Origin of the sequence: Tateyamaria sp. (assembly GCF_039940735.1) — a bacterium.
Lineage (GTDB): Bacteria > Pseudomonadota > Alphaproteobacteria > Rhodobacterales > Rhodobacteraceae > Tateyamaria.
In genome coordinates this window covers 1-112,417 of sequence record NZ_JBDVGB010000088.1, presented here as the reverse complement: position 1 = coordinate 112,417, position 112,417 = coordinate 1, and the positions used below count along the sequence as shown (strand labels likewise).

Genomic DNA, 112,417 nt, shown 5'->3' with positions numbered 1-112,417 from the left:
CAACTTTCAAGCAAAAGCGACGAACCCTTGTCAAAAGAGACAAACTACGTGTCATCTTACAAAAGAAAAAATGGTGAGCCGTGCAGGGTTCGAACCTGCGACCCGCTGATTAAAAGTCAGCTGCTCTACCAACTGAGCTAACGGCCCCACTAAGTGGCGTACTTAGAAAGGGTGGGCGGGCGGGTCAAGCCGATTCTGCGTTGTTTTTTTTCGACATACTGGATTCCCCATGAACCGGGCGTTATACGCGGCCAATGCAAGACTCAGCTTTCCCTAATTGGCCCTTCATGAAGATGCACGGACTCGGCAACGATTTCGTTGTAGTAGATGCGCGCAAACGCCATGTTTTGTTGACTGAAACACTTGTGCGCGCTCTTGCCGACCGTCATCGCGGCGTCGGTTTTGACCAGCTTGCGGTGATCAAAGAAGGGACAGACCTTGAGATCACCTTTTATAATGCTGACGGTTCGCAATCTGCCGCCTGCGGCAATGCAACGCGCTGCATCGCGGCGCGCGAGATGGAGATGAGAGGCGTGGATGCCTTAACTCTCGATATTACGGGGCGAGGTGCCTTGCGGGCCGTGCGCGGAGACGATGGTGTGACCTCCGTGAACATGGGTCAGCCACTGCTGGATTGGCAAGATGTCCCGCTGGCGGCGGCGGTCGACACGTTGTCTCTTCCGATTGATGGCGCACCGGTTGCCACAGGCATGGGCAATCCGCACTGCAGTTTTTTCGTGGAAGACGTTGCTGTCATCGACCTTGCCGCGCGTGGGGCATCGATCGAACATCATTCGCTGTTCCCTGAACGGACAAATGTGCAATTTGCGCAAATCATCGGGCCAGATCACATCCGCATGCGCGTATGGGAACGTGGCACTGGTATCACGCTGGCCTCTGGGTCGTCGTCTTGCGCTGTGGCCGTCGCAGCCGCGCGCAGAGGGCTTACAGGGCGGTCTGTGCGCATGGACCTAGACGGAGGCACGCTGCACATCGACTGGCGCGATGATGGCGTCTGGATGTCGGGCCCGACGGCGCATGTGTTTGACGGCTTTCTGACCCAATCCATTTTGGACGGGCTATGAGCGCGCCCATCTTTTCCAATCACGGCTGTCGCCTCAACGCATACGAGACCAAAGCGATGGAAGAATTGGCCGAGGGTGCCGGCTTGCAAGACGCGGTGATTATCAACACCTGCGCTGTGACGGCCGAAGCAGTGCGCAAAGCCCGCCAAGACATCCGTAAACTGCGCCGCACCCATCCGGACGCCAAACTGATCGTGACGGGTTGTGCTGCGCAAACCGAACCTGACACCTTTGCGCAGATGGAAGAGGTCGATGTGGTCATCGGCAACACCGAAAAGATGCAATCCAACATCTGGGCCGACCTTGCAGGTAACTTTGGCACGGAGCCGGTACAGGTCGACGACATCATGTCGGTCACCGAAACGGCGGGCCATTTGATCGACGGCTTTGGCACGCGCAGCCGGGCCTATGTGCAAGTGCAAAACGGCTGCGATCATCGCTGCACTTTTTGCATCATCCCCTTTGGTCGCGGCAATTCCCGCTCAGTTCCGGCTGGCGTCGTGGTGGATCAAATCAAGCGGCTGGTTGATCGCGGTTTTAACGAAGTGGTACTGACGGGCGTTGACTTAACGTCATGGGGTGCTGATTTGCCCTCGGCCCCGCGCCTTGGTGATTTGGTGATGCGCATTCTGAAGCTGGTGCCAGATTTGCTGCGCCTGCGTATCAGCTCGATCGATTCTATCGAAGTTGACGATGCACTTTTGCAAGCCATCGCCACCGAACCGCGGTTGATGCCGCACTTACACCTGTCGCTGCAGCATGGCGACAACCTGATTTTGAAACGTATGAAACGCCGCCATAACCGCGACGACGCCATAGAGTTCGCACAAGAAGCACGTCGTTTGCGGCCAGATATGACCTTTGGCGCGGACATCATCGCGGGCTTCCCGACGGAAACCCAAGAACATTTTCAAAACTCACTTGCGCTGGTCAAAGAATGCGACCTGACATGGCTGCACATTTTCCCCTATTCCCCGCGCCCCGGCACACCGGCCGCGCGTATGCCACAAGTCAACGGCAAAGAAATCAAAGACCGCGCTGCCAAACTGCGCGCAGCGGGGGACGCGCAGGTGATCAATCACCACGCCGCGCAGGTGGGCAGGACACACAACATCCTTATGGAAAACCCGCATATGGGGCGTACCGAACAGTTTGCCGAAGTGCACTTTGACACGGAACAACCCGAAGGTCAGATCGTAACCACGCGAATTGCAGGCATAAAAGACGGCCAGTTGATCGCCTAAGCTTTGCGGAACGCGAACAGGCTGACAATAGCGAGCGTTGCGGGAATGGCTTGAACCGCAAGTGTTGTTGGCAAGATCAACGCGCCATACAGCCCAGCCGCCAACACGCAAATCAGAAAAAACAGTGCGATCTTGCGTTGCCAAACAGTGTCCGCAATGAGCAAAGACCAGATCAAGCCGCCTGCAAGGAACAGGTTGTAAAGCCCTTGGTTGGCGGCAAGCCCTTTGGTGGGTTCAAAAAATTCAGGGGCCAAAAATGTAAAGACCTCTGGCCCGCGACTTTCCCAGGCGAACATCTCTAGATAGCAGAAATAGACGTGGGTCAGCGCGACCAGGCCGATCAGAACTTTTGAAACTACAGTCATGGCTTTCCCTTTTAAATGCCTGCACCACTGTGACGTGTTTGGCTCCCGACACGCAAGCTTTGCCGTGAACGCGCATCTTAACACAAAAAAAGCCCCGCCAAAGGGCAGGGCTTTCATCGTCACCAAATGGTTTGTTTAGTGTTCTTTGCGGCCTTTTACAGGCGCCCAGATGCGTTTGTTGGTCAGGTACAGCAGGACTGACAAAATACCCAAGAATAACACACCGGCAAACCCGGCTTGTTTACGTGCAACCAGCTTGGGCTCTGCTGTCCACATCAGGAAAGCAGCCACATCTTCTGCAAGGTGGTGCAAGTCTGTTGCATGACCGTCGGCAAATTCCACGTCATCCCCATAAAGTGGGGGCGACATCGCAATCCAACCGCCGGGGAAGATGGTGTTTTCGTATAGAACCGAACCCGCCTCTTCCTTTTCTTCGCCTGTGTAGCCGTTCAGCAAAGCTGTGATGTACTCAGGCCCACCGATACCGTTCATCAACTGGTTGATGCCCAAACCATATGGTCCGTGGAAACCGGCGCGGGCTTTGGCCATCAGGCTGAGGTCCGGCGCGTTTTCAAGGTTGGATTTGGGGAAGTGGTCCGCAGGCGTCGCTGGGCGGAAATCGTCCAATTCGGCGTCAAACACCTCGTAGAATTCGGCGTAGGCGCGCACTTGGTCTTCGGGCAAGTGTGGACCGCCTTCATCACCAAGCGTACGCAATGGCACGAATTTCAAACCGTGGCAGGCGGAACAGATTTCAGTATAAATCTGAAGGCCGCGTTGCAATTGGTTCTGATCAAAAGATCCGAACGGACCGTCAAAGGAAAAATCAACGTTTTCCACGTGACCTGTCGCTTCGCCAGCGGCGAAAGCTCCGGTGGCCAGCATCACTGCTGTCACCGCACTTGCTGCAAGTTTCTTGAACATCTGCAGTCTCTCCTTATTCCGCGGGGTGCGACGATGGGGCGGCACCCGCATCATCACCACCATAATGTGCGGCAAAGTCTTCTTCGATCGTCTCAGGTTGTGAGTCCGGTTTCTCGATCACACCCAAAAGCGGGAGAATCACAAGGAAGTACGCAAACCAGTAAGTCGAGGCGATAAGCGAAATGGAGCTGAACGGCTCTTCGGCTGGCATAGCGCCCACCCACATGAGGACAAAGAAATCCACGACGAGCAGGGCAAACCACCATTTGAACATTGGACGATAGCGGCCCGAACGTACGCGGGATGTATCCAGCCAAGGGGCCAGTGCCATTGCAACAATCGCACCGAACATCGCGACAACACCGAAGAACTTGGCGTCAACAATGCCGCCCGTCACAAAGGATGCGATCTGCACAACCCAAACTTCGGAATCGAAGGCCCGTAGGATGGCGTAGAACGGCAAGAAGTACCATTCAGGCACGATGTGCGCAGGCGTCGCCAAAGCATTGGCTTCGATATAGTTGTCTGGGTGGCCAAGGAAGTTGGGCATAAAGCCGACAACTGCAAAGAAAACCACCAAAATGACTGCCAGCGCAAACAAGTCCTTGATCACAAAGTAGGGCCAGAAAGGAAGCGTATCTTTCTGTGCTTCCTCTTTCGAATTGCGGCGTACCTCAACCCCAGTCGGGTTGTTGTTGCCCGTGGTGTGGAAGGCCCAGATGTGAACAATCACAAGACCCGCAATCACAAACGGCAACAAGTAGTGCAAGCTGAAGAAACGGTTCAGCGTGGCATTGTCCACGGCAGGCCCGCCCAGCAGCCATGTTTGCAGTGCTTCACCGATAAACGGGATCGCGCCAAACAGGCCAGTGATCACGGTCGCACCCCAAAAGGACATCTGCCCCCATGGCAATACGTAACCCATAAACGCTGTACCCATCATCAACAGGTAAATCAGCATGCCAATGACCCACGTGATTTCACGCGGTGCCTTGTAGGATCCGTAATACAGACCGCGGAAAATGTGTGCGTAGACAGCCACAAAGAACAACGAAGCGCCGTTCATGTGAATATACCGCAACATCGCGCCACCGTTCACGTTGCGCATAATGTGTTCAACCGACGAGAACGCCAAATCGACATGCGGTGTATAGTGCATGACCAGCACAATGCCGGTGATGATTTGCAGCGCCAGACAGAACGTCAGAACGATGCCCCAGATCCACATCCAGTTTAGGTTCTTTGGCGTCGGGATCATCAGTGTGTCGTAAAGCAAACCAATGATAGGCAGGCGCTTGGCCAGACCTTTTTCCCAATCAGCCTTGGGTTCGTAATGGTCGTGAGGAATTCCACCCATGGTATAATCTCTCCCTTAACCGAGTTGGATCGTGGTTTCGTCCACGAATTCAGCGACAGGCACCGGCAAGTTGCGCGGCGCGGGGCCCTTACGGATGCGGCCAGCCGTGTCATAGTGTGACCCGTGGCATGGGCAGAACCATCCGCCAAAGTCGCCCGCATCGCCCAAAGGCACACAGCCAAGGTGCGTACAAACGCCGATCATCACCAGCCATTCGCCAGCTTCGTCCATGGCGCGGTTCTCATCCGATGCATCGGACCCGTCCGGCAGGTTGGCGTTTTCGGAATTCTGATCCGGCAAGTCTGCAATATCTGTATCGCGTGCTGCGGTGATCTCTTCTTCGGTGCGACGGCGCACAAAGACGGGCTTGCCCAGCCATTTCACAGTCAACTGTGTGCCGGGCTCAACCGTGCTGACATCGACGCGAATCGAGGACAGTGCCAAAACGTCGGCCGAGGGGTTCATCTGATTGACCAAAGGCCAAACTGCGGCACCTGCCGCAACTGCACCAGCGCCACCTGTGGCGTAGAACAGAAAGTCGCGGCGATCGCCGTCGTGGTCTTCATCTGCATGGGACACGGGGGGCTTCTCCAGTTTCCAGCGACCCCTAAGGGCCAAATAACATAACAGACCGCGCAAAGACGCGGCCCACTTCACCCGGCTATCTATCGCCGTCGCTCGTCTACGTCCAGCACGCAATCTGACACACGTGGTCGCAGGGGGCTTGATTTAGGCTTTGGTGGGTCTCAAGTGCATTCGCTTTGTTAACCATGCTTATAAGCAATCCGCGATACACGGGTTACGCACAATTTGTTTAACACCGCCGCATCATGTGTTGCGCTTGTTTCTTTCGCGCCAACGCGTTGGTCTTCGCCCAGCCATCGTCGCTGAGTCGCGCACCTTATGCCGTTTCGTTCAGGCGTCGGGTTTTGTCGCCATCATCGATGGGCGTTCTGCAAAGCTGTCATACCACGTCGCCAAAGCCACGCGACTGTGACGCCAGTTCCGTGCGTCGTGGCGGAAATCAATGTACCCGAGCACACAGGCCACTGCGATATGCCCCATGCCCAAAGGGCCGGACAGATGGCTCATCCAACGCGCATTCAACGCATCAAGGCCGCGCTCAACCTTGGCCCATTGTGCTTCGACCCAAGGTTCTGACACCAGTGCAGCATCGCGCAAACGCACCTCGTAAACCATCGCAACAGCGCTATCCATGATGCCGTCTGCTGTTGCCTCTAGGGTCATTGTTTCCCAGCGGTTGCTGCCGGTGGGGTACAAGCCGCCGTTGAACAGGTCGTCCAGATAGGCGGTGATCACGCGGCTATCATGCAACGTCACCCCATCGGGGCGTTCCAAAGCAGGGATTCGCGCAAGGGGATTCGCGGCCATCAAACTGGCATCTGATGCCAAAGCCGTCGTGCTGATTGTCGCGTATTCGACGGCATCGGCCTTTCCCAATTCGTGCAGTAAAACAACGACTTTGCGCACAAAGGGCGAGGCGGGCGAATGATAAAGCTTCATGGGCGTTCCTTTGGATTTAAGGACAGCCTAGGTGCAGGCGTTAATCCTGTCCACCAGCGCCGCGCATCATTGCAGCAAGCAGACGGGTCTCCATTCCCATACCATAGGCATCCATATGGTCGGCGGCGCGCAAACGCACGGCATCAGGTTTGTTTTGGTTCAGCTTCCACGTGCCATCGATGCTTTCGATCTTCATGCGACAGGGCACAATCTGACGCATCATCTTTTCCAACACCTCAGGCGTCATTTTGTTGGTTGTCCAAGGCGGTTTTGGATCCAACTGATCCTCGAAATGTTTGGACTGTCGATCCAAAAGGTCGCGGATTTCGTCCTGAGGACGCAATTCCAATGTCCCGGTCAAATGCACGGCGACATAGTTCCACGTTGGTACTTGATCGGGAACCTCGTACCAGTCGGGCGAAACGTAACCATCTGCTCCGCTCACGGCGATGCGGGCTTGCAACGGGTTTTTCAAAGCACGCGCAATCGGATTCGAGCGGACCAGATGCAGATGCAACCACTCAGCGTTTTCATCGATTAGAAACGGCACATGCGCCATCACTGGTCCCGCTTCACCATTCACTGCCAGAACGCCAAAGGCACGGGCGCGGGCAAAGTCGATATTCGCCTGTGCCGTTTCAGTATGAAAAATTGGGTTGGGGTGCATGTCGTGTTCCAATCTGTCTGACATTCCTCTTGCCTATGTGCGCACATCTTGGCAACCTTGCCGTGTTCTCAGGGCGGGGCGAAATTCCCCACCGGCGGTATGCAGGCCCATGTTAAATGGTGATCTGTGAGCCCGCGAGCGCAAGCGCCCCTTTCGCAAGGGGCGGTTGGTCAAGCAGATCAGGTGAGAAACCTGAGCCGACGGTCATAGTCCGGATGAAAGAGAACGTGCAGGGCTGCGCCAGCGATGGCGTTTAGTGCTGTGCGCAATCGCCTTGGGTGTGACCGGCCAACCTAAAGGAGATATGCCATGACACACACCCGTTTCGCCTTCGTCAAAGCCCGTTGGCACGCCGACATTGTCGACCGCGCTTATGACGGCTTTACCGAATTGATTTTACCATCCCAAGTTGACACCTATGACGTGCCCGGCGCGTTCGAGATGCCGTTGATGGCGCAAACCCTTGCTGAGACCGGGCGTTACAGCGCCATTGTCTGTGCTGCTTTGGTGGTGGACGGTGGCATCTACCGCCACGACTTTGTCGCCTCGGCTGTGGTGGATGGGCTGATGCAAGCAGGGCTTAAGACTGGAGTTCCTGTCTTGTCTGTGTCCCTGACGCCGCATCATTTCCAGGAAACCGCGCATCACAAGGCGATCTATGCCGACCACTTTGTGACCAAAGGACGCGAGGCCGCTCAGGCCGCGCTGGGCATCCTTGATGTGCACAAAAGTCTGCGTTCAGCGGCCTAAATACGCGCGCAAAGCCTCGGGCGGATTGGTCATGATATCGGCCACCGGCCGGGGCGCATCGGCGCGCCCTGCGTCGATAAAAATCACCTGATCAGCCGCGCGCTCGGCGTCTTCGGGCGCGTGGGTGATCATCAACACAGTCGCACCCGTGTCGCGGGCTACATCGCTGGTCAGGTCTAACATTTCGCCGCGCATCGCAGGCCCGAGTGCCGCAAAGGGTTCGTCCAACAGCAGCAGTGGCTTGCCCTGCACTAACACCCGTGCCAATGCCGCGCGGCTTTGCTGCCCGCCAGAGATATCGCCGGGTTTGCGGGTTGTGAAATCGCCCAAGCCAACACGGTGCAAGGCGTTGGCCACAGTCTTTTGTTCCGTCTCATTTAGACGCAAAGATGGCCGCAGCCCTAACCCTACATTCTGCGCCAGTGTCAGGTGTGGAAACAGGTTTCCGTCCTGAAACAGCATTGCCATGCCGCGCTGATCTGGAGCCATGGCACTGACATCTCGCCCATTTACCGTGATCGCGCCAGTGCTTTCGATGTACCCGCCCAAGGCGTTCACCAAAGTGGATTTGCCAGCACCCGAAGGCCCAATGACCGCGACGCGCTGCCCTTGGGCGACGTCAAATGATGCACTTAGCGTAAAGTCACCTTGGGTGACGTGTAGCCCCTCAACTTTCAGCATGTCGTCGCCCCCACGAATCGCAAACCCAAAACATCGCCAGCGCCAAGGCCAGCAAAACCAGCGCAGCCCCAGCTGCAGCATCGGTGCGATAACTGCCCATAAGGCGGTACATCTGCAAGGGCAGCGTGACGCGGTCGGGATCATCAAACAAAGTGACTACGCCTAAATCCCCGACAGACAAAGCCGCCGCAAGGCCCGCCGCAAAGCCCAGTGGCCCGCGCACGCGTGGCAGCACGACAATACGCCACAACGCAAATCCGGACAGGCCAAGGCCGGTGCTTAACTTTCCATAATCTGTCATTACCTGCCGCATTGCAGGCATCAAGAAACGCACGGCAAAGGGCAGCGCCATCATCGCATTGACCAGTGCCGTGACCATCAGCGCAAAATCTACAGGTGCGGCAAACGGAAAGATCAGAATAAACCACCCTGTTCCGATCATAAGCGGTGAAGCGGCCAGACCAATCAGTGTCAATGCTTCGGCCCCGCCCCAACGCGTTTGTGCCAGCCAAATCGAAATCGGCAGCGCCAGCGCCACCAGCAACCCAGTGCTAAGGGTTGCGACCCAAAACGATGTCCATGCCGCGTGCCAAACCTGCGCAGGCATGTCCCCAAGGCCCATCAGGCCAGACGTGGCAATTGCCCCCAATGGCAACAGCAAAAATCCAGCCGCGAGTGTAATCCAAAACGTATCTAACACGCGTTGGCCGCGCCCGCGTGCATCCCAGCGCTGCAAAGGGCGGTCGCGCCCCATCTGTATGACAATCGGCGGCAAGACCCACAGTGCGATTACTGCTGCTGATCCAGCCACAATCAGTTGCAGCAGGCTTAGCACCGCCGCCCGCCCCAGATCGAAATCTAAGCGAAACGCCTGATAAATCGCCAGTTCAATCGTCGTTGCCCGTGGTCCATCCCCCAAGGTCAACGCCACGGCGAAACTGGTCAGGCACAACACAAAGATCAGCGCGAAGGCGCCCGGTGCGACTTGGCGCAAAACGGGCCATTCCAGCGTGCGAAATACGGTCCATGGCGGAAGGCCCAACTGTCCCGTCAAACGAAACTGTTCTGACGGGATTGCCTGCCACCCTTGCAGGATCAGACGCGTGGCCAGTGGCATATTGAAAAACACGTGGGCCAGCACGACCCCTTCCAGCCCGTAAATCGACAGCGGCGGCAGGCCAAGCAGGCCAAGCCCCTGACTGATCCAACCAGAGCGGCCAAAGACGACCAAAAGACCCAACACAGCCACGATTACAGGTAAAATAAATGGTGCACCCAGCAGGGTCACCAACAGCGCGCGGCCTTTGAATTGCCGTCGTGCCAAGCCCCGCGCAACTGGAATGGCAAAGGTCACGCTAAGCAGTGCAGACAGTAGCGCCTGCCAGACAGTAAAGCGTAACACTGCCCAGTCCGCAGCCCCAAAGACCACAGGCCAGTCGGCGCGCGACGCCACTGCGCCCAATGCGGCGAGGATCAGTGCAAAGACCGCCCCCGCCGCAACAGGCCCGCTTATTGCGCCAGTGCGTCGCGCCATTCGGCCAATGCCTCATCCCGCGCAGCTGCCGCGTCCTCTGGGGACATCAGCAATGCCTTTTCTGGCGTGATCAACGTGTCAAACCCATCGGGCAGACCTGCTGCCGGGGTTACGGCGGGATACATCCAGTTTGTCGTCGGAATAACCGACTGGAAGCCTTCGCCAACCATGAACGCCAAAAATGCATCGGCGAGTTCGGGTTGGTCGGAGCTCGCCAATTTACCAGCAACTTCGACTTGCATGTAATGCCCTTCGTCAAATGCAGCGGCGGCTTTGGTTGCGTCTTCTTCGGCGATTAGGTGATAGGCGGGTGAGGTGGTGTAAGACAGCACCATGTCGGCTTCGCCCTCAAGGAACAGGCCATAGCTTTCTGACCAGCCTTTGGTGACTGTCAGCACGTTGTCCGACAGGTCGGCCCAAATGGCAGGAGCTTCGTCGCCGTAAGCTTCTTTGACCCACATCAACAAGCCCAGACCGGGGGTCGAAGACCGCGGATCTTGGATCGCGATTTTCAGATCACTGTCGGCCAATTCGCGAAAGTTCGCAGGCGGGGTCACGTCGGCGTTGTGGACAAACGCGAAATAGCCAAAGTCGAACGGCACAAAGGTATCGTCGGCCCACGCGATAGGCAGGGCATAATCGGCAGAGGCGCTGTGAGGCGCGAACAACCCAGTTTCTTTGGCAGCCGCCACAAGGTTGGTGTCCATGCCAAGCACGATGTCCGCGTCCGAACGCACCCCTTCTAGTTTGATGCGCGCCAAAAGTGCTGCGCCATCGCCAGCGGCCACAAATTGCAGATCGCAAGCACAGGTTTCTTCAAACGCGGCCTCGACCACCGGGCCAGGGCCCCAATCAGCCACAAAGCTGTCGTAGGCATAAACTTGCAAAACAGGCGTTTCGGCCCAAGCCGCATTGGCACAAAGTGCTGCGGCCGTTGTCATCAGATACTTCATCGCATCCTCCAATAAAGAAAGACGGCGGGAAATAGGTGTTGGGGATATCCAAACCTTCCCTCCGCCGGTGTTAACCGGTTCAGGTTCAACGGGTTCGCATCATTGCATCTCAGCTGTTGCCAGCACCCCGAGGTAGGGCAAGGGATAAGATGGGTGCGCGCGGCTCGCAAGCACAAATCGCCTTGAGCCAACCATGCAGCACCGCTAGACCACTCTCCAAGCAAGGAGCATCCCATGTCGATCAACAGCTTTGGCCATCTTTTCCGCGTCACCACATGGGGCGAAAGCCACGGGCCTGCCTTGGGCGCGACCGTTGACGGGTGCCCCCCGGGCGTCGAGATTGACGAGGCATTCATCCAGCAGTGGATGGACAAGCGCAAACCGGGGCAGAACAAATACACCACGCAGCGCCGCGAGGCGGACGAGGTGCGTATCCTGTCCGGCGTGTTTGAAGGTGTGACAACGGGCACGCCGATCCAGCTTATGATTGAGAACACCGACCAGCGATCCAAAGACTACGGTGACATCGCCGAAAAATTTCGCCCCGGTCATGCGGACATCACCTATTGGCAGAAATACGGCATCCGCGATTATCGCGGCGGTGGGCGGTCTTCGGCGCGCGAAACCGCGTCGCGGGTCGCGGCTGGCGGGTTGGCGCGCGCTGCGTTGAACAAGCTTGCGCCCGGGATCGAGATTAAGGGTTACATGACCCGCATGGGCGCACACGAAATGGACCGCAGCAATTTTGATTGGGACCAGATCGACCAAAACCCGTTCTGGGTGCCTGATGCGACAGCCGCGCAAACTTGGGCGGACTACCTTGATGGCTTGCGTAAGTCCGGCAGCAGTGTCGGCGCGGTGATTGAAGTGGTGGCGCGGGGTGTGCCTGCAGGCCTTGGTGCGCCAGTGTACGGTAAGTTGGATACAGACCTAGCGGCGGGTATGATGTCCATCAATGCCGTCAAAGGTGTTGAGATTGGCGAAGGCATGTCGGCAGCAATGCTAACGGGTGAATTGAACGCAGATGAGATCACGATGGGGCCAAACGGGCCGGAATATTCGTCAAATCATGCAGGCGGTATTTTGGGCGGCATTTCGACGGGGCAGGATGTTGTGGTGCGTTTCGCGGTGAAACCTACGTCTTCGATTCTGCAAACCCGCAAGACGATCACCAAGTCGGGTGAAGCTGCCGAAATCATCACCAAAGGGCGTCATGACCCTTGCGTCGGCATCCGCGCTGTCCCGGTCGGAGAGGCGATGATGGCCTGTGTGATCCTTGATCACCTGTTGCTGGATCGTGGTCAAACGGGCGGCGTGCGCGGTCCGATAGGTTAAGCCAACATCACCCCGACGGAACGCACCGCGTTGCGCAACGTTTCAATATCGATCCGCGCCCGCGCCATGGTGCGCAGGCCGATATATTGTGCCGTTAACATATCGGCCAAAGCGTGACGTTCTGCTTTGGACATGTCGGCGTGCCTTGGCGAGGCTTCTAGGGCGACCTCAATTCCATCACGCATGGTATTCAACCCACGAGACACGACGGCCGTAATTTCATCGTCATACATGCTGGGCCCTGCCGCCGCGGTACACAGCAAGCACCCCCGCCGATCACCGTCTGTGACAGCGAGATAAGAGCTGGTGAACAATTCCATGATGCGTTCAGTGCCATCTGGAATCGACGTATCAGTGAGTAAGCTGACAGCTGCTTTAACCGCCGCGTCCTCGTAATGATCAAGGACTTTTAGGAAAAGTGTCTTTTTGTCAGTAAAGGCTTTGTAGAGGCTGCCGCGTGTCAAACCCATGCCATCTAAAAGATCAGGCAGTGACGCGCCTTCGTAACCATGGGTCCAAAAAACCTGCATCGCGTTGCTGATGGCTTTGTCTGTATCAAAAGAACGGGGGCGGGCCATGATGACGTCTCCGGAGTGGTTACGCTTTCGACATAGCAGTTTGGGACCACATAGTCCATAATTCACGAAAACGTGTATTGTACCATTTGGTTCCGAATTGTAGCCACTCGATATCGGAACCAATCAGTCCACAAAGGATTCTCACATGTTTAACTCCCTGAAAACACTCTTCGTTGCGGCCTTGGCTACAGTTGCCAGCATTGCAGCCGTGCCTGCGATGGCGGCGGACACTGTTGCCTCTGGCTCTTTCACGGGCGCGTCTGATCACATCACCACAGGTGGCGTCGAAGTCATCAAGAACGCCGACGGCAGCCACACCATCGTCCTTGCTGACGACTTCAGCCTTGATGGCGCACCTGATCCACGCGTGGGTCTGGGTAAAGACGGTCATTACAACGGCAACACCGATTCTGGTTTGCTTGGCGCACTTACGGGCGGTCAATCATTCGTCGTTCCAGCAGGCATTGACGTGTCCGACTTCAACGAAGTCTACATCTGGTGCGAAAAATTCAGCGTGCCACTTGGCGTCGCCAAACTTAACTGACGCCTTGCCAAGACTGGCATAACATTCCATGGGTCGAGGGTATGCAAACGCCTTCGACCCAAAACAAACCCGGCACCGCCATCGCTTTAAAGCTGATGGCGGTTTTTCTGTTTATGGTCATGGCGGCAATGATCAAGGAGGCGACGCAATCTGTCCCGGCGGGGCAGGCCGTTTTCTTTCGTTCGTTGTTTGCGATGCCGATTATTCTGGCGTGGATCTGGCAAAAGGGCGACCTGCGCGAAGCCCTGATCCCGGTCAATCTTATGGGCCATATCTGGCGCGGTCTGTTTGGCACTTCAGCTATGGCGCTAACCTTTGGCGGCTTGTCGCTTTTGCCGTTGCCAGAGGTGACGGCCATTGGGTATGCCACACCTATGTTCACAGTGATCTTTGCGGCTGTGATGCTGGGCGAAACTGTGCGCCTGTTCCGTTTGAGTGCGGTCGCGCTGGGCCTGGTCGGGGTTCTGATTGTGATCTGGCCGCGCCTTAGCGTGGATGCAGATACATTGGGCACCGTTGGCACGATCGGCGCTTTGATGGTGCTGGGGGCCTCGATCTTACGCGCATTGGTGCAAATTCACATCCGCACTTTGGTCAAAATAGAACACACCGCCGCAATCGTTTTTTACTTTTCGCTGACGGCCACGGTTCTTAGCCTTTTAAGCCTGCCATTTGGCTGGATCGTGCCCAGTACCAAGGATATGATGTTGCTGATCAGTGCAGGACTGGTGGGCGGGGTCGCGCAGATCCTTGTCACATCCAGCTACCGGTTTGGCGGGGCGTCGATGCTGGCGCCGTTCGATTATGCGGCGCTGATCTTTGCCGCGATCATCGGGTATTTTATCTTTGCCGAGGTGCCGACGCTGAACATGATTGCCGGGGCTGTGCTAGTGGTTTTGGGTGGCGTGCTGATCATTTGGCGCGAAAGGCAATTGGGCATGGATCGGCGCAAAGCGCGTCAGGTGACAGACCCAAAAGGTTAAGGGCGATGGCAGGCCGACGCCTCGACTATCAATCCATCCGTGCCAAACCGCAGGGTCTCTGCCGCCAAGACATCACGGTGATTGCGGTATGTGATGACCAGCATGCCATGCCCGTGCAGAACATCGATCACAACGAAAGATAAATGCGGCTGCGCCGTCAGCGCCCGGCCCCAATAGTCACGCAAAGCTGCTTTGCCGCGCAATTCGCCGTTGCCGACAAACTGAACGGCTTTGTGCGAGCGAAAAATAACATCGTCAGAATAGTGCGCCAAAATGCGTTCAAGGTCGTGGGAATTCCAAGCGGCTTCCCACGCCTTTGCAAACGCGCCAAAGTCCACGACGCTTACGCGCGCACAAGCTTTTCGTAGCTTTCGGAAATTTCACGTGTGATCGACCCGACTTCAAAGTTGAAGTCTGCGATCTGACCAACAGGCGTTACTTCGGCAGCCGTTCCGGTCAGCCAGCACTGTTCAAAGCTTTCCAGTTCATCGGGCATGATAATACGTTCGTGCACTTTGATCTGGCGATCTTCCAGCATGCCGATGACCGTTTGGCGCGTGAGGCCATTCAGAAAAACATCAGCCTTGGGTGTGTGCACCTCGCCATCCTTGACGAAAAAGATGTTTGCGCCCGTGCACTCGGCCACATAACCGCGGTAATCCATGAACAACGCGTCCGAACAGCCCTTGGCCTCGGCCGCATGTTTGGAGGTGGTGCAGATCATATACAGACCCGCTGCCTTGGCGTGGACAGGAATGGTTTCAGGGCTGGGACGTTTCCATTTGGCGATGTCGATCTTGGCGCCTTTCATCTTGGCGTCGCCGTAATAGCTGCCCCATTCCCACGCTGCGATGGCCAAGTGGACAGGGTTGCGCGCCGAAGAAACGCCCATGTCTTCGCCTGCACCTCGCCACGCCACTGCGCGCACATAGGCATCTGTCAGGCCTTGAGCAGTCAAAACTTGTTGTTTGGCCGCTTCGATTTCATCGACAGTATAGGGGATTTGGAAATCCAGCTGCCCAGCCGAAAAATGCAGGCGCTCTGAGTGTTTGCGGCTTAGGAAAATTTTGCCGTTGTAGGCGCGTTCGCCTTCAAAGACAGAACTGGCATAGTGCATGGCATGGGACAGGACATGGATATTGGCGCTACGCCAATCGACCAATTGGCCGTCCATCCAGATTTTTCCGTCACGATCATCATATGCTGCCATGTCAGCCTCCCGTTTGCAAAAATTGCGTATCTAGGTCCGAAGTGGATATAAAATTGCGCAAAACCTGCGATTCGATATCGCTTCACTCTTGGAATGTCAACAAGGCTGACTTAAAGTGCTCGTGAATTAATCAACGGTGAAGGCGGGAACAGCAATGTCGGATGGACGCTCAAGCGCAGCAAGTAGCGGGGAAAGCCTGTTGTTTCTGACGGACGAGCAATTGCGCCAAGGTATCGAGGCGATGTTCTTTGCGTACCGTGGGTTTACGGCCGATCCGGATCGCATTTTGTCGGACATGGCCTATGGGCGGGCGCACCACCGCGCGGTACATTTTATCAACCGCGCGCCGGGGACGACGGTGAATAACCTGCTCAATATTCTTGGGGTGACAAAGCAGTCGCTTAACCGCGTTCTGCGCACATTGATTGCAGATGGGTTGGTCGAAAGCCGGGTGGGCCGACTGGATAAGCGCGAACGCCACCTTCATTTGACCGAAGACGGCCGTGTCTTGGAAGGGCGGTTGTCAGATGCACAACGCGCCCGTATGCGTGCAGCGTTTCGCGATGCCGGCCCTGAGGCTGTGTCTGGTTTTCGAACTGTACTAGAGGCGATGATGGACAGCGAAATGCGACGTGCCTATACAAAGCTCAAGGAGAACGGCGTATGACAAATTTCGATGTCCATCTGTTGATCGTGGACGACGATGAACGCATCCGTTCGCTTTTGCAGAAATTTTTGATGCGCAATGGGTTTCTTGTGACGTCAGCGCGCAACGCGGAACATGCGCGACGCATTCTGGCGGGTTTGGATTTCGATCTGATCGTGCTGGACGTGATGATGCCTGGCGAAGATGGGCTAAGTCTGTGTCGGTCTTTGCGCGAAACCCATGCCACCCCAATCTTGTTGCTTACGGCCAAGGGTGAAACGGACAACCGTATCGAAGGTCTTGAGGCCGGTGCGGACGACTATCTGCCCAAACCGTTTGAGCCGAAAGAACTGCTGCTGCGCATCAATGCTATTTTGCGCCGCGTGCCTGAGGTTGGCGAAGACGAAGGCACGCCCAAGATATTGTCCCTTGGTCCGATCCGCTATGACATGGAACGGGGCGAACTTTGGCAGGGGGCGGACTTGGTCCGCCTTACGGGCACCGAGACACAGTTGATGAAAATATTCTCGGCTCAGTTGGGTGAGCCTATCACTCGCGCCAAGCTGGTCGAAGATTTGGGTCGTGACCGTGGCCAAGCGCAAGAACGCGCGGTGGATGTGCAGATCACCCGGTTGCGTCGCAAGATCGAAACCGATCCGAAACAGCCGCGTTATCTGCAAACAGTGCGCGGTGCGGGGTATATGCTGGCGGCTGATTGACGGGTTGGATCAAACGTTCTTCATAAACCTGCGTGTGTTGCGGCGTTTAAGCAAGCACATGCAACGGCATCACTCCAAAGAATATGCGATGATGCAGCAAATGGCTCCTCCGGACCTACATTTAGGAGGATCATGGGAGCGTGAGCCGCAAATCTTACAATCGGCTTGTGTCATCCAAAGAAATTCCCGGTTCACGTACTGGCCGATGATAAAGTGGTGCGCTTGATCAAAAGGGCGCAGCGCGGCACTGTCGGCTCTCTTTGGATCACGGCGGCGCGATTCGTCCTTCAAATGGTGAAATCCCAATGAAAACAGCACTCCTTACCCATGCAGATGGTCTTTTGCACGTCACGCCCAATGGCATGCCCGAACAGGTGAAAAGATTGGCCTATATCCAACGCGCGCTTGCGGATTTGGATGTAGTGCGGGTTGATCCGCCTTTGGCGCAAGATGCGCATATCGCCTACTGCCATCCCCAGTCTTACATAGATTACGTGCGCGAAAGCATCCCAACCGACGGCTTTGCAGGCCTTGACCGCGAAACGGATGCCGAGACGTTTTTGTCCCCCACGTCATACAACGCAATTTGGCGCGCGGTTGGTGGTGCGATCAAGGCGGTAGACATGGTGTTGGATGAAGAGGTGCAAAATGCCTTTGTTGCCATGCGTCCACCTGGCCACCACGCGGAACAATCCTTGCCCATGGGGTTTTGCGTCTTTGGCAACATTGCAATCGCGGCCAAACATGCGCTGGATCATCATGGGTTGGACCGCGTTGCGATCATCGACTTTGACGTCCACCATGGCAATGGCACGCAAGCCCTTTTGCAAGACGATCCGCGTGTCCTTGTGATCACCAGCCAGCAGATGCCGCTGTGGCCCGGCACAGGCAAAGCAAGCGATCGCGGCCCGCATCAAACCATTCTAAACATCCCGTTTGCCCCGGGCACGGATGGCCAACACGCAGTTGAAACTTACCGCACCCAAGTCATCCCGGCGTTGATACAGCATCAACCTGAATTGATCCTGATTTCTGCCGGGTTTGATGCCCATCAGGACGATCCCCTGGCGCAACTGAATTGGAGCGTGGACACCTATACCCAGCTTACCGACCTTATCACACAATCTGCACAAACCCTGTGCAAAGGCCGGGTGGTGTCGGTGCTGGAAGGGGGCTATGATCTGGACGCGTTGGCCGCTTGTGCCCGCGCTCATGTTCAATCGCTGATAAAGGCTGCCCCATGACAGATCGCCCCGTAGACGAAATGAGCTTCGAAGAAGCGATGGCTGAATTGGAACAAGTGTTGGGCCAGTTGGAACGCGGTGATGTGGCGCTTGATGCGTCGATCAGTTTGTACGAGCGCGGCAACACGTTGAAAAAGCGCTGCGAGACAAAGCTGAAAGAAGCCGAAGAAAAGGTGGCGGCCATCACATTGGATGGCGACGGCACCCCGACCGGATTGAAACCTGTCAACGATCTGTAACTGGCCCGTGTTTCAGCAACGCTTAACCGAAGCGGCCGATGCCATTCAGGGGCAGTTTGATGCTGTGCTTGCGGGTTTCGACGATCTTAACGTGGTGCAGGCCATGTCGCACGCGACGCAGGGCGGCAAACGCCTGCGCGGATTTATGGTGCTGGAAAGCGCGCGACTGCATGGCATCGACCCGGCCGCCGCGCTTTTTCCGGCCACAGGGATCGAGGCGCTGCATGCCTATTCATTGGTCCACGATGATCTGCCCTGCATGGATGACGATGACCTGCGCCGTGGCGTACCCACCGTCCATGTGAAGTGGGACGAGGCGACGGCTGTCTTGGCGGGTGATGCGTTGCAGACGCTGGCCTTTGAATTGGTGAGCGACCGGAATGTCGGTAACGGCGATGTGCGCGCTGATCTGGCATTGTCACTTGCCCGTGCGGCTGGTGCGCGCGGCATGGTTCTGGGGCAAGCGCTGGATATGGCCGCAGAAACGGCGATAGAGCCGTTGACCTTGGATGCCATCACGACGCTGCAACAGGGCAAAACAGGCGCGCTGATCGAATGGTCTGCCACTGCTGGCGCGCGTATGGCGCAGGCCGACCTTGGGCCGTTGCAGACTTATGCCGGCGCGCTGGGTCTTGCGTTTCAGATTGCCGATGACGTGCTGGATGTGACCAGTGATGCTGACACCATGGGCAAGGCAACAGGCAAAGACGCGGATGCGGGGAAGGCGACGTTTGTGTCGGTGCTTGGGTTAGACGAGGCGAAACGCCGCGCAGATGCGTTGGTGACTGAAGCATGTGATGCGTTACAAGTGTACAAAGCCGAAGGCGACACGTTGCGCGATGCCGCGCGTTTTGTCGTCGCTCGCAAGACGTGAAAGAGTGTTATGACTGACGCCCCCAAAACCCCTCTTTTGGACACAGTGCAGCGGCCCGCTGACTTAAAGCAATTTTCCGATGCGCAACTGCGCCAGATTGCTGATGAAGTGCGTGCCGAAACGGTTTCGGCCGTTTCTGTCACCGGGGGGCATTTGGGCGCAGGCCTTGGGGTTGTTGAGTTGACTGTCGCGCTGCATGCCGTGTTTGACACGCCGCGTGACAAGTTGATTTGGGATGTGGGCCATCAGTGCTATCCACACAAAATTCTGACAGAACGCCGCGACCGCATCCGCACGTTGCGCATGAAGGATGGCTTAAGCGGATTCACCAAACGATCGGAATCGGCATACGATCCTTTTGGCGCAGCGCATTCTTCGACCTCGATCAGTGCGGCCCTTGGTTTTGCCGTGGCGCGCGATCTTGGGGGGACACCGCCCGAGGGGGCAGGCGATGCGATTGCCGTGATCGGAGACGGATCACTGAGCGCGGGCATGGCCTATGAGGCGCTGAACAACGCAGGCCACTTGGGCAAACGTTTGATCGTGATCCTGAATGACAACGAGATGTCGATTGCCCCGCCCGTGGGCGCAATGTCGTCGTACCTGTCGCGCCTCTATGCGCAAAACCCATTTCAGGACCTCAAGGCCGCTGCCAAAGGGGCTGTCAGCCTGTTGCCTGAACCCTTCCGCGAAGGGGCCAAGCGCGCCAAAGAGATGCTGAAAGGCATGGCTGTTGGCGGTACTTTGTTCGAGGAACTAGGGTTTAGCTATCTTGGCCCCATCGATGGCCATGACATGGACCAATTGCTGCCTGTCTTGCGCACCGTCAAAGATCGCGCGCGCGGTCCGATCCTGATCCATGTGCTGACCAAAAAGGGCAAAGGTTACGCCCCGGCAGAAACAGCCCGCGACAAGGGGCACGCAACTGCCAAGTTCGACGTACTGACGGGGGCGCAGAAAAAGTCACCCAGCAATGCGCCAAGCTATACCAAAGTCTTTGCCGAGCATTTGTTGAAGTTGGCCAAGGACGACGACAAGATTTGCGCCGTGACAGCGGCAATGCCCGACGGCACTGGTCTGAATCTGTTTGCTGAACGCTACCCCAGTCGTTGCTTTGACGTGGGGATCGCCGAACAACATGGCGTGACGTTCTCAGCAGCGCTTGCAGCGGGCGGGATGAAACCGTTTTGCGCGATGTATTCGACCTTTCTGCAACGTGGATATGATCAGGTTGTGCATGACGTGGCGATCCAACGCCTGCCTGTGCGCTTTGCCATTGACCGCGCCGGGTTGGTTGGCGCCGATGGGGCGACACACGCCGGGGCCTTTGACGTGGCCTACCTTGCGAACTTGCCGGGATTTGTGGTGATGGCCGCAGCGGATGAAGCTGAACTGGCCCATATGGTCGCGACAGCTGCCGCTCATGACGATGGCCCGATTGCGTTCCGTTTCCCGCGCGGCGAAGGCACTGGGGTCGAGATGCCAGAGCGCGGCACACCGCTTGAGATTGGTAAGGGACGCATGATTACCAAGGGCAAAGGCGTCGCGATCTTGTCCTTTGGGACACGCTTGTCAGAAGTCGAAAAGGCCGCCGAAAACCTAAGCGCCAAAGGCATCACACCGACCATCGCGGATGCGCGCTTTGCCAAGCCGCTGGACCGTGACCTGATCTTGGCACTTGCGCGCGACCACGATGCCCTGATCACAATCGAAGAAGGCGCAGTGGGCGGTTTCGGCAGTCACGTGGCGCAGCTTTTGGCCGACGAAGGCGTGTTTGATACAGGCCTTAAGTATCGATCAATGGTGCTGCCTGACACGTTCATCGACCAATCCAGCCCGGCGGATATGTACGCCGTGGCTGGCATGAACGCCGAACAGATCGAGGCCAAGGTGTTGGATGTTTTGGGCATCGCGTCGCTGGGCGAAGCGCGGGCGTAATACGCCTTTAAGTTCCGGCCTGAAGGGCCCAAAGGATGACAGTGCCCAGACAAGCGACAACACCGTAGCCCCAAATCACATACAGCCCATCGCGCGTCAGCAATCCAAACGACATCAACGCCACCGCACTTGCGCCAATGGATGTTAAAAATGGAATAAACTCCATAAAGGGCCACATAACGGGGACCAGCATACACAACACCAAGGTCAGCCAACGCAGTGGGCCTGATGTCAGAATGCGCAGGCGCGGATGCGAGTGCCGATCGATCCACGCCGCAGGCTTACGCAACCATGTGACTGCCTTGTGCACCCGATCAGATCGCACACAGCGATCACGCAACACCTTTGGCAGCCAAAGCGATCTGTGGGGCATCAGTGCTTGCACCATCACCATCAGGATTACAAATGCGCACAGCGTGGAAAAGCCGGGAATGCCCGAAATGGGCGACACCAGCACAAGGGCAATTGCCAGTACCACGGGCATGATCGAACGATCGCCTATCTGATCAAGAATGTTCTGTACGGAAACTTTTTCGTCTGTCGCTGCGTCGTCAATCTGATCTAGTAGATGCGTCAGCGTCGGTCCGTCAGGCATTGTCATCCGCCAGCAACGCGGCCAGCCCTTCGCGATACGTGGGGTACAGCAATTTGACGCCCAACTCCTCCTTGATCCGGTCATTTTTGACCCGCTTGCTTTCGGCATAAAAGCTGCGCGCCATCGGGGTCATTTCAGCGGTTTCGAAATCCAGCGCCTCTGGCAACGGTAAGCCAAGCAATGCAGCGGCGTGTCCGATAACGTCTTGCGGTGGGGCCGGGTCATCGTCGCACACATTGTAAATCGCACCGGGGTTGGGCCGCGCAATCGAGGCCGCAACGATTTGTGCGATGTCATCGACATGGGTGCGGGAAAAGACTTGGCCCTCTTTGATGATACGCCGTGCAGTACCAGCGCGCACTTTGGCAAATGGACCGCGCCCCGGGCCATAAATGCCCGCCAAGCGAAAGATGTGCAGTGGCAGATTGGGGATGCTGGCCCACGCCGTTTCGGCAGCGACGCGCCACTGACCACGCCGTGTGGCTGGCGTCAGCGCGCTGCTTTCATCCACCCAACCACCCTTGTGATCGCCGTAAACGCCCGTGGTCGACAGATATCCAACCCATTCAAATTCCGCAGCCCGCGCCGCGATGAGATCCCCAACCGCGCGCAGCACCGGATCACCGTCCGCGTCCGGCCCGGCCGAGATTAACAGATGCGTGGTTTGACCAATCGCTTGGGCCAGATCACTGCCCGGAAAGATCAACGGAGTGACACCGCTTTGCTCTAATGCAATGGTTTTCTCAGGACTGCGCGTCGTGCCAATCACTTGCCAACCTTGCGCCAGCAGCAGCGGTGTCAGCGCCCGTGCTGAAAACCCGTGTCCAAAGGAAAGCAGTGTCTGTGTCATCCGTTATAGGTGCCCAATCTGTAGGGGTTCGACAAGCCCCTTGCCATTGTGGCGTACAATTTGCCAAATCATGTCCATGAGTGATGACCCAGATCTGAACCGTGCGTATGCACTGGAAACTCCGGCTGAATCCGTGGCGCTTTATGCGAAATGGGCGGCAAATTACGACCTCAGTTTTGCGCAAAACAGTGGGTACATCCTGCACCTCGAAGTCGCGCGTTACTTTGCGTTGATGGGTGGATTTGGCCCGGTTTTAGACGTGGGCGCAGGGACAGGTCTGTGCGGAGAAGCCTTGACTGCGCTTGGCGTTGGGCCTGTGGACGGCACGGACATCTCGCAACCAATGCTGGATCAAGCCAAGGCCAAGGGCCCCTATCGACACCTGTTTACAGGGGATGTGTACGATGGATTGGACTTGCCCGAGGGTCTGTATCAGGGCGCTGTCAGTTCGGGCACGTTCACCCATGGGCATGTGGGGCCGCAAGGTATTGAGGCTGTGTTAAACGCTGTACGCTCAGGGGGCTGGATCGTTTTGTCGGTGAACGCCCAGCATTTTCAAGCTGCCGGTTTTGCCGCCAAGATGGACGAGATCGCCTCGCGTATCACGCAAGTGCATCAGGCCGAAGTCGCGATTTATGCGGCGGACGCCACAGGACCGCATGCACGCGACACCGCCCTGCTTTTGGCCTTCCGCAAAGCTTAGGTGTACATCTGCGTCTTGCGCGCGCGCGCTTCCTCGGTCGCTTGGCCCGTGCCGTCGTGGTAACTTCCGAACCATCGATCCCATGGCATTTCTACTGTGCCGTAATTGCATTCAAAGTATCGGTGATGCAGTTGATGAAAGAACACGCCCATACGCAGTTGCTTGCTGTCCTTGACCACTAAATTTTCGAAACCAGAATGCGAAAACACTAGGTGGGTCGATTGCACATAACCATGGAACATAACGTGCAGCGGGTGCGTTGGGACAATCAGATGGATCAGGAAATTGGTGTAAAACAGTACATGTTCAACTGGATGCATCGCGATGCCAGACCACGGTCCAACATTGACGTTGCGGTGATGCAGGCTGTGGGCCAACTTATAAAGTGGGGGCCAATGCAATAGGCGGTGCACCCAATAGAAATGAAAGCTGCTCCAGATCGGGACCAGCACAAAGGCGGCCACAAACCAGATCGGATTGTCCGGGAACAGCAGCGTCGGCGCATAACCGTTCGCCATCATCCAAAACACACCAATCTGCGCGACGCTCCATAGGGTGATGCCGCTGGCGATGTGCCAGAACATGTTGTCGAGCACTTGGTTGTTAAAAGTAAACGACCCGTTCTTGCGGTTCTGATCGCGCGGATCAAACTTGGTCGCGTCCCCTTGGCGTTTTCGGGTGATCAGCCAATGATGCAACGCACCTGCGATCAGACATTGCGGCACAAGGTTGGCCAGCCATACGCGGATCATCCAACCGGGTTGAAAGGTCTGCATCGCGTCCAATGAAGGCAAGATTAGGAAATAAGCGCCAAGCGCCAGCACAAGGCACAGCGTCGTGGTCGAGATTTCGAACCAGAACGCGGCGTACCATTTAAAAATCGCAACCGGTTTTGGCGGCCACTGAAACAAAGGGTTCTGCGCGATGGGCGTCGGCGGGCGATGGTTCCAACGGCCGGCCTCCACCTCCTCTGCGTCAGCTGGCATAGTTTGAGCCTTCTTCATCCAGAATGGATTTCAATTCGGCCAAGTGGCGTTCGTCCTGTTCTGGATAATCCTCGATTTCCTGCGCGGTTTTTTCGGCGATATCATCAGGGATGAAACGCAGCGGTTTACCCGTTTGCAGCGCCAGCAGATACGTCTGACACGCGCGTTCAAAATAGAACATGCGGTTGAAGGTGTCGGCCACCGTATCGCCCAGAACCATGATGCCATGATTGCCCATCACCATCACCTTTTTGCGCGGATCATCGAACATCTTGGCACAGCGTTCGCCCTCTTCCTCAAACGCCAACCCACCATAGTCGCTATCCACGACCACGCGGTTAAAGAACATGCACCCGTTCTGATCGACAGGCGGCAAGGTGCTGTCAGCCAGTGCAGCGAGCGCCGTGGCATAGGGCGAATGCACATGCATGGCGCAACGCGCATGGGCGCAGAATTTGTGCATACCGCCATGCAAGCCCCACGCGGTTGGGTCAGGCGCATCGGGGCCTTCCATGCTTGCAGGGTCGTTGGCATCGACCACGATCAGATCAGATGCCTTGATGCGCGAAAAGTGCATCTGATTAGGGTTCATCAAGAACTTGGTGCCATCGTCGTTGATGGACAGCGAAAAATGGTTCGCGACCGCCTCGTGCATATTCAGGCGCACGGTCCAGCGAAAGGCCGCGGCAAGGTCCACACGTTCCTGCCAATGGTCCATGTTCGGGCGAAGTTCTGTGACGGTCATGGTGTGTTGCTCCGGTTGGGTTTGGATGCAACGTGCAAGACACTCTGGTGGCAATCAACCCCAAACGCTATTCTGATTGCGACATTGGCCGGGGCTGATGCGTGTCAAAGGGGGCGTGGAAACCATATGTCGATCGGCTGTCTGCAATCGGGACGAAGCCATCATTCTTTAGCAACTCAATATCAGTTCAATGAAGTTCCGGTGCAAGGAAAGACGAATTAACGACAACCTAGCTGGACGTAGCGAACTTTACTCCTGAGCCTTTCCACTCATCCGTTTTGTCGAATCTCAGGCCGCGTTTCTCTAGCTCATCAAATACTTTACTTGGATTTATCCCGGATTTCTGGCCGTCTATCTTGATCTTTTTACCGCTGCCCAAATTGATGAAGTGCTCGATTTTCGGGTTTCGTTTACTATTCCGAAACCGTGTCTTATGCCGCTGAACTGACTGAATTTCTATCAAATCAATCGAAAAGGAACTCATCTGTTTTTCAACCGGAGAGTGCCAAATTAGTTGGTTGTCAGACACCGAGACCCACCATGATTCATCAGACGATAGAACCGTCAAGATCTCTCGTGTCACCACAACCGCGAGAAGTAGCGCTATAATAGACCCGAAGATCAGCCCAATCAGGGCCATTGTCGATACTCCTTCGACAAGCAAAATTGGGCCTGCGAACATCAATGCTCCCACAATGCATATCGCCAGATGAATTGATTTCTCTGCGGCGATGCTTCGTGACGATTTTTCAAATCTAGTAATATTGGTCTGTTCTTGTGTCATGGAACGGAAAAGAACATGATTTTGAGGCGAAAGTGAGACAACTCTCGACACGTTTGGCGCCACATCGGCCGACCAAACTTTCGACGTTTCGTAGGAGACCTGTCACCTCGGGCTCAGAGCCGATCTGCATAGCTCATCCTGCGACTGCGGCTTAGAGGCTCTTCCCCCGTGACGGCACCCAAGCATATCCATTTTCGCACAGAATATACGCCTCGCGCAGGCCGTGGGGTTTGTCGGTTGGTTCTTGCAGGATCGTGCCCCCGTGTTCCTTGGCGCGTGCGACCGCGTCTTCTGGGTCGGTGTTATATAACCTGATCTCAATCCCGCCGCCGCGTGGTGGATTTTCGGGCAACAACCCAAGCAGCGGGTTGCTATGATACGTTCCATCGCTGTGCAGTTGAAATACTTGATCGCCATAGGTCATGATTGCGAAATCGGCGGTCGGTTGGTGTGCTTGCATGTCGAACACGTTCGATAGGAACGCGACTTGCGCACCGACATCGCGCACCAGCAGGTTTAACCCGATCCCACGCAGACTGCGCCCAAAGCTATCCGCATCTATGTTGTCATAATCCATGCCATGACATTTGCGCCACGTCGCAAACCCGTCAAGCGAAATGAAGGTTTTACGACATTGCATCAGCCCCTCTTGCGCAGATCGTTATGTCGTGATCCTTTAGGACATGGAACATGACCTTTCCCCCCCTTCTTTTCCCACGTGGCCGGATGTTGCCGCTGATCTGGTGAATGTCGCCGCTGGCCGCGCGCATGCTGACACTGTCATTCGTGGCGGTATTTGGGTGAACGTCCACACGCGCGAGGTTTTGCCGGGCCATGACATTGCAATCAAGTTGGGCCGTATTGCCTGTGTGGTTCCGGATGCGTCCTATTGCACTGGTCCCGACACCGAAGTGATCGAAGCCAATGGCCGTTATATGATCCCCGGTCTGTGCGACGGGCATATGCATATAGAGTCGGGCATGCTGACCCCCGCGGAATTTGCCGCCGCCGTCATCCCGCATGGCACCACAACCATGTTCACCGACCCACACGAGATCGCCAATGTGCTGGGTTTGAAAGGCGTGCGCCTGATGCATGACGAGGCGCTGATGCAGCCCGTCAACATCTGGACGCAGATGCCGTCCTGCGCGCCCTCTGCGCCGGGGATGGAAACCACGGGTTATGAGATTTCAGCGGAGGATGTGGCCGAAGCGATGGCGTGGCCGGGTATCATTGGCCTCGGCGAGATGATGAACTTTCCCGGCATGTCTGCTGCAGATCCGCAAATGTTGGCCGAGGTTGCAGCGACGCAACGCGCAGACAAAACGGTGGGCGGGCACTATGCCTCGCCTGATTTGGGCCCGGCCTTTGCCGCCTATGTGGCCGGTGGCCCGGCGGACGATCACGAAGGCACGGTTGAATCCGACGCCATCGCGCGCATGCGTCAGGGGATGCGGTCGATGATCCGGCTGGGGTCGGCTTGGTATGATGTGGAAACGCAGATCACTGCGATCACACAAAAAGGTCTGGACCCGCGCAACATGATCCTGTGCACCGATGATTGCCATTCCGGCACGCTGGTGAACGAGGGCCATATGAACCGTGTAGTGCGTCACGCGATTGCATGTGGATGCGACCCGCTGGTGGCGTTGCAGATGGCGACGATCAACACGGCTACGCACTTTGGGTTGGAACGCGAGATCGGTTCGCTGACGCCGGGGCGGCGGGCGGATGTGATCTTGACCTCTGACCTTGAAAGCTTGCCGATCGAACAGGTCATCGCGCGCGGTAAAACTGTCGCCATAGACGGTGAGCTGATTGTGACGTGTCCGCATCTGGATTGGCCAGAGAGTGCGCGTCAGACTGTGCACATGGGGAGACCCAAGACAGCGGCGGATTTTGAGATCAAAGCGCCCGAGGGGCGTAATTCGGTCACTGCCAATGTGATCGGCGTGGTCGAAAACCAAGCGCCGACCAAAGCGTTAAAACGCGACATGCCTGTCAGCGATGGCAAGGTCGAACCCCACGGCGACACCTGCCAAATCGCATTGGTTGAACGGCACCAAGGCTCCGAAAACGTCACCAACGCGCTGGTTGCGGGCTTTAACTATCAAGGCAAAGTGGCCATGGCCTCGACCGTAGCCCATGATAGCCACCACATGATTGTGGTTGGCACCGATCGCGCGCAAATGGCGCTGGCGGCCAATCGTCTGGCCGAAGTGGGCGGGGGCGTCACGATTTATCGCGATGGCCAAGAACTGGCGCTGGTCGAACTGCCCATTGCGGGCCTCATGTCTGACCGCCCTGCGCGCGAAGTCGCTGCCAAAGCAGACAAACTAGTGCAAGCCATGGTGGATTGTGGTTGTACCTTGAATAACGCCTATATGCAGCATTCGTTGCTGGCCCTTGTCGTTATCCCCGAATTGCGGATCTCTGATTTAGGGCTGGTCGATGTGCGCACCTTTGAATTCATCCCAATACTTGAGCCAACAACATGATAACTTTGACACAGGGCGGCAAAGCCCATCTGGAATTTGATGACGCCAAACGTGCCGTTGCACATCTGAAGGTGCTTTATAACGATGCCGTACAGTTCCTGAGCGACCAATTCATGGCCGCTATGACGGATGGCCCGCCCAAAGGACGCATCCGCGCCTACTATCCCGAAATCCGGTTTACCACGACGTCGTATTCGCGCGTCGACACGCGCCTAAGCTTTGGCCATGTGCCCAACCCGGGCACCTATGCGACGACGGTGACGCGCCCTGATTTGTTCGAAAGCTACCTTGTGCAGCAAATCGGATTGTTGATTGCGAACCACGATCAACCGGTTGAGATCGGTTATTCCGACACGCCGATGCCGGTGCATTTTGCTGTTGCGAATGATACGTCCATCACAGTGCCGCAACAGGGTGCTGCATCGTTTTCGATGCGCGATGTTTTTGATGTGCCAGACCTAAGCAACACCAACGACGACATCGTAAATGGGGTGTATGAGCCAGTGAATGGCATCGCGCCGCTGGCCCCGTTCACGGCGCAACGCATTGACTATTCCCTTGCGCGTTTGACCCACTACACAGCGACGCAGCCACATCATTTTCAGAACCATGTTCTGTTCACGAACTACCAGTTCTACGTCTCGGAATTCGAAGCCTACGCCCGTGCGCAATTGGACGATCCCGAAAGCGGCTATACTTCGTTTGTGTCCACTGGGGACGCCGAGATCACAAAAGGTGATCAAGTGCTGCCCGACAGCCCCAAAACGCCGCAAATGCCAACCTATCATCTGAAACGCGCGGATGGGGGTGGCATCACGCTGGTCAATATCGGCGTTGGCCCCTCAAACGCAAAAACCGCGACCGACCACATCGCTGTGCTGCGGCCACATGCGTGGCTAATGGTCGGCCACTGCGCTGGTTTGCGCAATTCTCAGGCGCTGGGCGACTTTGTTTTGGCGCACGGATACCTGCGCGAAGACCATGTTCTTGACAATGACCTTCCGCCTTGGGTGCCAATCCCAGCACTGGCCGAAATCCAGATCGCGTTAGAAACGGCCGTGGCCCAAGTGACCAAGCTTGAGGGGTATGAACTGAAACGGATCATGCGCACTGGCACCGTTGCAACCCATGATGATCGCAACTGGGAACTGCGTGACCAACGTGGCCCGGTTCAGCGCCTATCGCAATCCCGCGCCGTCGCGCTTGATATGGAAAGCGCGACGATTGCGGCCAATGGTTATCGATTCCGGGTTCCTTATGGCACGTTGCTTTGTGTTTCTGACAAGCCGCTGCATGGGGAATTGAAGCTGCCGGGAATGGCCTCGGACTTTTATAAGGAACAAGTTGCACGCCATTTGATGATCGGAATCCGAGCCATGGAACACCTGCGCGACATGCCCTTGGAACGCATCCATAGTCGAAAATTGCGGGCCTTTGACGAGACGGCCTTCCTTTAACCGACGATTCTGGGCCAAAATCCGCGAAATGCCCCTGTTTTTCACTTGCATACGCCCACTATTCATTGTGTTTTCCCACAACATACCGTTACAAATCGGTTGGAAGGCCCTAATTGTCGGGCAGACGAAGGAGACCAGAAAATGGCAAAACCTATGACAAAGACCCAACTCGTCGCCGCACTGGCCGAGAACATGGGGACAGACAAGAAATCGGCTGGCGAAGCGCTGGACGCGATCTGTGGCCTGATCACAAACGAAGTGTCGGGCGGCGGCGCTGTCACACTTCCCGGTGTTGGCAAAATCTATTGCCGTGAGCGCCCCGAGCGTATGGTGCGCAACCCTGCCACCGGTGAGCAATTCAAGAAAGAGGCGGACAAGGTCGTCAAGATGACCATCGCCAAAGCGCTGAAAGACAGCGTGAACGAATAAGTCTTACCTCAGACTTTTCGAGAAAGGGTCGCCTCTAGGGGCGGCCTTTTTTCGTTTTACCCGTCATAGACCGTAGCGGCGTCGCCTAGATAATTATCCCATGCGAACCAATATGAGATGTGCCCGGCGACGCGCGATAGGTTGGTGCCGTCTGGCCCCAAAAGCATGTCTTCGGCCACGCGCCATTCCGCTCCGGTTTGGTCGTTGATCTTACCGTTCTGGGCCGTAAAGCTGTGCGCGCCGCGTTCATAGGCCCGTACACTGCGCGTTTGTGCATCACCAATCAGCACCAAAGGAGTGTCTGCAATCGCGTCATTGATCAGCGGAGTTGCGGCAAAGGCATCCAGCGGCCATGCCCGTGCGGCACCAAATTGACGCACGGCGAACACATAGTCCTTTTGTTTGTGCGCGTCTTGATTGACCACTGCCGGGAACATCAGATCAGGCGAGGAAAAGTAGTCGTTGTAGACAACGCCGGACCCGTAATTGCGGCGATGCCCGGTTTCGACATCCAACACTTTGGTGTCGGGGTTGGATGCTTTCCAGCTGTCCCAAGTGGTGATGACGACGGGGCGTTGTTTCAGGGCAATGCCGCTATCAACCAATGGGCCGACGACGGGTTGCCCTGTGTATTGGTTCCACAACGAATTGGTTTCGCGATCAAACATCAACTTGTTAGATCGATAAAGGAACCCCGAAGACCCGAACACCAGCGGCTTTGATCGCCCGGCCACATCCGTTTCGAACAAGATACCAGACCCGCACAGTGTACAATACGCCAATGCGACGGGGACGCCGCCAATGACCTCGTTGAACATCTCGTGCCAGCCCATGATTCGTAACGGGTAGGCACGCACATCGCCATTGATCGACACGCCAAAGACCAGATCATCGCCCTTTAGGTACCCCGCTTGTTCGGCCGAGATCAAAACGGGATTGTCCAGCGATGGAATACCGTCTTTGACCACGCCACCCCATGTGATTTCTTCGAGGCGGATTTTCATTTTGTCGGGTTGGATGTGTTCCGGGCGCAGGAAATCAGCAAAGTTGTCGTCTACACGCACCAACACTTCGCGTATGAAATCTGGGAAATCTGGGTGCGGTTTGATCTGTGGATTGCGTTCTTGCCAAAGCGTCCATTCGAACCAGTCGGTAAAATGATCCTGTCCCGTGATGGCCGTCAAGGCATCGGCGATCTGTGGGCCGCGCGCACGCGAAAAGCGCAACGAGGTGATGAGGCCGGCCGCCATATCAGGATTGCCGCGTGCTTTGATAAAGGCCATCGCCGCGTTAAATTCACTGGTTGTACCAGACAAAGGCGCATGCATCGCGTCTAATGCTGACATGTCTTGGGCCAAGGCTGCGCTGGGCACAGCGAAGCTTGATAAGGTCAATCCGGTAAATTGGCGGCGCGAGAGTGTCATGGGATTTCTCCGATTGAGTTTGCAAAGCTTGTGCCAAATCCCAAGATAACATGCACCGCAAAGGGTTGTGATCAAGGGGCCTTGCTGGCAAAAACAGCCTGAAAAGGAAGGCAGCCCACATGGATATTCGTGCGATTCTAATGGGCCTTACCTTTGCGTTCATTTGGTCATCGGCTTTTACCTCGGCGCGGATCATTGTGGCGGATGCAGCACCTTTGGCGTCACTGGCTTTGCGGTTTTTTGTATCCGGACTGATCGGGATCGCGATTGCACGTGCGCTGGGCCAGTCCTGGAACCTAACGCGGGATCAATGGCGTGCGACGGTCATCTTTGGCGTCTGCCAGAACGCGATTTATCTGGGCCTGAATTTCTATGCGATGCAAACGGTCGAGGCGTCTTTGGCGTCGATCATCGCGTCCTTGTTGCCGTTGTTGGTGGCTTTTGCCGGTTGGGTGGTGTTTCGTGACAAGCTGCCGATGCTGGGCGTCATCGGGTTGATGCTGGGGATTGCGGGCGTGGTGTTGATCATGTCCTCGCGGATCGAAGCAGGCGTGGACTTTTACGGCGTTGCTTTGTGTGTCGTGGGGGCGATTGCCCTGACGGTTGCGACATTGTCGATGCGCACGATGTCGGCGGGTGGCAATCTGATGATGGTGGTTGGCCTACAGATGATCGTTGGTGCGTGCATGCTGGCTGCAGCCTCTGCCGTGACGGAAACGATCTATGTGAACGTCACGCCACGGCTGATTGTGGCCTTTATCTATACCACCCTTGGGCCGGGGTTGTTTGCGACGTGGATCTGGTTTGCGCTGGTCGAACGCATCGGGGCCGTCAAAGCGACGACGTTTCACTTTCTTAATCCGTTCTTTGGTGTCGCGGTTGCAGCCGCGTTGTTAGGCGAACGCTTGGGGCCTTTGGATGTGCTTGGCGTTGCAATTATCGCGGCGGGCATTCTTGCGGTGCAATTGTCACGCCAACGCAAAACCTGAACACGACCCCTTGCGCACGCTGGGGTGGTTCATATTGTGCGCAAAAATCAGATTTATTCGGAGCACCAACATGCACCGCCGTACATTTTTACTGACCTCTGCTGCGTCATTCATACCAACCCTGTCGCTGGCCTATCCTGCTGAAATGTTTACGCCTGCCGTGTGGCGCGATGTACGCGACCGGGACGAGGTTGTGATCATGAACTACCGGGCCAGCTGGTCGTTGACCTGCGAAATCACAGCCGATCTGATCGCTGAAGCTTTGGCTGAAAACCCGGCTTACCGGGACATCGCTTTTGTTGACGTAGATTGGGACACATTTGGCCGTTCACAGTTGACCGAACGGTTGAAGGTCACGCGCCGGTCAACCTTGCTTGTGATGAAGAACGGCAAGGAAATCGCGCGCCTTGAAAATGCGCCCTATGCGCGTGATGTGCGTCGACTTCTGGATGCCGCCCTTGCTGCGTAAGGCGGCAAATCTGTGATCCATAGATGGTGTTTGTGAGGACGCGATGAAACTTCTTTTTGTGCACCAAAACATGCCGGGCCAGTACCGAGAACTTGTGCAATGGTTGTCAGCACAGGGCGAACACGAAATCGTCTTTCTGACGCAACGCGAAAAACACCCTGATATCCAAGGTGTGCGGACGGTTGTTTACAAAACCCATCATGTTGCTGCCAATGATGCCTATGGCCTGTCAAAGACATGGGAAACCGCTGCGGGCAATGGCTTTGGCGCGGTTCAGGCGCTTGGCAAAATCGTTGAAGGTGGGTTCAAGCCTGACATCGTCATCGGACATGTCGGCTGGGGCGAGATGACCTTTTTCCGAGAAGTGTTGCCTGACACCCCCATGATCGGCTTTTTTGAGTACTTTTATTCCGTTCACGGCGGTCCCGTAGGTTTTGACCCTGAAGCGCCAGTCAGTGACCACGCGCCCTATTTGATGCACGGGCACAACGTCGTGCCACTTGTGAATATCGAGGCGGTGGATCTGGGGCACAGTCCAACCATGTGGCAGCGCAACCGCTTTCCAGAAAGCTTCCACGACAAGATCTACGTTTGTCACGATGGCATCCGCACCGACATTCTGAAGCCGAATAAAAAGGCCAGCGTGTCCTTGGGCCGCATCGGCCGCCCACTGACTATCAAAGACGAGATCGTGACCTTTATGGCGCGCAATCTGGAAACCACGCGGGGGTATCACCAGTTTATGCGCGCCGTGCCGCATATTCAAAAAGCGCGGCCCAACGCCCGTATTCTGGTGATTGGTGGCAACGACGTGTCCTATGGCGGAAAGTCCAAGCATCCGGGCGGTCTACGTGGCCAGATGGAAGCCGAAGTTGGGCATTTGCTCGATTGGGACCGGCTGCATTTTCTGGGGCAGGTGCCCTTTGAAGATTATCAGAACATCATCCAAATCAGCACATGCCATATCTATCTGACAATGCCGTTCGTGCTGTCGTGGTCACTGCTGGAAAGCATGTCCATGGGGGCGACCATTGTGGCCAGCGATGTGGCCCCGGTCCGCGAGGCAATGACGCATGGTGAAACGGGTCTGCTGGTCGACTTTTTTGACCCCGAGGCGATTGCTGCACAAGTTTCCGAAGTTCTGGCGCGCCCCAAGAGCTTTGCGCATATTGGCCCGGCTGCGCGTCAGCACGTGGTGGATAGTTACGATTTCCTGACTGTTTGCCTGCCTGAACATATTCGCCAGATCAACGGGTTGGTGCCTGACGACATTCAAATCAAAGTGCCATAGCGGGTGCGCGTGGTTGTCCTTGGTGGCGGTGGAAGGCTGGGCAAGTTGTTGGCCCCTGTTTTTCCGCGCCCTGCGACATGGTTGACCCGCCAGGACATCGATATTCGCAACAGTGACGCATTGCGCAAAGCGCTGACTGGCACCCAAACCGTTTTTTGTTTTGCCGGGGTTACGCCGGGGGGGGCAGGGTCGATGGAGGCCAATATCGACCTTGCGCGCCGCACGCTTGATGCAGCGCAAGATGTGGATGCAGGTCACGTGTTTCTATTTTCCAGCGCGGCTGTCTATGGGCGCGTGTCTGGCGCTTTGAGCGAGGACGGGCCAACAGCGCCGCAGGCCCCTTATGGCGTCGCGAAGTTGGCAATGGAACAGATGGCGGCAGATCACGAACATCCCAACACGGTTTTGAGGCTCGGAAACGTGGCGGGCGCGGATGCGATCCTTGGCGGATGGAAGCCGGGATTTGCCCTTGATGTTTTGGCAGATGGGACGACCCCGCAGCGCAGCTATATCGGGCCTGCGTGCCTTGGGCGCGTTCTGTCGCAGCTTTGCATGGCTTCCGATTTGCCGCCGCTGATGAACGTGGCAGCGCCTGGGGCGGTCGAAATGGGCGAGCTTTTGGATGCCGCACATCGACACTGGCAACCAAAGGTGGCTGGTGAGGGAACGATTGGGCAAGTGGCTCTCGACACTCGTGTGTTGGAGCGGTTTATCACATTCGATACAAGTGACAGTACTGCGCAGGGCATAGTCGCGGACTGGCGAAAAACAACGGGTGAACAATGACGTGGCGCAAACGTATCTTTGATCTGTTCTTTGCCAGCTTGCTGGTGCTGATCCTTGGGCCGGTCATTCTTTATTTGTGCTTTGTGATTTGGCGCAAGCAAGGCGGGCCGTTGTTTTATGTGGCTGAACGGATGAAAACGCCGACGCAAGGATTTGGGTTACTGAAATTCCGCACCATGACGGTGGTCGATGCAGATGCGGGTGTGTCCGGCGGGGACAAGACGTCGCGGATCACGCCTTTGGGCGCGAAGCTGCGCGCGCGCCGCTTGGACGAATTTCCACAGCTTTGGAATATCTTGCGCGGCGACCTTAGCTTTGTTGGTCCGCGACCGCCGTTGCGGGAATATGTCGAACGGTTTCCCGAAATTTATGGTGATGTGTTAAAATCTCGACCCGGTGTGACCGGTTTGGCGACTGTCAAATTTCACAAGCACGAGGATCGCTTGTTGGCGCGGTGTGCGTCGCCAGCAGAAACCGATGATGTCTATACGCGGGTCTGTGTGCCGCGCAAAGCAAAGCTTGATCTGATCTATCAAAAGAATCAGAACACCTGCTATGATTTTGATTTGGTGTTCCAAACCATCGGAAATTTGTTCCGCGGAAAGCGGCAAAAAGGCCCTAAAAACAGCGGATAGCACGCGAGACGGCGGAAAAATGCTATCGGAAGTGTTAACGTTTTGCATTACCTGTCATTTTTCGATTATAAACGGCGATTATGGCGTACTATTTCGGCTCGAAACGAGCCTCTGGATTGTTTTTTTATTGCTTGCGATCTGTCGATTTCCGGCGCGTCGGGCAAGAGGACTAAAATGCTTGGTCTGCTAAAGTCATTGTCACGTTCGCAGAAGCGGAACTTGTTGATTGCAATTGATGCGATGCTGATTCCTGCGGCGATCTTCTTTGCGTTCACCTTGCAAGTCAGCACGTCAAGCGCTTTGGCGCTGACGCAGATGTACCTGCCGATTTTGCCTTACATGTTGGTCGTCGCGACGGGTCTTTCGGTTTGGCTGGGTATTTCTTCGACTATGTTGAATGACTACGAGGCAGGATCCATTGGTCGCACGGCCGTCTTTTCGGGGCTGTTGGCGATGACGTCGACGCTTCTTACGACAGCTGCGAAAATGCCGGTTACGCTAAGCACACAGGTCGTATTTGGCATCACGTTCTTTGTGTTTTCGATCATCAGCCGCGCGATCTTGTTGCAGATCGTGCTGGCGATTTACCGCAATGGAACCGACCGCTGTCGCGTGTTGATCTATGGGGCCGGGACGACGGGCATGCAGCTGGTTTCAGCCCTGCGCAGTCACGAATTGATCGACCCTGTTGCCTTTGCAGACGATAATCAAGCCCTTCAAGGGGTCAATGTGCTTCGTTTGCCGGTTTACAGCCCGGCGCGCATTGCTGAAATCGTGGCCGAGAAAAAGATCGACCGCGTGTTGTTGGCCATTCCGTCCGAAAGCCACACAAAACAGATGCAGATCGCCCGGCGTTTGCAACGCATGGGCCTAGAAGTTCAGTCACTGCCATCCTTTTCCCAGCTGATCGGTGAAGAGGCGCTTTTGGAAAAGCTGACACCCGTCAATCCGAGCAACTTCCTTGGTCGTGACGAGGTGAACACGCGACCGGGTGAAGGGGCTGAGGCCTATGCCGGACGGGTCGTGTTGATTTCAGGAGCGGGCGGCTCGATTGGCTCAGAATTGAGCCGACAGGTTCTGGAGTGTCGCCCTGCCAAGATCGTGCTTTATGAGCTTAGTGAACTTGCACTTTACCAAATCCATCAAGAAATGCTTCTTCTATCAGAAGACTACGACATCGAAATTGTGCCTCTTTTGGGGTCAGTGACTGATGCGCGGCAAGTTCGGCGTGTTTTGCAGGTGCATAAAATCGAAGTCATTTTGCACGCTGCCGCGTATAAACATGTGCCGCTTGTTGAGCATAATCCGCTGGCAGGGCTTGCGAATAATGTCCTTGGGACACACACGCTGGTGACTGAGGCCGCAGAGGCAGGTGTGGAACGTTTCATGCTGATTTCTTCAGACAAAGCGGTGCGTCCGACCAATATCATGGGCGCGTCAAAGCGGCTTGCTGAACTGGTTGTGCAGGATATTGCAGACCGAATTGCTGCGAAACATAATTTGGTCTTTTCGATCGTGCGCTTTGGCAATGTTCTTGGCTCTTCCGGGTCGGTGGTGCCGCTGTTTCAAGAACAGTTGCGCCGAGGTGGCCCGCTGACGGTGACGCATCGGGATGTGTCGCGTTATTTCATGACCACCCAAGAGGCTGTGCATCTTGTGCTTCGCGCAGGCTCTATGGCGCGTGGTGGGGAAGTGTTCGTTTTGGACATGGGTAAACCTGTTAAAATTGAACAGCTTGCCCGGCAAGTCATTGAAAGCGCTGGTTTAAGCGTTAGGGACAGCGATAATCTGGACGGCGATATCGAGATTGAGTTCACCGGTTTGCGCCCTGGCGAAAAAATGACCGAAGAACTGACGCTGAATGGCGCGTTGGTTGGGACAGGGCATAAAAAGATCTTCTTTACTGTCGAGGATCGGTTGAGTGAAATCGAAGTTGCTTCGGCGTTGCGATCTTTGCGTCACGCGCTTGCCGCGAGCGATGAAGATGCAGCACGCGCGTTGGCTCAGCGTTGGGTCGAGGGCTACGTTGTGACGACAACTCTTCCTGTGGGCGATCAGGACGTCGTCACACCTGTATCCTGAAAGACGCGTTTTCCCAACGGTCCGCCCAAGCTTGGGTCGCCGAAGTTGATTTTGGCCGGATGTGCATGGTTTAAGATGGACAATCAAAAAAGAACTTTCAAATCGGGCAGCGAAAAAATGTCAAAGACCTTTCATGCATTGATATTGGCTGGAACGAGCTGCGGTGCGATTGGTTCCGCCTCTATGGTGGCGACGGCCCAAGGAAGAACAGCCGAAAAACCTCCTGTCACGACAACTGTGCCTTCTCTTAACTTTTATGGGACGCCCGGTGTGATCGATTTACCCAGTGCCGAGGCTTTGCCTGACGGACAGCTGGCCGTTGGTGTTTCTCACTTTGGGGGAATAACGCGCACAAACCTGACATTCCAGTTCTCGCCGCGTATTTCGGCAACCTTCCGGTATGTCGGCCTGCAAGATTTTAACTCGGGAGGGTTTGAAACTTTTCGCGACCGTAGCTTTGATTTCCGGTATCAGCTGGTCAAAGAAGGTCGTTATAAGCCGGCCGTCACCGTTGGATTGCAGGATTTTTCTGGCACGGGCATTTATGCAGCTGAATATCTTGTCGCGACTAAAAATTTCAGCAGACCGCTTCGCCTGCCTGGTAAGGTTAAGGTGACGGGTGGTCTAGGATGGGGAAGGCTTGGTTCGCAGGGCAGTATCGGGTCTCCATTCGGTGTAGATCGCCCAACCTTCGATCCCAATGACACGGGTGGTGAACCTTCGACGGATTCATTTTTCCGTGGGCCAGTTTCGCCATTTGCTGGCCTTGAATGGCAAGTCAACGATCGGCTTGGCCTCAAGGCTGAGTATTCAAGCGACGCGTATGATTTGGAAACCTCGCTTGGCATATTTTCCCGTAACTCGAGCTTTAACGTTGGTGCGGAATACCAGGTGACGCAGCGCCTACGGGTGGGAGGCTATTACCTCTATGGATCCGAGATAGGGATCAATGCCCAGTTTCAATTGAATCCCAAAAATCCGGCCACCACGTTCCGACTTGCAGGCCCGCGTCCGATCATTGTGCGCCCTGACCGTTCGGCCAACCCCGCGGCCTATGCGACAGATTGGACGGCTTCCGAAAGCGCACCTTTGCAAGTACGCGATGCGATCGAACCAGAGCTGCGCGATGATGGGATCAGACTAGAAAGCATCACGGTATCTGCGACACGTGCCGAAGCGCGTGTGTCCAGCATTCGTTACGATAACCAAGCTATCGTTGTGGGTAGAACGGCACGTTCAATGGCGCGGATTATGCCCCCGTCCGTCGAAACCTTTGATATTGTGCTGGTAAATAATGGCCTTGCCTTGTCAAAAGTCACCGTGGCGCGCCGCGACCTCGAGACGCTTGAATTCCAGCCCAACGCAAGTGAACTTTTGCTGTCCAAAGCGACCATTGGCGATGCAGAACCAAGGGCCGCCAGTGCCGCGGTTGCGCCCGAAGATGTTTATCCACGGTTCAGCTATTCTGTTGGCCCGTTTTTGCGACCCAGTTTCTTTGATCCGGATGAACCTCTGCGGGCAGAAGGCGGCGTTGCAGCCGAAGCGCGGTTCCGGTTCGCACCGGGGTGGTTGTTGAGCGGCGAAGTTCGTCATCGTCTTGTCGGGAATATTGAAGATAGTACCCGACTGTCCAACTCGGTTCTGCCGCGTGTGCGCACAGATGCAATTTTGTTCGCGCAGGGTGGCGACACGACACTGGAAAATTTGTTTGTGTCCAAACAGTGGAAACCAAGCAAAAACACCTACGCGCGGGTCAGCACAGGCTATTTGGAACAGATGTTTGGCGGTGTCTCGGCGGAATTACTGTGGAAACCGACCCAAAACCGCCTCGCACTTGGGGTCGAAACGAACTACGTCAAACAGCGCGATTTTGATCAGCGCTTTGGTTTCCAAGATTATCAAGTCGCGACAGGCCACGTGTCGGCTTATTACGACTTTGGCAAAGGATATTACGGTCAGTTGGATGCAGGCCGCTATCTGGCGGGCGACTATGGTGCCACGTTTACAATGGAACGGCAGTTTGCCAACGGTTGGCGCGTTGGTGGTTTCTTTACTTTGACGAACGTTTCTGCCGCCGATTTCGGTGAAGGTTCGTTTGACAAAGGCATTTCGCTGTCGGTGCCGATCAGCTGGTTTACGGGGCGCCCGTCGAAACAAACCGTGTCGACAACCATCCGACCTGTTCAACGGGACGGGGGGCAACGGCTTAACGTTTCGGATCGACTTTATGAACAGGTGCGTGACGGACATTTGACCGATCTGACCAATGATTTCGGGAGAGTTTGGCAATGATGCGCGCGTTTACATCAGCACTCGCAGGTTGCGTATTGTTTTTGGCCGGATGTACCGGGGGGGATGAAACATCTGGCTCGCAAGCTGCACAGGCAAAAACCGCCCTGCAGTCCTTGCTTGCCTCGCGAGGCGAACAACCTGCATTGTCACTTGAGTTGACGCCGCAACTGATCGCGAGCCTTACGGTACCGTCGTTGGAAATCTCCATCGAGAAAAGCGGTGCAGTTGCCTATTTGGTGCCCTTTTCGGACCGCCGGGATGGCGGGCCGGGCGCACTGCGCACTTGGCGTACGGCCGATGATTCTCAGGTCACTTTGCGTCAAGGCGTTGTGGTGACCACACGTGGCATTGGTAATGATCTGAATTCCTCGGACGCCAATGCGGCTGTCAAAGCGATCGGATCACGGTCACCGATTTCGGGCCCACATACGCTTTATCTAAACAACGGCGATAATGGAATTTCGCGCATCGATCTTTTGTGTGAAATGCGTTCTGTCGGAGCCGAGACGATTGAGATCGTGGAACGTAAGTTCAATGTGCTTCATTTGCAGGAAAACTGCACAGGCACAAAAGGAATCATTACCTATGATTATTGGATCGATCGCAATGACGCGACAGTCCGGCAATCTCGGCAATGGATTGGCCCTGAAGTTGGCTATGTCCGCACCCGGTTGCTCAAAAAGTGACATTTTTGTGCAATTTTACCCGCAACCAGAGGCTTTTTTTCTGTTAACTGCCGATGTAGGTTGTTTTTGAACAGCCATTGAACTAATTCACATATAACAATCCATAGGAGGATTAGACATGACAAAGACATTTAAATTGATTTCCGCAGCCGTTTTAGTGGCCGCAACATCGACCGCTGCATTGGCCCAAGAGGTGCCTTTGAATACCGTCGTTGCGGGTGGCGAAGGTGCGGAAAAGCTTGAAGGTCAAGCCGCAGGCGCGTTGGGCGCTGGCTTGACTGCTGCGGGGACGGTTATCGGGCTTACCGTTCTTACGGTTTTGGGTAGTGCAGACGGCAGCAGCTCTACAACGACCAACTAAAGACAGAAAAACCTTTAGGGTTTTTGAAAATGGGCCTGTGCATGCACAGGCCTTTTTTTTGTGTTATGAGGCCACCAGCCGGAACGCGCAGCACCTGCTTGGGTTGGTTTGATAACGCGACTTGTTTCGTTACTCCAAGTCGTCCTTGGCCTCACTTTCTGAAAAACAACAGAGTGTGATCGCATCCCCTCTTTCATTTATTGTTTTTCGCACCATTTATGAGCTTGGACCCGACACAACACGGGGGAGGCCCAAAATGACTGAATATGCAAAGAACCCTGACGTGATCGCGACTTTGTCGCCTGAAGAATTCTATGTCACTCAAGAAAGCGGGACAGAACGCCCCGGCACGGGCACGTTGCTCAAGAATAAAGAGCCGGGAATTTACGTGGACATCGTATCCGGAGAGCCGTTGTTTGCCTCGTCCGATAAATATGAGTCAGGTTGCGGCTGGCCGTCTTTCACCAAGGCGATTGAAGCGGCCCATGTGACTGAATTACGCGATGCCAGTCTTGGTATGGTCCGCACCGAGGTGCGTTCAAAACACGGCGACAGCCACTTGGGCCATGTGTTTCCCGATGGGCCGCGTGACCGGGGCGGCCTGCGCTACTGTATCAACTCGGCATCGCTGCGTTTTGTGCATCGTGATGATATGCAAGACGAAGGGTACGGTGCGTATCTGAACCAAGTGGAGGATGTGGCATGAGCACGCAACGCGCAGTTCTTGCAGGTGGGTGTTTTTGGGGGATGCAGGATTTGATCCGCAAAAAGCCTGGGATCATTTCGACCCGCGTCGGGTATACGGGCGGTGACGTGGCCAACGCGACCTATCGCAACCATGGCACGCATGCCGAAGGGATTGAGATCATTTTTGACTCCTCGGTTACATCTTATCGCGCGCTTTTGGAGTTCTTCTTTCAGATTCACGATCCGACGACACCCAATCAACAGGGCAATGACCGTGGCCTTAGTTATCGTTCCGCAATCTATCACGTGGATGAAGAGCAGAGACAGGTCGCTTTGGATACGATAGCAGATGTGGATGCTTCGGGAATTTGGCCCGGTAAGGTCGTAACTGAGACGGAAATAGTTGGGGATTTTTGGGAAGCCGAGCCCGAGCATCAGGATTACCTTGAACGTATCCCGAACGGCTATACCTGCCATTTCGTCCGACCAGGATGGGTTTTGCCCCGTCGCGCGGCGGAATAGAGGTCTGTAAGGCGGTTTTTAAATCCGCCTTACTTTCGATCTGTTAGACGCTGAGACAGACGTACTTCATCTCAAGATAATCTTCGATGCCATGATGCGATCCTTCACGGCCCAAACCTGATTGCTTGACGCCACCAAAGGGTGCTACTTCGGTCGAGATGATGCCGGTATTCACACCAACAATTCCGTATTCCAACGCTTCGGCCACCTTGTAGACGCGCGATAGATCCTTGGCATAGAAATACGAAGCCAAGCCAAAGATCGTGTCATTGGCCATTGCGATCACTTCGTCTTCATCTTCGAACTTGAACAACGGGGCGAATGGACCAAAGGTTTCTTCCTGCGCAACAGCCATGTCTTGGGTCACGCCTGTCATAATAGTGGGCGCAAAAAAGTTCCCGCCGACATTTTCTTTCTCGTCACCCAGGATAACCTTTGCGCCTTTGGCTTTCGCATCATTGATGTGTTCAACCACCTTTTCAGAGGCCGATCCGTTGATCAGTGGCCCAAGGTCAACACCTGCCTCAAGCCCGTCACCGACCTTCATAGCGCTGACGCGTTTGGCCAGTTTTTCAGCAAAAACGTCGTACACGCCGGCTTGCACATAAATGCGGTTGGCGCAGACGCAAGTCTGCCCGTTGTTGCGGAACTTACATAGGATCGCGCCTTCGACGGCGGCATCCAAATCGGCGTCGTCAAAGACGATGAAAGGCGCGTTTCCACCCAGTTCCATGCTGCATTTCATGACCTGATCCGCGGCCTGTTTCATCAAAATACGACCAACTTCGGTGGAACCGGTGAATGTCAGTTTGCGTACGGCGGGGTTTTCGCAAAATTCCTTGCCAATGGCGGACGATGACGAAGACGTCACCACATTGAACACGCCCGCAGGGACGCCAGCCCGTTCGGCCAACACGCCCATCACGATGGCGCTAAGCGGCGTTTCCTTGGCTGGTCGTGCCACAAACGAACACCCCGCTGCGAGGGCCGGTCCGGCCTTTCGTGTGATCATCGCGTTGGGAAAGTTCCACGGTGTGATCGAAGCGGCCACCCCAATGGGTTGCTTCAGGACCATAATGCGCTTGTCACGTTGGTGGCCAGGGATCATCTCTCCGTAAATGCGTTTGGCCTCTTCGCCAAAAAACTCGATAAACGAGGCGCCATAACCGACTTCGCCCTTGGCTTCGGCCAATGGTTTGCCCTGTTCCGCTGTCAGGATAATGCCAAGGTCATCTTGGTTCGCCATCATCAGATCGAACCACTTGCGCATAACCGCAGCACGTTCTTTGCCCGTCCACGTGGCCCACTCTTTTTGCGCCTTTTCGGCAGCGGCAATGGCTTTGGCAACCTGCGCACGGCTAAGATCGGCGACTTGCGCGATTACATCGCCACGCGCGGGATTGGTGACATCAAAAGTGCCGTCGTCCCCATCAACCCACTCACCATCCACGTAGGCGCGGGTTTCCAGCAAAGTTGGATCCTTCAGCAAAGATTTCAGGTCGGTTGGTTGGTCCAGCATTAACATTTCCTTTCGCGTGTTTTTTGACCTTTTCAACCCGCCTGAGGTTTGTCCAGTTGCAAAGAGGTCTTCGACACGGGTGCAAGGTCATCCATCGCTTGACCCGCGGGCACGGATCAGCAACACCTGACCTTGGCCGCAGCGCGATGGCGTCGCCTGCCAATGCCGCCTTTATGTCCTGCACGCCGGGACCTTTCTGAAAAGGAGGGTCATGCATGACCACTCGTCCTGATTTCTTTCGTTTCCACAATGGTGAACAAGCACCTCTGCCGTTCGAGGCCGCCGAATACGACGCACGTCTGTCCGAACTGCGCGACCGGATGGAGGCACAGGGTGCCACCGCCGCCGTCTTCACCTCGATGCACAATATCGCGTATTATTCGGGCTTTTTGTATTGTGCCTTTGGGCGTCCTTACGGCCTTGTCGTGACCGAAGATGCCTGCGTGACCATCAGTGCGGGCATTGACGCAGGTCAGCCGTGGCGACGCTGCCACGGCGACAACATCACCTATACCGATTGGCAACGGGATAATTTCTGGCGTGCCGTGCGCGAAGTGGCCGGCGAAGGCGGTGTGATTGGCGTAGAAAGCGATCACCTGACGCTTTTGCAACAAGGTAAGCTTGAGGACTTCTTAAAACCGATCGTGACGGTTGATCTGTACGACACCACAATGCGGCAACGCATGCACAAATCCGAAGCCGAGATCGCCCTAATCCGCCAAGGTGCGCAGGTGGCGGACGTGGGGGGCTATGCGATCCGCGACGCGATCCATGCAGGCACGCGCGAAATTGATGTTGCGATGGCCGGGCGGGACGCAATGGAACTGGAGATTGCTAAACGCTTTCCCGATGCTGAATTCCGCGACACTTGGGTGTGGTTTCAATCGGGTCTAAACACGGATGGGGCGCACAACCCCGTCACGGCACGGACCCTTCAGAGTGGGGATATTTTGTCGTTGAACACCTTCCCGATGATCTCGGGCTATTACACGGCACTTGAGCGCACGTTGTTTGTCGAAACGGTGGACGATGCGAGCTTAAAGCTGTGGGAGGCAAACGTCGACGCGCACGAATTGGGCATGTCGTTGTTAAAGCCGGGAGTGTCTTGCGCTGACGTCACCCACGCGGTGAATGCCTTTTTCGCTGAACGCGATCTGTTGCAATACCGTAGCTTTGGCTACGGGCATTCCTTTGGAGTGTTGTCGCATTACTACGGGCGCGAAGCGGGGCTAGAACTGCGTGAAGACATCGACACAGTGCTGGAACCCGGCATGGTGATTTCGATGGAGCCCATGCTGACAATCCCCGAGGGACAATCGGGTGCAGGTGGTTACCGCGAACACGACATTCTGGTCATCACCGAAGACGGTGCGGAAAACATAACAGGTTTTCCATATGGGCCAGCACATAACGTGGTTGGATAAAAAAGGCGCGGGCCGCTTGGTTTCCAAAGCGGCCCGCATTCACTTACCCAGCGTCTTTGATGTCGCCGACATAATCTTCAAGCAGCTTTTCATTCCGCGCCTCTTCGATCCGATTGATGCGGTCGACGCGTTGTTGGTTGTCGAAGCGGTATTTCACAAAATTCACAAGGCTTAGGGTCAACATCAAGATACCAATGGCCCAGAACCCCTTGGTTGACAGCGGTACATCGGTGGACAGCCACAAAGATGCACCAAGCAGGACATAGGCGGCGGCAACGCCGACCAGATTGAACATCATGATGAGGGAGTTATCGGGTTTTTCGTTATGCATGGGTCAGTTTCCTTTTGAAAAAATGAGTTTGGGTTATTTGGTTAAACGGTCCAGCACATCGCGTGCTGTGACCTTCGTTGACCGGCCAAACCCGGCGTCGGCCATGCGATCCTCTAGTCCAGAATGATCAAGGCTCGCGTTGATGTCGGCCAAGATTTGCGCCTGTTCCAGCGGGTCGTCTTGATCGATCACATGGTTGATCAAGTCTTGGGCTTCATCAGCTGTCGACTTACCTTGGGCGGTGCTATGCAATTGCGACTGCATTCCTTGTTCGCGGCGCATTGCGCGGGCTTGCAACGCGCCTTGCTTGAGGTCGATGACCTTGCGATGACCGCGTTCCACTGAACTGCGCAGACGGGTGGCTTGGGTATCAAGTCTTTCGATTGTGGCCTGTCTGACGGTGCTTTCATTTTCCATTTCTGCGATGGCATTGGCAGCTTCTTGCGCCAACTGATCGCGACCTGCTGCGATGGCGTCTTTTGCGCGCTCTGTCAGTGCGGCGATCCGCGTGTTGAGCATATCAAGCAGCTTCTGCTCGGAACGTCGACGTTGGATCAGACTGGCGAGCGTTGACTTGGCCGCATGCACTTGCGTTTCGGTTTCGCGAATTTTCTGGTCGATCAGTTCGATGGCATAGACATCGCGCAGCCGATCTTCGGCACGGGCGTTGGCACCAGCAAAGAGGGTTCGGAATGTGGATAGCATTGGTTTTCTCTTTCATGAACGTTGTTCACGAATGAAAATAGGAAGTCGTGAACAACGTTCAAGTACTAAAATGAACAAAGTTCAAGTTTTTGTAATTCTTGTTGCAGATCGCAGCAGCATGGCAATCATCTGGTGGATATGATCGCGGGGAACGCCGCTGATACGATTTTCAAGACCTAGCATGATGATCCCATGCACGGACGAAAACAGGGCACGGGTCATCAGACGCACGTTGTCGGCATCAAGGTCGGGAAAACATTCGCGCACGGGGCCGTCAATGACGCTGAATAACTGGCCAAGCTCTTTGATGTACCAGGCGGGCACATCCATGTCCGTCGACATGCGCAGGTCAAACAATGCGCTCCATAGCAACGGATGTTGGGACGCATAATCAAGATACGCATAAGACATCACAATCAACCGCTCGGTCGCGGGCAGGTCATCTTTGCCTTGCAATGCTTGTGCAACGTGACGACCAAGCTTGCCAAAAGTGCGCCCATTGACGGCGACAATAACGTCTTCCAGATCTCCGAACACGTTATAGATCGCCCCAACGGAACAACCCGCCTTCGTGGCAAGCGTACGTGCCTTGATGGCCGCCATGCCTTTGGCTTCGATCTGTTTCTCAGCAATATCGATCAGTGTGTCGCGTAATGCTGTGCGTCGTTCCTCGGCTTTACTTGCCATTTGCTCGTCCTGTTTTGAACCTTGTTCAAGGCCTACAGTCCCCGAACGATAAGGAAAAGGCCTGCGTCTCGCTTTCCTTATCTGACAGGTTTTGCAACACTCTGGTTGAATTTGGCGTGCCGACCGATGTAAATTGGCGTTACATTGCCTATATGTACAGTAACGTATTGAAAGATGGAGAGTTTGATGGCGGATTTCGCAAGTCAGGTACAAGAATCTCAGGCTCAGGTGGCCGAAGCACAATCAAAAATCGCCGAACTGACCAGCCGGATCGAAGTGGCGCGTTCCAAGATGAAGTCGGGCGACGACATTGCGCTTGATATCGAAAATGCTTCGCTTGAAGATGTTCATGCCCACACTGACGTGATGAATTCCAATATCGCAGAGCTGATTATGGGCCTTGATGATGTGACGTCGGCCTTTTCCAAAGACTTTGACGAAATGCGCAACAAGACAGGCATGGAAAGCCTTATCGGTATCTTTTCGCGCGGCAAAGCGGAATCGATGCGCCAAGAACGGGTGCGTTCTGCGTCGATCGACGACAAGTTGCAGGACCTGATTTCGAAATCCGATGTGATCGTGCAGTTGCTTGAAGGGCAGTTGAGCATGCTCGAAGAGCAAAAGGAAAAGGTTGAATCCAACCTGACCGAAACGCTGGATGAACGCGAATTCACGGTTCAGGAATTGAGCGCGCTTCAAAGCGACATTCAGGGGATGGACCCAAAGATCATTACGCTGGAAAACGCCATCGGTTCTGAAACGGATGCAGCCAAACGCACCGCACTCGAAACCGAATTGGCCGATCTGAACAGCCAGTACAACCAGATGGTGCAGGACGAACAGGTGAAACTGGCCAAAAGCCAGACGCTTGAGCGTTATATCGAAAAGGGCAAAACTTGGGTCGATTCCCTGCAAAACCAAGCGGCAACGCAGATGGTTTTGATCAACAAATTGCAAACCGACACCAAGCAGCGTGTTGTGCTGTACGACGCGTTGACCAAGTCACTTAAGACCGCGCAACAGCAAGACGTCGCCCACCGTATCAACGAAATCGGCGTGAAAACCGACCAAGAGGCACAGACCGCCATGGCTGGGATTGGTGCCGCGACGAACAAGAAAATGGCCGACATGCTGGACGCGCACGAAGATCACATGGTCTTTGCCCGCGATGTTCTGGAACAAAAGGCGAAGGCAGATGAACGCTTTGCCCGTCGTTTTGCCCAGATCGTCGAGAAGCACGATAGCAATGCGTATGGTGGGTAAGGGATGAACCCACTACGTGCTTCAATTGGGTGGGGATTGTTTCGGCCGCTACTTTTTTCTTTTGTCCAAGTGACAGATGTCGTCTCTGCCATATTTTTCGGGCGATTGGATCGGGTGACCATGTTTTTGTTGGTTGTGCCTATAATTGGCATGATCGGTATTTACGCCGGATTTACGACATCGACTGAGGCTGGTTGGCTGTGCACGTTCTACTTTGTGAGTGTTTTGATCCGGAGTTGGGTCAGGTCTAAGTTCACGCAAGAAGTGGCATTAGAATGAATGATAAAGGCATTGCCGGTCTCACTGACGTTTTCGCGTCGCGGCGTTATTTCAAGAAGTTCGAGACGATCACATCCCATCTGGGACGTGTTGCTGGCGTGATGGAGGCTGAGGGTGATTTGAACCGGGATGAGGTCAAAATCCTGTCCCGTTATATCACCGAACTGACCTTTACCTTTCGCGCGCTCAGTCAGAAATACCTGTTGGTGGGTCGCGACACCGGACGCTTTTTTGGCAGTCTTGCGATTGATGCGGTGGAGTCTGGTTTTCCAGCAGCCGAAGAGATCATCACCATGGCGTCGGATGCCCAACAGGCCGAGCGGCACCTTGAGGGCATGCCGTCCGCGGCCGAATTGAAAAAACAAATGGTCGAGGTGATCGTAGGCGAGCGCAAAGTGCCTACGAAGTTGCAATTCGCTATGTCCCAACGGTTGTATTACGAAGAACTGCTGCGCGGCCATTTGTTTTGGGCGCGCAATGATCCGCAACTTGCGTGGACTGGCAATATTAACGACCAACGCCGCACCTTCCGCATTCACTGGGCGGTTTATGACAGTCAGGTCAATCTGCCGGTGATCTATATGATGGAGGTCGAGGACAGCGGGCGGACGGCCTTGCCCAAAGACCAACGCCGCTGGCCCGAAGCGCAAGCGCATTTGATGGCCCAAAGCTTGGGCGGGCTGAAGCTGGTGACGATTGCAAAAGGCTTTGACGAGGATTTTGACGACCTGCACCCCAAACGATTGCGGCGCTTTCATGTGGGGCCGATGTATTCTTCGGCCTTTACGCGGCAATCTGGGCCGATTTCCAAAGTGCTCGAGGCCGCGCGTGCGCCCAAGGGGCAGGATTGGTCGTTGGTCTGGACCGAAGAGGATTTGCGGTCTGAACGTGTGATGACCGAAAAAGCGGGTTGGTTTTCAAGTGTCGAACGTGAAGTGTTCGCGCTTGATCCGTTTTCCGGCCGCGCTGCGGAGACCGGGGCGACACGTCTTGAACGTAGTATCGTGCTGCCTCAGCGCCCTTATCAGGCGCTTGAGGACATCGATCCCCCTGGATTTGCATCGGTGCGCAAGTTTGTGGTGAGCCCGGGTGGCCGGGTGCTTAGGTATTAGGATGTTGCATTTTGTGAGTGCGGTTGCCTCCGGCGGGAGTTTTGTCGGAACAATGAAGAGGATTAAGGAATGAGCCAAACATCGGATCAGATGGAATTGCGGGAGGCTGAAATTACAGCCCATTACCCGATCGCTCTTGCCTTGCTTCAGGGGTTCGATCACGCGCCACGGATTGGCAAGGGTGAGGCTGTTGCGGCCACTGAAAAGTCGTCGGGTATCGGAACGCGGCGCCGGTTTCGTACCACCACGCCAGGTTTGGTGACACGTCGCACGACGCCCGCAGGCGCTGTGCAAGTGATGGCAACAATTGAGGGCGCGGACGCGGATGACGCGCTGATGTCGCCTGTTCAGGCAACTGTGTTGAACGCCTTGCGGCGCTCCATTTCCATCGCTTTGGCGGTGGCTGAGAACTATGCGAGTGTTTCTGGCCTTGGCGATCTGAAACGCGCAAATCTTGAGGGGGCCTTGCCCGCTGCCCGCAAGACTGAGTTTGCTGAATTGCTGGCGGCAGAGGCGTTGATCACACTTTATGTCTTTGCCAATGCGACGTCTTATTTGTTGTCTTCGCATCAAAGCGAAGTGACGGTCGAGGTAGGCGAGGTCGAAGAAGTGTTGGCTGACAACGGCCAAACCGCCCTACATGGTGCGTTGTGGGAATTGGATCAGGATATCGCTGCCCACGCGCCGGACGATGCGCATTTGGTCGCTGCCGTGACCGCTTATGCTGAGGCATTGATGGAAAAGGTCGCCCTGCGCGCTGCCAACGCCCCGCGCCTTGCGCCCTTTACCACGGCCAGTTGGCGGGTTGAGGCGGATGATTTCACTGTTCAGGGGTTTTCGCCTGCCCATAAGGCCAAGTCGACGACCCTAACTATGACTTTTAAAAAGCCGCACGAGGTCGTGGGCAACCATATCGCCAAATATCAGGCGTTACGACTGTCCAAGATGCTGATGGCGTATGATTTTGAACGCCGTTTGAACCCATTTGCCGAGCTTGGCGGTTTCATCTTTACCTTCATGGGTGACGGTAAGCCGGGCACGGGTAAGACGACGCTGATCCAGATGATGGCTGGGCTGCTCAATGATTATTGTCAGGTCGCGGGCTATCCGTTTCGATATCAGAACCTGTCCACCGACAACATCGATAGCTATCAGGGCAAGTCGGGTCAGAATGCCAAGGCGTTCATCAACAACGTGCTTGATCCAGCGGCCATTGGCTTTGGCACCATCGACGATATCGACCAGCTTGCGGGCAAGCGTGGGGATCGTCAATCATCTGCCGGGCAGTTGGAAATCACCGCTGTGCTGATGGAAAGCTTTGCCGGGGCCAACACCGTTGTGCGCGGCAATTGCACCTTTGGCATGTTCTCTAACTACCCCGAGAATGTGGATGATGCCTTGCGCCAGCGTGCCGGGGCGCGGTTTTTGGTCGACGGGCCGCAAACGCGCGAGGATTACATCGATATCTTGTATCTGCTGATGGGCAAGAACCACGACATTCCGGTGGGCGCGCACGAAGTGTTTTCCGCGCAAGAGATTAAGCAGGCCGTGTCTGCCAGTTTTGCGTCCCATTCCCGCCCGCACGAAGCCGGGTTGTTGGACGTGTTTGACCGAGTGCAATCCGACATCGGCGATCTGGATACGATCGCCAAACTGGGTGCGTATCTGAAGGCGATCCAAGAAGCGGATGAGCGGTTCACTGGTCGCGCGATCAAGAACATCACGGATGCGGTCAAGGTGCGCGCGATGGACTTTGAACTGCCCGATGAATGGATGGAGAACCCCGAGCTGTTCTTGTTCAAGGACTACGACGCCAAGGCCGCGATGATTGGTGAACTGCGCGTGCCGATCACGACAGAAATGGTGGTGCAAGAGATCAACCGTTATGCGGATAGCGAGTTCCGCTATGCCGACAAGTCGGACGAGGTGGCGATTGACCAGATGGTCCGGGATTTTGGGCGGCAGGAAGAGGCGAAGAAGCGGTACTTGGAGGGGAAGGGGTGAGTGATTTAGGCATGCCGCAATACCTATTGTTCGTCATTCTATGTGGTGTGTTGAATGAATAAGTCGTTCGAAATAAATGAAAGTGCGGCAATTATCACAGTTATAGCTATGCAGTTGGTAACGGTCTTTGCTCCCGGGAATATGGATGCTATGGACTTTCTCATTTCTTCGGTTTGCTTTATTTTTGCCGTTAACTGCCTTTCTTTGAAGCATAATTCCGGCTTTACAAAGTTTGTTCTCGCGGTAAATTTGGCGCTTTCTTCGACCTATACTATTATCATTCCTTTGGGTTTTTTATATTTTTGGTATGCAGAATCTTTGGGTTTCCCAACTATGCCTGTGGAATTTGGAACACATCAACCACTCAGTGCATATTCATTCAAGGTAGACCTCCCAAGAGGTTGGGCTACTGAAGTGGAACTTGAAGATGCAATTGCGTTGGCGCTCGTTCCGGTAATGATAGCGATCGTCACACTTCAGCAAAGAACCCGGTTAACCAAATGATTAGCTCGTTAAAATACGTTCCAATCTATGGAAAATTATTTCGAATAGAGATGTCCATGTTGGTCCACAGCTGTTATTGCGTTTTAACAGGTGCGGGCGCATGACCCTCCTCATCGCCATTACCATCCTCGCCGCGATCCTCGGTGCCGTCCTCCCCCTCCGCTGGGGCGTCTTCGGCTTCCTTGCCGCCACAGTCCTGCTGTTCCTGACCCAAGCAATCATCAACACGGCCACCGGGTTTGAGGGCATCCCAATCACCGATAGCCTATTGCTTTTTAACGACTCCTACGCAGGTTATGTGGGCTTTAACCTGCAAGTCACCTACCGCGCCTTTGCGCCGCCTTTGCTGGCATTGGTTGTCCCGTTCATCTTTCGCCTTGCGAGGGCCGCACAATGATCCGTCTCATCCAACGTGGCCTGATGTATGGTAACCTTTTCCACGTCGCCTCGCCTGCGTTGGTGGATCGCTATAACCGTGCGCTGAAGCATCTGACGGGGCAGACCACAACACTGACGGATTTCTATATCGACATCTCAGGCTTTTCCCCCGAGGTGGGCGAGGCGCTGAATGACCCGCTGTACCTGAACCACAACGGGGTCAATCGGCAGTTCATTTTGCTGAGTACCGAACAGCGCCATTGTCCGCTGCTAGAGGCGAAATTCTCGACCTCGCAGGGTATCCTGAAACGCTTTATCGCGGAAAATGAGGCGGCACTTTTTGCCCTGACTGCGCGCGATGCGGTCGCCGGGGAATTGGTGAATTCGATCTATGACGTGTCCACGCCCAAGCGGCTGTTCGACATCCGCGCCATCACGGTCGAGGCAGACACGACCGGCGGTGCCGTGCGCAATGCTGGCGCGCTTGCAGATAAGATCGATACTTTCCTCAGCGCGGATGACGCGTGGTTTGACGATGTTCTGATCGCTGACATGATCACGCTGGCGGACCAAACTGGGGATGTGACGCGCAACCCCGTGCACTTGAAACCGCTGAAGGTCGAAAAGGGCAATTTCTGGACGTCGCATTTTGGCGGGCTTTACATCTTTCAGGCGCTGGATCACCCCGCAACCATTGCGAGTGGTGAAAAACCCGACGACGTGCCGACGAAGTACACCTTTGATCTGGGCGACCGGAACCGGATTGCTAAGTTCCTTGAGTACAACGACCTGACCGAAACCATCGTCAAAGCGCGTGGTATCGATGGGGCTGCGATTCTGCGCCAAAAGATGGACTTTATCTTGGTGTCGGCCGTGACAGAGGCGGGCGTGGACCTTGCCGGGACGTCGCGGCGCGATATGCGTCAGCTTGCGCGGCGGCACAGTGCGTTGTTGCCTGATGAATTTCACGCGCTGGGCGATTTGGTGAATTGGGCGGAAAATGGCGGCAAGTGGCCGCGCATCGCTTCGGATCACCCGGCTTATTTCTATACGCTGCGGGCTGCGCCGACGGCAGATGCCGATCTGGTCAATATGCTGCTGTCTGAACTCAGCCCACATGACGTGCGCCAGTTGTTCATCTGTCACAAGCAGGCATTCTATGCGGCCTATACCGGCTGGCCGGATGCCAAAAAGGAATATGTCGCGCAGTATCTCGAAGCCGAGTACAAAGCCGACAAAGCGGGCGCGCGTGCTGCGCTGTTTGGGCATGACGCCCCGATGGAAACCCCGAAACCTGATACCCCGGACCTGATTGCACGTGTCGGTCCTTGGGGTGCTGCGCGGAGGTAAGGTATGGCGCTTGTTCGACTTTTGTTTATCGCCTTTGTGGTGCTTAGCGTGATTTATCTGTCGCTGTCGTTGTATTCGCGTGCACGTGCAAAGGACCGGCTAGAGGCCGAGTGGGATGCGGGCGACTTTGACATCCCCCGCGACAATTATGTACGTGCCGGTTTGACGGATTATGATGGATCATTGCGCCGCAAACTGATCTTGGGTGTGTATGTCGTGCCCATGAGCCTTGTGTGCATTATCGTTTATCTTGTGAACTTCGCCTGAAAGGGACCCTATGCGTTATATCGGCTGGACACTTTTGATCGCCTTCTGGGTCTCTTTCGCGGCCTTCCTGCACTATACTTTGCCACAGCGCGACATTGTGCGCGTGACAGGGACCGAGATTATTCGAAAGGATTTTTCAGGTGTGTCGCGTCTGTTCTATGCGCAGGTGGATACCGGTGACGTGGATGTCGGCAACCGTGACCTGCGTTTGGTCAACACCACGCGCGTCAATGATCGTGTTAGTGTTTACCGCAACGAAGACACAGGCTTTAGTTGGCCACCCTATTTCAAATTAGACAGCTCGAACTTGCAAGCAGAGGCGGCCGACGCAACATCGACCCGCGCAGCAGCGCAATGGGTTGTTGTGCGCCACTATGGCTGGCGCAGCCCGTTTTTGTCGATCTATCCAAATGCAATCAGCATTCGTCCGATTGAAGGGCCAGATGCGAACATTGGATTGCCTTGGGTTAACATCATTATTCTGACGCTATTGGCTGTGTTGTTTTATGCGATTTGGGTGCGTTGGCGCCGCTTTCGAAAGGCGCGGATCGATCCCAAACTCGAAGAGTTGCAGGACAACTGGGAAGCAGCAGGCGATGCAGTTACTGCGCGGCGGGGGCGGATTGGACGCTGGCTGGACACATGGAAGTCGAAATAGGGCGCATAAATATGCGCCTTACCTTGGCCTCGTAAGGCGCATGTTCATGCGCCAGTGAGCGGTGCGGTGCGGTGCAATCTGATCCGCAGCCCACCGTGCGCAATGCTGGGACCTTCCGGCAAAAAGGGCAGGTCAGTGGCCTTAGCCAAACTGCCTTCGCTGGTGATGATGCCGATGCGCCAGCCGGCAAAACGTTCTTTGAGCACCTGACCCAATCGGCCATACACAGGATACAACGCCTTTTTGTCTCCGATCCGCGCGCCATAGGGTGGGTTGACGATGACAATGCCGGGCGGGCCGTTGGGAGGCGTTGCTTCGCCTGCATTGTCGACAGAGAAAGTGACAAGATCGTCTACGCCAGCGCGTTTAGCATTGGCACGGGCCATATCAATGACACCCGCGTCTCGGTCGGACCCAAAGAAACGAACATTTGGCACACGTAATCGATTTGCACGACGCAGTGCCTCGGCGTTTGCGTCGTAGGTGGTCAGAAGTTCATGACTAAATCTGCGAGAGCGCCCAGGTTGCAGGCCAGACGCCATCTCGGCCGCCTCAATCACAAAAGTCCCAGAACCACACATCGGATCATACACGGTTTGTGTCCCGTCAAACCCGCATTGGCGCAGAAACATGGCGGCCAAAGTTTCGCGCATCGGTGCTTTGCCCACTGCGGGCTTGTGCCCACGTTTGTGCAATGGCTCGCCCGAGGTATCGACACTGATCGTCACACGGTTGTCGTCGATGCGAACCTTGAGGATAACAGGCGCGTCAGCGGCGATTGTCATACCTGCGTTTTCAATAAGCGCTGCTTCTATCCGCTGGGTGGCTGCACCGGCATGGTAAATCTTGGATTTCCGCGAGGTGGCGACATCAACGCGCACTGGTACGTCAGCATTTAGAACCTTTCTCCATGGGAACTTGCGCGCGCGCTTGTCGAGTTGCGCCAAGTGAAACGCCATGAAATCGCCAACGCGGACCAAAACGCGCGTGGCCCCGCGCAGTTCAAAATTGGCACGCCATACTTCTGACCAATCGCCGGTCATAGTCACACCACCGGGCTCAACTTCGGTCACCACAAAGCCAAGCGCGCGCGCCTCATCGGCGAGCGTTTTTTCAAGGCCGGGCAAGGTAATAGCAAACAGGATCAATGCATCAGACATGTTCGCCTGCATAGGGCGTCATGACGCTGGGTTCGAGAAGTATTTCACAGCCTAGACGGGCTTAAAGCAATAAAGCAAAATTACAGATCACCTAACCCTATCTGAAATCATAAATTTCAACGAGTTATGCGATAAGTGATGTCGCGGATAATTTGCAATTCACGCTAATCAGCGAATAAGTAATCGATGTCCGCGATTTCGCGGGCCTTGTCGTCGGATACGTTCAGAAACTCGGCCAGCGCTTGGGCGTTTTCATCAAGTTCAGCAGATTCTTTTATGCGTCTAAGATGCTCAAACCCTGCGTCTCCGATGCGATCAGACTCAAAAGTCATTTCGTTGCGGATCGTCGGTAACAAACGATCCAACGTTTCGGATGCTGTTTGTTCACCAGCCAAGCCAACGCGCATGGCGTGGCCGATCAGATAATCTTCGCTAAAGTCGCATTGAATTTCCAGCATCTGCGTCACGGACCGATCTTCTGCAAAATCTTCCAAAAGATCGAGGTTGCCCGGGTCCATGCAAACGATCAATCGATCTGTTTCATAGTAATCGAACAACATGCGCATCAACGCTCGCCTGTGCCGCGTGCGTTTGCCCAACGTTTTTTGAATGCCGCCAAGATCGGGCAGCGGTGTTTGTTCTTCGTTAAAAAGGTATTCGATGGCGGGCACGTTTGTGGTTTGACGAATGCGTTCAAGCAGACGTTTGGCGACATGCCATTTTTTGCAGATGATGATCAGCAATTCCCGATTCCGGCCCAACGTGCTTTCGGTTTCCCAAAAGCGCGTGGCAAAGCGACGGCCGATGCGGCCTCGTCCGCTTAGGAAGCTAAACAGACTGGCACCCTCGTTCGAGATTTGGAACGGCACATTTTTGGCCGCATAAAGCAGACCCAAGCGTCGCTTGAGGTCCTTGGCTTCGGGACTGACCTTGCGGGCAAACAGGAAATCCTGACTAAGCAAAAGATCATAGTGATCGTCGTAAAACGTGACCGGCATCCCGTAATCAGTGAACAACAGGAAGGTCAGCGTTCGGGACCGAATTTCGTCTTCAGGGACACAATGGCGCACGATTGTCTGAAAAAATGTCTCGTCTGGAATCCAAGTTCTGCGGAAAAACCGCATGACATCACGCCGCTCGCGGGTGAAATCCAGCACCCATTCGATAGTACGGCGACGCAGGCACCACCATTGGCTGCCGATTTGGACCTGAATATCGGCCGGAATTTGGCGGGTTAGGCCGAAACGCTGTTGCAAGTGGTAGCTGGTGTAAAACCGCCGCTTCTGTGTCCGTTCGTTAAAGAAGTGGCGATAGATCAGCCGTTCTTCTTTCATACCGGTCTTGATCCAGTCGCTTTCGAAATAATCGAAGCTTTCGATGAAATCGGCGTCATTGTCGTCTAGGAAGTCGTGGATATACTCCGCTGATTTGACGGCCATGCAATCGCCGGACAGCATATAAAAGTGGGTGGCGCGCGGAAAGGCCTCTAACGCAGATTCAACAGCATAAAGAGTGGCTTGAATGAGGCTCCACTCGCCCCAGCCACAGCGGATACGCCGATGCGCGAAAGTGACGTTCGGGTTGTTCTTTAGCGCGTCAGATATGAGTTGAAAATGGGCCTGATTGGCGCGGGCGTCAAAGTGAATGGACATGTAGTCGCCGGCGGCTGTGAGTCGCTCCGCTTGCTTGATAACAGCATCGGGATCTTTGTGGCACAGCAGGATGTAAGCGATTTTCGCCATTTTGGAAACTCAACTACCTCTTTACGCATCATTGTTTACGTAGATAAGACGAAGGAGTGATTGAATAAACCAGATTTTTTTGGTTTTTGGTAACAATGCAAGGCTACATAAGTATGTGGCATCGACAAAAAGGCGAATGGTATGGGCTTTCCCGGGACTTGGATGACACAAAGCGAAAGTGTGGTTTACCGTGTTGTGCCGAAATGTGCGTGTTCGACGATCGGGCAGATTATGTACTATTCGGATCATGGTGAGTTTTTTGATGGGGACATTCACGACGCTCAAGGCGGCATGCACAAGTGGGCCTTAGAAGACAGCCAACCGACGATCACCGACAATGTCAGGGCGCACAACAGCTACGCGTTCACCTGCGTGCGCAATCCTTACACCCGTATCCTTAGCTCGTTTTTTGACAAAATCTGCGGCATTCAGCGAAACGGTAAACGTTATCGCGGCAACCTTGTCCCGCTTTTGGTTCAGAAATACGGCATCGAAGTTGGTGGACCTGACGGCAAGGACGAATTTGATCAGATCAAATCGTTCCGCCGTTTCTTGTTGTTCACCCGCGACACCATCCGCTTTCGCCGCCCCATGGATCCAGATATTCACTGGTCGGCGATGTCTGGCCACGTGTCTACGTTCATTGTGAACGGGGGGCGATATGACAAAATCATTTGGACTGAAAAGTTCAATGACGGCATGGATGACGTGATGAAGGCGATTGAAACGCCGCATGCCGTCAATATTTCTGACATCCCTAGGTTCAACGAAAGCGAAGGGCATGGTCCCAAGCGCGCTCACCCGGTCGAGGATTACTTTGATGATCTGTCGATGCACCTGATGTACGAAATCTACAAACGTGATTTTAACGTCTTCAAGTACGATTTTGAGAACCCCGGAAACAAGATGCCGATCGGAGAAATCGACCTTGATGAAGTTCACAAAAAACTAGGGGATTAACCCGGCGGGCGGCATTGCCCGCCGTGAAACGATGCCGCTATCGGATTGCGTTGGCAATCCGCGCGGCGATCGCATCGCTACCTTTCGGTGACGGGTGTATCAGGTCCGCATCGTGAAAACTGCGGTCCCCGTTTGGAACCAGATCAGCAATCGACAGGTATGTCACGCCGGCGTCACGCTGTGCCATGCGCTTCAACCGTGCCTCAAGCGCGTTCCCATGGGCCGCGCAATGGTCAATGGCCGACGGCACGCCCGGTGTGCGCAGATATCCAACAAAAAGCACTTTGGCCCCGTCGGCACGTGCCTTTTTAACCACATCGACGATAGTCCCTTGATCGCCGGTTTCGGATACCATTCGATTTAGTTGGCCATCGCAACGCCGACACCCGCATGCGAGCCAAAGGTCATTTCCCCCGCCGTTCACGACAACCCAATCCCACTTGCGTGACACATATTGACTGCCAATTCGCAACCCGAGGCTGCCCGAGATCGGCAGGGCGTACAGAAATTGCGCACCCACGACAGAACGGTCCACAACGGGTTCGTTTATACGCAGCTCAAGCCGGTCTGATACAGACTGCCGCGAGCCGCCGTAGACAGCGAACATACTGTCGCCCATCATTAAAATGCGCCCCGTACCGTTGGTTGGAACCGATTCAACACAGCCGACAACGGCAAGCATTGCCAAAAGCCCCATCAATGTTCGCATTTTTTCAACCCTTCTTACGCGTTGCCCTTAAGACACTTGCATAAAGCCGTTGCCAAAAGGTGAAACCGGACGCCCCTCTTGCACGTTTGGGGCCCACCGCCTACATCCGGACACTATGGCACAAGGTAAATCAGACCCCAACTATAAGATCGCTGCCGAAAATCGGCGTGCGCGGTTTGATTATGCCATCGAGGATGATGTCGAATGCGGTATCATTCTTGAGGGCTCAGAAGTGAAATCCTTGCGCGTTGGCGGGGCAAATATCGCCGAAAGCTATGCTGCCGTCGAAGATGGCGAGTTGTGGTTGGTGAATTCCTACATTGCGCCCTACAAACAAGCTAAGACCTTTGGACACGAAGAACGCCGTCGCCGTAAATTGCTGGTCAGCCGCAAAGAACTCGGCAATTTGTGGAACGATACACAGCGCAAAGGCATGACGCTTGTGCCGTTGGTTTTGTACTTTAACCACAAGGGTATGGCGAAGATCAAAATTGGCATCGCCAAAGGCAAAAAGTTGCACGACAAGCGCGACACATCTGCCAAGCGCGATTGGGGTCGTCAAAAGCAACGGCTGTTGAAGCAAGGCTAAACCCCTAGGCGTCCCTACGTGGGAAATTTTAGGCGGCTTTCCCCTAGGTGTGGCCAAACTCGACCTGCTAAGAGGCGCACGCCGGTGCGCATTTCTTGGGGGCGCGGATCAGGCGCAACCTTTGTCTCCCCCTTCAGAAAGTTAAGCAATGGAACTTATCATCGGACTGATTTCGGGCGCAGTTGGCGGCAATGTCGCGGGCGGTGTCGTCAAGAAACTCGATCAAGGGCTACTAATCAACTCGCTTAGCGGCATCGTCGGCGGCGGCATCGGCGGTACAGTATTGTCAATGCTGGGCGCGTCTGGCGGCGGTGGTCTTGATCTGGCTGGTATCCTGTCGCAAGTCGCTGGTGGAGGCATTGGTGGCGGCGCTGTGCTGGCGGTTGTCGGTGTTATTCGCAAGGCTTTGAACAAATAAGCTGACCCTTGCCAAGACGTCCTCTCTGGCGGTAATCAAAGGCGTTTTTTGTTACCGTTCAGAGGGACCACAAGCATGCCAGATGATCCGAGAACTTTGGTTTCCACAGACTGGCTTGCCGCCCACCTGAAAGACCCTGATTTGAGGGTTTTAGATGCGTCATGGTATTTGCCAGATGCAGGTCGCCATCCGCGCACGGAATATGACGCGGCCCACATCCCCGGCGCGCGGTTCTTCGATATTGACGAAATAAGCGACGCGCGGTCTGACTTGCCTCACATGGCGCCCTCCGCCGAAAAATTCATGAGCCGGATGCGCAAGATGGGTGTCGGCGATGGGCATCAAATCGTAGTTTATGATGGCGCCGGACTAATGAGCGCTGCACGCGTGTGGTGGTTGTTCAGGCTGATGGGGCACCGCGATATTGCAGTGCTGGACGGCGGTTTTCCCAAATGGCAATCCGAAGGCCGCCCGGTCGAAGACATGCCCCCGGTGGTTAAGGACCGACACTTGACGGTGCGTTTCCAAAACCAGCTGGTGCGGGATGTGACGCAGGTTTCTCAGGCTTCAAAGCTGGGCAGTACCCAGATCGTGGACGCTCGGGCCGCGGCGCGGTTTCGGGGAGAGGCACCTGAGCCCCGCGAAGGGCTGCGCGCGGGTCATATCCCCGGTGCGCGCTCTGTGCCGTTCACCACGCTTTTGAACAATGACAAAACGATGAAATCACCCGACGCGGCGCGCACTGTATTTCAGAATGCAGGTGTCGACCCGAACAAGCCGATCATCACGACGTGCGGGTCTGGAATCACGGCCGCTGTACTTGCCCTTGCGTTGGAACGCATCGGGAATGACAGCTGGTCACTTTATGACGGATCATGGGCCGAGTGGGGCATGTTCCCCACCGTTCCCGTCGCAACAGGAGACGCATGATGTTTGAACATCTCACCCCACAAAAACCAGACGCTATTTTGAAACTGGTACAGATGTACCGTGAAGATCCGCGTGCGGATAAGGTCGATCTTGGCGTCGGCGTTTACAAGGACGCAACTGGCAACACGCCCGTGATGCGCGCAATCAAAGCAGCCGAGCAGCAGCTGTGGCAGGATCAGACTACCAAATCCTATGTTGGACTTGCGGGTGATCCGGGTTTTTCGGATGCGATGATCAAGCTGGTGCTGGGAGATACAATCGCACGCGATAAGATTGCGGCAGCAGCCACGCCCGGCGGGACTGGCGCTGTGCGTCAGGCTTTTGAGCTGATCAAGATGGCACGCCCCGATGCGCGGGTGTTCGTGTCAAACCCGACATGGCCGAACCATCTATCGATCCTTGACTATCTGGGGATGGAAACGGTGCTGTACCGCTATTTTGATGACGAAACCCGCGGTGTGGATTTCGACGGCATGATCGCTGATCTGAAAACCGCACGGGCGGGTGATGTAGTTCTGTTGCATGGCTGCTGCCACAATCCCACAGGCGCGAATCTCTCGGCGGTGCAGTGGCAAGATGTGATTGCCGTACTGCAAGAAACCGGCGCAGTGCCGATGATCGACATTGCCTATCAAGGCTTTGGTGACGGGCTTGAGGCCGACGCAGCGGCCACGCGGGCAGTGGCCGCTGCAATGCCAGAATGTTTGATCGCCGCGAGCTGCTCCAAGAACTTTGGCATTTACCGCGAACGCACTGGCATCCTGATGATGGTCGCGAATGGAACAGGCAAAGGCGTGGCGCAAGGCACGTTGGCCTTTCTGAACCGTCAGAACTTTTCCTTTCCGCCGGATCACGGGGCGCGATTGGTCACGATGATCTTGAACGATGATGCTTTGCGCGCTGACTGGATGGCGGAGCTGGAAGAGGTGCGCCTGTCGATGCTGGGTCTGCGCGAACAATTGGCGCGTGAATTGCAGCAACGCGCCGGATCGGATCGCTTTGGCTTTTTGGCGGAACACAGGGGCATGTTTTCGCGCCTTGGCACGACGCCAGAGCTGGTTGTGAAGATGCGGGAAGAACACGGCATTTACATGGTCGGTGACAGCCGCATGAATATCGCAGGCTTGAATGCACAGACAGTGCCGATCCTCGCAGAGGCGATTATTGCCGCCGGTGTCTGACCAATGGTGTGCCGAATAGGCACACCTTACCTATCGCTAGATCGCTTTCATCAAATGTCACATATAAAAAAGGCCGGGCGTGATGCCCGGCCTTTTTCTGGTTTGTAAGTCTTTCGACCCGGGCTTTAGCCCTTTGAGAATTCTGGATAGGCTTCCATGCCCAGCTCGGACATGTCCAGACCGTTGATCTCGTCCTCTTCGCTGACGCGGATGCCTACGGTTGCTTTCAGAACGAACCACAGCACCAGCGAGACCACGAAGGTAAATGCGCCATAAGCAACGATACCTGTGATCTGTGCACCAAGCGTGGCGCTGCCGCTGAAGGCGACGGCGATTGTGCCCCAGATACCGGCACACAAGTGAACAGGGATCGCACCAACCACGTCGTCAATTTTGAGCTTGTCGAGCAAAGGAACTGTAAAGACTACGATCACACCGCCTACGCCACCGATCAGCAACGAGCCGAACAAGGAAGGAGCAAGAGGTTCAGCAGTGATCGACACAAGACCCGCCAGCGCGCCATTCAGTACCATGGTAAGATCTGGTTTCTTGTACATGACTTGCGTCAGGACCAGCGCGACCAGAGCACCAGAAGCTGCGGCCATATTGGTGTTGGCAAAGATGCGCGATACGTCAGTGATGTCACCAACGGTGCCCATAGCAAGCTGCGAACCACCGTTAAAACCGAACCAACCGAGCCACAGTATGAACGTACCCAAAGTGGCGAGCGCTAGGTTGGAACCGGGCATCGGAACGGTCTTGCCGTCTTTGTATTTACCCAAACGTGGGCCCAGAACGATGGCACCAGCCAAAGCAGCCCAACCACCAACAGAGTGCACGATTGTGGAACCGGCGAAGTCAGAGAAGCCCACTTCGGACAACCAACCGCCGCCCCACTGCCATGACCCAGAAATCGGGTACATAACACCGGTCAGGATTGCGACAAAGATAAGGAAGGGCCACAATTTGATGCGCTCGGCCAAGGTGCCCGAAACGATGGATGCTGTGGCTGCAACAAACATCAATTGGAAGAAGAAGTCGGATCCAACAGAGGCGTAATCCAGCGCAGCATCGGCAGCACCCAAACCAACAGGCTCAAGCGACGTGACTGAGAAGAACGGGCCCAACCAGCCTGCAATGCTCCAGCTATCGCCGGGGTACATCAGGTTAAAGCCGATCAGCCAGTACATGATCGCGGCCAGCGAAAACAGCGCGACGTTCTTGGTCAATTGCATTGCCACGTTCTTGGAACGTACAAGGCCAGCTTCGAGCATGGCAAAGCCCGCAGCCATCCAGAACACCAGAAAACCTGCCATGAGGAACAGCAGGGTTGTCATGATATATGGGCCGATCTCGTCAAAGCCCGGGGCGGCATCTTGTGCCAGCGCCAGTGTCGGCATTGCGGTAAGCGCCGCGCCAACAAGAAGAAGTTTATTAAGTTTCATTGTCCGTTATTCCCTTTGCAGAGCCGCTTAGATCGCGTCTTCGTTGGTTTCGCCGGTGCGCACACGCACGGCCTGTTCGACGTCGAGGACAAAGATTTTGCCATCGCCAATCTTGCCCGTCTGAGCGGTTGTCGTGATGGTCTGTACGATCTGGTCGGCCATGCTTTCGGCAACCACGATTTCGATTTTGACCTTGGGCACGAAATTCACAGCGTATTCTGCGCCGCGATAGATTTCTGTGTGCCCGGATTGCGAGCCAAAGCCCTTAATTTCTGTGACCATCATGCCGCGCACACCGGCTTCGGTCAGCGCTTCGCGGACCTCTTCCAGTTTAAACGGCTTGATTGTTGCTATGATGAGTTTCACCACTTTTCCCCTTCTCTCGGCAGATTTCTCTGCAATACCGTTTGCAAAAAACGGTATTGCGTGGCCGGAGCAAAGATTTCGAAGGGGGATTCAACGTGCTGAAAAAGGCGATGTGCATAAAAAATGCGCAAATGCATTACTTTGATTAAAAAGCAGGCAAACAAGAATCCCATCTGCCTCATCTGAGGGCGTGTCAAATGCACTCAAACGCGGTATGGTGACCCAAACATAAGGCCGGGCAGGGGTCAAAACATGAGTGATTCAAGAAAAGGCAGAAAGCCTTTGGTGGCGGAGCGTCGGTACGCGTCGCAGCGTACCAAAGCTGTGCCTAAAAAACCGACATCGAAAAAAACCAAGGCAACAAAGCGCAAAGCTAGTCCGCGCAAAGCGCCAAGCCGCAACATTTTTGTGCGTCTGTTTCGTTGGATTCTGCGGCTTATCTGGATCATCACATGGCGGGTGACCGCAGTGGCGTGTGTCGGGCTTGCTTTGATTGTCGGATATTACTGGACGACGCTGCCTGATGTGACGGCGTTGCTGGACGGGCGGGCGCGTGGCTCTGTTACACTGATGGACCGCGAAGACACCGTTTATGCATGGCGCGGCGATCAGTTTGGTGGCGCGGTTAGGGCCGAAACGGTTTCGCCCGCACTGAAAAACGCGGTGGTTGCGACCGAAGATAAACGGTTTTTCCGCCACTTTGGCCTTAGCCCGCGCGGCATCGCATCGGCTGTGCGTATCAACCTGAACGAAGGGCGCGGCCCGTTGTCGGGTCACGGTGGGTCCACCATCACGCAGCAAACGGCCAAGCTGTTGTGTCTGGGTGATGAATATGTGGCATCTGAATGGAAGAACGAAGCCGCATATGTCGCGGATTGCCGCCGCGGCTCTTTGCAACGCAAAGCTAAAGAAGCTGTCTATGCCATGGCGATGGAAGCAAAGTATTCCAAGAACGAAATCCTGTCGATCTATCTGAACCGCGCCTATATGGGCGGCGGGGCATATGGGGCCGAGGCCGCTGCACAACGTTATTTCGGCAAGTCAGCGTCGGCCGTGTCCCCCGCAGAAGGTGCGATGATCGCCGGCCTTTTGACAGCGCCGTCTCGATTGGCCCCAACGTCTGATCTGGAACGGTCGCAATCGCGCGCCGCCACAGTTCTGCGTTTGATGGGCGAACAAGATTACCTGTCGTCGGCCGAAGTTGCGCAATGGCAGCAAAACCCTGCGACCCTTTCGACCGCGGCGCGGCGTAAGGCGGGCGGGTATTTCGCCGATTGGGTGATGTCCACCGGTCCTGAATTCTTTACGCGCAACACCACCGAAGACGTCATTATTCGCACGACGCTGGATCAACGCCTACAACGTGCCGCCGAAGAAGCGCTGGACGAGGTGTTCAAAACCAAAGTGCGCGAAGGATCCAAAGCGCAAGCCGCGATTGTTGTAATGAGCGCGGATGGCGCTGTGCGTGCCATGGTTGGCGGGCGTGAAAGCCGGGTGTCAGGCGTGTTCAACCGCGCGATTCAGGCCGAACGACAGACTGGGTCGGCTTTCAAACCGTTTGTTTACGCTGCTGCATTGGAACTAGGCTATTCACCGCTGGATACAGTTGATGACGCGCCTTTGACGCTTGATATACCCGGTTCCGGCCCATGGTCGCCGCGCAACTATACCAATAATTACAAAGGGCGCGTGACGCTTGTTGAGGCGCTTAAGGATTCCTTAAACATCCCTGCGGTGAAGGTATCCGAAAGTGTCGGCAGGGATTTGGTGCGTCGTGTGGCTACGGATTTCGGCATCGACGGCGATATGGCGGACGGTCCGGCACTGGCGCTTGGTGCGTCTGAAAGCACACTGTTGGATATGACGGGCGCTTATGCAGGCATCCTGAACGGGGGGTCATCTGTGACGCCCTATGGTCTTGTTGATTTGCGTCTGAAGGGTGACCAAGAACCACTTATGGGCACTGGCGGCGGCATCAGGGAGCGGGTGATCAATGACAAAGCGGCGGGTGAGCTGATCTGGATGATGGAAAAGGTCGTTAGTGAGGGTACCGGGGGGCGCGCACAATTTGGCGGACGCGAGATCGCCGGCAAGACGGGCACAACTCAGGCAGCGCGTGATGCTTGGTTTATCGGCTTTACGGCGGATTATGTGGCCGGCGTCTGGATGGGCTATGACGACAACACGCCATTATCTGGGGTTACGGGTGGCGGATTGCCAGCAGAGATTTGGCGCGAGACTATGGTGCGCGTTCACGAAGGTGTGCCTGTTAAACCCCTGCCGATGATTGCACCCATCGTGGTCGCAGCGCCTGAGCCCGCACCAGCGCCCGCGCCGCAACAACAAGCGCCCGCACCGCAACCACAGCCGCAGCAACGCGAAGTGCCGCGGACGACCGAAGGTCTTATTGAGATGTTGGTGCGCGAAGTCTTAGGCGGTGGGCGCGACCGATAAGTTGCGCCCCTATGCCCAAAGGTTGGTTAGATCAACTTAGCTTGCGGTCTTCAGATCTTTGATCATGCCGTCGATGCTGCCGCCATTCCGGTCGATCAACGCGCCAACTTCTGTCCGCTCTGTTAGCAACAGATTGATGCCTTCGATAAACATGTTGAAGAACAGATCGCGGCCGGACCGATCCGACACTTGGAAGGTGACGGTGAATGGCGCTTCGCCGCGCAAAAAGGCTGTGGCTTCGACTTCGTACCAGTTTTTGACCTGTTTGACGCCTTTGACCTCAAGCCGTCCGCCGATGAATTCGCGGAAACGGCTGCCGTATTTGCGGGATACATAGCCTTGAAAGGCGTCCGAGAACGCCCGCTTTTGCGTGGCTGAGGCGCGACGCCCATCCGCGCCCATCGCATAGGCCGCAATATAGGAGGTGTCGCTATACCGCGCAAATATGCGTTCAAAGTCACTGAACATCTGCTTTTCGCTTTTACCAGACGCGATGACTGTATTGATTTGGCCAACCAATTCGTCGATTAGCTTTTTGGCGCTGCCTTGGGTCAATGCAAAAGCAGGCAGTGCGGGCAGCAAAGCTGCCGCACCTGAGAGGGCGATAAAGTTACGTCGTTCCATTTCAGAAACCTTCTGTGTCGAGTTCAAACGGGTCGATTTCGGCGTCGGCGGCTTCGTCGCCTAACGTGAATCGGCGATTTTGCAGATAGATGAGGCGCGCTTGCGCATAGCTGTCGGCACTTTCATACAAGACAGAGTCCACCGTTTCAGAGAACTTCGCCCGCGCGCTGAGGCCTGAGCCAACGGATGCAACTGTGCCGAAATATTCTTCGGGGCTGTCCAAAACGTAGGACAGTGGGTTTGTGAACAAATCAACGATCCGTCCTGTTGTACGGCGCGCTGTGGATGGCCCCAGAACCGGCAATTCATGATACGCGCCTTCGCCCACACCCCAGACGAACAGCGTTTCACCAAAATCGGTGTCATGTTGCACCACTGTCATGTCGGTGGCCGCGTCAAACAAACCCAGTACTCCGACCGTTGAATTCACGGTAAACCGCAGTGCCGATACGCCAACACCTTTCAGGTCGCCTTGCAGGAGGCTATTGACCATCACCGCAGGTTGCCCAAGGTTTGTCGTAAAGTTGCTGACGCTTTCTTCGACGCCATCAGGAACCGCATTCGCATAGTCATGCGCGAGGGGGCGCACCAATTTGCGGTCTAAGTTTTTGTTGAATTCATGAATTTTTCGGTTCTGTGTCTCAAGAGGATCATTGATCCCATCAGGAGAAACTCCAGATCCATTTGTGCCCGCACAGGCCGCAAGAGAAGCAGCCATTAAAAACAGAGATGCAGCACGCTGCAGGCGAGCATAGAGTGACAAAGGAGTTCTCCGGTTGGTAATTGAGTCGTGTATTTAGTGTTTCTGTGCCAAATGCCCAGTGTACATGATATGGAATTGAAGGCCTGTGGCAGTTGCGTGACAGAAGATTTAAACGATAGCTGCGATAAATACATATTACTCTGACGAACAAGCGAAAAGGTGCTTATGCAAAACGACTTGACCAAAATGGGACGCGCCGAATTGCAGGCCACACGTTCCAAAAGCCGGGCTTTGTACTGGACTGTTGGTTTATTCAGCTTGTTCGCCAATATGCTGATGCTCACTGGGCCTATGTACATGTTGCAGGTCTATGACCGTGTGCTTGGTTCCAAAAGCGAAGAGACTCTGATCGCGTTGTCGCTTTTGGTTGTGTTTCTTTATGCAGTGATGGGCATTCTTGATTACACGCGTGGGCGCATAATGGCCCGTGTCGGGGCGCGCTTTCAGGCGGACTTGGACCGCCGCGTGTTTGATGCAGTGGTCCGCAAATCCGCTGTGGCACCGGATGTTCGGACGCAATCGGGGCTCGCAGATCTAGAAGCGATTCAACGGCTGCTGACCTCACCTGTGTTGATGGCGTTTTTTGATCTGCCTTGGACGCCAATTTTTATCGCTGCGATCTTCCTGTTTCATCCCATGCTGGGTTGGTTAGCTGTCGGTGGTGGGGCCGTTTTGATTGTGATCGCGCTGGCCAATCAGTTGTTGTCGCGCAAACCGCAACTGCGTGCCGGACAAGCCGGTCAGGTTGCCGGTGCGATGTCTGATCAACTGCGCATCGAGGCCGAGATGGTGCAAGCCATGGGCATGCGTGGCGCTGCCTTTGATCGCTGGCAACAAGCCCGCGGAAAAGCGCTCGAAGAGCAGATCAAAGCCACTGACGTCGGTGGGGGGTTCACCTCGCTGACCAAAACGCTGCGGTTGTTTTTGCAAAGTGCGATGTTGGGTCTTGGGGCATATCTGGTGCTTCAGGGCAACATGACGCCGGGCGCTATGATTGCGGGGTCGATCCTTTTGGGCCGCGCGCTTGCGCCGATCGAATTGATGTTGACGCAATGGCCCGTCGTGCAGCGCGCGACCAAAGGATGGGACGCGTTGTCGGAACTGTTGGGCACAGTTCCCGCCGAAACTGCCCGAACTACTTTGCCGAAACCCAAAGCGCGTCTTGTTTCTAAGGCGCTAACGGTCGTGGCACCCGGCGAAAAATCGGCGGCCTTAAAAAATCTCAATTTTGAACTGCCGCCCGGGCATGCGATGGGCGTCATTGGGCCGTCGGGCGCTGGTAAGTCGACGCTGGCGCGGTGTCTGACGGGGGTGTGGCGTCCGGCTGGTGGGTCCATCCGATTGGATGCCGCAGCGCTGGATCAATATTCACCGGACGTTTTGGGCCAGCACATTGGCTACCTTCCTCAGCGGGTACAGCTGTTTGACGGTACGATTGCGGAAAATATCGCGCGTTTGTCGTTGCAGCCAGATGACAACAAAGTTGTGGCCGCAGCGCAAAAAGCGGACGCGCATAAGATGATCCTTGAATTGCCCGAAGGTTATGACACGCGCATTCATTCCGGTCAGCAACGGCTTTCTGGTGGCCAAGTCCAACGTATCGGACTGGCGCGCGCGCTTTATGATGATCCGGTAATCTTGGTGCTGGACGAGCCGAATTCAAACCTCGACAATGAGGGCACGCAGGCGCTGAACAACGCGATCCGTGGGGCAAAGGTTGACGGGCGATCTGTCATCATCATGGCGCACCGACCTGCGGCGATTCAAGAATGTGATCTGTTGCTGGTGATTGACGGCGGCGTGCGCACGGCTTTTGGGCCCAAAGAAGAAGTGATGAAATCCATGGTCAAGAACCATCAAGACATCAAACGCGCACCTCAAGGTGCCGGAGGAGTGACATGAGCGACAAACGCTGGTCTGCGAAAGTGCCTGTTTTCATTGGGCTTCTGGGTCTTGTCGGTCTGCTTGGGGGTTTTGCGGCATGGGCCACCATGACCGAAATCGCAGGCGCCATCATCGCGCCGGGTCGTATCGAGGTCGACCAAAACCGCCAGATCGTGCAACACCCCACCGGCGGTGTCGTTTCCAAGATCAACGTCAAAGAAGGTGACAGCGTCCAAGCTGGCGATTTGCTGATCCAATTGGATATCAAACAGCTTGAATCCAGCCTCGCTATTGTCGAAGGGCAACTTTACGAATTTATGGCCCGCCGCGCGCGGCTGACCGCTGAAAGGGATGGTACGGACACGATCGCTTTTGATGCCGAATTGCTTGAGATCGCCAAGGCACGTGCAGAAGTGCACGAGTTGGTCGAAGGACAACGCAACTTGTTCTTTGCTCGCCAGGATTCTGTAGACAGCCAGACGGATCAACTTGGGCAACGCGCAGATCAGACGCGCAACCAGATCGTTGGAATCACGGCTCAGGAAACCTCGCTTGCGCGCCAGCTCGAGCTGATCGAACAAGAACTCACCGCCCAACAAAGCCTGCTTGATCGGGGCCTAACCCAAGCTTCGGGCGTCTTAGCGTTACAACGCCAGTCCGCGTCTTTGGACGGGCAATTGGGCGAACTTGCAGCTTCCAAGGCGCAATCCGAACAGCGCATAACCGAAGTCGAAATGGAAGTGCTGCGTTTGGGATCCACCGCGCGGGAAGATGCGATTACCCAACTGCGCGACCTGCGCACGCGTGAATTGGAATTGATCGAACAGCGTTTTGCCCTGCTGGCTGATATCGAACGCATGGAAATCCGCGCGCCGGTTTCGGGTATCGTTTACAATATGCGTGTGCAAACGATGCGGTCGGTGGTGCGGGGGGCGGACCCTGTGTTGTTCATTATCCCACAGGATCGTCCACTTGTGATTGCGGCGCGCATTGACCCAATTCACATCGACCAAATCATCACGGGCCAAAACGTAAACTTGCGATTTTCGGCATTGGATCAACGCACCACGCCTGAATTGGTGGGCCAAGTCTTGCTGGTTTCTGCCGACGCGTTTGAAGACGAATCTATCGGGGCAAGCTATTACCGCGCCGAAATTGTTCTGAACACAGGGGAAGTGGAAAAGTTGGCCGAAGGTCAGGCGCTGATTCCCGGCATGCCAGTCGAGGCGTTCATTCGGACCGCCGACCGGTCGCCTTTGGCCTATTTGGTCAAGCCAATGGCCGACTATTTCAACCGTGCTTTCCGCGAATCCTAAACTTGGCCCTTTTCCCTGCGCGACGCTCGGTTTAGCGTCGCGTCGAACTTTGTCTTCGAAAGGACACTCTTATGTCGATCGCCGCCCGCCTTGCTGACCTTGGCGTTTCTTTACCTGACGCCCCTGCGCCTGCCGCCAACTATGTGCCTTTTGTGCAAATTGGTGACATCGTCTATATTTCGGGTCAAATCTCGAATGGGCCGGATGGGTTTATCACGGGCAAGTTAGGCGAAAACATGGACGTAGATGCCGGTGCGGCTGCGGCCAAAACATGTGCCATTAGCTTGCTGGCGCAAGTAAAAGCTGCCTGTGGCGGGGACATTGAACGCCTCGTGCGCGTTGTGAAATTGACCGGGTTTGTAAACAGCACCGCAGATTTCACTGACCAACCCAAAGTCATCAACGGTGCGTCTGATTTTCTGGTCGAAGCATTGGGAGACGCAGGCCGCCACAGCCGCTCGGCGGTGTCTGCGGCGTCTCTTCCGCTTGGCGTTGCGGTCGAGATCGAAGGCATCTTTCAAATCAAATGACACCCCGGCTTGATCCTGCCTTTCTGGGCGCGCCTGTGGCGCATCGTGCATTGCATGACGTGGCGGATGGTCGCCCGGAAAACAGCCGCGCTGCGATCCGCGCTGCGATTGCGGCGGGCTATGGTATTGAAATCGATGTGCAGTTGACGGCTGATAACAACGCCGTTGTGTTTCACGACTATGCGCTGGATCGACTGGCCAATGGGGCAGGGCCCGTGCGTAGTGTTTCGGCTGTGGGCCTGTCGCAAATGCCGCTTCTGGGCGGTGACGAAGGCATTCCGGACTTGCCCGAAATTCTGAAACTCGTCGCAGGCCAAGTGCCGCTTTTGATCGAGATCAAAGACCAAGACGGCGCCATGGGCCCCAATATCGGCCCGCTTGAGGCCGCAACGGCCGCTGCACTTGAAGGGTACATCGGGCCTGCTGCCGTCATGTCATTCAATCCAAATGCGATCGCGCGCATGGCGGAACTTTGCCCCGACATCCCCCGTGGGTTGGTGACCAGCTCTTATGACCCGGCTGTGTGGCCTTTGCCGAAGGAAACGTGTGCTCGCCTGCGTGACGTGCCCGACTTTGACAGGGTGGGTGCAAGTTTCATCAGTCACGAGGTTGCTGACTTGGCACGCCCGCGCGTAGCGGCGCTTAAGGCGGCAGGGGCCAATGTTTTGTGCTGGACGGTCAAATCCCCAGAGGCCGAAGTTGTGGCGCGCGGCATTGCCGAAAATGTGACCTTTGAAGGTTATCTCGCAGCGCATCCCGGTTGAAGCCACGGGCACAAGACCCACATTATGGTATGAACCATCAAGGAACGCGACGTGTCCGAGCAAGAGATCGAAATCCGCGTCCTGCCCAGCCTCGATGCCATTGATGCGGCGACGTGGGATGCCTGCGCCTGCCCCGAGGCAGAGGGCGGCGCACGCCCCAATGATCCGTTCACCACACATCGGTTTCTGAAGGCCTTGGAAGACAGCGGTTCGGTTGGGCCGGGCACAGGATGGCAACCACAATATTTGCAAGCCATCATGGCCGGGCAAACCATCGCGGTTGCACCGATGTATGCCAAGGGTCACAGCCAAGGCGAATACATCTTTGATCATAATTGGGCGCATGCCTATGAACGGTCTGGCCAGCGCTATTATCCCAAGCTGCAGATTGCAGTGCCGCACACCCCCGCCACTGGGCGACGCTTTTTGGCGCATCCGGATTTTGTTGAAACGGGCACGTCTGCTTTGCTCCAAGGGGCCGTGCAACTGGCCGCACGTAATGAGTTAAGTTCGCTGCACGTCACTTTCTGCACCGAAGAAGAACGCGACGCCGGGGTGGAATTGGGCCTGATGGGGCGCACGTCGCAACAGTTTCATTGGCTGAACGACAATTATGCAGATTTCGACGGCTTCTTGGCGACGCTCAGCAGCCGCAAACGTAAAAACATCCGCAAAGAACGGGCGCAGGCGCAGAATTTTGATGGGACGATCAACACCTATTCGGGTAACTACCTGCAACCGGAACACTGGGATGCGTTTTGGGAGTTTTATCAGGATACCGGGGCTCGCAAATGGGGCACGCCCTATCTGACGCGGCAATTTTTCACGATAGCCCAAGAGACGCTGCGCGATGACATGGCGCTTGTTTTGGCCGAGCGCGATGGGCGGTACGTTGCCGGCGCGCTGAACTTTATCGGTGCGCAGACTTTGTATGGGCGGTATTGGGGCTGCGTCGAACACCATCCGTTTCTGCATTTTGAGCTGTGCTATTATCAAGCCATCGACATTGCCATCGCCAATGGGTTGGCCCGGGTCGAGGCCGGTGCGCAGGGCGAACACAAGCTGGCGCGTGGATATCTGCCGACGCAGACGCATTCATTGCATTGGGTGGCGGACGAAGGTTTCGCGGATGCGATTGCCAACTATCTTGTCGCTGAACGCGAGGCGATCGAGGAAGAAATTGACATACTGACGGAATATGGGCCGTTCAAACAGGTCAAGATTGAGGAGCAGGAATGAGCGAACGATTGAGCGAAGAGACGCGTGACACTCTGCTGGCACCGCTTTTGAAGAACAGATGGAAGATCACAGACGACAAGGCCGCGATCCACAAAACGTTTGTATTCGCCAACTTTGTCGAGGCGTTTGGCTGGATGACGCGTGTCGCGATCTGGGCTGAAAAATGGGATCATCACCCGGAATGGTCGAATGTATACAAGACTGTAGAGGTGACTTTAACGACCCATGATGTGGGTGGACTAAGCACCTTAGACGCCAAGCTGGCCCGCAAAATGGACAACCTAGCGGGCTAGAGTTTGCAGCGCTTCCACTGACCCAAATGAAAAAGGCCTCCCCGAAGGGAGGCCTTTTGTTACATTCCTTGTCTGGCGCAGTTACATCGCGCTCAGCATGCCTTCGCCCGCGGATACGTCGCAGACGCCCGGGCTTTCATCTTCTTGAAGCAGCGTGATTTTGCCGTCGTCGACCACCATCGCATAGCGTTTGGAACGATCGACCAAACCGGCAGGCGGGGCACTAAATTCGCGGCCCATGGCTTTGGTGAACGCAGCCTCTGGATCGCCAAGCATGGTGATGCCGACGGCTGTTGCGCCCGTTGAATCGCCCCATGCGCCCATCACGAACGGGTCATTGACGGAAAGGCAAATGATTTCATCGACGCCCTTGCCTGTAAATTGATCTTTGGTGCGGATGAAGCTTGGCACATGGGCCGTGGTGCATGTGCCAGTGAACGCGCCAGGCAGGGCAAAAATCACGACTTTGCGTCCCTTTGTCTTTTCGCTGAGCTGGAGCGTTGCGGGGCCTTCGTCGCCCATAAAGGACAGCGTTGCGTCGGGGATTGTGTCGCCTTGGGAAATTGCCATCGGTTAGGCCTTTCTTGGAATTGCTAACATCTTGATGTGCGATATAGGTTGCGGGACGGCAAAGGGCGAGAAAAAAGGTGAACCACATGGACCATGTTATTGTGATCGGGGCCGGGCAGGCGGGGTCGTCTTGCGTTGCCAAACTGCGCAATGGCGGGTTTGAAGGCAAGGTCACCTTGATCGGAGCAGAGACCGCGCCGCCCTATCAGCGCCCGCCATTGTCCAAGGCGTATTTGATGGGTGATATGTCGCTTGAACGTCTCTATTTGCGCCCTGAATCGTTTTACGCCGAGCATGACATTGATTTGCGGCTGGGGGTTGAGGTCAGTGCAATTGATACCGCCGCCCAAACCGTGACGGCCGGTGATGATGTGTTGCGCTATAGCGATTTAGTGCTGGCGACAGGGTCGGTCCCAAACCGCCTGCCTGCGGGCATTGGTGGTGCGCTGGACGGTGTATTTGTGGTGCGAGACCTTGGCGATGTCGACGCGATGTCACCCCGCTTTGTCAAAGGCGCGCGGGTGTTGATTGTCGGTGGCGGTTACATCGGACTTGAGGCCGCAGCGGTCGCTGCAAAGCTGGGCCTTGAGGTCGTGTTGGTCGAGATGGCGGATCGCATTTTGCAACGCGTTGCGGCACCCGAGACCAGCGATTTTTTCCGCGCTTTGCATGGCTCGCATGGTGTCGATATCCGCGAAGGTGTGGGATTGGATCGCCTGACAGGTGAAAGCGCTGTGGACGGCGCGATTTTGTCGGACGGCACGCGGTTGGATGTGGATTTTGTGATCGTTGGCGTGGGTATCGCGCCGGGGTCGGCCTTGGCCGAAGCAGCGGGCGTTGTGCTCGACAATGGGATCGCGACGGATGCGCAGGGGCGCACGTCGGTGCCTAACGTCTGGGCAGCGGGCGATTGCGCGTCCTTTCCGTATCGCGGCGGGCGTATTCGCCTTGAATCAGTACCCAACGCCATTGATCAGGCAGAATGCGTTGCCCAAAATATCATGGGTACCGGGGGCGACTATGTGGCCCGCCCGTGGTTCTGGTCAGATCAGTATGATGTAAAATTGCAGATTGCAGGTCTGAACACGGGCTATGACCGCGTGATCACTCGTGATGGCGGTACGGCCAAGTCGTTTTGGTATTACAAAGGCGATACTCTTTTGGCTGTTGATGCGGCCAACGATCCGCGCGGCTATATGATCGGCAAACGATTGATCGAGGCAGGCAAGACGGCCGATCCAGCATTGGTTGCGGATGCCTCAAGCGACCTTAAGGCGTTGCTCAAGTGAGGATCATCTCGGGACGCTGGCGCGGCACGCCACTGGTATCAGTCGGCAAAGGCGACCCCGGCGCACATCTGCGGCCCACGCCGGACCGTTTGCGCGAGGCGCTGTTTTCAATGCTCACCAGCCGTGGGGTCATTCAAGATGCTCAGGTGCTGGATTTGTTTGCAGGCACGGGCGCGCTGGGTTTTGAGGCGTTGTCGCGCGGTGCGGCGGCGGCTGTGTTCGTCGAAAACGGGCGCGTGGGCCAAAAGCTGATCAACGACAATATCGTCAAACTGGGTGCGCGTGATCAGGCCAAAGTCTTGCGCAGCGATGCAACCAAGCTGGGCGCATGGCCCGGTGCGCCCTTTGATCTGGTGTTCTTGGACCCGCCCTATGGCAAAGGTCTAGGCCAACGCGCGCTAAGCGTCGCGCGCCACTGGATGACACCCGGCGCGCTGGTGGTGTGGGAAGAAGAGGCCGCCATGGACGCGCCAGAAGGGTTTGTGCCCGTTGATCAGCGCAAGTTCGGCACGTCGCACATTACGCTGATCGAGCGCGTTTAGCTGCCCCGGTAGGTCGAATACCCAAACGGCGACAACAAAAGCGGCACGTGGTAGTGTGCCTCTTCGTCGGTGATGCCGAACCGGATCGGGATTTGGTCAAGGAATTTGACGGCGTCGTCGTTCAAGTCATGGGCATCCAAATACGGGCCACAGAAAAAGATCAGCTCGTATTGGCCGGCCTTCATCTTGCCAACGGGCAAGATTGGCGTATCGGTTCGGCCGTCGGCGTTGGTCACCGCTTCGGCGATCTTTTTGTGTGAATTCCCTGACACGCGATAAAGCGCAATGGTGATCCCATCCGCAGGCAGGCCGCGCGCGGTGTCCAGAATGTGGGTCGTAAGATATCCAGCAGCCATTGCATCCCGTTCCATGTTCGCCCAAGTTGTGGCCATTCCACTCTTATTGCAAAGGGAAGTCCATGGGCCAAATGCCCCCTCGCTATCCGCGCGACTTTCATGGCCATGGCGCTGATCGGCCTGACGCGGCGTGGCCCGGCGGTGCACGTATCGCGCTGTCTTTTGTGTTGAATTATGAAGAGGGCGGCGAGAATTGCCTGTTGCACGGCGATGCCGCTTCCGAGGCGTTTTTGTCCGAGATCGTCGGGGTCGCCGCATGGCCGGGGCAACGTCATTGGAACATGGAAAGCATCTATGATTACGGTGCACGTTCCGGGTTCTGGCGGTTGCACCGTCTGTTCACTGAAACAAGCGTACCTGTCACCGTTTACGGCGTGGCAAGCGCCCTTGCGCGCAATCCGGCACAGGTCGAGGCCATGCAAAATGCCGATTGGGAGATCGCGAGTCATGGGCTGAAATGGATCGATTACAAAGATCATGACCCAAAGGACGAGGCAGCGGACATGGACGCCGCGATCAAGCTGCATACTGAAGTCACCGGCGAGCGACCCAAAGGCTGGTACACGGGGCGTTGTTCGGTCAACACAGTTGCCTTGGCCGCGACGCGCGGGTTTGACTGGATCAGCGATACCTATGACGACGATCTGCCCTATTGGGCGCGCATCGAGGGGCGTGATCAGTTGATCATCCCCTATACGCTTGATTGCAACGACATGCGCTTTGCCACGCCGCAGGGGTTCAATTCGGGGGGTCAGTTCTTTGCCTATTTGCGCGACAGTTTTGATGCGCTTTATGCCGAAGGTGTGGCAGGGCGCCCGGCAATGCTTAGCATTGGCTTGCATTGTCGTTTGATCGGGCGCCCGGGTCGGGTGCAGGCGTTGCGCAAGTTCATCGACTATGTGCAGGGTTTCGAAGGGGTCTGGTGCGCGCGTCGGACAGACATTGCAAATCACTGGGCAGCAAATCATCCGCCGCAACCCCGCACCGATTGGCATCTGATGGAGTGCGCCGATTTTGTCACGGCTTTTGGTGGGATTTTTGAACATTCCCCATGGATCGCCGAAGGCGCGCACGCGCTAGAACTTGGGCCCGCCCACGACACACCGCAGGGTTTGCACAATGCACTTTGCCGCGTGTTTCGCGCCGCAAGCGATGATCAACGTCTGGCTGTGCTGCGCGCCCACCCCGACCTTGCAGGCAAGTTGGCGGCGGCCAAGCGCCTCACGGATGAAAGCACTGCCGAACAGGCCAGCGCTGGGTTAGATATGTTGACGGATGACGAACGCGCGCAATTCGATGCCCAAAACACGGCCTATGTGGCCAAGCACGGCTTTCCTTTCATTATCGCGGTTAAGGATCACGACAAGGCGGGTATCCTGCGCGCCTTTGAACGACGCATCGACAACGACAACGCGACCGAATTTGCCGAAGCCTGCAAGCAGGTCGAACGCATTGCGCGCCTAAGGCTGGAGGCCCTATGACCACTTATGCATTCCCCCCCGGCGGCTTGCCGGATCAAAGCGTGTCGCCTGTTGGCACAGCTGTGTTTACCCAAGCCTATGCTGTGATCCCGGCTGATGTGCAGCGCGATATCGTGACGTCGTTCTTGCCTGGATGGGTCGACACGCGTGCTTGGATTTTGGCGCGTCCTTTGTCGGGGTTTGCCGAAACCTTTGCGCAATACGCGATGGAACTGTCGCCAAAGGGGGGCAGCGATGATCCCGAACCCGAAACAGATGCGCAGGCCATCTTGTTTGTCGCACATGGTACGGCGCATTTGACGATTGGGGCAGATGTGCATGTGCTACGCGCGGGCAGCTATGCCTATATCCCGCCGGGTGTACGCTGGACGCTATGGAACCGTGACGACACGCCGTGCGGATTGCATTGGATACGCAAACGTCACGAGCAGGCCGTTGGCGTCGCGCGCCCTGAGGTTTTGATCACCCATGACGCGGATGTTCCGCACACCGCGATGCCGGACACCAACGGTGCGTGGGCCACCCAGCGCTTTGTCGATCCGATGGATTTGCGCCATGATTGCCACGTCAATATCGTAACTTTTCAACCGGGCGGACGCATTCCCTTTGCCGAAACTCATGTGATGGAACACGGGCTTTATGTGCTGCAAGGTACTGCTGAATACCTGCTGAACACCGACTGGGTCACCGTCGGGCCCGGCGATTTCATGTGGCTGCGCGCCTTTTGCCCGCAAGCGTGTATCGCGACCGGGAATGAGCCATTTCGCTATCTTTTGTACAAAGACGTAAACCGACATGTCCCGCTTTGATATCCGCTGCCAACCGCTGACAGCGCAGGCGTTCGCCCCGTTTGGCGATGTGCTGGAATGCGCAGGCGAGCCCGACAAGCTGATCAACGCGGGGCTGTGCGGACGCTTTCATGATCGCGCGCAGATGGATTTTGGCGACGGGCGCGCAGGCATCAGCCTGTTTCAAGCCCAGCCGCGCAGCCTGCCTTACACGCTTGATCTGATGGAACGGCACCCCGACGGCAGTCAGGCGTTCATCCCTATGTCGCAGCATTCGTTTTTGGTTACTGTCGCATTGGACGAAGGCGGCACGCCGGGCACACCGCTGGCCTTTTTGACCGCACCCGGACAGGCGATTAATTTGTACCGCGGCACATGGCATGGGGTGCTGACACCTTTGCATTCGCCCGGATTGTTTGCAGTTGTCGATAGGATTGGCGGCGGCGCCAATCTGGAAGAATTTGTTCTTGCTACACCCTTCATTGTGACCTCATAGTTCCGATTAGCCGCGTAAGACGGCACGGGAATAGGGACAAAACACATGAGTGACACCACACACGGGTTGTATAGCGACCCAAACGACACGCCTCCGATGTCAGAGGCCGTGCCTCTGGGCCTGCAACATGTTCTGGCGATGTTTGCGTCAAACGTGACGCCTTCGATCATTGTGGCCGGGGCTGCGGGCTTGGCATTCGGCGGGGCTGAACAGGTCTATCTAATCCAAATGGCAATGCTGTTTGCAGGCATCGCGACGCTGTTTCAAACAATCGGTTTTGGCCCTGTGGGCGCGCGCCTGCCCATTATGCAAGGCACCAGTTTTGCATTTGTTGGGGTCTTGGCCGGAATTGCTGCGACCCAAGGGCTAAGCGTTGCGCTGACGGCGTGTTTGATCGGCGGGGTGATCCACTTTTTGCTGGGGTCTGTCATTCAACACCTGAGGTTTTTGTTTCCGCCACTGGTTACGGGCCTCGTGATCCTTGCCATCGGTCTTTACCTCATTCCAGTTGCGATCAAGTACGCAGCAGGCGGTGCCGCGCCATTCCAGATGGAGGCCGAGAGCTTTGGCTCGCTTATGCACTGGGCTGTCGCACTTAGCGTTGTGATCGTAGCACTGCTGCTTAAGTTCTTTACCAAAGGGATCATTTCGAATGCTGCCATTCTGATTGGCCTGATTGTTGGGTACATCCTTGCGATCATGTTCGGCATGGTGAACTTTGGTGCCGTCGCGAACGCTGCGTTCTTTGTGACACCGCAACCGCTGCCATATGGGTTTGAATTCAGCCTTGGTGCGGTCATTGCCGTGACATTGGTCAGCATCGTGTCGGCCATCGAAACCGTCGGCGATGCATCTGCCACAACCAAAGCAGGCGCTGGGCGCGAAGCGACAGACAAAGAAATCGCAGGCGCGACCTATGCGGATGGCCTTGGCACTGCCGTGGCTGCTGTGTTTGGCGGGCTGCCCAACACATCGTTCAGCCAAAACGTCGGCATCATCGGCATGACTGGTATCATGTCACGTCACGTTGTGACCATCGGCGCAATCGTTCTGATCATCTGTGGCCTTATCCCCAAAATCGGTGCGGTAATCGCGTCTATGCCGCTGCCCGTTCTTGGCGGTGGTGTGATCGTGATGTTTGGCATGGTGGCGGCAGCCGGTTTGAATGTGCTGTCCGAGGTCAAGATGAACCGCCGCAATATGGTGATCATCGCGGTATCTTTGGCCGCTGGTTTGGGCCTGAACCTTGTGCCAACTGCCGTGCAGTATCTGCCGGGAGTGGTCAAAACGTTGATGACTTCGGCTGTGGCCCCAACGGCTGCGGTTGCCATCATCCTTAATCTGGTTCTGCCACAGGAAGACTAAGGCGGTCATGAAATGACACAGAAAAGCGGGTACGATGTTGCTCGCTTTTCTGACTATAATTTAGGCAATGCAGATTGCGTTTGCCGGGCCCGTCACCTTAATATGGCGCGATACTGACATCGGGAATCTAAGAAATGTATGATCTTGCCGCCTTGGGCGCATGGCTAGAATTTGCGGTGCGCTGGCTCCACGTGATCACGGCGATCGCGTGGATCGGGTCTTCGTTTTACTTTATCGCGCTGGACTTGGGCCTGCACCGTGATCGTGATCTAGAAAGCGGCGCCGATGGCGAGGAATGGCAGGTTCATGGCGGTGGCTTTTACCACATCCAAAAGTATCTTGTTGCGCCTGCGGGCATGCCTGATGGCCTGATCTGGCATAAATGGCAAAGCTATTGGACATGGATCAGCGGTTTTATCCTGCTGGTGTTGGTCTATTATTTGGGGGCCGAATTTTATCTGATCGACCCGAACGTTTTGGACTTGGCAACCTGGCAGGCCATTGCGATTTCGCTTGCCTCACTGGGCTTTGGCTGGCTGGTTTATAACCTGCTGTGCAAGGTCTTTGTCGATGCGGATCAAACCACGCTGATGCTGGCACTGTTTGCTGTGCTGGTGGGTATGGCGTGGTTCTACACCCAAGTCTTCACGGGCCGCGCCGCACTTTTGCATCTTGGTGCTTTCACAGCGACGATTATGTCGGGCAATGTGTTTTTCATCATCATCCCAAACCAGAAAATAGTGGTCGCTGATTTGATGGCAGGGCGCACGCCGGATTCCAAATACGGCAAGATCGCCAAGCAACGTTCGACCCACAACAATTACCTGACCCTGCCCGTTATTTTCCTGATGCTGTCCAATCACTATCCGCTGGCCTTTGCGTCTGAATACAACTGGATCATCGCCAGTCTTGTGTTTCTAATGGGCGTTACGATCCGGCATTGGTTCAACGCGCACCATGCACGCCGTGGAAACCCACATTGGACATGGGCCGCGACGGTTCTGATCTTTATCGCGATTGTCTGGCTGAGTGTTGCGCCTAATCCGACACGCGAGGCCGCCCTAAATACCCGCTTTGCCGAGGCCGAAGGCTTTGCCGAAGTCCACGATATTGTGCTGGGCCGATGCAGCATGTGCCACGCGGCTGAACCGGCTTGGACTGGCCTTTTGTGGGCTCCCAAAGGGGTGCGTCTTGAAACGCAAACAGACCTGACGCGCAATGCGCATGCTGTCTATTTACAGGCAGGATTAAGCCACGCAATGCCGCCTGCAAACCTAAGCTATATGGAAGAAGAAGAACGCGCTGCCATTGTCGCTTGGTACCGCGCAGCGACGGGTGGCTAGACGTAAAAAGTAAGGCGGAGGTGCCCTCCGCCACCGGGTGGTTCCCTTATGGTCGAATCGCGCATGGATATGCTAAGTCTTGTGGCATGAACGATCATACCCCCAACATACGTCCCGTTATTCGGCAACTTGATACTGCTGCGGTAAACCGCATCGCCGCAGGCGAGGTCGTTGAACGCCCCGCCTCAGCCGTCAAAGAACTTGTCGAGAACGCCATTGATGCGGGTGCAAACCGTATCAGTATCGACGTCTCTGGCGGGGGTAAAACGTTGATCCGTGTTACCGATGACGGTTGCGGTATCGCGGCCGATGACCTGCCGCTGGCGCTGTCGCGTCACGCTACGTCCAAGATCGACGGATCGGATTTGCTGAACATCCACACGTTCGGATTTCGGGGCGAAGCATTGCCCAGCCTTGGCGCCGTGGGCCGCCTGACAATCACCAGCCGCGTCCCCGGCGCACCAGCCGCAGAAATCACCGTGGCTGGCGGGGAACATTCTGCCGTGAAACCTGCTGCGCTGAACGCTGGCACGGTCATCGCCTTACGCGATCTGTTTTATGCCACACCTGCGCGCCTAAAATTCTTGCGCACAGACCGCGCTGAATCCCAAGCCATCACCGATGTGATCAAACGCCTTGCCATGGCCGAACCTTTTGTTCGCTTCGAGCTGCGCGATGTCACCAATGATCCGCGCACCGTCTTCAAAGTCGAGGCACAGACGGGTGATCCAATGACTGCCCTGCGCGCCCGCCTGTCGGATGTGTTGGGGCAGGAATTTGCCGAAAACTCTATCGCCATCGACACCATCCGCGAGGGGTTGCACCTGACGGGCTATGCCGCCTTGCCCACCTATTCACGCGGGGCGGCGGTGGCGCAGTTCCTGTTCGTCAATGGGCGTCCGGTTAAGGATAAGTTGCTCACAGGTGCCTTGCGCGGGGCGTATTTCGACTTTCTCAGCCGTGATCGCCACCCGGCGGCTGCGTTGTTTATCGATTGCGATCCGCAATTGGTTGATGTGAACGTGCACCCTGCCAAATCCGAGGTGCGCTTTCGAGATCCCGGCCTTGCGCGCGGGCTGATTGTGTCGGGGTTGCGCCATGCTTTGGCCGATGCGGGCCACCGTGCGTCCTCGACTGTTGCGGATGCAACACTGGGTGCGATGCGGCCTGAACCGATGGAACCGCGCGTTTATCAAATGGACCGCCCCAGCCTTGGGCCACGCGGCTCGACTGGCTTTGCAGAGATGGGGCAGGATTTCAGCGCGCAGGTGGTTGAAACACCGCCACAGGCCGATCCCGTCGATCTGCCTTTGGGTGTGGCGCGCGGCCAAGTGCATGAAAATTACATCGTTGCTCAGACCGTCACAGGCATGGTGATCGTCGATCAACACGCGGCCCACGAACGGCTTGTCTATGAAAAACTCAAGAACCAGATGGCAGAAAATGGCGTCGCGGCCCAAGCCTTGCTGATCCCCGAGATCGTCACGCTTTCCCCCGGTGATCGTGCGCGCCTGTTGGAAATCGCCGATGACCTGTTGCGTCTTGGCCTAGGTATCGAGGCCTTTGGCGGCGATGCCATTGCTGTGCGCGAAACCCCGGCCATTCTTGGCGAGGTCAACGCCACGGCTATGATCAACGACATTCTTGATGAGCTTGCCGATCTTGGCACAACCCAATCAGTGCAAGCCAAGATCGAAGCGATCCTGAGCCGTGTCGCTTGCCATGGGTCGATCCGTTCGGGTCGTTGGATGCGGGGTGAGGAAATGAACGCCCTGCTGCGCGAGATGGAGGCAACGCCACATTCCGGCCAATGCAATCACGGGCGACCCACCTATGTCGAACTCAAACTGGCCGATATCGAACGGCTGTTCGGACGCACATGATCCAGATTGGTGACCTGACGCTCGACCTGAACGACCCTGTTGTTCTGGTCGCTTTGATCGGCGGCGCTGTGGCGTTGCTGATTGTGATCCTGCTGATCGCGGCCCTGCGCGCGGCAGGTCGTTCGGCCAAAGCGGTGGCGCCTTTGGGCCAACAACTCGGTTATCTTGGCCAACATGTCCAAGGGTTGGCACAGGGGCAGGAAGGGTTGCGGGCCTCGTTGCAAATGGTCTCTGACACTTCGACCAACGGACAGGCGCAGTTGGCGCAAACCGTTGAACAGCGTCTGGCGGCAGTGCAGCAACAGATGCAGGATCGACTGGCTGACAATGCTATGCGCGCGCAACGCGGCATGACTGAAATGCAAGAACGGATGAAAGAAACCCTGCACGGGTCCAGCAAACAGACCACCACCAGTCTGACGCAATTGCAAGAACGACTGGCGGCGATCGACAAGGCGCAGGATAATATCACCAAGCTGTCGGGCGACGTGCTGGGCCTTCAGGATATTCTATCGAACAAACAAACGCGCGGTGCATTTGGTGAAATTCAACTGCGCGATATCGTGTCCAAAGCGTTGCCCAGCGACAGTTACGCGCTGCAACACACGCTATCCAACGGCAAACGGGCGGACTGCCTGATCCATCTGCCCAACCCACCCGGACCCATCGTGATCGACAGCAAATTCCCGCTTGAGGCTTACGAAGCATTACGCGCTGCCAAAGATGACCATGCGGTGAAACAAGCTGTGGCTCAGATGAAAGTTGCGGTGAAAAAGCACATCAACGACATCTCTGACAAATATATCATCGATGGGGAAACCGCCGATGGCGCGTTGATGTTCCTACCGTCCGAAGCGGTCTATGCCGAGTTGCACGCGAACTTTCCTGAATTGGTGCGCGCAGGTTTTGACGCGCGGGTTTGGATTGTGTCGCCGACCACCTGCATGGCGACACTGAACACCATGCGTGCGATCCTCAAAGATGCGCGGATGCGTGAGCAGGCGGGTGAAATCCGCAAAATGCTGCGCAATCTGCACCGCGATGTAGAACTGGTTGTCGAACGTGCAGGCAAGCTGGAAACGCATTTCGATCAGGCGCGCCGAGACGTCGAAGGGATTTCCACCGCCGCAGAACGCGCAGGAAAGCGCGCGGCGCGTTTGGATAATTTCGACTTCGAAGAGGTCGAAGCCCCAGCACCGAACGTGGTCCCGATCCAAGCGCCTGAAGCTTAGCGTCGCGTCGCAGCCAGCGCCTTTTCAACCAAAGGCACGCGCAGACCGGGTTGTATCACAGCAGGATCGTAAGGTTCGCGGGCAAAGATCTCGCGCACCAGTGGGCGGAAATGATCGATGCCAAGCGTGTCATAACCGGGGTCAAAACTGGCCTGATCCCAGCGTTCGCAAAACATTGCACAATCGTCGAAATAGGGATGCCCAGCGTAGGCATCGCGCTTGTGCGGGTTCGCCCCGACATGTTCGCCGTAATAGATCATTTGGAAGTCGCCGTGTTTTTCCACCACCCACGTGCACTGTTCGCGAACAAAGGGTTTAAGGATGCTCGCTGCGTATTCGTCGTGATTATAGGGCGCAAAGATATCGCCAATGTCGTGCAACAGCGCGGAGACAAGCCAATCCGTGTCCGCCCCATCGCGCCATGCCCGTGTTGCTGATTGCAGAGAATGGCCAAGCCGGGTGATCTGATAGCCAGACAACCCTTCATCCAGCGTTTCCAATGCGCCCAGCAAACGATCTGCCGTGCCTTTGGTGAATTCCACCTCGTGCTCTGTCAGAAAAGCGTAATCTTCGCGGTCGCCATCTTTCATGGCGGTGAACTTGACCTGATCCATCCTGCAACCTTAGGCAAAAAGGCGATAATAAAGCCAATCCGGCAGAAATTGCGCCCCACGGAACAGCAGCGAATACAGCGTTGGAAAGCTCTTTTTGAAGCTGTCGGTCAGCATCAGTTCGAACACTTCGCGCGCAGCGGTGTCGGGTTCCATGATGAACGGCATCTTAAAGTCGTTCTTGTCGGTCAGTTGCGTCTTGATAAAGCCGGGGTTGGCAACCTGCACGCGTACGCCTGTCTTGCGCAGATCGGCATGCATGGATTCCGCCAGCGACATCGTCGCGGCTTTGGAAGCGGTGTAGCCAATAGATCCGGGCAGTCCCCGGAACGCAGCTAAAGACGAGGTAATGACAACGTGCCCCGAATCTTTTGCAACAAATTGCGGCATGACCTGCCCGAGCACACGCATGAAGCCGGTAAAGTTGACGTCTGCCATCGCGATACCTTGTTCGGCATTCCATTCCCGCGCTGAAAATGGCGTATAGGTCCCGGCAAGCAAGATCAGACCGTCAATATCGCCCACGGCTTCGACGGCGGTTTTGACGCTGACGTCATCCGTAACGTCGATGGTTTGATAAGACGCCTTGCCAGGCAGTTCGTCGACCAACGCGGCCAGTTTGTCCTGACTGCGTGCGGAAACGACGACTTCGATGCCTGCGCGGCTTAGGACTTGTGCCAGCGCTTTGCCCAAGCCATCGCTCGCGCCGACTAGCCAGTACCGTTTACCACTTAACTTAATATCACTCATGCTGATTTTGCCAATTCCTGTTGGTGTGCTGGTCGCATTGTCGCCACCAGTTCGGCGACCTTCAAGCCATATTTGCGAAATTGTGAGCGATTAATGATGGTGCCATTGGGCGCAAGGTACATCCAGTCCACAGTATTCAGCACATGGCCGCCAGATTTCGCGGGCAGGCGAAAACGATAGTTCAATTTGACCGCATTGCCCATCTGCTGGCCAGTGCCTTCGCCCTCGACATCGTCTGCCAATGCGCGGATGCGTCCATTATTGCCAAGCGTCAGGTTCCATGCGCGGGTCTGCTGTGACCCATCGTCGTAGTGGAATACTTCGTTCATCGTGCCTTGATTGCCTTCCCATGTGCAGTTAAAATGCCCAACAAAGCGGGATGCAACGCGCCCTGTGGGGCCATAGATGACGCCTTCGCAAACGAGATGCCCATTGAGATGTGTGCGAATGTTAAACGGGGTACCCGCACCTGCGTAATCATCGGGCGTCTGTGCCAAAAAACCTGCATATCGCGACCATGCCCAGTTCATTGCGATCACAATCAACGCACCCAGCAGTACATAGGTTAATCCGTCCATTGTTATGTCTCCCTTAAATCGGTCATGGCCAGCAACGTGATGGCAATAAGTTTCAGGCCGCATGGCACGGCCGCGTAAAGCAGTGTCAGCAGCAAAAGCGCTTTGGGTGGGTTGTCGGCAGATGCGCTGTCAAACCCGGCATTTTGTAAAAGGGGAAGCAGACTGACCGCCGCAAAGGCCAGTGTGAACTTGGAAACAAATGCCCAAAGTCCAAACCCTTCGGCCGCCGAGGGAGCGATCCGTTCCATCCGTTTGGCAAACATGGCAGGCAGCAGCGTGAGGTCGGCGCCAAGCGTCGCGCCCGACAAAATGCATATCACGGCAAAGGCGGCCCAATCGCCGGGGCCAAGCAACAAAGCGCCACCAAAAGCCGTAATTGCAAGGCCCATGGCCGACAAAAGTACAGGCTTTGTCCCGTAACGTTCCGCCAAATTGCCCCAAAAGGGTGTGGCAATGGCGGCGCTTAGGAAGAACAGTAAAAGCAACGGTCCTTCTAGGCCCGGCGACTGCAAACGGCTTTCGACGAAGAACAGGAACAATGTTGAACTGACGGCCACTGGTGCTGCATTGACGAGCGCGATCAACAAAAGGCGTCGCGTGATAGCATCTTGCAAGATGGCACGAAATCCAACTGAATTTGGTAGGCCATCGCTGGCCCATTCGCCGCGCATCATCGCGACGGCGGCAAACGCAAGAATACAAAATCCTACGGCGAACCCCTCAAATGGCGCGTTCAAAATGTTCCCCAAAACCACGGGTGTGATTGCCGCCACACAGACGCCAAGCAGCGCACCGGTTTCACGCCAACGGGCCAACAACAGGTGGCCTTGGCCGGGCAAATGACCCGCTTTGGTCACGCCTTGGGCATAGAAGTTAATGGTAAGAAAGCTGAATGCGGAAAACACGCCCGTCAATGTTAATCCAAACCAGATGAGCGGTGGTAACAACGGGGTCATGGCAAACAGGCCCAGCATTGACAGGGCCATCACGATGCACCCGATCAACACGCCAAGGCCACGGTGGTTGCGCAGTGCTTCGCTCACGCGGCCCAAAAGCGGGTCTTGGATCACATCCAACAGGCGCAACCCTAATAAGACCACACCAAGAGCGGCCAATGACACGCCGTATTCGTCCACATAAAATTTAGGTGCGTGGATATATATCGGCAATCCTGCCGAGGCGAGCAGAGCCGCGAAAACGGCATAGGCCGACAATCGATGGGGCTTTGATTGGTTCACCGAGACACCTCGTCGGGCGGTGGCGCGGGTCGGGGCCGGTAAACGGCGCGTTTGGCCCATAGTTTGAATGCTTGCCAATGGATCAGCGTCAATACGCGGCGTGCGCCGAATGGACGGCGCAGCATGGATGTAAGGATGGCACGGTTGGTCAAAGGCGTACGTTTACCCGTTAAGGTTGCAATCAACCCGCCTTGTCCGCGCGAATAGTCGATCCATATGCCGATGCGGTCATCTTGGATATTAAAGCGAAACTCGTAACCACCCTCGACTGGTTGAAAAGGCGAGACGTGCAAGATCTTGGTCGCTTGCAAGCGATCATTGGGTGCGATTTCGCGTAAGTCGGGGTGGTGAACCAAATAGCTGTGGCGATCGCCGAACGTGTTGGTGACTTCGGCGATCACGGCGATAAGGGTGGCATCGTTTCGGCGACACAGCCAAAAGCTGACCGGGTTGAACACGTGCCCCAGCACTTTGGGTTGCGCCAGTAATTCGATCTTTGTGACGCCAGTCACCTGATGGGCTTGCAACACGTCGCGTACCCAAGGCGCGCCACGCCCGGTTTTTGGCGGGCCTCCGTGATCTGCGTCATCCAGTGCCATCCACCCGCGTCCATTGCGGGTGAACAACGATGGGCCGCGCACGTCGACCTCTGCGTCCAGCAGAATGTAATCCACGGAATAGCGAAAGGCGTTTTCTATATCCCCCTTGCGCCCATGAAACGTCGTGCCCGCGATATGATCGACGTCACCGGTCACTCGGCGGCCACTGGCAAAGCAGAACGGCGGTTCAAGGCGCGGGCGACCTCAAGCGCGCTCGACAACCCGTCTTCGTGAAAGCCGTGGCGCATCCAAGCGCCGCAGAACCACGTGTTCTGCGCCCCGTTCATTGCGCGTACCTTTTCTTGGGCAGCCAATGCCTCCAAATCATAGACAGGATGGCGCAGGGTTGTTTGATCGTAAATCAATTCATCCGGGATCGCGCGTTTTGTATTTAGGGTCACGAAATGCGGGTCGTCCATGGGCACAGGTTGCAGCGAATTGATCCAATAGGTCAGGTCGATGCGATCGCTTTTTGCATCTTTGTCTTCGGTATAGACCCAGCTTGACCATGTTTGGCGAAGCTTGGGCATGATGCGTTCATCGCGGTGCAGGATGATGTCGTTTGGCTGGTATTTAATGGCGTCAAGCGCTGCTCGTTCTTGCAAAGAAGGATCGGCCAGCAGCGATAGACTGTCATCGGAGTGGGTGGCGAAAATGACGTCGTCGAATTGTTCCCAGTCCCCACCCCACGCTTTGATTTGCGCGCCCATGTCGTTGCGGCGCACAGATTGGGCGAGCGCGCCTAGGCGAATGTCGACACGCATGGCGCGCATTGCAGCTTGCAAACGACGTACATACTCAACCGAGCCGCCGTTGACAGTATACCACTGGTGTTGGCCCGTGGTGCTTAGCAAAGCGTGGTTATCAAAGAACTGGATCAGGGCGTGGGCGGGAAAATCCATGATCTTGTCTGTCGGTGTCGACCAAATCGCGCCGCTCAGCGGCAGAAGGTAATAGTCGCGAAACCATGCCCCTGTCCCAAGCGCGTCTAGGAATTGTGCAACGGTGCGCGTCCGGTCGTTGTTTGCGATCCGCACTGCATTTTTGTTAAAGCGCAGGATGTCGCGCACCATACCAAGGAACTGCGGATTAAGCGCGTTCTTGCGCTGGGCAAACAGGGCATTGAGTGAAGCAAGCCCATATTCCAAGCGCCCGCCATCAATTGATGCACCAAAGCTCATGTTGGATTTCACCACGGGCACATCTAGTTCGGCAAACAGGTCAGCCATGTTGGGGTAGTTCGCGTAGTTGAACACCAAAAACCCCGTATCTACCGGTTGATCACCGCGCCGACCCGCCATGACCGTGCGGGCATGGCCGCCAAGTCGGGGTTCAGCTTCGAACAAGGTGACATGATGATCCCGACCCAGCGCATGCGCGGCACCCATCCCAGAAATACCCCCTCCGATGACGGCGACGCGTTTACGGGTGGCAGTTGTTGGCTCAAACGGCATAAAAGCAAGAAGTCCTGTCGGTTCGGGGTATTGCAATGTGTACGCAGCACATTCCCAATTGGATGCACATCGGTACAATATTTAATTATTGATCCAAATCGAATTGGGCTGCGTACCTCAACTATGTATGCAGCTCTTGAAACGTCACAAGAACCATTTCAACCTCCCACGGGTGTCATAGCCGGGGCGGCAACAAGGTCTGCTGTAATGAAAGACAATGACGGAAAGCGGATGTTGTGGGTCGATCACATGGCCCGCATCCGTGATCTTCAAGATCAAGCGGCGTTTGCCGAATTGTTCGACCATTTTGCCCCGCGGGTGAAAGGGTTTTTGATCAAGTCTGGCGCGGACGCGTCCCTCGCCGAAGAATGCACGCAAGAGGTTCTGGCCACCTGTTGGCACAAGGCGCACATGTTTGATCCTACGCGGGCATCTGTGGCGACTTGGGTTTTTACAATTGCCCGAAACCGCAAGATTGATGTGCTGCGTAAACAGCGTCGCCCCGAACCCGAAGACTTGGCATGGGGGCCACAAGAAGAACCTGATCAGGTTGATGTTTTGGCGTTGCAACAAGAAAGCGAACAGTTGGGCCGCGCCATTTCTGAATTGCCCGAAGCCCAGCGTGAATTGATACAAAAGGCGTATTTTGGGGATTTGTCCCAAAGTGAAATCGCCGCTCATACCGGTCTGCCGCTTGGCACGATCAAAAGCAGAATACGCCTGGCGCTCGATCGCTTGCGCCGCGAAATGAAGTGATGATGACGATGGAACAGACTATCAAACACCACCTGACGGATGACATTCTTATGGGCTATGCGGCGGGCAATCTGCCCGAAGCGTTCAACCTGATGGTGGCCACCCATTTGTCGCTTTGTGATGCGTGCCGCGCACAGGCCGAAAGTTATGATGCGCTTGGCGGCGCGCTGTTTTCGCAATCAGACCTTGAAAATGTGGCGCTGACGCCGGGCAGCTTTGCAGCGACGATGGCGATGATTGCAGATGGGCCGGCAGAGCTCCCTCCGACTCGTCGTGCGGCGGGTTCTATCTTTCCAAGCCCGCTACAGGACTATGTCGGCGGTGATCTGGACTGCGTTAAATGGCGCAGTATTGGCATGGGCGTGAAACAGGCGATCCTGCCGACCACGCGGGATGCCTCTGCCCGTTTACTGTTCATTCCGGCGGGTGCGGCCATGCCGGATCACGGGCATAACGGGACCGAAATGACCTTGGTCTTGCAGGGCGCGTTTCAGGATGAAGATGAATATTTCGCCCGCGGTGATGTGGAAACAGCCGACAGTGATCTACACCACACGCCTGTCGCGGACATTCATGCGGATTGCATTTGTCTGGCCGTCACCGACGCGCCTTTGCAGTTTGAGGGGCTGATTCACAAGATCGCGCAACGCTTCGCGCGCATTTGATCTGAACGAACGGGTATCAGCAGTAAGGCGGGGATGTTCCCCGCCCTTTTTTGCGCCTTACGCGATCGCTTGTTCAAAGGTCGCTTTGGCCCTTGCCCACACGCCGTCACCAAGGTTGGGAAGGGCAAGCAGGCTTGGCAAAAGCTGTTCGGCATAATCTTCTGATGACTCGCGCGGCAGCATGGATGGTAGGTTGTCGATTGCAGTCACATCCAAGACGGGCGCGCCGTGCACACGCAATGCAGGGGCGTCCCATGTTGTCGTCTGGTCATACACCTTGATCGGAGAAAAGTCGCTGTCGGGGTCGCAGGCGATATCCCCAATCACACTCAGGCGGCGCGGGTCGTGTGGCGCAGATGCAGGCACAAAAACCGGGGTGCCGGGGCGCGCAAGGATGCAGTTGAAAAAGATGTCATGCGTCAGGACTTCTGGAAAAGGACCGCCATGTGCCGTCTCGTTCATATCCCAACGCGTTGTGGGAACGTCCATTGCAGTGCATAGATCCGCAGCCCCCGTGCCAACCCGGCCCAAAGCGCCAATGATCAACGCAGTTGGGCGGTGGGGTCCGTTTACGGCAAGGGCCGCCTGCAACTCGGCCCGAAGGTCGCTTGCCGCGGGATAGGGCGCGATAGGCCCTGCGATCTGCCCTTGTTGTTGCGCGATCCAACATTTTAGAGCGACCGCTGCTCCGGCGTAACCGGCCCAGTATCCAAAGGCTGCGACCCGGCGATTGTCCGCGTCTACCAAATACTCCAAATCAAACAGCGTGCCGTTGCCCTGCGTAAAGCGTGCCAGCAGGCGTTGCCCCGCGGGTTGACCTTTGAAGGCATGACCAAACATGATGTGGCGGTGGGGCAGGGGTGTGCCGTCTTCGGGCAGTTCTTTGAGGCCAAAAACGATCGCGTCCCTTGGCGCATCAGGCCACGAGTTCTGAGGCGCGATGTCGGCCCCGACGGCGGCATACCCATCGGTGGGAATGCAACGTGTCGGGCTGTCTTCGACAGTGACTTTGATACCAGCCGCGATCAGCTCCGCCGCGCCTTGGGGCGTCAGACCAACGCGGGTTTCATTGTCGCGCTGTTCTGCGCGCACCCAAAGATGGGTCACAGCATACCTGTGTCGCGCATCTTTTTGACACTGGGCCGGTCTTCCATAGCGGCCATAAAGGCGCGGATTTTGGGAAAAGGTTCCAGATCCACGCCATCGCCGGGCAACCAAGAACACAGCATAAACAGGTAAGGGTCTGCGACGCAGGCTGTGTCCCCAAGGATATAAGTGCCGCGCAGGCATTCTGTTTCGACGTATTCTGCGCTGACTGTCATGGTGGCAGGAACCTTGGCTGTCATGTCTGCGTGGCTTTCGGCTTTGTCTGCCCAACGGTGGCCACGTGCCTTATGTCCGTGATTTACGTGCATGGTGGAGGCGAGATAGAACATCACGCCGCGCACGTGTGCGGCCTCCATTGCGTCCGTGGGCATAAGGCCGGGTGTTTGTGCCGCGATATATTCAAGGATCGCACCAGTTTCGGTTAGGATGTGATCCCCTATGATCAATGCAGGCACGCGGCCTTTGGGGTTGATCGCGGCATAAGCCGGGGATTTCTGTTCATCGGACGCGAAATCGACCTTTTGCGTTTCAAAAGCCATGCCTGCTTCGTTCAGAGCGATGGCGCTTGCGATGGCGACGGAACCGGGAAAGTAATAAAGCTTCATTGGGGACCTCAAACGTGGGTTTGTGCGTGGTGGCGATCGGGCATTTCCAAGTGGGGAACGGTGTTAAACGACACGGGTGACCATGTGCCGCCGATGGGGCGAAAGTGATGCATGGACGTGTTCATGATCGCCAATGCAACATTGGCCATTGCCTTGATGCTAAGGTCAAGGTGCTGCCGCATCACCATCGATATTAAACCACCTGATGTGACGACCAGTGCAGGATCATTGCCTGCGCCGATGTCTGTTATCACCGAATGCACCCTGTCTTCGAAACTGGCAAAACTTTCAGGCGCGCCTTTTAAGATATCATCCTTCCATGCCGAAAAGACACGTGGCAGGTGTTGGATGAATTCTTCCTGCTCGGTCGGCATTGGCACACCGTGTTCGTCGCGCAGGGCTGCGGCGAGGGTGAAATATTCCAATTCGTTTAGGCGCGCGTCTTCGATTGCGGTTAGGCCTGTGTCCATGCCGATGGCCGTTTCGCGGTGCCGTCGCAAGGTGCCGGTGTAAAGCCGGGCATGGCGTTGGTGCGTGGCGCGCATATGATCGCCCAACCACGATGCCTGTTGATGCCCGAGGGGGCTGAGCCGGTCATAGCTTGCCTCGTCCGTGGCTTCTGAATTGGCCTGACCGTGGCGGATAAGAGTGATGTGGGACATGCGCACCTTTGGCTGCTGTTTGGTCTGTTCTATTGCAGGGCAGTGTCCGTGGGAAGCGTTGGAGCCTCCGGCGGGAATATTTATCCGAACAATGAAGCAGAGCGTCGTTCATAGGAAACGTGCGCGCCGCGAAAATGGGATGTGGTGTCGGGATTGAGGGTCCTGCGTGTGGATTTGTCGGGTTACAGTACCCTTGATTGCAAAAAGGTGTGTGCGATGACGGACAAGGTGACATTCACGCTGGACGGTGCCGAGGTTGAAGCCGAAGCAGGTATGACCATTTGGGAAGTGGCCAATGGTCGTGGTTTGGTGATCCCGCATCTGTGCCACAAACCGGCGCCCGGTTATCGCCCCGACGGCAACTGTCGTGCTTGCATGGTTGAGATCGAGGGCGAGCGTGTTTTGGCGGCGTCCTGTATTCGCGAACCTAGCGAGGGCATGGTTGTCACCACCAATTCCGCGCGGGCTGAAACTGCGCGCAAGATGGTGGTCGAGATGTTGATGACCGATCAGCCTGAGCGCGATGTATCGCATGACAAGTCCGCCCATCTTTGGGACATGGCCGAAGCCAATGGCGTCTCGGAAAGCCGCTTTCCCAAGCTGGAAGAGGGGCGCATTCCGTTGCTGGATGACAGCCATGTGGCGATGTCGGTGAACCTTGATGCCTGTATTTCCTGTGGTCTGTGTGTGCGTGCGTGTCGCGAAGTGCAGGTCAATGACGTGATCGGTATGTCCGGGCGTGGGCATGACGCGTACCCGACTTTCGACTTGGCTGACCCGATGGGTGATAGCACGTGTGTGGCGTGCGGCGAATGTGTGCAGGCCTGTCCGACGGGGGCGTTGATGCCTTCGACTGTGGTGGATGACGCGCAGGTTGGCGACAGTGCAGACTTCGATAGAGAGGTTGAGAGCATTTGCCCGTTCTGCGGTGTGGGTTGTCAGATTTCGCTGAAGGTCAAAGACAACAAAGTCAAATACGTTGAGGGCATTAACGGCCCCGCAAACGAGGGGCGTCTGTGCGTCAAAGGCCGCTTTGGTTTTGACTATATCCATCATGATCACCGCCTGACCAAGCCGCTGATCCGCCGCGATGATGCGCCTGCCAAAGGCTTGAACGTTGATCCCGGAAATTGGGGTTCTGTGTTCCGCGAGGCGACGTGGGACGAGGCGCTGGATTTTGCCGCAGGTGGCCTAAAGGGTCGTGGACGTGAGGTCGCTGGCTTTGGGTCGGCCAAGTGCACCAACGAGGAAGCGTATCTGTTCCAAAAGATGATCCGCCAAGGATTTGGCCACAACAACGTCGATCACTGTACGCGCCTGTGCCATGCCAGTTCGGTGGCCGCTTTGATCGAAAATGTCGGATCAGGCGCGGTGACGGCGACGTTTAACGAGATTGAGAATGCGGACGTCGCGATTGTCATCGGTTGTAACCCGATTGAAAACCACCCTGTCGCGGCCACTTATTTCAAGCAGTTCACCAAACGCGGCGGCAAGCTGATCGTGATGGATCCACGGGGCCAAGCGTTGAAACGTTTTTCCAGCCATATGCTGCAATTCCGCCCCGGTGCAGACGTGTCCATGCTGAACGCAATCATGCATGTGATCGTCGAAGAAGGTCTGTTTGATCAGCAGTACATCGATGCCTACACCGAAAACTGGGAAGCGGAAAAAGAACACCTAAAGGAGTTCGCGCCCGAAAAGATGGCTGAGATATGTGGGGTTGAGGCTGAGGTATTGCGCGATGTGGCGCGGACCTTTGCGGGTGCTAAATCGGCGATGATTTTCTGGGGGATGGGCGTCAGCCAGCACATTCATGGAACGGACAATTCGCGGTGCCTGATTTCACTGGCCTTGATGACAGGACAAGTGGGTCGGCCCGGTGCAGGTCTGCATCCGTTGCGTGGGCAGAACAACGTGCAAGGCGCGTCCGATGCGGGCCTCGTGCCGATGTTCTTGCCGGACTATCAGACGGTCACGGATGACGGTGTGCGCAATGCGTTTACAGATGTTTGGCAGTCGGGGGATTTCTCGAACGAGAAAGGCCTGACCGTGACCGAGATCATGGACGAGGTTCATGCTGGTTCGATCAAGGCGATGTATGTTCTGGGCGAAAACCCGGCGATGTCGGACCCGGATGTAGAACATGCACGTGCAGCACTGGCTAAGCTGGATCATCTGGTCGTGCAGGATATTTTCATCACTGAAACGGCGAATTATGCCGATGTGATCCTGCCAGCATCAGCCTTTGCTGAAAAGTCGGGCACCGTGACCAACACAAACCGTCAGGTGCAGATGGGCCGCCCCGCGTTGCCGCCCCCGGGGGAAGCCAAGCAAGATTGGTGGATTGAGGTAGAGCTGGCCAAGCGGCTGGGTCTTGGTTGGACCTATGAAGGGCCTGCTGATGTGTTCGCGGAAATGAAACTGAACATGAAGTCGCTGGACAACATCACTTGGGATCGGTTGGAGGTGCAGAATGCCGTGACCTATCCGTCTTTGTCGCCCGAAGACCCGGGCCAAGCGATCGTATTTGGCGACGGTTTCCCGCGCCCTGAAGGACGGGCAAGGTTCACGCCTGCGTCTGTGATCGCACCGGATGATGTGCCTGATGCTGAATATCCGATGATTTTAACAACGGGTCGGCAGCTAGAGCACTGGCACACCGGATCAATGACGCGCCGTTCTACTGTTTTGGATGCCGTCGAACCCGAAGCGAACTGTTCGCTGCACCCATCGACGTTGCGCAAGCTGGGAGTGCCTGCGGGTGGGACTGTTCGATTGACGACCAAACGTGGTTCGATTGAAATCATGGCCCGCGAAGATCGTGCGGTCGCGCCGGATATGGTGTTCTTGCCCTTTGCCTTTGTCGAGGCAGCGGCGAACATCCTCACCAATCCGGCGATTGATCCCTATGGGAAAATCCCCGAATTCAAGTTTTCGGCTGTGAAGGTCGAAGCGGCCGCCGGAGCAGTGGCCGCAGAATAGACCACGATGCTTTTGGCTAAGCCGCCACCTTTGCTTGGGTTATGTACAAAGAACACCGGTTTCGACGAGTTCGAAACCGGTGATTTCAAACTCATACATATCTGATCTGTCTGGCTTTTCAGCGCGCGCAATCAGTTTACCATCATCGCTTTGATATACGGCGTGTGCTGTGTGCAATGCGCGGTAGCAGTGCGTTCCGTCTGGATAGTAATACTTGATCATTTGGTTTCCTTTTTTGTCTTTTATAGGTTGGGTTACTGACGAAAAATGACAACAGAGGCTTTTCATTCCATATGATGAAGGTTCCTGCTTTTACTTCCATCGTATGTTGAGAGGCCCTTATGATCGATCCCAACCGATTTCTGTCTGATTTGCATAAACTTCGCAGTTTTGGTGCAAGCGGTGTTGGCAAAGGCGTTGTGCGCCCTGCTTATTCTGAACCGGATTTGGCTGCGCGGGATTGGTTGGCATCACAGATGGCCGAAGCTGGCTTGACCCCGCGCTGGGACGCAATGGGTAATCTGTTTGGGTTGGCAAAGGGGCCGTCTTTGTTGCTGGGGTCGCATTCGGACAGTCAGCCGACAGGTGGCTGGTTAGACGGGGCATTGGGTGTTGTCGCTGCTTTGGAGGTTGCACGCGCAGCCCGCGAAAGCGGTGGACCCGCGATTTCAGTTGTGTCGTTTCAGGACGAAGAGGGGCGGTTTGGCGTGACCACAGGGTCTGCGGTTTGGTCGGGTGGTGTATCATTGATGGATACCGATCAGTTGCGCGACCATGATGGCGTGTCTTTGGCAGAGGCGCGCTCCTTGCTGGGGGATCGTGTGGGCGCACCTGTGGATGCGGCGCAGTTCACTGGTTTTATCGAGCTGCACATCGAACAAGGACCGACGTTAGATACCTCTGGCGAGCAGATTGGCGTGGTTACGGATATTGTTGGTATACGGGATCAAGTGATCACCCTGAGTGGTCAGCAAAATCACGCAGGCACCACGCCCATGGCATTGCGACGCGATGCGTTTCAGGGGTTAAGCACGTTTAATGCGCGGCTCAATGATCGGTTGCGTAACGTGGTTACACCGCAATCTGTGTGGACAATTGGGCATGTATCGATCAGCCCCAATGCGTCATCCATCGTACCGGGTCAGGTTCGGTTTTCGATGCAGTGGCGGGATGGGGATGCGGCGCGTTTGGGGCGGATGCAGGTGGTTATTGATGCGGTATTAGAAGAAGTAGCCACCGAGATGGGCCTTGATGTTGAGAAAGGGCCAATGCTGGGGCTAGAACCAGTGGCCATGGATGCAAAGTTGCGCGCACGTCTTGAAGCTGGGGCCGAGGAAGTGTCGCCTAACAAGTGGCGCAAGATGCCTTCGGGGGCTTTGCATGATGCGACGAATGTGGCGCGGCTCTTGCCTGTGGCGATGCTGTTTGTGCCTTCGATCAATGGAATCAGCCATGCGTTTGAGGAAGACACGCAGGAGGACGATCTGGTCGCGGGATTGCAAGTGTTAGCCCATGCTGCGGGTGTTTTTGCCCAATAGGGGCATCATTCCGACCAGATGACATCGCCGATAAAGATATAGCCAGCGCCGTAAACAGTGCGGATATGTTTTGGTGATTTTGGGTCTTCGCCCAACTTTTGGCGCAACCGTGAAATGCGGACATCCAATGCACGTGCTGAACTGGGGTGTAGGCCGGGCGCGGCAAAAATCTCTTCTCGGGTGAGCAGCCGATTTGCGGCCAAAAGGAACACCCGAAGCAGGTTGGATTCTGCGACGGTCAAAGGGATGGCTGTGCCTGTATCGTCCTGTATCAGGTCCAACCTGTCAAATTGTGCAGTCCACGTGCCAAATTGTGCCGCCCGACTGGGTTTTGGGTCGTCGGCCGAAGAAAAGGTGATGTCCATCGACAAAACATAGACCCCGGTCACGGCTCCGGCTGCGTTGGTGTCAGGCGTAAAGGCCGAACGAATGTTGCGCCCATCCTTCGCCACGGTGAATTCGACCACTTTGGCATTGCCATCCAGCGCGGAATGTATGGCGGGCGATACCGCTTCGTAGATGTCTGGCCCCAGAACCGACTGTGCTGTGTGCCCCACGATGTCTGTTGCGCCGTTAAAAGGATCCAGCGGCAGGCGTTGGTTGGAATAGGTATAGTGTTCTTGCAGGTCCATGCGGGCAATATGCGCCGGAGTCGTTTCAGCCGCGAGACGGACGCGGGCCTCTGCCGCTTCGAGGTGCTGTTGAGTTTCATGCAGTCGGTTGATCGTTGCTTCGAGTGCGCGGTTGGCGCGCGCCAGTTCTTCGGAGCGGTCAAGCAGGCGACCCGACAATTCATCCGAACGCGAACGCATCATTTCTTCTTGGCGTTTGATTTCGGTAATGTCGGTGTAAACGGCAATCCAGCCGCCTTGGCGCAACGGCCCGCCTTCGATGGAGATCCAATTGCCATTGGCGCGCTTGCGCTCGATGTAATGCTGTTCAAAGGTCAACGCCTGCGCAACGCGTGCGTCTACAAATTCTTCGGCATTGGCGACGTGGCCATATTCACCTGTTTGTACCAGATGACGGATTGTGTCTGAAAACAACGCGCCCGGTGTGCACAGGTGAGACGGCAGATCAAACAAGGCGCGAAAGCGTTGGTTGGCTACAATCAACCTAAGGTCGTCGCTGTAAATCGACAGTGCCTGCTGGATCATGTTCAACCCAGAGCGCAGCAAAACGGACGTGTCTTGCGAGCGGTGAAAGGTGTTTGGCGCGCGCATTATTGTTATTCCCTTGCGATCGTAACAATTGGTTACATTTCCGAATGTATTAAGAAAGATTTGACAGGTCCAGACGCGTCCGCAACGATAAATTTGTGGGATTCGCGTAGCCCGCCAAAATACGCCGGAAACCGGCAATTAGGGAGGATATTGCGTGACAGCCGAGATGGCCGATCAGGCGGGGTTGAGCTCCGTCCCAGCACTTTTGCACCGCAACGCCACACAGTTTGCTGACGCGCCTGCGTACCGAGAAAAAGAATTCGGTATCTGGCAAAGTTGGAGCTGGTCCCAAACCCGTGACGAGATCGAAGCGCTGGCGCTTGGTCTTATCGATTTGGGCGTGTCTGAGGGGGATTTCATTGCCGTCATCGGACGCAACCGCCCCACGCTGTATTGGTCGATGATGGCTGCACAAATGTGCGGTGCGATCCCGGTGCCGCTGTATCAGGACGCGGCAGCCGAAGAGATGGCCTATACCCTTGGGCATTGCGGCGCACGGTTTGTGATCGCAGGCGATCAAGAACAGGTGGATAAGGTGATCGAAGTTTCACCCGATTTGCCGCAATTCGAACGGATCGTTTATTTGGATCCACGCGGTCTACGCAAATACGATCATGCCAAGCTGCATCAATATGCGCAGGTTCAAGACACCGGTCGTGCCAAGCGTGCTGAACTGGCACCCGAAATGGAACGCCGTATTGCTAAGCTGGATTACGACAGCACGTGCGTGATGCTTTATACGTCAGGGACGACCGGCAAGCCCAAAGGCGTCGTGCTGAGCAATCGCAACGTGATCGAGACGTCCAAATCGTCTTCGAAATTTGATGGGTTGCGTCAGAGTGATGACATTCTGGCCTATCTGCCAATGGCTTGGGTTGGGGATTTTATCTTTTCCGTGGGACAAGCGCTGTGGACCGGGTTTTGCACCAACTGTCCTGAAAGTGCTGAAACGATGCATGTGGACCTGCGCGAGATCGGGCCAACATACTATTTCGCACCGCCCCGTGTGTTTGAAAACGAGCTGACCAATGTGATGATCCGCATGGAAGATGCGGGCAAGTTCAAACGACGCATGTTCCACTACTTTATGGATCATGCGCGCAAGGTCGGGCCCGATATGTTGGACGGCAACGACGTCGGATTTATGGATCGCCTGAAATACAAGCTTGGGGATTTGATGGTCTTTGGGCCGCTCAAGAATACGCTGGGCTTTACACGTGTCCGCGTCGGTTACACCGCGGGCGAGGCGATCGGGCCTGAAATCTTTGATTTTTATCGGTCCTTGGGGATTAACCTAAAGCAGCTTTACGGGCAAACCGAAGCGACGGTGTTCATTACCGCCCAACCCGATGGGCAGGTACGAAGCGACACAGTTGGCGTGCAATGCCCGGGGGTAGAATTAAAGATCGCCGACAATGGCGAAGTGTTTTACCGCTCTCCCGGCGTTTTTGTTGAGTATTACAAGAACCCTGAAAGCACTGCGGACACCAAGGATGCCGAGGGTTGGGTCGCTACGGGGGATGCCGGATTTATCGAAGAAGACACCGGGCATTTGCGGATCATTGATCGGGCCAAAGACGTGGGCAAGACGGCCTCGGGCGCGCTGTTTGCGCCAAAATACGTCGAGAACAAGCTGAAGTTTTTCCCCAATATTCTGGAGACGGTTGTTTTTGGCAATGATCGCGACGAATGCACAGCCTTTATCAATATCGACTTGAATGCCGTTGGGAATTGGGCAGAACGCAACAACATTGGCTATGCGTCCTATCAAGAACTGGCGCAGCATCCCGAAGTGCTAGCCACCATCAAGAACCATGTGGAAGAGGTGAATATTTCTGTCGCACAGGACGAGATGCTGTCGAGCTGTCAGGTGTATCGCTTTGTCGTGCTGCACAAACAGTTGGATGCGGATGATGGCGAGTTGACGCGGACCTTAAAGGTGCGCCGCCGGATCATCGAAGAGAAGTACGCGGATATTATCGATGCCTTGTACGATGGGTCAAATGAGGTCTCGACCACCACGGAAGTTACCTATGAGGATGGGCGAAAAGGTTCGATTTCAGCGACGCTTTTGATCCAAAGCGCGAAGACCTCGGCCATAGTGACACAGATGGCGGCGGAATGATGATGCGTGACGCTCGCCTTGCAGGCTTCGCCCCACCCACCATCCCTTTGGGGCGGATTTCTTTGAATAGCGAAGGGTGGACCTGATGCTGGATCAAACTGACGGATACACCACTGCGGATGGGCGCAAAATCGGCCCTGTTGTGATGGAAATGAAAAATATTACCCTGCGGTTTGGCGGGGTCGAGGCGATCAAGGATATCTCGTTTGATATTCGCGAGGGTGAAATTCGCGCCATTATCGGGCCCAACGGGGCAGGCAAATCTTCGATGCTGAACGTGATCTCGGGGTTCTATGTGCCACAGGATGGGCAGGTTTTGTACAAAGGCCAGCCACGTCCGCCGATGAGGCCATTTGAAGTTGCACGCCAAGGCATTGCGCGCACCTTTCAAAACATAGCCTTGTTTGAAGGGATGTCCGTTCTGGACAACGTGATGACGGGCCGTTTGACCCATATGAAGACGGGGCTCTTTGCCCAAACCTTCTGGAAGGGCAAGGCCGAGGCTGAAGAAACGGCCAACCGGGAAGTTGCTGAAAAGATTATCGACTTTTTGGAAATTCAGGCCATCCGCAAGACCCCGGTTGCGCGCTTGCCTTATGGGTTGAAAAAACGTGTCGAACTGGCCCGCGCCCTTGCGGCAGAGCCGTCGCTGTTGCTGCTGGACGAGCCGATGGCAGGCATGAACGTCGAGGAAAAAGAGGACATGAGCCGCTTTATTCTGGATGTGAATGACGAATTTGGCACCACAATTGCATTGATCGAACACGATATGGGTGTCGTTATGGATCTGTCAGACAGGGTGGTTGTGATGGATTACGGCAAAAAGATTGGTGACGGTACGCCTGAAGAAGTGCGCGGCAATCAAGCCGTGATCGATGCTTATCTTGGGGTTGCGCATGATTAAAACGCTCGCTCAAAATGGTGGCGCTCAAGCTTGTCGTTATATGCTCGCCTCGTTGTTTTGCATGGCCTTGATGGGTGGGGCAGGGGCTGCGCAGGCGGGGACGGCTTGGGACATGTTTGTAGCGCGTTGTCTGGACCCGTTCGAACACCTCACGCTTGCTGTAACGGAAGGGTTGCCGGCGCAGCCCATCGATCAGATGCATGAAGCGCGTTTGGTTTATGGCCCGACGCCCGAAGGATATCTGCTTGTTCTGGACGAAGCCCCCAGCGTGGGTGTTCGGACCTGCGCGGTTGAATTCGTTGGCAAAGAGATGACCCAAGCAGAACTGGCTTGGCGCGATGAGCAATTTGCCCAGAACCTTTATGTGCCGGACGGCGACTGGTTGGTCAGCAACGAATGGATCGACCCGGGCGTCATGATGCGCACCAAGTCCACGGATTCACACACAACCTATGTTGTCGTGGAGACTGACCTTGAGAGTTAAAGCCTGCCTTATCGTGACGGCCTTCTGGGTCGTGCCGCAAGCGGGTGTGGCGCAAGATTCCGCGTTGTTTGACCGGGCTTTGACCGAATGCGTTCGCTATATCGCGGCCAAACCGGCTGAGGCTTGGGCGTTTGAAACGCCGCCTGCCACGTTGGACACTGATGAAAGTGGCGTGCGGGCCACGGTTGTGCATCCGCAAGGCTCTGCCGGGAATTTCGATATGGCGGTCAGTTTCACACATGATCGCGGCACGTCGACCACGCCGGGCAAGTGGGCCTGTAGCGGCGTTGGCCCAAAAGCGCCGGCATGGGCCACGTTCGAGGCAACGGGTTGGGTCAGTGCCGACGCGCGGCTGCGTGCCGCTGGTTTGGTCGAGTTGAATTTTCCGGGCCCGCAACGGGCCTATGCCGACTGCACCTCTGACGCACCGGGCACTTATGTTTTGTTTAATGCGGGCGCGGGCGACCGTGTGACGTTTGCTGCGATAACGGGGCTGGAAGCGGCCGCGTTTTGCACCTCGATGGGATGGAAAGGGTAAGCGATGTACGATCAGCTGGTCTATGCGATGGAGGTCTTCCTGAATGGGTTGATGGCCGGGGTGATGTATGCGCTTGTGGCGCTGGGCTTTGTCCTGATTTTCAAAGCGTCGGGCATCTTTAACTTTGCGCAAGGGGTCATGGCGCTGTTTGCGGCGATGACTTTGGTCGGCATTCAGACGGGACAAGTGCCGTTTTACCACGTGATCAACGCGATCTTTGGCACCAACATTCACTATTTCGGGTGGGAATTGCATTCGGTCATCGCCATCGCACTAACGGTTGTCGTGATGATTGCCCTTGCTTGGGGGGTGCAGCGGTTCATTTTCAGCAAGCTGGTGGGCCAAGAACCGATCCTTTTGTTTATGGCGACCATCGGGTTGGCTTATCTACTAGAGGGTGTCGCGGATCTGATGTGGGGATCCGAGATTAAGACGCTGAATGTGTGTCTGACGGCCGGTACCTGTTTGCCGCAAGGTATCAATGAAGCGATTGACGAGACGACCTTTGGCATTTTTGGCTACGGGTTCTTTATCGACAATCTGGACATTACGGCCACAATTATTGCGATCATTTTGGTGGCGGCGCTGGTCGCGTTTTCGCAATACACCAAACAGGGGCGCGCGATGCGGGCCGTGGCGGATGACCATCAGGCGGCACTGTCTGTGGGCGTATCGCTGAACTATATCTGGATACTTGTTTGGTCGGTCGCGGGATTTGTCGCACTGGTGGCTGGCGTCATGTGGGGTGCAAAATCAGGGGTGCAGTTTTCGCTGTCCTTGATTGCGCTCAAGGCTTTGCCTGTTTTGATGTTGGGTGGCTTTACGTCCATCCCCGGCGCAATCGTCGGGGGACTGATCATCGGTGTCGGCGAAAAGTTGTTTGAGTTTTTCATGTCCTCCAGCGATCTGGCTGGCGCGTTGTTTGGCTTTACCATGAACGCGACCGAGAACTGGTTTGCTTATGTGTTGGCGTTGATCTTTCTTGTCTTCCGCCCTCAAGGCCTGTTCGGGGAGAAGATCATTGAACGCGTGTGATCACCCATCAAGTTGGCGAAATAGCACAACCGTCATGGCAGCAAGCACTGTGATCGCGAGTGTTGTCGACAACATGATGTCACCTGTCAGCAGCATGGCTGCGCCGACACAGATGGTCATCACCAAGGTGCACAGCAACAATGTCGGCCCAATGCCTGTGCGTTTTTCGCGCGGCGGCGGCTCGTCAAACACAGTTGTTTCCGGCGCATCGGCATCGGGCACTGAATCCAGCAACCGTGCTTTGGCTGCGGCCAGATCAATAGCGTTGATTTCGCCGCGTTTATGCGCGGCATCAAGACGGTGCATACCATCCAATATTGCAGTCATAGATCCCACTCCGTTTTCCCACGATCAAGGTGTCAGGGGAATTGGGGCGAAATGTGGCAAAATAGGAAAACCTGATGGGTTGGTTAACGCAGCACTTAATATGAGCGCAGCAAGGGAGGCGATTTATGCTTTATCGTGAAGCGGGCGATTTTTCGACGACATATCCGCAGGATAGCCAAACCTTTCCGATCAAATTTGACCGGTATAGATATTATGTCGTTCTGATCGTTGCGGCGTGTGTGATGCCCTTTGTGATGAACGATTATCTGGTCAATTCGATCTTTCTGCCCTTTTTGATCTATACGATTGCCGCCATTGGCTTGAATATTCTGGTTGGATATTGTGGCCAAGTGTCGCTGGGCACCGGTGGCTTCATGGCTGTGGGGGCCTATGCCTGTTACAAGCTGATGACGGCATTTCCGGACGTGAATATCTTTTTCCATGTGATTATCGCGGGCGGGATAACGGCGCTTGTGGGGACGGCATTCGGCCTTCCGAGTTTGCGGATCAAGGGGTTCTATCTGGCCGTCGCGACGCTTGCGGCGCAGTTCTTTCTTGTTTGGTTGTTCAACAAGGTCAGCTGGTTTTACAACTATTCTGCGTCGGGTCAGATCAACGCGCCCGAACGGGCAGTGTTTGGCGTGAACGTCACTGGTCCCAACACGGAAGCTTGGGCGACCTATCTGTTTTGCCTTATCTTCACCATTGGTGCTGCAATCATTGCACGTAATCTGACACGTGGGTCTGTTGGCCGACAGTGGATGGCAATCCGGGACATGGATATTGCTGCTGAAATCATTGGAGTGAATCCGTTGAAGGCCAAGTTGACGGCCTTTGCGGTCAGTTCGTTCTTTGTTGGTATTTCAGGCGCGCTGTTCTTTGCGGTCTATTTGGGCGCGGTTGAGGTTGGTGAGGTGTTCGGCATCAACAAGTCGTTTCTTGTGTTGTTCATGATCATCATTGGCGGCTTGGGATCAATATTCGGAGCGTTTGCGGGGGCTGCGTTCTTGGTCGTGTTGCCTGTGTTGTTAAAGCTGGTTGGTGTGGATCTTCTGGCTTGGCCGACAGACATCGTGGCCCACTTTAACTTGGTGATCGTTGGGGGGATGATCATCATGTTCCTGATCCTTGAACCGCATGGTTTGGCGCAGTTGTGGCGCGTTGCCAAAGAGAAGTTGAGATTGTGGCCCTTCCCGCATTGACGGGTCGGTCACCAACAATGGCGGGGTAAACCCCGCCTTACGGAAGGCCCGATGGGGCCACAAATCGGACGAAACCAATGGGAGGAAAAAACCGATGAAGATGAAGCTAGCAACATGGGCCACGGCGGCCATGATGGCGGCAAGCCCTGTGATGGCGGACCTTGTGTTCCCGTCCTTGAGCTATCGTACAGGGCCTTACGCGGCGGGTGGTATTCCATTTGCAGATGGTTATGCGGATTATTTCACGCTTTTGAACGAGCGTGATGGTGGCATTGGTGGTGTGAAAACTGCAGTCCCAGAATGCGAAACTGGGTATAATACCGAAAAGGGTGTCGAGTGTTATGAAGCGACCAAAGGTGACGGTGCGTTGGTTTATCAACCCCTGTCCACCGGCATCACTTACCAGTTGATTCCCAAAGCGACGGCAGACGATATTCCGATCCACTCGATGGGGTATGGGCGTACATCTGCGGCGAATGGCGAAGTGTTTGGGCATGTGTTCAACTACCCGGCCAACTATTGGAATGGGGCGTCCGGTGCGGTTAACTATCTGCTGGAGCAAGGTGACCTGAGCGGCAAGAAAGTCGCGCTTGTTTATCACAACTCGGCCTATGGCAAGGAGCCTATTCGCACGCTTCAAGAGCTGTCGAAAAAGCACAGCTTTGAGTTCATGGAAGTCGCGGTTGATCACCCGGGTCAGGAACAAAAATCGCAGTGGCTGCAAATTCGCCGCGAGCGTCCTGATTACGTCATCATGTATGGCTGGGGAGTGATGAACCAAGTCGCTATCCAAGAAGCTGCCAACATCCGTTTCCCGATGGAAAACTTCATCGGCATCTGGTGGTCGGGTTCTGAGAACGACGTGTTGCCTGCCGGCGAAGCCGCGAACGGGTATAAAGCGTTGACCTTCCACGGTGTGGGCGATGATTTCCCTGTCTTTGATGACATCAAAACGCACGTTGTCGACAAAGGTTTGGCTGCCGGTTCTGGCGACCAAATCGGGACTGTTCTGTATAACCGCGGTCTGTATGCGGCGATGTTGGCTGCTGAATCAGCCAAAACAGCGCAGGAAATCCATGGCACGGCAGACATTACTGCAGCGATGATGCGCGACGGTATGGAAGCGCTTGAGATCACAGAAGCCAAGATGGCGGAACTGGGCCTGCCGGGCTTTGGTCCTTCGTTTTCGGTGTCATGTGCAAACCACGGTGGCCCCGGCCTTGTCGGCATGACCCAGTGGGATGCCGCGGCGAAAGAGTGGAAGTTGGTATCTGACTTTGCTCCTTCGGATCTGAATGTGATTGATCCACTGATCGCAGAAGACAGCGCGGCCTATGCGGCTGAGTCTGGCATTACGCCGGGCTGCAACTAAGCGACTTTTCCGGGCGGCGGCATGTGTCGCCGTCCGGGATTTTTTGAGTATTTTTCGAACAATGAAGGATCATGTCATGCTGGACGCCGAGGTGAAAACCGAGACCGTACTTGAGGTCAGCAATATCGAGGTGATCTATAACCACGTAATCCTTGTCTTAAAGGGTGTCAGCCTGAAGGTGCCGAAAGGTGGCATCACTGCCTTGCTTGGTGGCAACGGCGCGGGCAAGACGACGACCTTGAAGGCAATTTCCGGTCTATTGGCCTCTGAACGGGGTGAGGTGACAAAGGGAACGATTGAATATCGTGGCGAGAATACAGCCCATGCGGACCCTGCTGATTTGGTGAAAAAAGGTGTTGTTCAAGTCATGGAGGGCCGCCACTGTTTTGAGCATTTGACGGTTGAGGAAAACCTGATGACCGGTGCCTATACCCGAACTGATGGTAAGGGTGCAATCGCGGCTGACCTCGAGATGGTATACACCTATTTCCCGCGACTGCGTGAACGACGCAAGTCGCAGGCGGGATATACATCCGGCGGCGAGCAACAGATGACGGCGATTGGCCGCGCGTTGATGTCCCGCCCCGAGACGATTTTGTTAGATGAACCGAGTATGGGTTTGGCGCCGCAGCTGGTTGAACAGATTTTTGAGATCGTGAAGTCGGTGAACGAAAATGAGGGCGTGACGTTTTTGTTGGCTGAACAAAACACTAATGTCGCCCTGCGGTTTGCGCACTACGGATACATCTTGGAATCGGGGCGCGTGGTGATGGATGGCCCTGCGGCCGAGTTGCGCGAAAATCCAGATGTGAAGGAGTTTTATCTGGGCATGTCCGATGAGGGGCGGAAGTCGTTTCGCGATGTACGGTCCTACCGGCGGCGTAAGCGTTGGCTGAGCTGAAGGTCTTGGCCGGACAAACAAAGCGTGCAAATTTTCAGGCACTGGCTTGAGTTACAAACATGAAACGGTGGTTCCCTTGAAGACGCGTGTGCCTGACTTACTTGACGATCTGGAAACCCGGAGTGCGGATGCGCGTGCAGGCGATCAATTGGCGCGTGTAAATGAACAGATTGCACGTGTGGCTGCAGCGGCGGACACCTGTTTGCCAGAGGTGGGCACGTTACAGTCTTTGGATGATTTGCGACATTTGCCGGTTTTGCGCAAGTCAGACCTCGCGAAATGGCAGGCAGAGAAACCTCCTTTTGGGGGGCTTCCAGTGTCAAATGTTGCTCATGTGTTTCAATCGCCGGGCCCGATCTATGAACCGGGTGGCATCACGCCTGATTGGTGGCGCATGGGGCGTTTTTTGCGCGCGGTTGGCATTGGTGCGGATGACATTGTGCAAAACTGTTTTGGGTATCATCTGACACCTGCGGGGATGATGTTTGAATCAGGTGCGCGGGCTGTGGGCGCGGCCGTGTTGCCCGCCGGTACTGGCCAGACCGAGTTGCAAGTTACAGCAGCGCGCGACATTGGCACGACAGCTTATGCCGGTACGCCTGATTATCTGAAGGTGATCCTTGATAAAGCAGATCAGATGGGTGTGCCGTTGAAATTAACCCGTGCGGCGGTGGGCGGCGGTGCTTTGTTTCCGTCCTTACGCCAAGAATACGCGGATCGTGGCATCTTGTGTATGCAGTGCTATGCGACGGCAGATTTGGGCAACATTGCTTATGAAAGCCAGGCCTTAGAAGGCATGATCGTCGACGAGGGCGTTGTTGTCGAAATCGTCATACCCGGCACAGGCACGCCTGTCGCTGAGGGTGAGGTGGGCGAAGTGGTCGTGACTTCGCTAAATCCCGATTACCCGCTGATCCGCTTTGCCACAGGAGACATGAGCGCAGTTATGCCCGGTCAAAGCCCCTGTGGGCGGACGAATATGCGCATAAAAGGCTGGATGGGGCGCGCTGATCAAACGACCAAGATCAAAGGTATGTTTGTGCGCCCCGAACAGGTGGCGACGCTTGTTGCGAAGCATTCCGAAGTGACCCGCGCCCGCGTGATCGCACGCCGGGAAGGCGAACAAGATGCCATGACCGTTCAATTGGAAAGTACGGGGACCGATGCGCAAGCCTATGCTGCAAGTGTGGTCGAAACTTTGAAACTGAAGGGCAAGGTTGAATTGTTCGCGCCGGGGGCGCTGCCCAAAGATGGGCTCGTGATCGAAGACCAACGCAGTTACGACTGATGTGGCACCCCAAGCACTAGAAACCCGAGCGAAAACGTAAGATAAAGCGTCAACTTAACCAAGGTTGTCTCTTTGCCACTGTCTTCGATCATTTCAAAAACACCGCGCGCCGCGCCGCGTTTGTTGTCGTGGGGTGCCCTTGTCGTTGCAGGTCTGTGCCTGTTGCCGATGTTGGCCGTGCTGATTGCTGCGATGACAGGTGGCACGGATACGATCGCGCATTTGGCGGACAGTGTGTTGGGACGTTACGCGGCTAACACTGGGCTGCTTGTGATTTTGGTGTCGCTTGGCACATTTGCTATCGGTGTCGGGTCGGCCTGGCTGGTCACGATGACTCGCTTTCCGGGGGTGCGATTGTTTGAAATCGCGCTGGTGTTGCCGTTGGCGTTTCCGGCCTATGTGCTGGCCTATGCTTATACGCATGTGTTGGATCATCCGGGCATTGTGCAGACGTCTTTGCGAAGCATGATGGGTTGGGGGCCGCGCGACTATTGGTTCCCGGACATCCGCTCTCTTGGTGGGGCTGCCGTGATGCTGGTGTTGGTGCTTTACCCTTATGTTTACTTGTTGGCACGGGCGTCCTTTTTGCAACAAAGCGGGTCAACTTTTATGGCTGCTCGTGCGCTTGGATCGCGACCTCTGGTGGCCTTTTGGCGGGTTAGCCTGCCGCTGGCGCGCCCGGCGATCGCGGCAGGCGTGTTGCTAGCAGTCATGGAGACAATCGCAGACTTCGGGACGGTCGCCTATTTTGGCGTGCAAACCTTTGCCACGGGCATTTACACCAGTTGGTTTTCTTTGGGCGACCGCACGGGGGCGGCGCAATTGGCGCTGTGTTTACTGACATTCGCCCTGTTGCTTGCGGTGCTCGAACGCAAACAACGGGGGCAGGCGAAATATCACGACTCAAGTCAGGGGCAGAAACAACACCCACCCATTGAGCTGGCCGGCTGGCAGGCGGCTGCCGCGCTGGTCTTGTGTGGGTTGCCGGTGCTTTTAGGGGCTGTGGTTCCGGTTATTTCGCTGCTTAGTCTTGGCATCGGGTCAGAACAAGATTTGTTCAGCCCGCGTTATATCGGTTTTGTGCGTCATTCTTTGACGCTTGCAGGATTAGCTGCGGGGCTGACGCTCGTGGCGGCGATCCTGTTGGGTTATTTCCAGAGGATGCAGCCTGGGCGTTTGGCCTCTGGGGCGAACTATATGGCGCGGATGGGCTATGCCGTTCCAGGTGGGGTCATTGCCGTGGGCTTGTTGGTGCCCTTCGCGGCCTTTGATAATGCGCTGGATGCGTGGATGCGCGCCACGTTTGATGTGTCGACCGGGTTGTTTATTACGGGATCGATCTGGCTTTTGGTCTTTGCCTATATGGTGCGGTTTCTGGCGGCGGCTTTGGGCGCTTATGAGGGCGGACAGGCCCGCGTGCATGCCAATATGGACGCAGCCAGTCGGTCGTTGGGCAAGGGACCAATGGCCACACTACGCCGCGTGCACTTGCCGATCCTGACGCCAAGCCTGCTGACCGCGCTGTTGATCGTCTTCGTGGATGTGATGAAAGAACTGCCCGCGACGCTTATAATGCGTCCGTTTAATTTCGACACGTTGGCTGTGCAGGCCTATC

115 protein-coding genes, 1 tRNA gene and 2 riboswitches are annotated in these 112,417 nt (G+C 55.6%); of the genes, 71 read left to right on the top strand and 45 right to left on the bottom strand.

What is annotated here, in order from left to right; genetic code table 11:
* Positions 1–71: 71 nt before the first annotated feature.
* Positions 72–147, bottom strand: a tRNA-Lys gene (locus tag ABJF76_RS18610).
* A 140-nt stretch (positions 148–287) separates the two neighbouring features.
* Between ABJF76_RS18610 and dapF the strand changes: the two genes are divergently transcribed.
* Complete coding sequence (dapF, locus tag ABJF76_RS18605) at positions 288–1,085, top strand: diaminopimelate epimerase (RefSeq protein ID WP_413819115.1); 798 nt, start codon at positions 288–290, stop codon at positions 1,083–1,085.
* Positions 1,082–2,329, top strand: a complete 1,248-nt coding sequence (mtaB, locus tag ABJF76_RS18600) for a tRNA (N(6)-L-threonylcarbamoyladenosine(37)-C(2))-methylthiotransferase MtaB (RefSeq protein ID WP_413819116.1) — start codon at positions 1,082–1,084, stop codon at positions 2,327–2,329. Before dapF ends, mtaB begins: the two co-directional genes overlap by 4 nt.
* Here the strand turns inward: mtaB and ABJF76_RS18595 are convergent.
* From ABJF76_RS18595 to ABJF76_RS18570, 6 genes are all read right to left on the bottom strand, one after another.
* Positions 2,326–2,694 carry a DUF1304 domain-containing protein gene (locus ABJF76_RS18595; RefSeq protein WP_413819117.1) on the bottom strand — a complete coding sequence of 123 codons (369 nt, stop codon included), beginning with the start codon at positions 2,692–2,694 and terminating at the stop codon, positions 2,326–2,328. The genes mtaB and ABJF76_RS18595 overlap by 4 nt on opposite strands.
* A gap of 135 nt (positions 2,695–2,829) precedes the next feature.
* On the bottom strand, positions 2,830–3,618 hold the full coding sequence (locus ABJF76_RS18590; protein WP_413819118.1) for a cytochrome c1: 789 nt from the start codon (positions 3,616–3,618) through the stop codon (positions 2,830–2,832).
* Between the two features lie 13 nt (positions 3,619–3,631).
* The gene (locus ABJF76_RS18585) at positions 3,632–4,975 is read right to left on the bottom strand and encodes a cytochrome b (protein ID WP_413819119.1); all 1,344 of its coding nucleotides are present in this window, start codon (positions 4,973–4,975) and stop codon (positions 3,632–3,634) included.
* A 15-nt stretch (positions 4,976–4,990) separates the two neighbouring features.
* On the bottom strand, positions 4,991–5,554 hold the full coding sequence (petA, locus tag ABJF76_RS18580) for a ubiquinol-cytochrome c reductase iron-sulfur subunit (protein ID WP_413819120.1): 564 nt from the start codon (positions 5,552–5,554) through the stop codon (positions 4,991–4,993).
* Positions 5,555–5,890: 336 nt separating this feature from the next.
* Positions 5,891–6,499: a glutathione S-transferase gene (locus tag ABJF76_RS18575; RefSeq protein WP_413819121.1), complete on the bottom strand. Its 609-nt coding sequence runs from the start codon at positions 6,497–6,499 to the stop codon at positions 5,891–5,893.
* A gap of 40 nt (positions 6,500–6,539) precedes the next feature.
* Entirely contained in the window at positions 6,540–7,166 is a 627-nt protein-coding gene (locus tag ABJF76_RS18570) for an FMN-binding negative transcriptional regulator (RefSeq protein ID WP_413819246.1), read from the bottom strand.
* 60 nt (positions 7,167–7,226) lie between these two features.
* Positions 7,227–7,397: riboswitch (FMN riboswitch) on the top strand.
* 78 nt (positions 7,398–7,475) lie between these two features.
* Between ABJF76_RS18570 and ABJF76_RS18565 the strand changes: the two genes are divergently transcribed.
* Positions 7,476–7,916, top strand: a complete 441-nt coding sequence (locus tag ABJF76_RS18565) for a 6,7-dimethyl-8-ribityllumazine synthase (protein ID WP_413819122.1) — start codon at positions 7,476–7,478, stop codon at positions 7,914–7,916.
* On the opposite strand, the gene ABJF76_RS18560 is transcribed toward ABJF76_RS18565, so the two are convergent.
* From ABJF76_RS18560 to thiB, 3 genes are read right to left on the bottom strand one after another with little or no spacing between them, the layout of a single operon-like run.
* Positions 7,905–8,597: an ATP-binding cassette domain-containing protein gene (locus tag ABJF76_RS18560; RefSeq protein WP_413819123.1), complete on the bottom strand. Its 693-nt coding sequence runs from the start codon at positions 8,595–8,597 to the stop codon at positions 7,905–7,907. The genes ABJF76_RS18565 and ABJF76_RS18560 overlap by 12 nt on opposite strands.
* Positions 8,584–10,131 carry a thiamine/thiamine pyrophosphate ABC transporter permease ThiP gene (locus tag ABJF76_RS18555; RefSeq protein ID WP_413819124.1) on the bottom strand — a complete coding sequence of 516 codons (1,548 nt, stop codon included), beginning with the start codon at positions 10,129–10,131 and terminating at the stop codon, positions 8,584–8,586. The genes ABJF76_RS18560 and ABJF76_RS18555 overlap by 14 nt, the downstream gene beginning before the upstream one ends.
* Positions 10,107–11,084 carry a thiamine ABC transporter substrate binding subunit gene (thiB, locus tag ABJF76_RS18550; RefSeq protein ID WP_413819125.1) on the bottom strand — a complete coding sequence of 326 codons (978 nt, stop codon included), beginning with the start codon at positions 11,082–11,084 and terminating at the stop codon, positions 10,107–10,109. Before thiB ends, ABJF76_RS18555 begins: the two co-directional genes overlap by 25 nt.
* A gap of 39 nt (positions 11,085–11,123) precedes the next feature.
* Positions 11,124–11,224: riboswitch (TPP riboswitch) on the bottom strand.
* Between the two features lie 94 nt (positions 11,225–11,318).
* Here thiB and aroC point away from each other — a divergent pair.
* Positions 11,319–12,419 carry a chorismate synthase gene (gene aroC / locus ABJF76_RS18545; protein WP_413819126.1) on the top strand — a complete coding sequence of 367 codons (1,101 nt, stop codon included), beginning with the start codon at positions 11,319–11,321 and terminating at the stop codon, positions 12,417–12,419.
* Here aroC and ABJF76_RS18540 read toward each other — a convergent pair.
* Positions 12,416–12,997, bottom strand: coding sequence for a TetR/AcrR family transcriptional regulator (locus ABJF76_RS18540; protein ID WP_413819127.1), 582 nt, complete (start codon positions 12,995–12,997; stop codon positions 12,416–12,418). The two genes, aroC and ABJF76_RS18540, sit on opposite strands and share 4 nt — an antisense overlap.
* A 145-nt stretch (positions 12,998–13,142) precedes the next feature.
* Here ABJF76_RS18540 and ABJF76_RS18535 point away from each other — a divergent pair, with 145 nt between their 5' ends.
* Both ABJF76_RS18535 and ABJF76_RS18530 read left to right on the top strand, forming a co-directional pair.
* A complete protein-coding gene (locus ABJF76_RS18535) occupies positions 13,143–13,541 on the top strand; it encodes a DM13 domain-containing protein (protein ID WP_413819128.1) in 399 nt (132 codons plus the stop codon).
* A 41-nt stretch (positions 13,542–13,582) separates the two neighbouring features.
* Entirely contained in the window at positions 13,583–14,524 is a 942-nt protein-coding gene (locus tag ABJF76_RS18530) for a DMT family transporter (protein WP_413819129.1), read from the top strand.
* Here the strand turns inward: ABJF76_RS18530 and ABJF76_RS18525 are convergent.
* Together ABJF76_RS18525 and ABJF76_RS18520 are read right to left on the bottom strand one after the other, a co-directional pair.
* Positions 14,521–14,862, bottom strand: a complete 342-nt coding sequence (locus ABJF76_RS18525) for a nuclear transport factor 2 family protein (protein WP_413819130.1) — start codon at positions 14,860–14,862, stop codon at positions 14,521–14,523. The genes ABJF76_RS18530 and ABJF76_RS18525 overlap by 4 nt on opposite strands.
* Positions 14,863–14,867: 5 nt before the next feature.
* Positions 14,868–15,734, bottom strand: a complete 867-nt coding sequence (locus ABJF76_RS18520) for a branched-chain amino acid aminotransferase (protein ID WP_413819131.1) — start codon at positions 15,732–15,734, stop codon at positions 14,868–14,870.
* A gap of 154 nt (positions 15,735–15,888) precedes the next feature.
* On the opposite strand from ABJF76_RS18520, the gene ABJF76_RS18515 reads away from it, so the two are divergent.
* From ABJF76_RS18515 to dxs, 6 genes are all read left to right on the top strand, one after another.
* Positions 15,889–16,401: a MarR family winged helix-turn-helix transcriptional regulator gene (locus ABJF76_RS18515; RefSeq protein ID WP_413819132.1), complete on the top strand. Its 513-nt coding sequence runs from the start codon at positions 15,889–15,891 to the stop codon at positions 16,399–16,401.
* Complete coding sequence (locus tag ABJF76_RS18510) at positions 16,398–17,099, top strand: response regulator (RefSeq protein ID WP_413819133.1); 702 nt, start codon at positions 16,398–16,400, stop codon at positions 17,097–17,099. The genes ABJF76_RS18515 and ABJF76_RS18510 overlap by 4 nt, the downstream gene beginning before the upstream one ends.
* Before the next feature lie 305 nt (positions 17,100–17,404).
* Positions 17,405–18,343 (top strand): histone deacetylase family protein, encoded by a 939-nt coding sequence (locus ABJF76_RS18505; RefSeq protein ID WP_413819134.1) that lies wholly within the window; start codon positions 17,405–17,407, stop codon positions 18,341–18,343.
* On the top strand, positions 18,340–18,582 hold the full coding sequence (locus ABJF76_RS18500; RefSeq protein ID WP_413819135.1) for an exodeoxyribonuclease VII small subunit: 243 nt from the start codon (positions 18,340–18,342) through the stop codon (positions 18,580–18,582). The genes ABJF76_RS18505 and ABJF76_RS18500 overlap by 4 nt, the downstream gene beginning before the upstream one ends.
* A gap of 7 nt (positions 18,583–18,589) precedes the next feature.
* Complete coding sequence (locus ABJF76_RS18495; RefSeq protein ID WP_413819136.1) at positions 18,590–19,456, top strand: polyprenyl synthetase family protein; 867 nt, start codon at positions 18,590–18,592, stop codon at positions 19,454–19,456.
* Between the two features lie 9 nt (positions 19,457–19,465).
* A complete protein-coding gene (gene dxs / locus ABJF76_RS18490) occupies positions 19,466–21,394 on the top strand; it encodes a 1-deoxy-D-xylulose-5-phosphate synthase (RefSeq protein ID WP_413819137.1) in 1,929 nt (642 codons plus the stop codon).
* A gap of 7 nt (positions 21,395–21,401) precedes the next feature.
* Here the strand turns inward: dxs and ABJF76_RS18485 are convergent, their stop codons facing one another.
* The gene (locus ABJF76_RS18485) at positions 21,402–21,989 is read right to left on the bottom strand and encodes an exopolysaccharide biosynthesis protein (RefSeq protein WP_413819138.1); all 588 of its coding nucleotides are present in this window, start codon (positions 21,987–21,989) and stop codon (positions 21,402–21,404) included.
* Complete coding sequence (locus tag ABJF76_RS18480; protein ID WP_413819139.1) at positions 21,982–22,839, bottom strand: SDR family oxidoreductase; 858 nt, start codon at positions 22,837–22,839, stop codon at positions 21,982–21,984. The genes ABJF76_RS18485 and ABJF76_RS18480 overlap by 8 nt, the downstream gene beginning before the upstream one ends.
* A gap of 76 nt (positions 22,840–22,915) precedes the next feature.
* Here ABJF76_RS18480 and ABJF76_RS18475 point away from each other — a divergent pair, with 76 nt between their 5' ends.
* Positions 22,916–23,542 carry a class I SAM-dependent DNA methyltransferase gene (locus ABJF76_RS18475; protein WP_413819140.1) on the top strand — a complete coding sequence of 209 codons (627 nt, stop codon included), beginning with the start codon at positions 22,916–22,918 and terminating at the stop codon, positions 23,540–23,542.
* Here ABJF76_RS18475 and ABJF76_RS18470 read toward each other — a convergent pair.
* The 4 genes from ABJF76_RS18470 to ABJF76_RS18455 all read right to left on the bottom strand — a co-directional run bounded on the left by ABJF76_RS18470 (position 23,539) and on the right by ABJF76_RS18455 (position 26,634).
* The gene (locus tag ABJF76_RS18470) at positions 23,539–24,528 is read right to left on the bottom strand and encodes a sterol desaturase family protein (RefSeq protein WP_413819141.1); all 990 of its coding nucleotides are present in this window, start codon (positions 24,526–24,528) and stop codon (positions 23,539–23,541) included. The two genes, ABJF76_RS18475 and ABJF76_RS18470, sit on opposite strands and share 4 nt — an antisense overlap.
* Complete coding sequence (locus ABJF76_RS18465; protein WP_413819142.1) at positions 24,518–25,273, bottom strand: class II aldolase and adducin N-terminal domain-containing protein; 756 nt, start codon at positions 25,271–25,273, stop codon at positions 24,518–24,520. The genes ABJF76_RS18470 and ABJF76_RS18465 overlap by 11 nt, the downstream gene beginning before the upstream one ends.
* A 229-nt stretch (positions 25,274–25,502) precedes the next feature.
* Entirely contained in the window at positions 25,503–25,913 is a 411-nt protein-coding gene (locus ABJF76_RS18460; RefSeq protein WP_413819143.1) for a hypothetical protein, read from the bottom strand.
* 295 nt (positions 25,914–26,208) lie between these two features.
* On the bottom strand, positions 26,209–26,634 hold the full coding sequence (locus ABJF76_RS18455; protein WP_413819247.1) for a VOC family protein: 426 nt from the start codon (positions 26,632–26,634) through the stop codon (positions 26,209–26,211).
* Positions 26,635–26,740: 106 nt separating this feature from the next.
* Here ABJF76_RS18455 and ade point away from each other — a divergent pair, with 106 nt between their 5' ends.
* The 3 genes from ade to ABJF76_RS18440 all read left to right on the top strand — a co-directional run bounded on the left by ade (position 26,741) and on the right by ABJF76_RS18440 (position 30,441).
* Positions 26,741–28,555, top strand: a complete 1,815-nt coding sequence (gene ade / locus ABJF76_RS18450; RefSeq protein WP_413819144.1) for an adenine deaminase — start codon at positions 26,741–26,743, stop codon at positions 28,553–28,555.
* Entirely contained in the window at positions 28,552–30,012 is a 1,461-nt protein-coding gene (locus ABJF76_RS18445; RefSeq protein WP_413819145.1) for an AMP nucleosidase, read from the top strand. Before ade ends, ABJF76_RS18445 begins: the two co-directional genes overlap by 4 nt.
* Positions 30,013–30,153: 141 nt before the next feature.
* A complete protein-coding gene (locus tag ABJF76_RS18440; protein ID WP_413819146.1) occupies positions 30,154–30,441 on the top strand; it encodes an HU family DNA-binding protein in 288 nt (95 codons plus the stop codon).
* 56 nt (positions 30,442–30,497) lie between these two features.
* Here the strand turns inward: ABJF76_RS18440 and ABJF76_RS18435 are convergent, their stop codons facing one another.
* Positions 30,498–31,865 (bottom strand): DUF3179 domain-containing protein, encoded by a 1,368-nt coding sequence (locus ABJF76_RS18435; protein WP_413819147.1) that lies wholly within the window; start codon positions 31,863–31,865, stop codon positions 30,498–30,500.
* Between the two features lie 119 nt (positions 31,866–31,984).
* Between ABJF76_RS18435 and ABJF76_RS18430 the strand changes: the two genes are divergently transcribed.
* The 11 genes from ABJF76_RS18430 (at position 31,985) to msrA (ending at position 42,665) form a co-directional block, all read left to right on the top strand.
* Positions 31,985–32,854, top strand: coding sequence for a DMT family transporter (locus ABJF76_RS18430; protein ID WP_413819148.1), 870 nt, complete (start codon positions 31,985–31,987; stop codon positions 32,852–32,854).
* Positions 32,855–32,924: 70 nt separating this feature from the next.
* Positions 32,925–33,323 (top strand): thioredoxin family protein, encoded by a 399-nt coding sequence (locus ABJF76_RS18425; protein WP_413819149.1) that lies wholly within the window; start codon positions 32,925–32,927, stop codon positions 33,321–33,323.
* Between the two features lie 43 nt (positions 33,324–33,366).
* Entirely contained in the window at positions 33,367–34,614 is a 1,248-nt protein-coding gene (locus ABJF76_RS18420) for a glycosyltransferase family 4 protein (RefSeq protein ID WP_413819150.1), read from the top strand.
* Positions 34,615–34,617: 3 nt separating this feature from the next.
* The gene (locus tag ABJF76_RS18415) at positions 34,618–35,400 is read left to right on the top strand and encodes an NAD-dependent epimerase/dehydratase family protein (protein WP_413819151.1); all 783 of its coding nucleotides are present in this window, start codon (positions 34,618–34,620) and stop codon (positions 35,398–35,400) included.
* On the top strand, positions 35,397–36,035 hold the full coding sequence (locus ABJF76_RS18410) for a sugar transferase (RefSeq protein WP_413819152.1): 639 nt from the start codon (positions 35,397–35,399) through the stop codon (positions 36,033–36,035). The genes ABJF76_RS18415 and ABJF76_RS18410 overlap by 4 nt, the downstream gene beginning before the upstream one ends.
* Before the next feature lie 174 nt (positions 36,036–36,209).
* The gene (locus tag ABJF76_RS18405; protein WP_413819153.1) at positions 36,210–38,117 is read left to right on the top strand and encodes a polysaccharide biosynthesis protein; all 1,908 of its coding nucleotides are present in this window, start codon (positions 36,210–36,212) and stop codon (positions 38,115–38,117) included.
* 117 nt (positions 38,118–38,234) lie between these two features.
* On the top strand, positions 38,235–40,409 hold the full coding sequence (locus tag ABJF76_RS18400) for a YjbH domain-containing protein (RefSeq protein ID WP_413819154.1): 2,175 nt from the start codon (positions 38,235–38,237) through the stop codon (positions 40,407–40,409).
* Positions 40,406–41,095 carry a YjbF family lipoprotein gene (locus ABJF76_RS18395; RefSeq protein WP_413819155.1) on the top strand — a complete coding sequence of 230 codons (690 nt, stop codon included), beginning with the start codon at positions 40,406–40,408 and terminating at the stop codon, positions 41,093–41,095. Before ABJF76_RS18400 ends, ABJF76_RS18395 begins: the two co-directional genes overlap by 4 nt.
* A 118-nt stretch (positions 41,096–41,213) precedes the next feature.
* On the top strand, positions 41,214–41,456 hold the full coding sequence (locus ABJF76_RS18390; protein WP_413819156.1) for a hypothetical protein: 243 nt from the start codon (positions 41,214–41,216) through the stop codon (positions 41,454–41,456).
* Between the two features lie 256 nt (positions 41,457–41,712).
* The gene (gene msrB / locus ABJF76_RS18385) at positions 41,713–42,162 is read left to right on the top strand and encodes a peptide-methionine (R)-S-oxide reductase MsrB (RefSeq protein ID WP_413819157.1); all 450 of its coding nucleotides are present in this window, start codon (positions 41,713–41,715) and stop codon (positions 42,160–42,162) included.
* Positions 42,159–42,665 carry a peptide-methionine (S)-S-oxide reductase MsrA gene (msrA, locus tag ABJF76_RS18380; protein WP_413819158.1) on the top strand — a complete coding sequence of 169 codons (507 nt, stop codon included), beginning with the start codon at positions 42,159–42,161 and terminating at the stop codon, positions 42,663–42,665. The genes msrB and msrA overlap by 4 nt, the downstream gene beginning before the upstream one ends.
* Positions 42,666–42,708: 43 nt before the next feature.
* Here msrA and ABJF76_RS18375 read toward each other — a convergent pair whose 3' ends face one another.
* Positions 42,709–44,184, bottom strand: coding sequence for an NAD-dependent succinate-semialdehyde dehydrogenase (locus ABJF76_RS18375; RefSeq protein ID WP_413819159.1), 1,476 nt, complete (start codon positions 44,182–44,184; stop codon positions 42,709–42,711).
* Positions 44,185–44,399: 215 nt separating this feature from the next.
* Here ABJF76_RS18375 and ABJF76_RS18370 point away from each other — a divergent pair, with 215 nt between their 5' ends.
* Entirely contained in the window at positions 44,400–45,608 is a 1,209-nt protein-coding gene (locus ABJF76_RS18370) for an aminopeptidase P family protein (protein ID WP_413819160.1), read from the top strand.
* Positions 45,609–45,651: 43 nt separating this feature from the next.
* On the opposite strand, the gene ABJF76_RS18365 is transcribed toward ABJF76_RS18370, so the two are convergent.
* The 3 genes from ABJF76_RS18365 to ABJF76_RS18355 form a co-directional block, all read right to left on the bottom strand.
* Positions 45,652–45,939, bottom strand: a complete 288-nt coding sequence (locus ABJF76_RS18365; protein ID WP_413819161.1) for a hypothetical protein — start codon at positions 45,937–45,939, stop codon at positions 45,652–45,654.
* A gap of 33 nt (positions 45,940–45,972) precedes the next feature.
* Complete coding sequence (locus tag ABJF76_RS18360; protein ID WP_413819162.1) at positions 45,973–46,644, bottom strand: PspA/IM30 family protein; 672 nt, start codon at positions 46,642–46,644, stop codon at positions 45,973–45,975.
* A gap of 81 nt (positions 46,645–46,725) precedes the next feature.
* The gene (locus ABJF76_RS18355) at positions 46,726–47,331 is read right to left on the bottom strand and encodes a TetR/AcrR family transcriptional regulator (protein ID WP_413819163.1); all 606 of its coding nucleotides are present in this window, start codon (positions 47,329–47,331) and stop codon (positions 46,726–46,728) included.
* A gap of 186 nt (positions 47,332–47,517) precedes the next feature.
* Here ABJF76_RS18355 and ABJF76_RS18350 point away from each other — a divergent pair, with 186 nt between their 5' ends.
* From ABJF76_RS18350 to ABJF76_RS18315, 8 genes are all read left to right on the top strand, one after another.
* Positions 47,518–48,594 (top strand): hypothetical protein, encoded by a 1,077-nt coding sequence (locus ABJF76_RS18350; protein ID WP_413819164.1) that lies wholly within the window; start codon positions 47,518–47,520, stop codon positions 48,592–48,594.
* 275 nt (positions 48,595–48,869) lie between these two features.
* Positions 48,870–49,985 carry a hypothetical protein gene (locus ABJF76_RS18345; RefSeq protein WP_413819165.1) on the top strand — a complete coding sequence of 372 codons (1,116 nt, stop codon included), beginning with the start codon at positions 48,870–48,872 and terminating at the stop codon, positions 49,983–49,985.
* Between the two features lie 69 nt (positions 49,986–50,054).
* Positions 50,055–51,989: an ATP-binding protein gene (locus ABJF76_RS18340; protein WP_413819166.1), complete on the top strand. Its 1,935-nt coding sequence runs from the start codon at positions 50,055–50,057 to the stop codon at positions 51,987–51,989.
* A gap of 54 nt (positions 51,990–52,043) precedes the next feature.
* Complete coding sequence (locus ABJF76_RS18335; protein WP_413819167.1) at positions 52,044–52,493, top strand: hypothetical protein; 450 nt, start codon at positions 52,044–52,046, stop codon at positions 52,491–52,493.
* 100 nt (positions 52,494–52,593) lie between these two features.
* The gene (locus tag ABJF76_RS18330) at positions 52,594–52,890 is read left to right on the top strand and encodes a hypothetical protein (protein WP_413819168.1); all 297 of its coding nucleotides are present in this window, start codon (positions 52,594–52,596) and stop codon (positions 52,888–52,890) included.
* Positions 52,887–54,221, top strand: coding sequence for a DUF6638 family protein (locus ABJF76_RS18325; RefSeq protein ID WP_413819169.1), 1,335 nt, complete (start codon positions 52,887–52,889; stop codon positions 54,219–54,221). The genes ABJF76_RS18330 and ABJF76_RS18325 overlap by 4 nt, the downstream gene beginning before the upstream one ends.
* A 3-nt stretch (positions 54,222–54,224) precedes the next feature.
* Positions 54,225–54,488: a hypothetical protein gene (locus ABJF76_RS18320; protein WP_413819170.1), complete on the top strand. Its 264-nt coding sequence runs from the start codon at positions 54,225–54,227 to the stop codon at positions 54,486–54,488.
* A 10-nt stretch (positions 54,489–54,498) separates the two neighbouring features.
* Positions 54,499–55,146: a DUF1523 family protein gene (locus ABJF76_RS18315; protein WP_413819171.1), complete on the top strand. Its 648-nt coding sequence runs from the start codon at positions 54,499–54,501 to the stop codon at positions 55,144–55,146.
* Between the two features lie 44 nt (positions 55,147–55,190).
* Here the strand turns inward: ABJF76_RS18315 and ABJF76_RS18310 are convergent, their stop codons facing one another.
* A complete protein-coding gene (locus ABJF76_RS18310; RefSeq protein ID WP_413819172.1) occupies positions 55,191–56,306 on the bottom strand; it encodes a THUMP domain-containing class I SAM-dependent RNA methyltransferase in 1,116 nt (371 codons plus the stop codon).
* 164 nt (positions 56,307–56,470) lie between these two features.
* Complete coding sequence (locus ABJF76_RS18305; RefSeq protein ID WP_413819173.1) at positions 56,471–58,048, bottom strand: DUF5928 domain-containing protein; 1,578 nt, start codon at positions 58,046–58,048, stop codon at positions 56,471–56,473.
* A gap of 141 nt (positions 58,049–58,189) precedes the next feature.
* On the opposite strand from ABJF76_RS18305, the gene ABJF76_RS18300 reads away from it, so the two are divergent.
* A complete protein-coding gene (locus ABJF76_RS18300) occupies positions 58,190–59,008 on the top strand; it encodes a sulfotransferase family protein (protein WP_413819174.1) in 819 nt (272 codons plus the stop codon).
* Between the two features lie 37 nt (positions 59,009–59,045).
* On the opposite strand, the gene ABJF76_RS18295 is transcribed toward ABJF76_RS18300, so the two are convergent.
* Entirely contained in the window at positions 59,046–59,717 is a 672-nt protein-coding gene (locus ABJF76_RS18295) for an SGNH/GDSL hydrolase family protein (protein ID WP_413819175.1), read from the bottom strand.
* A 115-nt stretch (positions 59,718–59,832) separates the two neighbouring features.
* On the opposite strand from ABJF76_RS18295, the gene smpB reads away from it, so the two are divergent.
* The 4 genes from smpB to ABJF76_RS18275 all read left to right on the top strand — a co-directional run bounded on the left by smpB (position 59,833) and on the right by ABJF76_RS18275 (position 62,835).
* A complete protein-coding gene (smpB, locus tag ABJF76_RS18290; RefSeq protein ID WP_413819176.1) occupies positions 59,833–60,306 on the top strand; it encodes an SsrA-binding protein SmpB in 474 nt (157 codons plus the stop codon).
* 148 nt (positions 60,307–60,454) lie between these two features.
* The gene (locus tag ABJF76_RS18285) at positions 60,455–60,724 is read left to right on the top strand and encodes a hypothetical protein (protein ID WP_413819177.1); all 270 of its coding nucleotides are present in this window, start codon (positions 60,455–60,457) and stop codon (positions 60,722–60,724) included.
* A 75-nt stretch (positions 60,725–60,799) separates the two neighbouring features.
* Positions 60,800–61,654: a 3-mercaptopyruvate sulfurtransferase gene (gene sseA, locus ABJF76_RS18280; RefSeq protein ID WP_413819178.1), complete on the top strand. Its 855-nt coding sequence runs from the start codon at positions 60,800–60,802 to the stop codon at positions 61,652–61,654.
* Positions 61,654–62,835 carry an aromatic amino acid transaminase gene (locus ABJF76_RS18275; protein WP_413819179.1) on the top strand — a complete coding sequence of 394 codons (1,182 nt, stop codon included), beginning with the start codon at positions 61,654–61,656 and terminating at the stop codon, positions 62,833–62,835. The genes sseA and ABJF76_RS18275 overlap by 1 nt, the downstream gene beginning before the upstream one ends.
* A 125-nt stretch (positions 62,836–62,960) precedes the next feature.
* On the opposite strand, the gene ABJF76_RS18270 is transcribed toward ABJF76_RS18275, so the two are convergent.
* Together ABJF76_RS18270 and ABJF76_RS18265 are read right to left on the bottom strand one after the other, a co-directional pair.
* Positions 62,961–64,280, bottom strand: coding sequence for an ammonium transporter (locus ABJF76_RS18270; protein WP_413819180.1), 1,320 nt, complete (start codon positions 64,278–64,280; stop codon positions 62,961–62,963).
* 27 nt (positions 64,281–64,307) lie between these two features.
* The gene (locus ABJF76_RS18265; RefSeq protein WP_413819181.1) at positions 64,308–64,646 is read right to left on the bottom strand and encodes a P-II family nitrogen regulator; all 339 of its coding nucleotides are present in this window, start codon (positions 64,644–64,646) and stop codon (positions 64,308–64,310) included.
* A gap of 252 nt (positions 64,647–64,898) precedes the next feature.
* Here ABJF76_RS18265 and ABJF76_RS18260 point away from each other — a divergent pair, with 252 nt between their 5' ends.
* Positions 64,899–67,100, top strand: coding sequence for a transglycosylase domain-containing protein (locus ABJF76_RS18260; RefSeq protein WP_413819182.1), 2,202 nt, complete (start codon positions 64,899–64,901; stop codon positions 67,098–67,100).
* Positions 67,101–67,136: 36 nt separating this feature from the next.
* Here the strand turns inward: ABJF76_RS18260 and ABJF76_RS18255 are convergent, their stop codons facing one another.
* Both ABJF76_RS18255 and ABJF76_RS18250 read right to left on the bottom strand, forming a co-directional pair.
* A complete protein-coding gene (locus tag ABJF76_RS18255) occupies positions 67,137–67,724 on the bottom strand; it encodes a phospholipid-binding protein MlaC (protein ID WP_413819183.1) in 588 nt (195 codons plus the stop codon).
* 1 nt (position 67,725) lies between these two features.
* Positions 67,726–68,442 carry a VacJ family lipoprotein gene (locus tag ABJF76_RS18250; RefSeq protein ID WP_413819184.1) on the bottom strand — a complete coding sequence of 239 codons (717 nt, stop codon included), beginning with the start codon at positions 68,440–68,442 and terminating at the stop codon, positions 67,726–67,728.
* 210 nt (positions 68,443–68,652) lie between these two features.
* Here ABJF76_RS18250 and ABJF76_RS18245 point away from each other — a divergent pair, with 210 nt between their 5' ends.
* The 6 genes from ABJF76_RS18245 to ABJF76_RS18220 all read left to right on the top strand — a co-directional run bounded on the left by ABJF76_RS18245 (position 68,653) and on the right by ABJF76_RS18220 (position 74,513).
* Entirely contained in the window at positions 68,653–70,389 is a 1,737-nt protein-coding gene (locus ABJF76_RS18245; protein ID WP_413819185.1) for a type I secretion system permease/ATPase, read from the top strand.
* Positions 70,386–71,687 (top strand): HlyD family type I secretion periplasmic adaptor subunit, encoded by a 1,302-nt coding sequence (locus ABJF76_RS18240; protein WP_413819186.1) that lies wholly within the window; start codon positions 70,386–70,388, stop codon positions 71,685–71,687. Before ABJF76_RS18245 ends, ABJF76_RS18240 begins: the two co-directional genes overlap by 4 nt.
* A gap of 71 nt (positions 71,688–71,758) precedes the next feature.
* On the top strand, positions 71,759–72,217 hold the full coding sequence (locus ABJF76_RS18235) for a RidA family protein (RefSeq protein WP_413819187.1): 459 nt from the start codon (positions 71,759–71,761) through the stop codon (positions 72,215–72,217).
* Positions 72,214–72,981 (top strand): glycerophosphodiester phosphodiesterase family protein, encoded by a 768-nt coding sequence (locus tag ABJF76_RS18230; protein ID WP_413819188.1) that lies wholly within the window; start codon positions 72,214–72,216, stop codon positions 72,979–72,981. Before ABJF76_RS18235 ends, ABJF76_RS18230 begins: the two co-directional genes overlap by 4 nt.
* Positions 72,982–73,032: 51 nt before the next feature.
* Entirely contained in the window at positions 73,033–74,220 is a 1,188-nt protein-coding gene (locus ABJF76_RS18225) for a GNAT family N-acetyltransferase (RefSeq protein ID WP_413819189.1), read from the top strand.
* Positions 74,217–74,513, top strand: coding sequence for a 4a-hydroxytetrahydrobiopterin dehydratase (locus ABJF76_RS18220; RefSeq protein WP_413819190.1), 297 nt, complete (start codon positions 74,217–74,219; stop codon positions 74,511–74,513). The genes ABJF76_RS18225 and ABJF76_RS18220 overlap by 4 nt, the downstream gene beginning before the upstream one ends.
* Positions 74,514–74,594: 81 nt before the next feature.
* Here the strand turns inward: ABJF76_RS18220 and ABJF76_RS18215 are convergent, their stop codons facing one another.
* Positions 74,595–75,083, bottom strand: coding sequence for a peroxiredoxin (locus tag ABJF76_RS18215; protein WP_413819191.1), 489 nt, complete (start codon positions 75,081–75,083; stop codon positions 74,595–74,597).
* Between the two features lie 86 nt (positions 75,084–75,169).
* Between ABJF76_RS18215 and ABJF76_RS18210 the strand changes: the two genes are divergently transcribed.
* Positions 75,170–76,372, top strand: a complete 1,203-nt coding sequence (locus tag ABJF76_RS18210) for an NAD(P)/FAD-dependent oxidoreductase (RefSeq protein WP_413819192.1) — start codon at positions 75,170–75,172, stop codon at positions 76,370–76,372.
* Positions 76,369–76,914, top strand: a complete 546-nt coding sequence (rsmD, locus tag ABJF76_RS18205) for a 16S rRNA (guanine(966)-N(2))-methyltransferase RsmD (RefSeq protein WP_413819193.1) — start codon at positions 76,369–76,371, stop codon at positions 76,912–76,914. The genes ABJF76_RS18210 and rsmD overlap by 4 nt, the downstream gene beginning before the upstream one ends.
* On the opposite strand, the gene uraH is transcribed toward rsmD, so the two are convergent.
* A complete protein-coding gene (uraH, locus tag ABJF76_RS18200) occupies positions 76,911–77,270 on the bottom strand; it encodes a hydroxyisourate hydrolase (RefSeq protein ID WP_413819248.1) in 360 nt (119 codons plus the stop codon). The genes rsmD and uraH overlap by 4 nt on opposite strands.
* A 62-nt stretch (positions 77,271–77,332) precedes the next feature.
* Here uraH and puuE point away from each other — a divergent pair, with 62 nt between their 5' ends.
* From puuE to ABJF76_RS18165, 7 genes are all read left to right on the top strand, one after another.
* The gene (gene puuE, locus ABJF76_RS18195; RefSeq protein ID WP_413819194.1) at positions 77,333–78,751 is read left to right on the top strand and encodes an allantoinase PuuE; all 1,419 of its coding nucleotides are present in this window, start codon (positions 77,333–77,335) and stop codon (positions 78,749–78,751) included.
* Positions 78,748–79,560 (top strand): bifunctional allantoicase/(S)-ureidoglycine aminohydrolase, encoded by an 813-nt coding sequence (locus ABJF76_RS18190; RefSeq protein ID WP_413819195.1) that lies wholly within the window; start codon positions 78,748–78,750, stop codon positions 79,558–79,560. The genes puuE and ABJF76_RS18190 overlap by 4 nt, the downstream gene beginning before the upstream one ends.
* The gene (locus ABJF76_RS18185) at positions 79,547–80,035 is read left to right on the top strand and encodes an ureidoglycolate lyase (RefSeq protein ID WP_413819196.1); all 489 of its coding nucleotides are present in this window, start codon (positions 79,547–79,549) and stop codon (positions 80,033–80,035) included. The genes ABJF76_RS18190 and ABJF76_RS18185 overlap by 14 nt, the downstream gene beginning before the upstream one ends.
* A gap of 45 nt (positions 80,036–80,080) precedes the next feature.
* Positions 80,081–81,400 (top strand): uracil-xanthine permease family protein, encoded by a 1,320-nt coding sequence (locus tag ABJF76_RS18180; protein ID WP_413819197.1) that lies wholly within the window; start codon positions 80,081–80,083, stop codon positions 81,398–81,400.
* Between the two features lie 134 nt (positions 81,401–81,534).
* Complete coding sequence (locus ABJF76_RS18175; protein ID WP_413819198.1) at positions 81,535–82,743, top strand: urate hydroxylase PuuD; 1,209 nt, start codon at positions 81,535–81,537, stop codon at positions 82,741–82,743.
* An 86-nt stretch (positions 82,744–82,829) separates the two neighbouring features.
* A complete protein-coding gene (gene mutL, locus ABJF76_RS18170; protein WP_413819199.1) occupies positions 82,830–84,626 on the top strand; it encodes a DNA mismatch repair endonuclease MutL in 1,797 nt (598 codons plus the stop codon).
* A complete protein-coding gene (locus ABJF76_RS18165; RefSeq protein ID WP_413819200.1) occupies positions 84,623–85,858 on the top strand; it encodes a DNA recombination protein RmuC in 1,236 nt (411 codons plus the stop codon). Before mutL ends, ABJF76_RS18165 begins: the two co-directional genes overlap by 4 nt.
* Here ABJF76_RS18165 and ABJF76_RS18160 read toward each other — a convergent pair.
* The 6 genes from ABJF76_RS18160 to ABJF76_RS18135 are packed head-to-tail and all read right to left on the bottom strand — an operon-like array spanning position 85,855 to position 91,088.
* The gene (locus ABJF76_RS18160) at positions 85,855–86,472 is read right to left on the bottom strand and encodes an HD domain-containing protein (RefSeq protein WP_413819201.1); all 618 of its coding nucleotides are present in this window, start codon (positions 86,470–86,472) and stop codon (positions 85,855–85,857) included. The genes ABJF76_RS18165 and ABJF76_RS18160 overlap by 4 nt on opposite strands.
* 9 nt (positions 86,473–86,481) lie before the next feature.
* Positions 86,482–87,219 (bottom strand): SDR family NAD(P)-dependent oxidoreductase, encoded by a 738-nt coding sequence (locus ABJF76_RS18155; RefSeq protein ID WP_413819202.1) that lies wholly within the window; start codon positions 87,217–87,219, stop codon positions 86,482–86,484.
* Positions 87,216–87,797, bottom strand: a complete 582-nt coding sequence (locus tag ABJF76_RS18150; protein WP_413819203.1) for a DUF3833 domain-containing protein — start codon at positions 87,795–87,797, stop codon at positions 87,216–87,218. The genes ABJF76_RS18155 and ABJF76_RS18150 overlap by 4 nt, the downstream gene beginning before the upstream one ends.
* Positions 87,798–87,799: 2 nt before the next feature.
* Positions 87,800–89,035 carry an MFS transporter gene (locus ABJF76_RS18145; protein WP_413819204.1) on the bottom strand — a complete coding sequence of 412 codons (1,236 nt, stop codon included), beginning with the start codon at positions 89,033–89,035 and terminating at the stop codon, positions 87,800–87,802.
* The gene (locus ABJF76_RS18140) at positions 89,032–89,790 is read right to left on the bottom strand and encodes a DUF1365 domain-containing protein (RefSeq protein WP_413819205.1); all 759 of its coding nucleotides are present in this window, start codon (positions 89,788–89,790) and stop codon (positions 89,032–89,034) included. The genes ABJF76_RS18145 and ABJF76_RS18140 overlap by 4 nt, the downstream gene beginning before the upstream one ends.
* Positions 89,787–91,088 (bottom strand): NAD(P)/FAD-dependent oxidoreductase, encoded by a 1,302-nt coding sequence (locus tag ABJF76_RS18135; RefSeq protein WP_413819206.1) that lies wholly within the window; start codon positions 91,086–91,088, stop codon positions 89,787–89,789. Before ABJF76_RS18135 ends, ABJF76_RS18140 begins: the two co-directional genes overlap by 4 nt.
* A 207-nt stretch (positions 91,089–91,295) precedes the next feature.
* On the opposite strand from ABJF76_RS18135, the gene ABJF76_RS18130 reads away from it, so the two are divergent.
* Positions 91,296–91,844 (top strand): sigma-70 family RNA polymerase sigma factor, encoded by a 549-nt coding sequence (locus ABJF76_RS18130; protein ID WP_413819207.1) that lies wholly within the window; start codon positions 91,296–91,298, stop codon positions 91,842–91,844.
* A gap of 8 nt (positions 91,845–91,852) precedes the next feature.
* Positions 91,853–92,509 (top strand): ChrR family anti-sigma-E factor, encoded by a 657-nt coding sequence (locus ABJF76_RS18125; RefSeq protein ID WP_413819208.1) that lies wholly within the window; start codon positions 91,853–91,855, stop codon positions 92,507–92,509.
* A gap of 57 nt (positions 92,510–92,566) precedes the next feature.
* Here ABJF76_RS18125 and ABJF76_RS18120 read toward each other — a convergent pair whose 3' ends face one another.
* The 3 genes from ABJF76_RS18120 to ABJF76_RS18110 are packed head-to-tail and all read right to left on the bottom strand — an operon-like array spanning position 92,567 to position 94,883.
* Positions 92,567–93,616, bottom strand: coding sequence for a saccharopine dehydrogenase (locus ABJF76_RS18120; RefSeq protein WP_413819209.1), 1,050 nt, complete (start codon positions 93,614–93,616; stop codon positions 92,567–92,569).
* Entirely contained in the window at positions 93,613–94,221 is a 609-nt protein-coding gene (locus tag ABJF76_RS18115; protein WP_413819210.1) for a glutathione S-transferase family protein, read from the bottom strand. The genes ABJF76_RS18120 and ABJF76_RS18115 overlap by 4 nt, the downstream gene beginning before the upstream one ends.
* Positions 94,222–94,229: 8 nt before the next feature.
* Positions 94,230–94,883 (bottom strand): histidine phosphatase family protein, encoded by a 654-nt coding sequence (locus ABJF76_RS18110; protein ID WP_413819211.1) that lies wholly within the window; start codon positions 94,881–94,883, stop codon positions 94,230–94,232.
* 216 nt (positions 94,884–95,099) lie between these two features.
* On the opposite strand from ABJF76_RS18110, the gene fdhF reads away from it, so the two are divergent.
* Positions 95,100–97,865 (top strand): formate dehydrogenase subunit alpha, encoded by a 2,766-nt coding sequence (fdhF, locus tag ABJF76_RS18105; protein ID WP_413819212.1) that lies wholly within the window; start codon positions 95,100–95,102, stop codon positions 97,863–97,865.
* Between the two features lie 39 nt (positions 97,866–97,904).
* On the opposite strand, the gene ABJF76_RS18100 is transcribed toward fdhF, so the two are convergent.
* Entirely contained in the window at positions 97,905–98,087 is a 183-nt protein-coding gene (locus ABJF76_RS18100) for a hypothetical protein (protein WP_413819213.1), read from the bottom strand.
* Between the two features lie 119 nt (positions 98,088–98,206).
* Between ABJF76_RS18100 and ABJF76_RS18095 the strand changes: the two genes are divergently transcribed.
* The gene (locus tag ABJF76_RS18095) at positions 98,207–99,403 is read left to right on the top strand and encodes a hydantoinase/carbamoylase family amidase (protein WP_413819214.1); all 1,197 of its coding nucleotides are present in this window, start codon (positions 98,207–98,209) and stop codon (positions 99,401–99,403) included.
* Between the two features lie 5 nt (positions 99,404–99,408).
* Here ABJF76_RS18095 and ABJF76_RS18090 read toward each other — a convergent pair whose 3' ends face one another.
* Positions 99,409–100,626 (bottom strand): PAS-domain containing protein, encoded by a 1,218-nt coding sequence (locus ABJF76_RS18090; protein ID WP_413819215.1) that lies wholly within the window; start codon positions 100,624–100,626, stop codon positions 99,409–99,411.
* A 166-nt stretch (positions 100,627–100,792) separates the two neighbouring features.
* Here ABJF76_RS18090 and ABJF76_RS18085 point away from each other — a divergent pair, with 166 nt between their 5' ends.
* The 5 genes from ABJF76_RS18085 (at position 100,793) to ABJF76_RS18065 (ending at position 105,712) form a co-directional block, all read left to right on the top strand.
* A complete protein-coding gene (locus ABJF76_RS18085; RefSeq protein ID WP_413819249.1) occupies positions 100,793–102,751 on the top strand; it encodes an AMP-binding protein in 1,959 nt (652 codons plus the stop codon).
* Between the two features lie 85 nt (positions 102,752–102,836).
* Positions 102,837–103,655 carry an ABC transporter ATP-binding protein gene (locus ABJF76_RS18080; protein ID WP_413819216.1) on the top strand — a complete coding sequence of 273 codons (819 nt, stop codon included), beginning with the start codon at positions 102,837–102,839 and terminating at the stop codon, positions 103,653–103,655.
* Positions 103,648–104,139 carry a hypothetical protein gene (locus tag ABJF76_RS18075; protein WP_413819217.1) on the top strand — a complete coding sequence of 164 codons (492 nt, stop codon included), beginning with the start codon at positions 103,648–103,650 and terminating at the stop codon, positions 104,137–104,139. The genes ABJF76_RS18080 and ABJF76_RS18075 overlap by 8 nt, the downstream gene beginning before the upstream one ends.
* Positions 104,129–104,677 (top strand): hypothetical protein, encoded by a 549-nt coding sequence (locus tag ABJF76_RS18070; RefSeq protein ID WP_413819218.1) that lies wholly within the window; start codon positions 104,129–104,131, stop codon positions 104,675–104,677. Before ABJF76_RS18075 ends, ABJF76_RS18070 begins: the two co-directional genes overlap by 11 nt.
* Positions 104,678–104,680: 3 nt before the next feature.
* Entirely contained in the window at positions 104,681–105,712 is a 1,032-nt protein-coding gene (locus tag ABJF76_RS18065) for a branched-chain amino acid ABC transporter permease (protein WP_413819219.1), read from the top strand.
* Here the strand turns inward: ABJF76_RS18065 and ABJF76_RS18060 are convergent, their stop codons facing one another.
* Complete coding sequence (locus ABJF76_RS18060) at positions 105,713–106,039, bottom strand: hypothetical protein (RefSeq protein WP_413819220.1); 327 nt, start codon at positions 106,037–106,039, stop codon at positions 105,713–105,715. It lies immediately after the preceding gene.
* Between the two features lie 125 nt (positions 106,040–106,164).
* Between ABJF76_RS18060 and ABJF76_RS18055 the strand changes: the two genes are divergently transcribed.
* From ABJF76_RS18055 to ABJF76_RS18035, 5 genes are all read left to right on the top strand, one after another.
* On the top strand, positions 106,165–107,241 hold the full coding sequence (locus tag ABJF76_RS18055) for a branched-chain amino acid ABC transporter permease (protein ID WP_413819221.1): 1,077 nt from the start codon (positions 106,165–106,167) through the stop codon (positions 107,239–107,241).
* 94 nt (positions 107,242–107,335) lie between these two features.
* Entirely contained in the window at positions 107,336–108,613 is a 1,278-nt protein-coding gene (locus tag ABJF76_RS18050; RefSeq protein ID WP_413819222.1) for an ABC transporter substrate-binding protein, read from the top strand.
* Between the two features lie 76 nt (positions 108,614–108,689).
* Positions 108,690–109,514 carry an ABC transporter ATP-binding protein gene (locus tag ABJF76_RS18045; protein ID WP_413819223.1) on the top strand — a complete coding sequence of 275 codons (825 nt, stop codon included), beginning with the start codon at positions 108,690–108,692 and terminating at the stop codon, positions 109,512–109,514.
* A gap of 76 nt (positions 109,515–109,590) precedes the next feature.
* Positions 109,591–110,802, top strand: coding sequence for a phenylacetate--CoA ligase family protein (locus ABJF76_RS18040; protein ID WP_413819224.1), 1,212 nt, complete (start codon positions 109,591–109,593; stop codon positions 110,800–110,802).
* Positions 110,803–110,880: 78 nt separating this feature from the next.
* A partial coding sequence (locus tag ABJF76_RS18035; protein WP_413822634.1) for an ABC transporter permease occupies positions 110,881–112,417 on the top strand: 1,537 nt, incomplete at its 3' end.

Bases quoted from the DNA above. Each gene is read 5' to 3' on its own strand.
- dapF (WP_413819115.1), top strand. From the start codon at position 288: ATGAAGATGCACGGACTCGGCAACGATTTCGTTGTAGTAGATGCGCGC.
- mtaB (WP_413819116.1), top strand. From the start codon at position 1,082: ATGAGCGCGCCCATCTTTTCCAATCACGGCTGTCGCCTCAACGCATAC.
- ABJF76_RS18595 (WP_413819117.1), bottom strand. From the start codon at position 2,694: ATGACTGTAGTTTCAAAAGTTCTGATCGGCCTGGTCGCGCTGACCCAC.
- ABJF76_RS18590 (WP_413819118.1), bottom strand. From the start codon at position 3,618: ATGTTCAAGAAACTTGCAGCAAGTGCGGTGACAGCAGTGATGCTGGCC.
- ABJF76_RS18585 (WP_413819119.1), bottom strand. From the start codon at position 4,975: ATGGGTGGAATTCCTCACGACCATTACGAACCCAAGGCTGATTGGGAA.
- ABJF76_RS18575 (WP_413819121.1), bottom strand. From the start codon at position 6,499: ATGAAGCTTTATCATTCGCCCGCCTCGCCCTTTGTGCGCAAAGTCGTT.
- ABJF76_RS18570 (WP_413819246.1), bottom strand. From the start codon at position 7,166: ATGCACCCCAACCCAATTTTTCATACTGAAACGGCACAGGCGAATATC.
- ABJF76_RS18565 (WP_413819122.1), top strand. From the start codon at position 7,476: ATGACACACACCCGTTTCGCCTTCGTCAAAGCCCGTTGGCACGCCGAC.
- ABJF76_RS18560 (WP_413819123.1), bottom strand. From the start codon at position 8,597: ATGCTGAAAGTTGAGGGGCTACACGTCACCCAAGGTGACTTTACGCTA.
- ABJF76_RS18555 (WP_413819124.1), bottom strand. From the start codon at position 10,131: ATGGCGCGACGCACTGGCGCAATAAGCGGGCCTGTTGCGGCGGGGGCG.
- thiB (WP_413819125.1), bottom strand. From the start codon at position 11,084: ATGAAGTATCTGATGACAACGGCCGCAGCACTTTGTGCCAATGCGGCT.
- aroC (WP_413819126.1), top strand. From the start codon at position 11,319: ATGTCGATCAACAGCTTTGGCCATCTTTTCCGCGTCACCACATGGGGC.
- ABJF76_RS18540 (WP_413819127.1), bottom strand. From the start codon at position 12,997: ATGGCCCGCCCCCGTTCTTTTGATACAGACAAAGCCATCAGCAACGCG.
- ABJF76_RS18535 (WP_413819128.1), top strand. From the start codon at position 13,143: ATGTTTAACTCCCTGAAAACACTCTTCGTTGCGGCCTTGGCTACAGTT.
- ABJF76_RS18530 (WP_413819129.1), top strand. From the start codon at position 13,583: ATGCAAACGCCTTCGACCCAAAACAAACCCGGCACCGCCATCGCTTTA.
- ABJF76_RS18520 (WP_413819131.1), bottom strand. From the start codon at position 15,734: ATGGCAGCATATGATGATCGTGACGGAAAAATCTGGATGGACGGCCAA.
- ABJF76_RS18515 (WP_413819132.1), top strand. From the start codon at position 15,889: ATGTCGGATGGACGCTCAAGCGCAGCAAGTAGCGGGGAAAGCCTGTTG.
- ABJF76_RS18510 (WP_413819133.1), top strand. From the start codon at position 16,398: ATGACAAATTTCGATGTCCATCTGTTGATCGTGGACGACGATGAACGC.
- ABJF76_RS18505 (WP_413819134.1), top strand. From the start codon at position 17,405: ATGAAAACAGCACTCCTTACCCATGCAGATGGTCTTTTGCACGTCACG.
- ABJF76_RS18500 (WP_413819135.1), top strand. From the start codon at position 18,340: ATGACAGATCGCCCCGTAGACGAAATGAGCTTCGAAGAAGCGATGGCT.
- dxs (WP_413819137.1), top strand. From the start codon at position 19,466: ATGACTGACGCCCCCAAAACCCCTCTTTTGGACACAGTGCAGCGGCCC.
- ABJF76_RS18485 (WP_413819138.1), bottom strand. From the start codon at position 21,989: ATGCCTGACGGACCGACGCTGACGCATCTACTAGATCAGATTGACGAC.
- ABJF76_RS18480 (WP_413819139.1), bottom strand. From the start codon at position 22,839: ATGACACAGACACTGCTTTCCTTTGGACACGGGTTTTCAGCACGGGCG.
- ABJF76_RS18475 (WP_413819140.1), top strand. From the start codon at position 22,916: ATGAGTGATGACCCAGATCTGAACCGTGCGTATGCACTGGAAACTCCG.
- ABJF76_RS18470 (WP_413819141.1), bottom strand. From the start codon at position 24,528: ATGCCAGCTGACGCAGAGGAGGTGGAGGCCGGCCGTTGGAACCATCGC.
- ABJF76_RS18465 (WP_413819142.1), bottom strand. From the start codon at position 25,273: ATGACCGTCACAGAACTTCGCCCGAACATGGACCATTGGCAGGAACGT.
- ABJF76_RS18460 (WP_413819143.1), bottom strand. From the start codon at position 25,913: ATGGCCCTGATTGGGCTGATCTTCGGGTCTATTATAGCGCTACTTCTC.
- ABJF76_RS18455 (WP_413819247.1), bottom strand. From the start codon at position 26,634: ATGGATTATGACAACATAGATGCGGATAGCTTTGGGCGCAGTCTGCGT.
- ade (WP_413819144.1), top strand. From the start codon at position 26,741: ATGGAACATGACCTTTCCCCCCCTTCTTTTCCCACGTGGCCGGATGTT.
- ABJF76_RS18445 (WP_413819145.1), top strand. From the start codon at position 28,552: ATGATAACTTTGACACAGGGCGGCAAAGCCCATCTGGAATTTGATGAC.
- ABJF76_RS18440 (WP_413819146.1), top strand. From the start codon at position 30,154: ATGGCAAAACCTATGACAAAGACCCAACTCGTCGCCGCACTGGCCGAG.
- ABJF76_RS18435 (WP_413819147.1), bottom strand. From the start codon at position 31,865: ATGACACTCTCGCGCCGCCAATTTACCGGATTGACCTTATCAAGCTTC.
- ABJF76_RS18430 (WP_413819148.1), top strand. From the start codon at position 31,985: ATGGATATTCGTGCGATTCTAATGGGCCTTACCTTTGCGTTCATTTGG.
- ABJF76_RS18425 (WP_413819149.1), top strand. From the start codon at position 32,925: ATGCACCGCCGTACATTTTTACTGACCTCTGCTGCGTCATTCATACCA.
- ABJF76_RS18420 (WP_413819150.1), top strand. From the start codon at position 33,367: ATGAAACTTCTTTTTGTGCACCAAAACATGCCGGGCCAGTACCGAGAA.
- ABJF76_RS18410 (WP_413819152.1), top strand. From the start codon at position 35,397: ATGACGTGGCGCAAACGTATCTTTGATCTGTTCTTTGCCAGCTTGCTG.
- ABJF76_RS18405 (WP_413819153.1), top strand. From the start codon at position 36,210: ATGCTTGGTCTGCTAAAGTCATTGTCACGTTCGCAGAAGCGGAACTTG.
- ABJF76_RS18400 (WP_413819154.1), top strand. From the start codon at position 38,235: ATGTCAAAGACCTTTCATGCATTGATATTGGCTGGAACGAGCTGCGGT.
- ABJF76_RS18395 (WP_413819155.1), top strand. From the start codon at position 40,406: ATGATGCGCGCGTTTACATCAGCACTCGCAGGTTGCGTATTGTTTTTG.
- ABJF76_RS18390 (WP_413819156.1), top strand. From the start codon at position 41,214: ATGACAAAGACATTTAAATTGATTTCCGCAGCCGTTTTAGTGGCCGCA.
- msrB (WP_413819157.1), top strand. From the start codon at position 41,713: ATGACTGAATATGCAAAGAACCCTGACGTGATCGCGACTTTGTCGCCT.
- msrA (WP_413819158.1), top strand. From the start codon at position 42,159: ATGAGCACGCAACGCGCAGTTCTTGCAGGTGGGTGTTTTTGGGGGATG.
- ABJF76_RS18375 (WP_413819159.1), bottom strand. From the start codon at position 44,184: ATGCTGGACCAACCAACCGACCTGAAATCTTTGCTGAAGGATCCAACT.
- ABJF76_RS18370 (WP_413819160.1), top strand. From the start codon at position 44,400: ATGACCACTCGTCCTGATTTCTTTCGTTTCCACAATGGTGAACAAGCA.
- ABJF76_RS18365 (WP_413819161.1), bottom strand. From the start codon at position 45,939: ATGCATAACGAAAAACCCGATAACTCCCTCATCATGATGTTCAATCTG.
- ABJF76_RS18360 (WP_413819162.1), bottom strand. From the start codon at position 46,644: ATGCTATCCACATTCCGAACCCTCTTTGCTGGTGCCAACGCCCGTGCC.
- ABJF76_RS18355 (WP_413819163.1), bottom strand. From the start codon at position 47,331: ATGGCAAGTAAAGCCGAGGAACGACGCACAGCATTACGCGACACACTG.
- ABJF76_RS18350 (WP_413819164.1), top strand. From the start codon at position 47,518: ATGGCGGATTTCGCAAGTCAGGTACAAGAATCTCAGGCTCAGGTGGCC.
- ABJF76_RS18345 (WP_413819165.1), top strand. From the start codon at position 48,870: ATGAATGATAAAGGCATTGCCGGTCTCACTGACGTTTTCGCGTCGCGG.
- ABJF76_RS18340 (WP_413819166.1), top strand. From the start codon at position 50,055: ATGAGCCAAACATCGGATCAGATGGAATTGCGGGAGGCTGAAATTACA.
- ABJF76_RS18335 (WP_413819167.1), top strand. From the start codon at position 52,044: ATGAATAAGTCGTTCGAAATAAATGAAAGTGCGGCAATTATCACAGTT.
- ABJF76_RS18330 (WP_413819168.1), top strand. From the start codon at position 52,594: ATGACCCTCCTCATCGCCATTACCATCCTCGCCGCGATCCTCGGTGCC.
- ABJF76_RS18325 (WP_413819169.1), top strand. From the start codon at position 52,887: ATGATCCGTCTCATCCAACGTGGCCTGATGTATGGTAACCTTTTCCAC.
- ABJF76_RS18320 (WP_413819170.1), top strand. From the start codon at position 54,225: ATGGCGCTTGTTCGACTTTTGTTTATCGCCTTTGTGGTGCTTAGCGTG.
- ABJF76_RS18315 (WP_413819171.1), top strand. From the start codon at position 54,499: ATGCGTTATATCGGCTGGACACTTTTGATCGCCTTCTGGGTCTCTTTC.
- ABJF76_RS18310 (WP_413819172.1), bottom strand. From the start codon at position 56,306: ATGTCTGATGCATTGATCCTGTTTGCTATTACCTTGCCCGGCCTTGAA.
- ABJF76_RS18305 (WP_413819173.1), bottom strand. From the start codon at position 58,048: ATGGCGAAAATCGCTTACATCCTGCTGTGCCACAAAGATCCCGATGCT.
- ABJF76_RS18300 (WP_413819174.1), top strand. From the start codon at position 58,190: ATGGGCTTTCCCGGGACTTGGATGACACAAAGCGAAAGTGTGGTTTAC.
- ABJF76_RS18295 (WP_413819175.1), bottom strand. From the start codon at position 59,717: ATGCGAACATTGATGGGGCTTTTGGCAATGCTTGCCGTTGTCGGCTGT.
- smpB (WP_413819176.1), top strand. From the start codon at position 59,833: ATGGCACAAGGTAAATCAGACCCCAACTATAAGATCGCTGCCGAAAAT.
- ABJF76_RS18285 (WP_413819177.1), top strand. From the start codon at position 60,455: ATGGAACTTATCATCGGACTGATTTCGGGCGCAGTTGGCGGCAATGTC.
- sseA (WP_413819178.1), top strand. From the start codon at position 60,800: ATGCCAGATGATCCGAGAACTTTGGTTTCCACAGACTGGCTTGCCGCC.
- ABJF76_RS18275 (WP_413819179.1), top strand. From the start codon at position 61,654: ATGTTTGAACATCTCACCCCACAAAAACCAGACGCTATTTTGAAACTG.
- ABJF76_RS18270 (WP_413819180.1), bottom strand. From the start codon at position 64,280: ATGAAACTTAATAAACTTCTTCTTGTTGGCGCGGCGCTTACCGCAATG.
- ABJF76_RS18260 (WP_413819182.1), top strand. From the start codon at position 64,899: ATGAGTGATTCAAGAAAAGGCAGAAAGCCTTTGGTGGCGGAGCGTCGG.
- ABJF76_RS18255 (WP_413819183.1), bottom strand. From the start codon at position 67,724: ATGGAACGACGTAACTTTATCGCCCTCTCAGGTGCGGCAGCTTTGCTG.
- ABJF76_RS18250 (WP_413819184.1), bottom strand. From the start codon at position 68,442: ATGGCTGCTTCTCTTGCGGCCTGTGCGGGCACAAATGGATCTGGAGTT.
- ABJF76_RS18245 (WP_413819185.1), top strand. From the start codon at position 68,653: ATGCAAAACGACTTGACCAAAATGGGACGCGCCGAATTGCAGGCCACA.
- ABJF76_RS18240 (WP_413819186.1), top strand. From the start codon at position 70,386: ATGAGCGACAAACGCTGGTCTGCGAAAGTGCCTGTTTTCATTGGGCTT.
- ABJF76_RS18235 (WP_413819187.1), top strand. From the start codon at position 71,759: ATGTCGATCGCCGCCCGCCTTGCTGACCTTGGCGTTTCTTTACCTGAC.
- ABJF76_RS18230 (WP_413819188.1), top strand. From the start codon at position 72,214: ATGACACCCCGGCTTGATCCTGCCTTTCTGGGCGCGCCTGTGGCGCAT.
- ABJF76_RS18220 (WP_413819190.1), top strand. From the start codon at position 74,217: ATGAGCGAACGATTGAGCGAAGAGACGCGTGACACTCTGCTGGCACCG.
- ABJF76_RS18215 (WP_413819191.1), bottom strand. From the start codon at position 75,083: ATGGCAATTTCCCAAGGCGACACAATCCCCGACGCAACGCTGTCCTTT.
- ABJF76_RS18210 (WP_413819192.1), top strand. From the start codon at position 75,170: ATGGACCATGTTATTGTGATCGGGGCCGGGCAGGCGGGGTCGTCTTGC.
- uraH (WP_413819248.1), bottom strand. From the start codon at position 77,270: ATGGCTGCTGGATATCTTACGACCCACATTCTGGACACCGCGCGCGGC.
- puuE (WP_413819194.1), top strand. From the start codon at position 77,333: ATGGGCCAAATGCCCCCTCGCTATCCGCGCGACTTTCATGGCCATGGC.
- ABJF76_RS18190 (WP_413819195.1), top strand. From the start codon at position 78,748: ATGACCACTTATGCATTCCCCCCCGGCGGCTTGCCGGATCAAAGCGTG.
- ABJF76_RS18185 (WP_413819196.1), top strand. From the start codon at position 79,547: ATGTCCCGCTTTGATATCCGCTGCCAACCGCTGACAGCGCAGGCGTTC.
- ABJF76_RS18180 (WP_413819197.1), top strand. From the start codon at position 80,081: ATGAGTGACACCACACACGGGTTGTATAGCGACCCAAACGACACGCCT.
- ABJF76_RS18175 (WP_413819198.1), top strand. From the start codon at position 81,535: ATGTATGATCTTGCCGCCTTGGGCGCATGGCTAGAATTTGCGGTGCGC.
- mutL (WP_413819199.1), top strand. From the start codon at position 82,830: ATGAACGATCATACCCCCAACATACGTCCCGTTATTCGGCAACTTGAT.
- ABJF76_RS18165 (WP_413819200.1), top strand. From the start codon at position 84,623: ATGATCCAGATTGGTGACCTGACGCTCGACCTGAACGACCCTGTTGTT.
- ABJF76_RS18160 (WP_413819201.1), bottom strand. From the start codon at position 86,472: ATGGATCAGGTCAAGTTCACCGCCATGAAAGATGGCGACCGCGAAGAT.
- ABJF76_RS18155 (WP_413819202.1), bottom strand. From the start codon at position 87,219: ATGAGTGATATTAAGTTAAGTGGTAAACGGTACTGGCTAGTCGGCGCG.
- ABJF76_RS18150 (WP_413819203.1), bottom strand. From the start codon at position 87,797: ATGGACGGATTAACCTATGTACTGCTGGGTGCGTTGATTGTGATCGCA.
- ABJF76_RS18135 (WP_413819206.1), bottom strand. From the start codon at position 91,088: ATGCCGTTTGAGCCAACAACTGCCACCCGTAAACGCGTCGCCGTCATC.
- ABJF76_RS18130 (WP_413819207.1), top strand. From the start codon at position 91,296: ATGAAAGACAATGACGGAAAGCGGATGTTGTGGGTCGATCACATGGCC.
- ABJF76_RS18125 (WP_413819208.1), top strand. From the start codon at position 91,853: ATGGAACAGACTATCAAACACCACCTGACGGATGACATTCTTATGGGC.
- ABJF76_RS18115 (WP_413819210.1), bottom strand. From the start codon at position 94,221: ATGAAGCTTTATTACTTTCCCGGTTCCGTCGCCATCGCAAGCGCCATC.
- ABJF76_RS18110 (WP_413819211.1), bottom strand. From the start codon at position 94,883: ATGTCCCACATCACTCTTATCCGCCACGGTCAGGCCAATTCAGAAGCC.
- fdhF (WP_413819212.1), top strand. From the start codon at position 95,100: ATGACGGACAAGGTGACATTCACGCTGGACGGTGCCGAGGTTGAAGCC.
- ABJF76_RS18100 (WP_413819213.1), bottom strand. From the start codon at position 98,087: ATGATCAAGTATTACTATCCAGACGGAACGCACTGCTACCGCGCATTG.
- ABJF76_RS18095 (WP_413819214.1), top strand. From the start codon at position 98,207: ATGATCGATCCCAACCGATTTCTGTCTGATTTGCATAAACTTCGCAGT.
- ABJF76_RS18090 (WP_413819215.1), bottom strand. From the start codon at position 100,626: ATGCGCGCGCCAAACACCTTTCACCGCTCGCAAGACACGTCCGTTTTG.
- ABJF76_RS18085 (WP_413819249.1), top strand. From the start codon at position 100,793: ATGGCCGATCAGGCGGGGTTGAGCTCCGTCCCAGCACTTTTGCACCGC.
- ABJF76_RS18080 (WP_413819216.1), top strand. From the start codon at position 102,837: ATGCTGGATCAAACTGACGGATACACCACTGCGGATGGGCGCAAAATC.
- ABJF76_RS18075 (WP_413819217.1), top strand. From the start codon at position 103,648: ATGATTAAAACGCTCGCTCAAAATGGTGGCGCTCAAGCTTGTCGTTAT.
- ABJF76_RS18065 (WP_413819219.1), top strand. From the start codon at position 104,681: ATGTACGATCAGCTGGTCTATGCGATGGAGGTCTTCCTGAATGGGTTG.
- ABJF76_RS18060 (WP_413819220.1), bottom strand. From the start codon at position 106,039: ATGACTGCAATATTGGATGGTATGCACCGTCTTGATGCCGCGCATAAA.
- ABJF76_RS18055 (WP_413819221.1), top strand. From the start codon at position 106,165: ATGCTTTATCGTGAAGCGGGCGATTTTTCGACGACATATCCGCAGGAT.
- ABJF76_RS18050 (WP_413819222.1), top strand. From the start codon at position 107,336: ATGAAGATGAAGCTAGCAACATGGGCCACGGCGGCCATGATGGCGGCA.
- ABJF76_RS18045 (WP_413819223.1), top strand. From the start codon at position 108,690: ATGCTGGACGCCGAGGTGAAAACCGAGACCGTACTTGAGGTCAGCAAT.